General features: G+C 40.9%; 82 protein-coding genes, 2 tRNA genes and 2 pseudogenes (1 of these 86 running past the window's edge). 12 read left to right on the forward strand and 74 right to left on the reverse strand.

The annotated features are described in order from the left end of the window. Nucleotides 1-516: 516 nt before the first annotated feature. The 4 genes and pseudogenes from D0T85_RS04045 (at nt 517) to D0T85_RS04060 (ending at nt 5669) form a co-directional block, all read left to right on the forward strand. On the forward strand, nt 517-738 hold the full coding sequence (locus D0T85_RS04045) for a surface glycan-binding family protein (protein WP_163210505.1): 222 nt from the start codon (nt 517-519) through the stop codon (nt 736-738). Nucleotides 739-757: 19 nt separating this feature from the next. Next, nucleotides 758-1048 (forward strand): annotated as a pseudogene (locus tag D0T85_RS04050) (glucuronyl hydrolase); the annotation flags it as partial. 20 nt (nt 1049-1068) lie between these two features. Further along, a complete protein-coding gene (hepC, locus tag D0T85_RS04055; protein ID WP_163210506.1) occupies nt 1069-3066 on the forward strand; it encodes a heparin-sulfate lyase HepC in 1998 nt (665 codons plus the stop codon). Nucleotides 3067-3171: 105 nt separating this feature from the next. Next, nucleotides 3172-5669 (forward strand): annotated as a pseudogene (locus D0T85_RS04060) (DUF4962 domain-containing protein). 123 nt (nt 5670-5792) lie between these two features. Here the strand turns inward: D0T85_RS04060 and D0T85_RS04065 are convergent. Then, complete coding sequence (locus tag D0T85_RS04065) at nt 5793-6485, reverse strand: hypothetical protein (protein WP_163210508.1); 693 nt, start codon at nt 6483-6485, stop codon at nt 5793-5795. A gap of 41 nt (nt 6486-6526) precedes the next feature. After that, nucleotides 6527-7213: a hypothetical protein gene (locus D0T85_RS04070; RefSeq protein WP_163210510.1), complete on the reverse strand. Its 687-nt coding sequence runs from the start codon at nt 7211-7213 to the stop codon at nt 6527-6529. A gap of 82 nt (nt 7214-7295) precedes the next feature. Here D0T85_RS04070 and D0T85_RS04075 point away from each other — a divergent pair, with 82 nt between their 5' ends. After that, complete coding sequence (locus D0T85_RS04075) at nt 7296-8624, forward strand: deoxyguanosinetriphosphate triphosphohydrolase (RefSeq protein ID WP_163210512.1); 1329 nt, start codon at nt 7296-7298, stop codon at nt 8622-8624. A gap of 111 nt (nt 8625-8735) precedes the next feature. Here the strand turns inward: D0T85_RS04075 and D0T85_RS04080 are convergent, their stop codons facing one another. The 21 genes from D0T85_RS04080 to D0T85_RS04180 all read right to left on the reverse strand — a co-directional run bounded on the left by D0T85_RS04080 (nt 8736) and on the right by D0T85_RS04180 (nt 31852). Next, a complete protein-coding gene (locus tag D0T85_RS04080; protein WP_163210514.1) occupies nt 8736-9725 on the reverse strand; it encodes a GNAT family N-acetyltransferase in 990 nt (329 codons plus the stop codon). 1 nt (nt 9726) lies between these two features. Further along, entirely contained in the window at nt 9727-10578 is an 852-nt protein-coding gene (locus D0T85_RS04085) for a 1-acyl-sn-glycerol-3-phosphate acyltransferase (protein ID WP_163210516.1), read from the reverse strand. A gap of 153 nt (nt 10579-10731) precedes the next feature. Next, the gene (locus D0T85_RS04090; RefSeq protein WP_163210518.1) at nt 10732-12387 is read right to left on the reverse strand and encodes an AMP-binding protein; all 1656 of its coding nucleotides are present in this window, start codon (nt 12385-12387) and stop codon (nt 10732-10734) included. Nucleotides 12388-12552: 165 nt separating this feature from the next. Beyond that, entirely contained in the window at nt 12553-13107 is a 555-nt protein-coding gene (locus D0T85_RS04095; RefSeq protein WP_163210520.1) for a helix-turn-helix domain-containing protein, read from the reverse strand. Between the two features lie 91 nt (nt 13108-13198). Then, entirely contained in the window at nt 13199-13975 is a 777-nt protein-coding gene (gene proC / locus D0T85_RS04100; RefSeq protein WP_163210522.1) for a pyrroline-5-carboxylate reductase, read from the reverse strand. 10 nt (nt 13976-13985) lie between these two features. Beyond that, nucleotides 13986-15560 carry an ATP-binding protein gene (locus D0T85_RS04105; RefSeq protein WP_163210524.1) on the reverse strand — a complete coding sequence of 525 codons (1575 nt, stop codon included), beginning with the start codon at nt 15558-15560 and terminating at the stop codon, nt 13986-13988. 17 nt (nt 15561-15577) lie between these two features. Continuing rightward, a complete protein-coding gene (locus D0T85_RS04110; protein WP_163210526.1) occupies nt 15578-16711 on the reverse strand; it encodes an aspartate aminotransferase family protein in 1134 nt (377 codons plus the stop codon). A gap of 89 nt (nt 16712-16800) precedes the next feature. Next, nucleotides 16801-17769, reverse strand: coding sequence for an N-acetyl-gamma-glutamyl-phosphate reductase (gene argC / locus D0T85_RS04115; protein ID WP_163210528.1), 969 nt, complete (start codon nt 17767-17769; stop codon nt 16801-16803). Between the two features lie 126 nt (nt 17770-17895). Further along, nucleotides 17896-19092 carry an argininosuccinate synthase gene (locus D0T85_RS04120; protein WP_163210530.1) on the reverse strand — a complete coding sequence of 399 codons (1197 nt, stop codon included), beginning with the start codon at nt 19090-19092 and terminating at the stop codon, nt 17896-17898. Between the two features lie 139 nt (nt 19093-19231). Next, entirely contained in the window at nt 19232-19777 is a 546-nt protein-coding gene (locus D0T85_RS04125) for a GNAT family N-acetyltransferase (protein WP_163210532.1), read from the reverse strand. Between the two features lie 19 nt (nt 19778-19796). Next, nucleotides 19797-20267, reverse strand: a complete 471-nt coding sequence (gene argR, locus D0T85_RS04130) for an arginine repressor (RefSeq protein WP_163210534.1) — start codon at nt 20265-20267, stop codon at nt 19797-19799. A 150-nt stretch (nt 20268-20417) separates the two neighbouring features. After that, a complete protein-coding gene (locus tag D0T85_RS04135) occupies nt 20418-21347 on the reverse strand; it encodes a cation diffusion facilitator family transporter (protein ID WP_163210536.1) in 930 nt (309 codons plus the stop codon). Between the two features lie 54 nt (nt 21348-21401). Further along, entirely contained in the window at nt 21402-22274 is an 873-nt protein-coding gene (locus D0T85_RS04140; RefSeq protein ID WP_163210538.1) for an aryl-sulfate sulfotransferase, read from the reverse strand. A gap of 31 nt (nt 22275-22305) precedes the next feature. Beyond that, the gene (locus D0T85_RS04145; RefSeq protein ID WP_203558412.1) at nt 22306-24105 is read right to left on the reverse strand and encodes a c-type cytochrome; all 1800 of its coding nucleotides are present in this window, start codon (nt 24103-24105) and stop codon (nt 22306-22308) included. A gap of 14 nt (nt 24106-24119) precedes the next feature. After that, entirely contained in the window at nt 24120-26594 is a 2475-nt protein-coding gene (locus D0T85_RS04150) for a hypothetical protein (protein ID WP_163210540.1), read from the reverse strand. An 11-nt stretch (nt 26595-26605) separates the two neighbouring features. Further along, nucleotides 26606-27295, reverse strand: a complete 690-nt coding sequence (gene deoC / locus D0T85_RS04155) for a deoxyribose-phosphate aldolase (protein ID WP_163210542.1) — start codon at nt 27293-27295, stop codon at nt 26606-26608. An 11-nt stretch (nt 27296-27306) separates the two neighbouring features. Beyond that, nucleotides 27307-28341 (reverse strand): zinc-binding dehydrogenase, encoded by a 1035-nt coding sequence (locus D0T85_RS04160; RefSeq protein ID WP_163210544.1) that lies wholly within the window; start codon nt 28339-28341, stop codon nt 27307-27309. Nucleotides 28342-28364: 23 nt separating this feature from the next. After that, on the reverse strand, nt 28365-29888 hold the full coding sequence (gene xylB, locus D0T85_RS04165; RefSeq protein ID WP_163210546.1) for a xylulokinase: 1524 nt from the start codon (nt 29886-29888) through the stop codon (nt 28365-28367). Nucleotides 29889-29898: 10 nt separating this feature from the next. Further along, complete coding sequence (locus D0T85_RS04170) at nt 29899-30378, reverse strand: hypothetical protein (RefSeq protein ID WP_163210548.1); 480 nt, start codon at nt 30376-30378, stop codon at nt 29899-29901. Next, nucleotides 30375-30755 carry an electron transporter RnfD gene (locus D0T85_RS04175; protein WP_163210550.1) on the reverse strand — a complete coding sequence of 127 codons (381 nt, stop codon included), beginning with the start codon at nt 30753-30755 and terminating at the stop codon, nt 30375-30377. Before D0T85_RS04175 ends, D0T85_RS04170 begins: the two co-directional genes overlap by 4 nt. Before the next feature lie 14 nt (nt 30756-30769). Beyond that, nucleotides 30770-31852: an SMP-30/gluconolactonase/LRE family protein gene (locus tag D0T85_RS04180; protein ID WP_163210552.1), complete on the reverse strand. Its 1083-nt coding sequence runs from the start codon at nt 31850-31852 to the stop codon at nt 30770-30772. Between the two features lie 193 nt (nt 31853-32045). Between D0T85_RS04180 and D0T85_RS04185 the strand changes: the two genes are divergently transcribed. Beyond that, entirely contained in the window at nt 32046-33158 is a 1113-nt protein-coding gene (locus D0T85_RS04185) for a leucine-rich repeat domain-containing protein (protein ID WP_163210554.1), read from the forward strand. 49 nt (nt 33159-33207) lie between these two features. Here the strand turns inward: D0T85_RS04185 and D0T85_RS04190 are convergent, their stop codons facing one another. The 3 genes from D0T85_RS04190 to D0T85_RS04200 form a co-directional block, all read right to left on the reverse strand. Then, entirely contained in the window at nt 33208-33924 is a 717-nt protein-coding gene (locus D0T85_RS04190) for a hypothetical protein (protein ID WP_163210556.1), read from the reverse strand. Nucleotides 33925-34064: 140 nt separating this feature from the next. Then, nucleotides 34065-34667, reverse strand: coding sequence for an FKBP-type peptidyl-prolyl cis-trans isomerase (locus D0T85_RS04195; RefSeq protein ID WP_163210557.1), 603 nt, complete (start codon nt 34665-34667; stop codon nt 34065-34067). A 10-nt stretch (nt 34668-34677) separates the two neighbouring features. Further along, entirely contained in the window at nt 34678-36219 is a 1542-nt protein-coding gene (locus D0T85_RS04200) for a glycine--tRNA ligase (protein WP_163210559.1), read from the reverse strand. A gap of 322 nt (nt 36220-36541) precedes the next feature. Between D0T85_RS04200 and D0T85_RS04205 the strand changes: the two genes are divergently transcribed. Continuing rightward, nucleotides 36542-39184, forward strand: a complete 2643-nt coding sequence (locus D0T85_RS04205; protein WP_163210562.1) for a DNA gyrase/topoisomerase IV subunit A — start codon at nt 36542-36544, stop codon at nt 39182-39184. A 474-nt stretch (nt 39185-39658) separates the two neighbouring features. On the opposite strand, the gene D0T85_RS04210 is transcribed toward D0T85_RS04205, so the two are convergent. The 23 genes from D0T85_RS04210 to D0T85_RS04315 form a co-directional block, all read right to left on the reverse strand. After that, entirely contained in the window at nt 39659-40108 is a 450-nt protein-coding gene (locus D0T85_RS04210) for a GatB/YqeY domain-containing protein (protein ID WP_163210564.1), read from the reverse strand. Nucleotides 40109-40214: 106 nt separating this feature from the next. Next, a complete protein-coding gene (ftsZ, locus tag D0T85_RS04215) occupies nt 40215-41501 on the reverse strand; it encodes a cell division protein FtsZ (RefSeq protein ID WP_163210566.1) in 1287 nt (428 codons plus the stop codon). Between the two features lie 153 nt (nt 41502-41654). Further along, nucleotides 41655-43034: a cell division protein FtsA gene (ftsA, locus tag D0T85_RS04220; protein WP_163210568.1), complete on the reverse strand. Its 1380-nt coding sequence runs from the start codon at nt 43032-43034 to the stop codon at nt 41655-41657. A gap of 112 nt (nt 43035-43146) precedes the next feature. Then, nucleotides 43147-43881 carry a cell division protein FtsQ/DivIB gene (locus D0T85_RS04225; protein ID WP_163210570.1) on the reverse strand — a complete coding sequence of 245 codons (735 nt, stop codon included), beginning with the start codon at nt 43879-43881 and terminating at the stop codon, nt 43147-43149. Then, a complete protein-coding gene (gene murC, locus D0T85_RS04230) occupies nt 43878-45296 on the reverse strand; it encodes a UDP-N-acetylmuramate--L-alanine ligase (protein ID WP_163210775.1) in 1419 nt (472 codons plus the stop codon). Before murC ends, D0T85_RS04225 begins: the two co-directional genes overlap by 4 nt. A gap of 92 nt (nt 45297-45388) precedes the next feature. Continuing rightward, nucleotides 45389-46516, reverse strand: coding sequence for an undecaprenyldiphospho-muramoylpentapeptide beta-N-acetylglucosaminyltransferase (gene murG, locus D0T85_RS04235; RefSeq protein ID WP_163210572.1), 1128 nt, complete (start codon nt 46514-46516; stop codon nt 45389-45391). Beyond that, nucleotides 46513-47802 carry an FtsW/RodA/SpoVE family cell cycle protein gene (locus tag D0T85_RS04240; RefSeq protein ID WP_163210574.1) on the reverse strand — a complete coding sequence of 430 codons (1290 nt, stop codon included), beginning with the start codon at nt 47800-47802 and terminating at the stop codon, nt 46513-46515. Before D0T85_RS04240 ends, murG begins: the two co-directional genes overlap by 4 nt. Nucleotides 47803-47906: 104 nt before the next feature. Continuing rightward, nucleotides 47907-49235 carry a UDP-N-acetylmuramoyl-L-alanine--D-glutamate ligase gene (gene murD / locus D0T85_RS04245; RefSeq protein WP_163210576.1) on the reverse strand — a complete coding sequence of 443 codons (1329 nt, stop codon included), beginning with the start codon at nt 49233-49235 and terminating at the stop codon, nt 47907-47909. An 89-nt stretch (nt 49236-49324) separates the two neighbouring features. Further along, complete coding sequence (mraY, locus tag D0T85_RS04250) at nt 49325-50590, reverse strand: phospho-N-acetylmuramoyl-pentapeptide-transferase (RefSeq protein ID WP_163210578.1); 1266 nt, start codon at nt 50588-50590, stop codon at nt 49325-49327. 82 nt (nt 50591-50672) lie between these two features. After that, nucleotides 50673-52124 carry a UDP-N-acetylmuramoyl-L-alanyl-D-glutamate--2,6-diaminopimelate ligase gene (locus D0T85_RS04255; protein WP_163210580.1) on the reverse strand — a complete coding sequence of 484 codons (1452 nt, stop codon included), beginning with the start codon at nt 52122-52124 and terminating at the stop codon, nt 50673-50675. Between the two features lie 101 nt (nt 52125-52225). After that, nucleotides 52226-54346 (reverse strand): penicillin-binding protein, encoded by a 2121-nt coding sequence (locus tag D0T85_RS04260; protein WP_239060634.1) that lies wholly within the window; start codon nt 54344-54346, stop codon nt 52226-52228. 23 nt (nt 54347-54369) lie between these two features. Then, nucleotides 54370-54708, reverse strand: coding sequence for an FtsL-like putative cell division protein (locus D0T85_RS04265; RefSeq protein WP_163210582.1), 339 nt, complete (start codon nt 54706-54708; stop codon nt 54370-54372). 69 nt (nt 54709-54777) lie between these two features. After that, nucleotides 54778-55695 carry a 16S rRNA (cytosine(1402)-N(4))-methyltransferase RsmH gene (gene rsmH, locus D0T85_RS04270; protein WP_163210584.1) on the reverse strand — a complete coding sequence of 306 codons (918 nt, stop codon included), beginning with the start codon at nt 55693-55695 and terminating at the stop codon, nt 54778-54780. Between the two features lie 6 nt (nt 55696-55701). Beyond that, nucleotides 55702-56169, reverse strand: coding sequence for a division/cell wall cluster transcriptional repressor MraZ (locus D0T85_RS04275; protein WP_163210586.1), 468 nt, complete (start codon nt 56167-56169; stop codon nt 55702-55704). Nucleotides 56170-56618: 449 nt separating this feature from the next. Next, complete coding sequence (locus D0T85_RS04280; protein ID WP_163210588.1) at nt 56619-56966, reverse strand: cupin domain-containing protein; 348 nt, start codon at nt 56964-56966, stop codon at nt 56619-56621. Between the two features lie 14 nt (nt 56967-56980). Then, complete coding sequence (locus tag D0T85_RS04285) at nt 56981-59494, reverse strand: outer membrane beta-barrel family protein (protein WP_163210590.1); 2514 nt, start codon at nt 59492-59494, stop codon at nt 56981-56983. Nucleotides 59495-59715: 221 nt separating this feature from the next. After that, nucleotides 59716-61011 carry a DUF4010 domain-containing protein gene (locus D0T85_RS04290; protein ID WP_163210592.1) on the reverse strand — a complete coding sequence of 432 codons (1296 nt, stop codon included), beginning with the start codon at nt 61009-61011 and terminating at the stop codon, nt 59716-59718. 90 nt (nt 61012-61101) lie between these two features. Further along, the gene (locus D0T85_RS22480; RefSeq protein WP_203558413.1) at nt 61102-61239 is read right to left on the reverse strand and encodes a hypothetical protein; all 138 of its coding nucleotides are present in this window, start codon (nt 61237-61239) and stop codon (nt 61102-61104) included. Nucleotides 61240-61331: 92 nt separating this feature from the next. Further along, complete coding sequence (locus D0T85_RS04295) at nt 61332-61775, reverse strand: hypothetical protein (protein WP_163210594.1); 444 nt, start codon at nt 61773-61775, stop codon at nt 61332-61334. Next, nucleotides 61772-62185 (reverse strand): helix-turn-helix transcriptional regulator, encoded by a 414-nt coding sequence (locus D0T85_RS04300; protein ID WP_163210596.1) that lies wholly within the window; start codon nt 62183-62185, stop codon nt 61772-61774. Before D0T85_RS04300 ends, D0T85_RS04295 begins: the two co-directional genes overlap by 4 nt. A 2-nt stretch (nt 62186-62187) precedes the next feature. After that, nucleotides 62188-62706 (reverse strand): hypothetical protein, encoded by a 519-nt coding sequence (locus tag D0T85_RS04305; protein ID WP_163210598.1) that lies wholly within the window; start codon nt 62704-62706, stop codon nt 62188-62190. 22 nt (nt 62707-62728) lie between these two features. Then, nucleotides 62729-63845 (reverse strand): peptide chain release factor 2 gene (gene prfB / locus D0T85_RS04310; RefSeq protein ID WP_163210600.1). Its coding sequence is split into 2 segments (ribosomal slippage): nt 62729-63781 and nt 63783-63845, totalling 1116 coding nucleotides; the frame shifts between segments, so codons are not numbered across the junction. A gap of 31 nt (nt 63846-63876) precedes the next feature. Continuing rightward, nucleotides 63877-65682, reverse strand: coding sequence for a long-chain fatty acid--CoA ligase (locus D0T85_RS04315; protein ID WP_163210602.1), 1806 nt, complete (start codon nt 65680-65682; stop codon nt 63877-63879). Between the two features lie 104 nt (nt 65683-65786). On the opposite strand from D0T85_RS04315, the gene D0T85_RS04320 reads away from it, so the two are divergent. Both D0T85_RS04320 and recO read left to right on the forward strand, forming a co-directional pair. After that, a complete protein-coding gene (locus D0T85_RS04320) occupies nt 65787-66827 on the forward strand; it encodes a M20 family metallo-hydrolase (protein ID WP_163210604.1) in 1041 nt (346 codons plus the stop codon). 6 nt (nt 66828-66833) lie between these two features. Next, nucleotides 66834-67562: a DNA repair protein RecO gene (gene recO / locus D0T85_RS04325; RefSeq protein ID WP_163210606.1), complete on the forward strand. Its 729-nt coding sequence runs from the start codon at nt 66834-66836 to the stop codon at nt 67560-67562. Here recO and D0T85_RS04330 read toward each other — a convergent pair. The 13 genes from D0T85_RS04330 to D0T85_RS04390 all read right to left on the reverse strand — a co-directional run bounded on the left by D0T85_RS04330 (nt 67559) and on the right by D0T85_RS04390 (nt 86511). Then, complete coding sequence (locus D0T85_RS04330) at nt 67559-70243, reverse strand: S9 family peptidase (RefSeq protein ID WP_163210608.1); 2685 nt, start codon at nt 70241-70243, stop codon at nt 67559-67561. The genes recO and D0T85_RS04330 overlap by 4 nt on opposite strands. 656 nt (nt 70244-70899) lie before the next feature. Continuing rightward, nucleotides 70900-73893 (reverse strand): BACON domain-containing protein, encoded by a 2994-nt coding sequence (locus tag D0T85_RS04335; protein WP_163210610.1) that lies wholly within the window; start codon nt 73891-73893, stop codon nt 70900-70902. 19 nt (nt 73894-73912) lie between these two features. Continuing rightward, nucleotides 73913-74953 carry a fimbrial protein gene (locus D0T85_RS04340; protein ID WP_163210612.1) on the reverse strand — a complete coding sequence of 347 codons (1041 nt, stop codon included), beginning with the start codon at nt 74951-74953 and terminating at the stop codon, nt 73913-73915. 29 nt (nt 74954-74982) lie between these two features. Further along, a complete protein-coding gene (locus D0T85_RS04345; protein WP_163210614.1) occupies nt 74983-75933 on the reverse strand; it encodes a FimB/Mfa2 family fimbrial subunit in 951 nt (316 codons plus the stop codon). 112 nt (nt 75934-76045) lie between these two features. Next, nucleotides 76046-77449, reverse strand: a complete 1404-nt coding sequence (locus D0T85_RS04350) for an Mfa1 family fimbria major subunit (protein ID WP_163210616.1) — start codon at nt 77447-77449, stop codon at nt 76046-76048. A 72-nt stretch (nt 77450-77521) separates the two neighbouring features. Further along, a complete protein-coding gene (locus tag D0T85_RS04355; RefSeq protein WP_163210618.1) occupies nt 77522-79174 on the reverse strand; it encodes a hypothetical protein in 1653 nt (550 codons plus the stop codon). Between the two features lie 52 nt (nt 79175-79226). Next, a complete protein-coding gene (locus tag D0T85_RS04360) occupies nt 79227-80750 on the reverse strand; it encodes a DUF3868 domain-containing protein (RefSeq protein WP_163210620.1) in 1524 nt (507 codons plus the stop codon). 103 nt (nt 80751-80853) lie between these two features. Beyond that, nucleotides 80854-81459: a DUF3575 domain-containing protein gene (locus tag D0T85_RS04365; RefSeq protein WP_163210621.1), complete on the reverse strand. Its 606-nt coding sequence runs from the start codon at nt 81457-81459 to the stop codon at nt 80854-80856. Nucleotides 81460-82309: 850 nt separating this feature from the next. Next, nucleotides 82310-83173: a transposase gene (locus D0T85_RS04370; RefSeq protein ID WP_239060635.1), complete on the reverse strand. Its 864-nt coding sequence runs from the start codon at nt 83171-83173 to the stop codon at nt 82310-82312. Between the two features lie 109 nt (nt 83174-83282). Beyond that, nucleotides 83283-83633, reverse strand: a complete 351-nt coding sequence (locus D0T85_RS04375) for a transposase family protein (RefSeq protein ID WP_163210622.1) — start codon at nt 83631-83633, stop codon at nt 83283-83285. 264 nt (nt 83634-83897) lie between these two features. Then, nucleotides 83898-84152: a 30S ribosomal protein S20 gene (gene rpsT / locus D0T85_RS04380; protein WP_163210623.1), complete on the reverse strand. Its 255-nt coding sequence runs from the start codon at nt 84150-84152 to the stop codon at nt 83898-83900. Nucleotides 84153-84192: 40 nt separating this feature from the next. Beyond that, nucleotides 84193-84264: transfer RNA gene (locus D0T85_RS04385), tRNA-Glu, on the reverse strand. A 933-nt stretch (nt 84265-85197) separates the two neighbouring features. After that, nucleotides 85198-86511: an acyloxyacyl hydrolase gene (locus D0T85_RS04390; protein WP_163210624.1), complete on the reverse strand. Its 1314-nt coding sequence runs from the start codon at nt 86509-86511 to the stop codon at nt 85198-85200. A 208-nt stretch (nt 86512-86719) separates the two neighbouring features. Here D0T85_RS04390 and D0T85_RS04395 point away from each other — a divergent pair, with 208 nt between their 5' ends. Beyond that, nucleotides 86720-89641: a pitrilysin family protein gene (locus D0T85_RS04395; protein ID WP_163210625.1), complete on the forward strand. Its 2922-nt coding sequence runs from the start codon at nt 86720-86722 to the stop codon at nt 89639-89641. A 247-nt stretch (nt 89642-89888) separates the two neighbouring features. Here D0T85_RS04395 and D0T85_RS04400 read toward each other — a convergent pair whose 3' ends face one another. The 11 genes from D0T85_RS04400 to D0T85_RS04450 form a co-directional block, all read right to left on the reverse strand. Continuing rightward, a complete protein-coding gene (locus D0T85_RS04400) occupies nt 89889-91370 on the reverse strand; it encodes a family 16 glycosylhydrolase (RefSeq protein WP_163210626.1) in 1482 nt (493 codons plus the stop codon). Between the two features lie 62 nt (nt 91371-91432). After that, nucleotides 91433-92329, reverse strand: a complete 897-nt coding sequence (locus D0T85_RS04405) for a discoidin domain-containing protein (protein WP_163210627.1) — start codon at nt 92327-92329, stop codon at nt 91433-91435. Nucleotides 92330-92356: 27 nt separating this feature from the next. Beyond that, a complete protein-coding gene (locus tag D0T85_RS04410; protein WP_163210628.1) occupies nt 92357-94033 on the reverse strand; it encodes a RagB/SusD family nutrient uptake outer membrane protein in 1677 nt (558 codons plus the stop codon). 30 nt (nt 94034-94063) lie between these two features. After that, nucleotides 94064-97081: a SusC/RagA family TonB-linked outer membrane protein gene (locus D0T85_RS04415; protein WP_163210629.1), complete on the reverse strand. Its 3018-nt coding sequence runs from the start codon at nt 97079-97081 to the stop codon at nt 94064-94066. Nucleotides 97082-97119: 38 nt separating this feature from the next. Further along, nucleotides 97120-99030 carry a RagB/SusD family nutrient uptake outer membrane protein gene (locus D0T85_RS04420; protein WP_163210630.1) on the reverse strand — a complete coding sequence of 637 codons (1911 nt, stop codon included), beginning with the start codon at nt 99028-99030 and terminating at the stop codon, nt 97120-97122. 30 nt (nt 99031-99060) lie between these two features. Next, a complete protein-coding gene (locus D0T85_RS04425; RefSeq protein WP_163210631.1) occupies nt 99061-102195 on the reverse strand; it encodes a TonB-dependent receptor in 3135 nt (1044 codons plus the stop codon). Nucleotides 102196-102484: 289 nt separating this feature from the next. Next, nucleotides 102485-106645 (reverse strand): hybrid sensor histidine kinase/response regulator transcription factor, encoded by a 4161-nt coding sequence (locus tag D0T85_RS04430; RefSeq protein WP_163210632.1) that lies wholly within the window; start codon nt 106643-106645, stop codon nt 102485-102487. 69 nt (nt 106646-106714) lie between these two features. Next, nucleotides 106715-107884: a DUF418 domain-containing protein gene (locus D0T85_RS04435; RefSeq protein ID WP_163210633.1), complete on the reverse strand. Its 1170-nt coding sequence runs from the start codon at nt 107882-107884 to the stop codon at nt 106715-106717. A 235-nt stretch (nt 107885-108119) separates the two neighbouring features. Next, nucleotides 108120-108201 (reverse strand) — tRNA-Leu (locus tag D0T85_RS04440). 89 nt (nt 108202-108290) lie between these two features. Continuing rightward, nucleotides 108291-109463 carry a toxin-antitoxin system YwqK family antitoxin gene (locus D0T85_RS04445; protein ID WP_163210634.1) on the reverse strand — a complete coding sequence of 391 codons (1173 nt, stop codon included), beginning with the start codon at nt 109461-109463 and terminating at the stop codon, nt 108291-108293. Between the two features lie 2 nt (nt 109464-109465). Further along, nucleotides 109466-110659 carry a hypothetical protein gene (locus D0T85_RS04450; protein WP_163210636.1) on the reverse strand — a complete coding sequence of 398 codons (1194 nt, stop codon included), beginning with the start codon at nt 110657-110659 and terminating at the stop codon, nt 109466-109468. Nucleotides 110660-111013: 354 nt separating this feature from the next. Between D0T85_RS04450 and D0T85_RS04455 the strand changes: the two genes are divergently transcribed. Further along, complete coding sequence (locus tag D0T85_RS04455) at nt 111014-111433, forward strand: hypothetical protein (protein ID WP_163210638.1); 420 nt, start codon at nt 111014-111016, stop codon at nt 111431-111433. 108 nt (nt 111434-111541) lie between these two features. On the opposite strand, the gene D0T85_RS04460 is transcribed toward D0T85_RS04455, so the two are convergent. Then, nucleotides 111542-112072, reverse strand: coding sequence for a hypothetical protein (locus D0T85_RS04460; RefSeq protein ID WP_163210640.1), 531 nt, complete (start codon nt 112070-112072; stop codon nt 111542-111544). 265 nt (nt 112073-112337) lie between these two features. Here D0T85_RS04460 and D0T85_RS04465 point away from each other — a divergent pair, with 265 nt between their 5' ends. After that, on the forward strand, nt 112338-115343 hold the 5' portion of the coding sequence (locus D0T85_RS04465; protein ID WP_163210642.1) for a TonB-dependent receptor. Its footprint extends 204 nt past the window's final position; 3006 of the gene's 3210 nt are visible here — the first part of the coding sequence; it begins with the start codon at nt 112338-112340; its stop codon lies off the right edge, out of view.

Below are 115343 nucleotides of genomic sequence, written 5' to 3' on the forward strand. Positions count from 1 at the left end.
TTGCCCCCAGTCGGGCTTCGCCCTTCACTGGGGGTTATTCAAATTGAATCCCAAGGGATTCACCATGCGGATAGCATACAATGAATCCCTTAACTTGATTGGGCGATGCCCTACATTGTAATCGTGTTCTTTGAATTACGAATTGTCAACAGGTGACCCCGATAGGGGTGATTGCTTATAAATCGTAACTATATAGACAACGAATCCAATGCTATATAGACGATGGGGCCAGTGCTATATAGCTCAAGAGGTCGATGCTATATAGCTCAAGGGTCCAATGCTATATAGAAGAAAACAAACCGTGCAGATGAGGTTTGGAGCACCGCCACGCCCCTTTTTCAACAAAACTAATACCGATTTCAACAAAAATGATATAGAATAATCGGTTTTTAAACAAAGAATAGAGAATATGAAAACACAATAATAACACTATATCCTAAATTTGCCAATATGGAAAAATAGTCTTTTTAGAACTATTATTATAAAATAAACAATCTAAATATAAAATCTGAAACAATGAATCTAAAACACATAACCTTAAGATTCTTGACGGTAATGTTGGTAGCAGCAGCTTTGCTTACCCATATATCATGTGATGATACGGAAACAACCGACTCAACTACCTTCATTCTGTATTATCCGGACCTTACAGACATCGGTCCGTCGATGATTGGTAAAATAAACAGTCCCGATCTATACCGGATACGATATCGATTTCCTGAATGTACAGTTGGATAAAAACCTCACCATGCCCACCCGCGATGCATCGGCTGCCTGTATTACCGCTTCTGCTTTCATTGAAATGAGCACCATGCTACCCAACGGTAAGATCTATCTGGATTATGCCGAGACTATACTGAAGAACTTATCCGGTGATGATTATCTGGCCAAGATAGGCGATAATCAAGGGTTTATTCTGATGCACTCAACAGGTTCGTTGCCTCATGGTTCGGAAATTGATGCCCCGTTAAATTATGCGGACTACTACTTCCTTGAAGCGTTGAAACGCTATATGGATGTAAAGGGGATTAGCTATAAAGATTTGTAAACAATTAAACCAATAATATCATGAACAAAATATCCAAATACCTTGCTATTGCCATTGCACGTTTGGCAGGTAAAATCACAGCACAGGAACTGAAAAGCGAGGCCTTTTCGCTTCTTAACCTCGACTATCCCGGCCTCGAAAAAGTGAAAGAACTCCACCAGAACGGGAAAGACGAAGAAGCCGCCAAGGCCCTGCTCAAATATTACCGCGCACGTACCCATGTTAAAACGCCTGACGTTGATTTGAGTAAAGTTAAAATCTCCAAGCAAGAACAAGAATGGGCCGACGATGCTTTGAACCATACATTCTTTGTACACAAAGGCTATCAACCTTCCTACAATTATGGCGAAGATATCAACTGGCAATATTGGCCTGTAAAAGACAACGAGTTACGTTGGCAGCTTCACCGGCACAAATGGTTTGGCCCTATGGGTAAAGCCTACCGCATATCGGGTGATGAGAAATACGCCAAAGCATGGGCACACCAATACATGGACTGGATTAAGAAAAACCCGTTGGTAGAGATAGACAAAGAAGAGTACGAACTAACAAGCGGCAACACATTCGAAGGCGCAAAAGAAAACATGCGCTTTGCCTGGCGTCCGTTGGAAGTTAGTCACCGTTTGCAGGACCAGACTTCGCAGTTCCTGTTGTTCCTTTCTTCTCCCTCTTTTACTCCGGAGTTTCTAACTGAGTTTCTGGTTAATTACCATAAGCACGCTGTGCATATTATGGGAAATTACTCCAAGCAAGGCAATCACCTTTTGTTCGAAGCACAACGCATGATATATGCCGGAGCATTCTTTCCCGAATACAAAAATGCTGTTACCTGGCGGAAGAGCGGAATTGAAATACTGAACGATGAGATCAAAGAACAGGTGTATGATGATGGCGGACAGTATGAACTCGACCCACATTATCATCTGGCAGCCATCAATATATTCTGCAAAGCACTTTATATGGCCGATGCCAATGGATTCCGTAATGAATTTCCCCAATCTTATCTGGATACCATAGAAAGCATGATTCTATTCTATGCAAACATCTGTTTCCCGGATTACAGCAACCCTTGCTTTAGCGATGCTAAACTGGGCGACAGGGGTACCGAAGTGCGCAACTACAAAACATGGGCAAAACTGTTTCCACAAAACGAGCAAATCAAGTACTTTGCTACCGAAGGTAAAAGCGGCAAACAACCCGAAAACCTGTCTAAGGCATTCAAAGCTACAGGGTTCTACACATTCCGCAACTCATGGAAGAACGATGCTACTGTAATGGTATTGAAAGCCGGACCCAAAGGAGAATGGCACAACCAACCCGACAATGGCACATTCGAACTTTGGTTCAATGGCAAAAACCTCTTCCCCGATTCGGGAGCATACGTATATGCAGGAGACGATGAGGTAACAGCACTTCGCAACTGGTTTCGTCAAACAATGGTTCACAACACACTTACGTTGGACGATAAAACACTCAAAACAAGAGAGTCGGTATGCAAATACTGGAACGCCGAGGGCGATGTTCAAACACTGGTTACCGAAACACCCAGCTATAAAGGATTAACCCACCGCCGTACAGTGTTCTTTGTAGATAACACCTATTTCGTTTTGGTAGATGAAGCCTATGGTGATGCGGTAGGAGAAGTAAATCTGCACTATCAGTTGGCCGAAGGAAAAGTGAACCTCGACTCTAAAGCAATGACTGTTATATCCGATTATAAAGGAAACAGCAACGTAAAACTGCAATGTTTCGGAGAAACCCCTTTAAAGATGAAAGAAGAGGAAGGATGGCGCTCAACCGATTATCGCAAACGCGTAGAACGTACAGCACTTTCGTTCAACACACCGAAAGAAGCCAAAAGTACAGCCCGTTTCATTACAATTATTTATCCTTTTGCCAATCAGAAGAATGTACCGGCTTTATCAGCCAAATTCAATAACAAACAATTCTCAACGTCGAATGTAAATGTTGAGGTGAAAGTTAACAGAAAGAAGCGTACCCTGAAAACTGATTTTTAAAACCAACAAATCATGATAAATCAAACAGCAATAGGCATCGACTTGGGTGGGGGCTGTATCGTTAATAAATCTTTGATTGCATGAAAAACCCGTTATTCAAAACTTATCATACTTTTTCTTTTCCTGTTTCCTTATGTAACACAGGCAGGCCATATAATCAAAACAGATAAAGAAACACTGATGCACGAAGTACGTGTTACCCCTTCGCCTTTGGATGGACAACATATCACTGTGAATCCGCCCCGGTTTATGTGGCCGGATAAATATCCTCATCTGGGTGCTGTATTAGATGGAATTGAAGGACATGAACAAAAACCACATGTTACTTACCGTATACGTATATCAAAAGATGCATCATTTAAAAAAGATGTGATTACTGCCGAAAGAAACTGGGCGTTCTTCAATCCCTTTCAACTTTTTGAAGAGGGCAAGTGGTACTGGCAGCATGCTTTTGTTAACAACGGACAAGAAGAATGGTCGCCGGTATATCACTTTTTCATTGATAAAAACACTCGTGTTTTTAATCCGCCTTCATTTGCAGATGTAACAGATAAATTTCCAACTACACATCCCCGTGTTCTTCTCGATCGGAAAAACTGGGATACTGTTATTGCTAAAAACAAAGATAATCCTGAAGCTAAAGCCTATATCACTAAAGCCGATAAGGCTATGTTACAACCCTTGCATCATTTAAGCCGGGAAATTGATACAACATCTTTAGCTGGTTTAACAAATGAAGTGCAATGGAAATCAGCACTGATTCGTGAAAGCCGTAAGATAGTGGACAGAGAAGAACGAAACATAGAAACCATGGTGCGTATTACAAGGAAGCCATGCGCCGCCTCACCGAAATTATTTCATGGAAAGGTAACCGATACTTTGCTGGCGACTTCAACCTGAGTACCATATTATCTATGAGTACATCGGCCTACGATGCCTTTTACAACATTCTGACCCCGGCCGAAAAGGATTTACTGCTTGCTACAATCAAGGAGAACGGCAGTTTGTTTTTTGAAGAATATGTTAACCACCTTGAAAACCGTATTGCCGATAACCATGTGTGGCAAATGACTTTCCGTATCCTGAATATGGCTGCCTTCGCTACATTGAATGAACTTCCTGAAGCTACTGTCTGGGCCGATTATTGTTATAACTTCTGGGTATCTCGTTTGCCCGGACTCAATGATGATGGTTCGTGGCACAATGGCGATTCTTATTTTCAGGTGAATCTCCGTACATTGATTGAAGTTCCGGCATTTTACGGACGCATAACCGGGTTCAATTACTTTGACGATCCTTGGTATAACAACAATGCGTTATATGTTATTTATCATCAACCCCCATTCTCCAAATCGGCCGGACATGGAAATGCACACGAGCGGATGCTTACACCTGGTAGTGTACGTGTGGGTTATGCCGATGCATTGGCTCGCGAGTGCAACAATCCGTGGGCAGCAGCATACGTCAGATACATTAAAGAACGCGATCCGGATATACTAAAAGCCTCTTTGGGATCAAAACCGGCCGACTTAACATGGTATCGTTGTCTTACAGATAAGCTTTTGCCCAATCCGTCGGTCTCACTTTCTGATTTACCTTCTACTAAAGTCTTTTCCAAAAACGGAGTGGCTACCATGCACTCTTCGTTGGGCAATCCCGGGCAAAACGCCATGCTTTCTTTCCGTTCCAGCCCGTATGGAGCATCTTCGCATGCGTTGGCCAATCAAAATGCATTCAATACGTTTTATGGCGGCAAACCAATATTCTATAGCAGCGGACATCGCACAGGCTTTACCGACGATAATAGCATGTATGCCTATCGCAATACCCGGGCACATAACAGCATACTGGTAAATGGCATGGGGCAACGTATCGGCACCGAAGGTTATGGCTGGATTCCCCGGCATTATGAAGGAGAAAAGATTTCCTATGTAGTTGGCGATGCCTCGAATGCGTATGGTGAGGTTGTATCTCCGCTTTGGCTGGAACGTGGCCGCCTTTCAGGAACCAAGTTCACCCCAGAGAATGGTTGGGATGTTAATAAGACCGGATTGTTCCGCCGCCATATTATTCAATTAGGAACAAGCGGGTTGCATATTGTCTATGAAGAGTTAGAAGGCAAAGAACCTGTAACATGGAGTTATTTGCTACATACCACACAATACCCTATGGTTGTAGAAAATCAGGAGAATGGTGTAATGGTACATGGAAAGAACGATCTGGGTACATCGGTTGCACATGTGTTCTGCTCCGAACAAACAGAAAACAAAACAGTACCCCACCCCGATCATTGGCTTTTTTCGGCTACTACTCAACTTTGTGAGAAAGCTCGCTTTCTAACTGTAATTGATACACATGGAAACGATAGCCCCCATGTTGAGGTTATTCGTAAAGGAGATACCATTGAAGTAGCAGGCTGGACAATACATTGTAACCTAACACCATTGGGAGAAGCTTTTATTGAATTGCAAAACAAAGAAGAAAAAGCATCTTTGTTATATAACCGGACCAAGAATGGAGGAGCTACACTTATTACTGACCAAACGAAAGGACAAACAGTAAAACAGAAGCTTGTAGATTATTTGCCTGATTTTGAAATTTGAGAAAATGATTGAAACGTTTTCTTATATTTTCTCATCACGATGAGAATCTTTTCTCATCACGATAAGAAACATTTCTCATTAGCATGAGTATTTGTTCTCATCGTGGTGAGAAAAAGTAGCTCTTTACTTTACAATAAAAGTAGTAGCATTGGTTAAATAAGTCATCTCATCATTCATCTTCTTCAATACTTCTTTAAATTCTTTATCATCACGTCCCGGATTGAACTGAGCACTACAACCTTCGTTCATCTTAGTACGGGTTTCCGTCAATGCGTAATGTGCCAAAAGCGCAATATCCTGAAATATATTTTCTGGGTTTGCAATAATACCATCACATTTATCTGCCAATTCTTTGATTGCAGCATTAGCTACATCACAATCACTTTGCAAAGACTCCACAGGGAATTTATAAGGTGGCTGTTCGCTCAACTTTTTAGTATTAACAGCGAAAACAACACCAGCCGGAAGTTCATCTGCAAATTCTTTATAGTAATCTGCTGCTCTGTATATTTTATGATAAACAATCTTTTGACTACCAGATCTTGTGCCCACTGTTTCTTTTGCCTCTTCATCCAGCCCGAATGCCCAATGAGAATGTGTACGATCAATAAAAAGCGTATTCAATATTTTCACTGGTAGTTTTACCACTCCTTCGTCAGAGTTATATTCATAACTATTCTCTTCGTAAATATGATCTATATTATTGTTCCGGGCTTTTTCGCTGATGTAAAAATTTGCATGCAACATATAGGTAGAAAGAGTAGGATTCATGATTGTTTCCGACTTGTTGCTGTTTATTTTGGTTAGAAAATTCACAGAGCTTCCATTATAAGTCAAAGTGTGTTTGCCTTGGGTTCTTATTTTAATTCTATCTGGTCGTTGATTACCTTAAAAGTGATAGTATGCTGAATCTTTTTCTTTATCTCGGTATGATGGGTTTTCTTTGTAGCACCATACTTCTTACGCCTTCTGCGTGTGCTGTATTTCACATAAGACTTCTTTTCCTGTTTTACTTTTGGATGCGAGATATCATCCGAATCTGGTTTCAGTTCTATTTCAAACAGATATATTGGGTTGTTGTTTACAACAGAGTACTTTATAAATAACAGATTATCGAATTTATAATTATCTGGTATTTGTTGTTTCATCTCTTCCAGTTTAGATATGGCATCAGAAAAATTGGGAGAGGAGCTATATATCTTCTCCTTTCGTTTATTATCCGGACTGGTTGGATATCCATGAAAAGTCAATCGGTCAGATTCTGCCGAATAGCTGAAGTTTGCCATGTACTCTATTGCCGGGTCGGAAGGTACTGCATTTATAAACATCAATTTGAAATAGCCAACATTTCCCGGCCCTTCATCCGAAAAAGTTGTAGTATAAAGATTAATGTTATCTATTTTATATCCCAGATTGATGATACTATCTACTTGCGTTTGTAGTTTTTCTAATAGTTGAGAATTGTCAATCTTCTGTCTGTTATCTGTACAAGAAAATAATAAAACACTAAAAGTCGTTATCAGTAGGGCGCTGTTCTTTCTCATCTTAATTAGTCTGGGGCGCAAAGGTAAGAAAAGTTGTTGAAGTGAATAAATTTCTGTATATCTTTGTATTCTAAATTTCTTAATGATGGATTGGAGAACATTGATTTCGGCGAAACGTTATGGGATGGAGCAATTTCATCAGGTAAGAGAAGAAAACCGTTCCGAATTTCAGCGAGATTACGACCGGCTTATTTTCTCGGCACCTTTTCGCCGTTTACAAAATAAAACCCAAGTATTCCCTTTGCCGGGAAGTGTATTTGTTCATAACAGATTAACGCATAGCTTAGAAGTATCGTGTGTAGGCAGATCGTTGGGGAATGATTGCGCCAAAGCACTGCTAGAGAAACATCCGGATTTAAAAGATTCTTTCTTACCCGAGATTGGTTCAATCGTTTCTGCTGCTTGTTTGGCACACGATTTGGGCAATCCTCCTTTTGGTCATTCGGGCGAGAGGGCCATATCAAAGTATTTTGAAGAGGGCGAAGGCAAGAAACTTAAGAACGAACTAACCAAAAACGAATGGCAAGACTTTATTCACTTTGAAGGAAATGCAAATGCCTTCAGGCTGTTAACCCACCAATTTGAGGGAAGACGCGAAGGTGGTTTTGTGTTAACCTATTCTACATTAGCCTCTATTGTAAAATACCCATACTCTTCTAGCTTAGCCGGAGGGAAATCTAAATTTGGGTTCTTCACTACTGAGGAAGATGCTTTTCGTAAAATTGCCCTTGAATTGGGTCTCAAAAAAATACAGGATAGCCCCTTAGCGTATGTTCGACATCCGCTAGTTTACTTAGTTGAAGCTGCCGACGATATTTGTTATCAGTTAATGGATATTGAAGATGCGCACAAACTAAAAATACTTACCACTGAAGAAACCAAAGAACTGTTTCTGAATTATTTTCCGGAGGAAAGACAGGAGAAAATGAAACGTGTATTTAAGTATGTGCGCGATGTAAACGAGCAGATTGCTTACTTACGTTCGTCGGTTGTTGGCCTGCTTATTCAAGAATGCACACGGGTGTTTGTTGAGAATGAGGAGAAGATTCTGGATGGCGAGTTTAAAGGTCCACTAATAAAAAGTGTTTGCGATCAGGCCGCTGTTGCTTATAAAACCTGTTCCGATTTATCTTTTAAGAAGATATATCGCGCACGCGATGTTCTTGATATAGAGCTGGCTGGTTTCCGGGTAATCAGTACCTTACTCGATTTAATGGTAGAGGCTGTTCAATATCCCGACAAAGCTTATTCGCGCTTACTGATTGACCGGGTATCCGATCAATACAACCTGAGAGCGGAGGGTTTGTACGAACGTATTCAAGCCGTACTGGATTACATCTCAGGTATGACTGATATATTTGCTCTCGATTTATACAGGAAGATTAATGGTAATAGTTTGCCGGCAGTGTGATGAGTTATGAGTAGTGAGTAATGAGTAATGAGTTTTGAGTTAGTACCCATGCGGCATCGTAACTCAAAACTCACTACTCATAACTCATTACTCATAACTCATTACTCATAACTACTTCTCTTTATATATTACCTTGTTAGCTCCCGATGTTATTTTGCAATCTTGCGAATCGTTCTTCACAAAAGATTCGATATGGCGCATGCGTTTCTCTTCCAGGATTTCGTCTACATTAATCAGTATACCGGTTTCTTCCACATCACCAAACCCATAGTTGATGGCTGTTCCAAACATACGCATGGTAGGGCTCAGACTCATGTATGCGTTTACCAAAGGAGGGATATTATAACCCAGTTTACGTACTTCGGCATTCAGTATGCGGTAATCTTCTTTAAAGGTTTCTTTATTGAAAAGAGCAGCAAGTTCCTTTTCATCCGATTGGATTATTAATGGCCTTACAGGAGTTATTAAGCTGTCTTTATCTTCAAAATGTTTCTTCAGGAAATACAATATCATATCGCGGCCTTGCGGATGATAGCTGGGATACATTGTTACTTTTCCAAAGAAAAATTTCACCTCGGGCATTATTACTGTTAATGCACCCAAGCCATCCCAAAGATTATCCAGTGCAAATAAGCCTTTGCTGCCGGCACGCGATGATTGATACTCAAGTGTAACAAACGACCGCCCAAGTTCAATGGTTTGAGGCAAATAATTACTAATAAACTCATCGGAGAAGTTGAACATATGAGCCGTAGCAAGAACAGGGCGTCCTTTCTCGTCAAACTCAACGTCGGTTCCTAAAATATACCTGTAGCCCCCCAGTATTTCTTCGGCTTCGGGATTCCATACAATCAGTTGCTTGTAAGGATTCTCCATGGTATCGTATTCATCGATATCCAACGATTTTCCCGTTCCGCCGCCAGCTGCACGAAAAGCTATTTCACGCAAACGACCTATCTCCCTCATAATATTAGGAGAATTCTGATAAGTAACAATGTATATCTGATTGTTACTCTTATTGGTCATTCGCAGTCTTTTTTCTTCTGTGAGTTCCGCTTTTATCAGTTCTTTATTTACTGGCGGGATGATCTCTTCTTCCATGTTATTTACCTTTTTCTGGTGATTCTTGGTTCTGTCCTAATTTGTAAACTTCTTCTTTTACATACTCGGCCCACTGAGCCGGAGTTTTTGATTTGTCGAACGTTTGCCAAGGAATAGGTTTGCCGAAAGTTATAGTGAATGTTTTATGACGGTTTTTCATCATTTCATCCACCAGATATATCATTGCAATATTAAATTTGACACCGAGCTTCTTACATAAGTTTGCCAGATTATAAAAGAAGTCTGAGTTTCTGCCTTCAAAGTGTATGGGTACAACATCTCTTTGTGTTTGTACACTTTTAACTATAAATGTCTTTGACCATTGCAGATCGCGGATCACTCCATTCTGTCGTCTGGAACATAATCCGGCAGGAAACATAATCATGTGATTGTCCGACTGAAATCCGGCTTCAACCATACGGGGAAAGTCTTTTGATTGTTTTCCTGTTTTGTTTATGGGGATAAATAAGGGAGCAAGTCCACGAACAGACATTAACAGGTCGTTCACCAGGTACTTTACTCTTCCGTTGTAATGGTTACCCAATACGTAGCCCAGTGCAACACCATCTTGTCCGCCAAGCGGGTGATTAGAAACGAATGTCAGCAAGCGATCATCGGGTAAGTTCTCGATTCCTTTTACTTCGACTTTGGCATCCAGAAACTCCATGCATGCATCCAAAAACTCTACCCCTACTTTATCCTTCGACTCTTCAAGGAATACATTGAGTTCGTCCTGATGAATAATTTTCTTCAGATACGATATCAGAAACTTGGGTACATATTTATAGTGCTTCGGCGCTTTAGTGCGAAGTATCTTGTCAATGTCTATTAAATGATCTGAATCTTGCGTCATCCTGTTCTCATAAAAAAACAATTCTGCAAAATTAAACTAAGTTTTTTATTTATTGCAAAAAAAGATAATAAATTGAGTTTTGAGTAGTGAGTTTTGAGTAGTGAGTTACGATGCCGCATGGTAACTCACTACTCACTACTCATTACTCAAAACTTATTTCTCGTCATTCTGACGGATTTCTACTCTTCGTATTTTACCACTGATTGTTTTGGGTAGTTCCTCAACAAATTCAATTACACGTGGATATTTATAAGGAGCAGTTACTTTTTTAACGTGTTCCTGCAACTCCTTCACTAGTTCGTTGCCGGCACGATCCTTATATTCTTTGGCAAGAATAATTGTTGCCTTAACAACCTGTCCGCGTATTTCATCCGGAACTCCTGTAATGGCACATTCCACAACTGCGGGGTGTGTCATCAGGGCACTTTCTACTTCGAACGGCCCAATGCGGTAACCCGAGCTCTTGATAACATCGTCTGTACGACCAACAAACCAGTAATAGCCGTCTTCGTCTTTCCAGGCAACATCACCAGTGTGATAAATACCATCGTGCCATGTTTCGTTGGTACGTTCAGCATCGCGATAGTACTCTTTGAAAAGACCGATTACTTTCTTTTCGCCTGTGCGTATAACAATTTCTCCCTGTTCACCGGCTTCTACGGAACGGCCTTCATAATCAATCAGGTCTACATTGTATTGAGGGTTTGGCATACCCATACTTCCGGGTTTCGGTTCCATCCAAGGGAATGTGGCAATAGTTAGTGTGGTTTCGGTCTGCCCAAATCCTTCCATCAACTTGATTCCGGTTAATTTCAAGAAGTTCTCGTAAACGGCAGGGTTCAAGGCTTCGCCTGCAATGGTGCAGTATTCAAGCGATGAGAGGTTATAGTTAGAAAGGTCTTCGCGTATCAAAAACCTGAATATGGTGGGAGGAGCACACAACGATGTTATGCGATAATCGTTTATCTTTTTAAGAATTTCGGCAGGAACAAACTTTTCATGGTCGTACACAAATACGGTTGCTCCGGCAATCCACTGTCCATAGAGTTTTCCCCATACGGCTTTTCCCCAACCGGTATCGGCAATGGTTAGGTGTATACTGTCCTTATGCAGGTTATGCCAGTAGCTTCCGGTTGTGATATGTCCCAGCGGATAAGTAAAATCGTGGGCAACCATTTTAGGTTCGCCGGTTGTACCCGATGTAAAGTACATCAATGAGATGTCGTTGTTTGTATTTACGTTTTCCGGACGAACAAAAGGTGCTGCATTTTCAATGCCTTTATGGAAATCTTCAAATTCTTCGGGAATAACAGGTCCAACACTAACCAGCTTTTGCAGTGTAGGACAATCGGGTTTTGCTTCGAGGATATGGTTGTTTATTACTTCTTCGCCTGCTGCAACAATCATTTTAATATCGGCTGCATTGCAACGATAAACAATATCTTTTTTAGTTAACAGATGGGTAGCCGGAATAACAACTGCACCCAGTTTATGAAGTGCAATAATGCTAAACCAAAACTCATATCTGCGTTTAAGGATAAGCATCACCATATCACCACGACCTATTCCCAGGCTTTGGAAATAAGAGGCAGTCATATCTGTATATTTTTTCATTTCGGCAAAGGTGAATTCACGGCATTCATCTTTGTCGTTTGTCCACAATAAAGCACGTTTATTGGGTTCGTTTGCTGCCCATTCGTCAACTACATCGTAACCATAGTTGAAGTTCTCGGGCACTATTATATTCAGGTTCTTAGCAAAGTCTTCTGATGAAGTAAATGTTGTTTGAGATAAAAACTTTTCGACCATTATTTTAAGTATTTGAGTGAGGTAAAGGAGGTAAAGTCAGGTAAAGGTTATAAAGTAAATAAAGGCAGTAAAGTAAATAAAGGCAGTAAATAGGACTCCTTTATTCTCTATCTTCTTTATTCTCTTTACCTCCTCTACCTCACTTTACCTCCTTCTTTACTAACTTTACAATATTACCGCCAGGAATTGCACCTTTTTACCATCGAGTGCTTTCATTCCATGTGGGAGTTTTGAATTAAAATAGATACTATCTCCTTCGTTAAGAATAAGTTCTTTTCCGCCTATGCTAAGCAACATACGGCCTTCGAGTATATAGTTAAACTCTTGCCCGTTGTGACAGTTGTAATTCATAGGTGCATTTTCATCCTTCGGCTCAACGGTTACTATAAACGGATCGGCTTCACGCTTAATAAATCCCGAAGCTAACGATTGGTACTTATATGCTTTGGTGCGTTCGATAGAAACTCCTTTGCCTGCACGTGTCAGGAAGTAAGAGTTCATTTTGGGTTCTTCACCAAACATTAGTGCATCGAGGGCGATATCATAAGTTCGTGCTATTTTTTGGAGCATGCTTACAGAGATATCATATTCGCCTGTTTCTGCTTTTTGGTACTCTTCCTGAGAAATATCGGCGCCTGTGGCCAATTCTTCAACACTTAATTCCAAGACTTCGCGTAGCCCACGCAAACGTTCTGCTATTTGTTTAATCTGGTCGTCCATACTATTTGAGTTTTGAGTGAGTTTTGAGTAGTGAGTAATGAGTGATGAGTTTTGAGTTCAATTCCGCATGGATCTCAAAACTCACTACTCACTACTCATTACTCTTTTTTATTGCTTTTATAATTGCGGATGTAAATCCGGCATGATCTAATTCATTAATCCCTTTAATAGTAATGCCTCCTGGGGTAGTGACTTTATCAATTTCTACAGAGGGATGGGTTTCGTTATTCAGTATAATCTCTGCGGCTCCTTTAACAGATTGGGCTACCATTTTCATGGCATCCTTAGGATAAATACCCATTTCTATTCCTGCCTGCATAGCTGCCTGAATGTATTTGAACACATACGCAATGCCACAGGAAGTCAGAGCTGTGGTTGCAGGTATATGTTTTTCGGGAACAAGCATTGCCAATCCCAGCTCGTTGAAGATATTGAGAATGAGTTGTTGCTGTTCTTCGCCTGCATTTAAAGAGGCAATCAGTGTCATACTGGCCAATTCGGAAATAGCAGTATTGGGCACTAACCGGAATAGTACAGCAGAAAGAGAAGTCCACGCAAGATATTCTGTTAAGGGTATGCCGGCTACAATCGAAACAAGGATCTTTTTGCAGTAATCGGCTTCTATATTAACAAGAATTTCTCTTGCCAACCAAGGTTTCACTGCAAGGATAATAATATCGGCTGCATTTACAGCTTCCTGATTATCTTTTGTTATATTGATCTCCTGATTGTAAGCCTTCAACTCATTCAGGTTTGCATCCGAAATATCGGATACGAATATATCTTTTGCTTTTACGATACTTCCTTGTGTCAGTCCTTTGGCAATGGCGCCTCCCATGTTGCCTGCGCCGATAATAGCTATTTTCATTAATTTTGAGTTATGAGTTATGAGTTTCCTCGTCTATCAGGTATTTTCCTATATTCCGTTCTTCCTTATCAAACTCAACACCTACCTTTACTAATTTCCGTTTGTCAACACTGTAAGGAATCAAATAACCTTTTGCATCAATTTGTTCCAGTGCTTTTTCGGCAGTATCGTTGAGTTTGAATTCAAATAGATAAATCTGATCGCGTGTCCACACCACAGCATCGGCACGCCCGCGGGCACTTCGCACTTCGGTTTGAACAAACTCTCCCATCAGTTTGAATACGAGATAGAAAATCACCTGATAATGCCGTTCGGTTTTATCATTAAGTTCATAAGGAATATCGGCAAAGAAAGCTTTCAGCCGCTGCATAAACGAAGGAATATCGCCACTACGCAACTCGCGAACAAAATGACTGATATGGAATGACTGTTCATCGTCTGTTACAGAAGTATAGAAAGGTGCGAGAAATTGCAAGAAAGCATACTCTACCTCATCGTTTGGGAAATTCAGTTTATAAAGTCCGAACTCCTTGTCATGCCCTTTGATGGTAAGATAACCGCTTTGGTATAGCAAGGGGATAGGATTCCCGGATTCTGCACGATATTCACTAAATGCACGTGGGGCAGTTTCTACTCCATCAATAAGAGTACGTAAATCATAGTCACTCTCTTTCAGAAGATCAATCAGGAAAGTGGGAGTACCGGTTTGAAACCAGTAATTATCAAACTGAAGATATTGCAACGCGTTTAATACACTGAAAGGATTGAAAAGCCCCGGAGTGTTTTCGCGGAAGTGATATCCATCATACTTCCGGGTCATTTTATCGACAGTTTCGTCAAAGGTCAATCCATGTACCGTGGCTAAAGCTTCGAGTTCCGGTTTAAATGTCGAAACCAGTTCATCTTTTGTTATACCACACAATGTAGCATAAACAGGAGCCATACTGATATCACTTAACTGATTAAGATCGCTGAATACGCTTACATGGGCAAACTTGGTTACTCCTGTCAGGAGTACAAAACGCAGGTGTTCATCGGCACTCTTCAGTACACCATAAAAAGCTTTCAGGGTACTACGTAATTGAGCCAACAAATCTTCATTTTGAATATTTTGGAGCAAGGGTTTATCGTATTCATCTATTAATACCACCACACCCATACCGGTTTGTTCATTTGCACGGCGGATGACACCAGCAAAGCGAGTGGATAGAGTGCTTTCATTGTCACTTCCGTAAAGTTTTTCCCATTGTTGTAAATAAGAATCTATCAATGCCTCCAAGCGCTCCACACTATCAAACTTTTCGGCATTTAAATCCAGATGAAGCACTGGATACTGGTTCCATGATGTTTCCATCTGTTCAATGGCAAGCCCTTCGAACAAATCTTTGCGTCCTTGGAAATAAGACTTAAAAGTACTTATCAGCAGACTTTTACCAAAACGCCGGGGACGACTCAGGAAATAAGGTTTTCCTAAGTTAGCTATCTGCCATACAAACGCTGTTTTATCCACATAGAGATAGTTCTCTTTGCGAATCTGTTCAAAGGTTTGTATCCCTATTGGAAGTTTACGAAGTGGGGTGTTCATATTAATACGGTTTTCTACTACACGAAGGTACGTAAAATTTCTGAAAGTTTTTCCAGAAACTCTTTTGCCTCATCCATGCTTAAGCATAATGGCGGTAACAATCGGATTACATGTGTGCCGGTAACTCCTGTAAACACTTTATAATCGAATAGTAATTTACGACGTAAATCTTTTACCGGTTCTTCGAATTCCAATCCAATCATTAATCCTCTTCCTCTTACTGCTTTTATCTGAGGGAACTTTTTCAGTTCTTCCATCAGGAAGGCACCTACTTTGGCTGCGTTATCCACCAGATTTTCTTTCTCCATCACATCGATCACTGCCAAGGCAGCAGCACAAGCCAGATGATTACCTCCGAATGTTGTTCCCAACATTCCATATACAGGAGTAAATAAAGGACTGATTAGGACGCCTGCTAACGGAAATCCGTTGCCAATTCCTTTTGCCACAGTTATAATGTCTGGTTTAATGCCGGCATACTGATGCGCAAAGAACTTTCCGCTTCGGCCATAGCCACTTTGTATCTCATCAAAAACAAGGATGGTACCAGTTTTAGTACATAATTCTCTGGCTTCGCGCAGGAAATCATCGTCGGGAATAACAATGCCTCCTACCCCTTGAATACCTTCGATAATAACAGCACAAATTTCTTCGGTTTCCAGTTCTGCTTTCAATGCGGCAATATCATTGAGGGGTAAATAGGTTACATGTTTGTTGTTGTTGATCGGAGCTATAATCTTTGGATTATCGGTAGCCTCAACAGCTAAAGACGTACGTCCGTGGAAAGACTTGTTGAAAGAAATAATGCGTGTACGCCCGTTATGGAAAGAGGCTAGTTTTAAGGCATTTTCGTTAGCTTCGGCTCCGGAGTTTATCAGGAACAAAGAATAATCTTCGTACCCGCTGATTTTACCCATGCGCTCGGCAACTTCCTGCTGCAACTTGTTTATAACTGAGTTGGAATAGAATCCAAGTTTACTTACCTGATTGCTTATTCTTGCAACATATTCTGGATGTGAGTGACCAATGGAGATAACTGCATGTCCTCCATACAGGTCAAGATATTTATTGCCCTTATCGTCCCATACATGGCAGCCTTTTCCTTCTACAATGTTGATGTCAAATAGGGGGTATACGTCGAATAGATTCATAATTTAAAAGTTTTGAGTTATGAGTTTTGAGTTATGAGTTTCGATGCCGCATGGACACTCAGAACTCATTACTCAAAACTCAATACTAATTAAAAAGCCGAAGGCTTTAACTTCAACCCTACTGTTTCTTCCAGATTAAACATGAGGTTCATATTATGGACAGCTTGTCCGGATGCACCTTTCAGAAGATTATCAATGCAAGAGATTATCATCAGCTTATCTTCATGCTTTTCCAGGTGGATTAAGCATTTATTGGTATTAACAACTTGTTTCAAATCAATGTTCTTATCCACAATACAAACAAATGAGTCTTTTTCGTAATACTCACGGTATATTCTTAACAGCTCGGGTAATTCTACTTTGCATTTCACTATAAGGGTAGCAAAGATGCCTCTTGGAAAGTTACCTCTATACGGAATAAATGTTATATCCGAGTCGAAGCTGTTTTGTAATTGCTTCAAAGACTGCTTTATTTCGGGTATATGCTGATGGGTAAAGGGTTTGTAAACACTGATGTTATTATCACGCCAGCTAAAATGAGATGTTGCTCCAGGTTTAACTCCGGCTCCGGTGCTTCCGGTAATGGCATTCACAATGATATCATCGTTCAACATCAGATGTTTGGCCAATGGAAGTAACCCGAGTTCAATACAGGTGGCAAAGCATCCGGGGTTGGCTACATAGTTGGCTTTACAGATTGCACGTCTGTTCAGTTCGGGCAGTCCATAAAGGAAGTTATGGTCATCGTTTTCAATACGATAATCCATAGAGAGGTCTATTATCTTTAGATTCTCTGGAATGTTATGGCTTTCCATAAATTTACGGGTATCGCCATGGGCTGTACAGAAGAACAACAGGTCGATGTCTTCTAAGGGTAGCTGGTCGGTGAATGTTAAATCACATTCGCCATAAAGGCCTTCGTGTACATCGGTTATTTTGTTTCCGGCGTTGCTTGAGCTGTTTATAAATACAATATCGGCGTCAGGATGGTTAACGAGTAACCGGATTAACTCGCCTGCTGTGTAGCCTGCTCCACCAATAATTCCAATTTTAATCATATTCTTTAGTCATATTTTTTAGACACGGATGACGCGGATTGCACGGATTTTAAGACACGGATTTAATTTATTATATTATCCGTGAATTTTGATCCGTGCAATCCGTGTCATCCGTGTCTAAAATTATTATCCATTCTTTTTCTGATTAGCATAATACACCCTTAATGCCGTAGATGAAATCTTGGTAAACCCTTTTGCATCCTCAGCAGTCCAGCCTTTCTGAACTTCACCGTATTCGCCCAATTCATTTTTAACCAGATCATAATCCGATTCAACCCCAACAAGTGTGTAGCTGTAAGGACGAAGCTGGATAATTACCGTACCATTAACATTGCGTTGTGAACTTTGCAACATTGCCTCGATGTCGCGCATAACCGGTTCAAGATATTGAGCTTCGTGCAGAAACATACCATACCATGTGGCAACCTGTTCTTTCCAGTATTGCTGCCATTTACTTAATGTATGTTTTTCAAGAAGCTTATGTCCGTTGATAATTAATAGAGGGCCTGCTGCTTCGAATCCAACACGACCTTTCAATCCTATGATTGTATCGCCTACATGCATATCGCGACCAATGCCATATTTACTACCAATTTCCTCTACCTTGTTTATTGCTTTTACAGGATCGGTATATGTTTCACCATTGATTGCTTTCAGTTCGCCTTGTTCAAAGGTAAGTTTAAGTATTTCGGTACCTTCGGCAGTAACCTGACTAGGGTATGCTTCTTCTGGTAAAGTCTGATCGCTTTGCAATGTTTCTTTTCCTCCGATCGAAGTTCCCCACAATCCTTTGTTTATAGAATACTCCATCTTTACAAAGTCGGCTTCGTAACCATGTTCGCGCAGATAGTTTATTTCGTATTCACGGGTAAGAATCATATCGCGGGTAGGAGTGATAATTTCTATTCCCGGTGCAAGAACTTCGAAAGTCAAGTCGAAACGAACCTGATCGTTACCAGCTCCGGTACTTCCGTGTGCAATGGCATCGGCACCTATCTCGCGGGCATAATCGGCAATGGCAATGGCCTGAAATATACGTTCGGAGCTAACAGAGATTGGATATGTTCCATTACGAAGCACATTACCAAACACCATATATTTAATGCTCTTTTCATAATAATCTTGAGTAACATCCAGATTTACGTGTTTAACTGCACCCAGCTTATATGCTTTCTCTTCTATGCTTTTAAGTTCCTCTTCGGTAAATCCACCTGTATTAGCAATAGCAGTATAAACTTCGTATCCTTTGTCTTTAGACAAGTACATGGCACAGAAGGATGTATCCAAACCTCCACTGAATGCCAAAACAACTTTCTTTTTCATTGGTTCTAATATGCCAATGTGCCAATATGCCAATGTATTAATTGGCTGGCGCATGGACTTTTTTAAAAAGGTTATTATTATTTATTCATTTTATTATTCAAACATTGGCACATTGGCATATTAGCACATTGCCACATTATCATTTCTTTTCTTTCTCCGGATCATAAAGCATAGCTGTACAAATACAGTATTTACGTTCCGTGCGTACAAGAACATCGTGGTTTACACAGCCCTCGCAACCTTTCCAAAAGGCTTCATCATCGGTCAGCTCCGAGAAAGGAACAGGAACATATCCTAGTTCTGTATTGATTTTCATTACAGCTCCACCACTTGTTAGGCCAAATAGTTTGGCATTGGGCCAACGCAGGCGCGACAGTGTAAAAGCTGCTTGTTTAATTCGCTTAGCCAGTCCCTGACCACGGAATTTTTCAACAACAATAAGTCCCGAATTGGCTACATATTGTTTGTTGCCCCAGCTTTCGATATAACAAAATCCGGCGAACTCTTCACCATCTAAAGCAATGATTGCTTTTCCTTCTTTCATTTTTTGCGCCAGGTACTCATGAGTACGTTTGGCAATTCCTGTACCTCTAACCTTCGCGGCCGCAGTTATTGTATCAAGAATAGTGTCGACATATATTTCGTGAGAGGCATCTGCCACCATCACATCGATCTGCTTATCCATTTTTGCTTTCTAATACAAATTAAATATTTGGAATAATAAATGATAACATTGTACGAACTGCACTTTGTGTAACTCCCTCTCGAAGCACCATCATAATAGTATCATCACCGGCTATTGTTCCCAGTATATCGGGAAAATCACGGTCGTCGATATCGTATGCAATACTGCTGGCATATCCCGGACGTGTTTTTATCACTGCAATATTACCCGAAAACTGTAAGGAAACAAATCCGTTATGACGCATCATTTCACTTGCCGACTGGTCGGTGGTACGCTTATACATTATATTGTTTGGCAATACATATATATACTTGCCGTTCATAGTTGCTGCTTTGGCTACCTTTAATTGCTTCAAATCACGAGAGAGGGTAGCTTGTGTAAGTTGGAAACCCTCCTTATTCAACTCGTTTAAGAGGTCCTCCTGAGAACTTATTTCTTTATTGGATATGATTAGTTTTATGGTGTCTAATCGCGTAGCTTTCTTTCTCATAAATGCATAATTATTCTTTGTGGGTGCAAAATTATGCATTTATTGGGAATTTTATGCATAAATGAGGGGAAAAGTTTTGAGTGATGAGTAATGAGTTTTGAGTTACCATGCGGTATCATTACTCAAAACTCATTACTCATCACTCAAAACTCATTTCATCATTTCTTTGTTTATACCAAACTTTTCTACTTCGTGGCACACTCCGGCGGGTTCTACATGTACCATGATGTCGTATACGTTTTCAATAAGTTGTTTGATGCTCTTTTCTACATCGGTGGCAATATCGTGTGCGTGGTTTACTGTTATATCTCCGTCTACTTCAATGTCTAAAGCTATCATATACATATTACCCAACTGCCTTGAGCGTACACGATGAGGGTTCAAAGCACCTGGTACTTTTTCTACAGCTTCGAATATTTTATTGTATATTGATTCATCTTTCACACCATCCATTAACTCAACATTCGAATCCATGAAAATAGAGATGGCCGATTTTATAATAAAGATGCTGATTAGTAACCCTGTTACCGAATCGAGAATAGGAAGTTTAAAGATGAAAGTAAAAATCAATCCCACCAGCACCCCGGTAGAGATTAACACATCATTCCGCATATTTATAGCATTAGCGGTAAGCATGGAACTATTTACTTTTTTTCCCTGTTTATATTGATACCATGCCAGCAATAGTTTTCCTGCAATAGAGAATACGGTTACATATATTGCTATTGTAGCCGGCATTTCTTTGGTTTCGCCAGATAGCATGCTTTCTACTGATGATATGAACATTTGTACCCCGGCATAGAAGATTACAAGTGAGAGTATTTTGGTGGCAATACCTTCGGCCTTATCGTAGCCGTATACATATTTGCGCGAAGGCGGACGGTTAATGATACGGGCAGTAAATATCATCACAATAGATATAATAACATCTGTGGCCGAGTCGATACCATCGCCTACTACAGCCAGACTTCCGGATAGCAAACCGATTATAATTTTAGATAGGGATAAGATGGAGTTCCCTATTGTGCTTATCCATGAGGTACGGATTAAAATCCTATCCCGCAAATCAGGGTTATTCATAAGTTAATTCATTGAACCAACAAATTTACGTAAAAAGATTATATTTCATATCTTTTATTTATTTTCCTTTTCCATCAGATATACAGAAGACATTGTTTGAATCTGCGGGTGCTCTTTCAGCGTGAAAAGAACTTTTTTCTTTCTATTTATCAGAAACAAGTGAATTTTATTTTCCACATTTCCATGTCCGGTCCAATTGGTAAAGAGTATTTTTTTGTCAGGAAAGCAGTGCATACCTCCCAAGAATTTCAAAGGTGCATTGGGTATATCCTTGTTTGAGAACTCCCATACACATTTACCTTTTTTATTTAGTTCAATGATACGGGGATTCTGTGTCATATCAGCTACAGAAATCAACGTATTACCATTTGGCAAGCGGATAACCGAATGTGGCCCCCCCGGTACTTCTACTTTCCAAACTTCTTTGCCCTCGGCATTATATTCTTTTACCACCTGATTACTATAATGGGCTACCAAATAGTTTCCGTTTGGTAATTGTCGGGCATTTCTCATAAAGCCAAATCCCCCATCAGAAACGCCTTCTGGTAATATAGAAATACTTTTAACGATTTCTCCCAGTGGTGAAATTTCGAGTAAACGCCCAGCATTACATTCACCTACAAAAGTATTTCCATTTGCTAACCGTTGGCAGGCAAAAATTGCACTTTTTGATTGGTAATGAAATATTGTATCGTTTTGCCGTGTCATTTCAAGTACTCCTTTGCCAGTAGTAAACAATATGTTTCCATTGGGTAGCATCCATATATCGTTAGATTCGGGGGCTTCGTGCTGCCATACTATTTTATTATCCTGCATAATAAACACAATGCCCTGCGAATAATCGCATCCAGCAAAGGTGCCCAATTGTGCAGACAGATTTAATAAACACATCTGCAACCCGATAAAAAAAGAGATCCTTCTAAACATAGTTTATTGTTTTTAACTTGAATAATGCAGGTCAGAGTGATAATATGTATTCGGCCAATTCATCCAATTCTTCATCCGACATTGACACATTCGGACCATGTATCTCTAACATTTCGCGCATGGTATAGGCACGTCCGTCATACAGATAAGGCGCTGTTCGCCATGACTCATTTAGGGCGGGGACATCCATTTTTACGCCCTTACTAGCACCATTTGTCCAAGGTACATCATATTGTTTCAAATCGGTATAATATGCTCCTGAGTGACAGAATGCACAATGATTGTTAAACGTTATTTTTCCTTTTTGGGCTGTTTCTGTTAATTTTCCGTTTTTTAAATAAGGACTTGGCTCGGGTGATAAGGATTTCAGGTACTCATCCATGGCAGAACATACTTCCTCGTTGGGCTCGGCAAATAAGATGTGTTTAAATCCTGCCCGAACAGCAACTTCAGCATTTTTTCGTATTCCGGTTATCATACTTGGTGCGGTTTTATGAGATAAAAGTAATGTCTTGGTATTTTTAGGATTGCCCATACCATCATTCAAATTATCCCAATTAAGTCCATCAGCACGAGCATCATTCGGGTGACAAGTTGCGCAACTTTGCCAGCCTTGAAAGCCCAACGTAGCATCGTGGAAATACATGTTTCCTTTTCCCTGAGTTGTAGAAGATAACGCTACCCCATATGGTCTGTTCACTGTCTTTTCGCCCGAATTTATTTGTATTTCAACAATTTCTCCAGTAAAATAATTGGCTACATATATTTTCTTATTCATTGATACAACTGTACGTGCACCTTTTCCTTCTGTGGGTATATAGTTGGAGATGCCGTGCAAAAATCCTGCATCGTTTGGAATATCATCCCATTTTTGGGTCGAAGGTGTTTCGAACTGCCCGTTTTGAGCACTCCGTAAACGATTGTGTAGTGCTATGCGATCAATAGCTACTAGTTCATCGACTCCCGAAGCGGCTACTATTATGAATTTATTATCTATAGATACTGTTACACCCCATGGATTTGCACTCCCCTTCTGAGGGGTGTCCAATAAAACAGTAGTTATTAACTCTCTTTTTTGTAAATCAACAATGGATAAAGCATTTGTACTCATCCAGCCTCTATCCACCTGATTGGTGGGCAACTGATAGCGAGCCAACAGATGTGTTATATATGCATAGGAACCATCATGCGATGCGGCTACAGCTTTAACATCGGTTGAGCCGTTAGGCAGCATTATTCTCTTACTTACTCGCTTCGATAATATATCGACTACCGACAACTGTGCTGCCAAAGGAAAACTTAGTGATGACATTTCCGGCATATTGTTAACAACTAGTAACAAACTGTCGGAAGCAAAGGAAATCATATCTACAGGTTCGCGTCCCACCTCGAAAGTAGAAATAATTTCTTTAGTCTGAGGGTTTATTTCATTTATCCTATTCTTAAAACGTTGGGTTATCCAAAGCGAATTGGACAAAGAATTGTACACAACAGAAGATGGGGAATTTCCAATTTTTGTTTGTGAAATGATTTTCAGACCAGATGTTTCTAATTCGCACAATTCACCATTGTATCCGTCGCATACTATCCATAGATGCCCATTGGCATCTGTATCCATATCAGTTACAGGTGATTTAAATTTCACTTTACCTTCTATAGTATGCAAATCCGTTTTTAAGCGAATCAATTCGTTTTCGCTACGATTGGCAACATACAGTTTTTCATTGTTGCTATCAACAAACATTTTGTCGGGGGCGAATATGTTCTGTTTATCGCAGCTAATCAACAAACATAATATAGCAACAAATAGTATATATGTTATTTTTTTCATTTCCATCATTCTTTTTATTGAAACGTTTGAAGGTACAAGAGGATATTTTTTTCGTTTTCTTCTTGTGCTTTTTTCTGTTTCTCTTCGTAGTATTCGTAGTATTTCATTTCATCCGGTGTCCAATCATTAGCTTCTTTATAGTTGCCCACAAAAGGAACAAGCAGGTCGAGCCATGTCGAAACCGTTTCTATTTCGTTCTTAGTAAGCGTAACGCCACCATGACCATTTTCGAGTCGTTTAATGAGGTTGCTCGTTGCTGATCCGGCAAAATAAGGTTTCAGTATGGTTGGTTCGGATAAACTACTTATCCAGTTCACTTCGGGATGATGCGGATTGCCCTGCCACGAATCGTTATCATGTGTAGTTTTTCTTGCATGGGTAAGATTCAGATAAGAGTCTGAATATTTCCGTCTGGTCTGTGTATCTACTACCTTTAAATCTCCCTTGAGGCTCATAGAATGTTTTACTCCATCATGGCACGATATACATTTTGCATCCCATATAGGTTGCACCTCTTTAATATAGCTGAAATTGCGCTCGCCAATACCTTCCGGTTCAATTATCCGGATACCTTTCTCCATGGCTATAGACATCGGATGAGATGTTAAAGGAACTGTATTTTTGTGTTCATGACAACCTACACAACTTTGAGTTTCTCCCGGTTGCAGTGTAGACCAGCTCCGCATGGTTTGCACTACCTTGTTATTTTTGTCTAACGCCTGAAAATACAGAGGTGTACGTGCAGGAACGCTAAAGAAGGCCGATCCATCGGGTTCTACATCTATTGTTCCCAATATACGTTTCACATCCCAACTAGCATTACCTACCCCTACTGGCGTGAAGGCATGTCCAGCACCACCAGCACCTACCCCAAAAGCAGCACCAACACTGGCAGGACGGTAGATTATTTCTACAATACGTAGTTTCTTGACTGTACCCGGTTCTATCCCATCGAGTCCGTTTCCGGCATATATATTTTGCATATAATACACACCGTTTTTTTTGTTATAATTCACAATATTTGCACGTGTAAACGGACGCTTACGGGCCGACAACATTACGGGCTGATTACACGATATGTTCGCATCTGCCGCTAACAATTCCCTTTCTCCATCTACATTCATCCAGTAAATAGCAAAGTCAATAGGTCTGCCAACGTAGTAACCTAGTGGAGAATAAGAGATTAGAAAATCTTTTTCGCTGAGCGGATAAGGATACTGAAACTGATCGCTAAACTGACCATATTTATCAATTCTTTCGGCTTCGGGCTTCCGCTGAGGAGCTACAAAGGTTACCCCTTCATTCTCGTGGCGTCCGGCTTCGGGGTCGATAATTCCCAACTTTCCATGTTGTGGTGTATGATGCCCTATGAATGTACCCATTATTTTGCGTGTACCCGGAATCTGACGCGCATGTACTACAGTGGTAGGAAAGAAACTATTTGCCCCATAATATTCCGTTTGTCCTGTTCCATCCGGATTCATCTGAAAAAGAGGCTGTGTAAATATCTGCCCACGGTCGTTATAGTCCCAACGGGTATAAATCACGCGTCCATCATCCAATACCGATGGCTTGGTGGTATGCACTTGATCGTAGCCAACACGCCTGATATATTTACCTTCCCTATTGCACAGAAATAAATTACTCACTTCTACTTTCCAGCAATCAACAGCATTACCACCACGTGTGGAGTTGAACAAAATATTCCCATCTGGTAAATAAACAGGTTCAATATCAGCGTAGCCCAAACCCGCTGTCAGCTGTTTTACTTTCTGAGATGGGATTTCCATTTCATACAGATGGAAGTCGTCCTCCTTCTGTGATTTTTTCCATGAAAAAAGAATATGTTTTCCATCGAAATGCACATCCGGATCACGAAACACACCGACCGAATCGGATAGTAATGTCTCTTCCTGTCCCCAGATACCATTCATTTTTAATAGAGACAATTCGCTACCCGGAAAGAAATTACATTCGTCGCGGGCATCAGAAAGCCCCTCTGTATAAGCATAAAAAGATGGACGAAGTACTTCTGATTTGGTAAAAATTATTCCAGGGCTATTTTTTACAAACGAAGCCAATCGTTGTTCACGACGTTGTGTGCAGGCTTTTATATATACATCAAAAGCTTTCCGTATACTTTCGGAAGTGTTTCCTGTTGTATCGGGCAAATTATGTTTCTGCAAACGATCTGCTAGTTGTCTGGCCAAGCTACCCCTAAACCAATCGATGTTATCTCCATCCTGCAACCACCAATCATAATACACAGGATATTTTTTATATAAATCTTTATGATGAAGGCTTCGGGTTTCTCTCATTTCAGATTCCTGACACTGAGTTACTTCATCGAATGAATAATTCAGAGCAGTAATAAAAGCCTCTAATTCTCCCAATTCATGACTTTTATATTCTTTTTCTAAAGGTTGAGGCTGACATGCAGAGAAAAGGATAAGGCATAAACCAATTATTGATAGATATCGACCTGACATTTTTATAAACATTATAAATTCTTATACGATTCTACAATGGATACTCCGCTTGAAGTCCCTATACGTGTGGCTCCGGCATTAATCATAGCCAGCGCTGTATCCAAATCGCGTATTCCTCCCGATGCTTTTACACCAATGGTGGAACCAACCACACTACGCATTAATTCTACATCGTGTACTGTTGCACCTGCTGTGCCAAATCCTGTGGAAGTTTTTACAAAATCAACTCCGGCTGCTTTGGCTATGCAACATACGGTTTCTTTTTCTGCATCTGTCAGATAACAAGTTTCGAGTATAACCTTGCAAATAACTCCTTTAGGTTTACAGATGGAAACCATGTCTTCGATTTCTTTTTGCACAATATCTAACTGTCCTTTTTGCAAAGCACGTATATTGATAACCGTATCTATTTCGGTTGCACCTTTTTCAATAGCATCACGGGTTTCGAATGCTTTACATTCTACTGTTGTTTGCCCTAAAGGAAAGCCAATGGCTGCACCCACTCGTACTTTGCTATCTTTCAACAGGCGGACACATGTAGCCACTTCAGCAGGATTGATGGCAACCATCGCAAAACCATATTGGTTAGCTTCGGCACATAATTTATTGATGTCGGCAACTGTGCCAAATGGTTTCAGAAATGTATGGTCTATCATTCCGGCTAACTCTTCTACCAAGAGTTTGTTTTTTATTTGTTCCATATTATATCTTATTAAAATGTTAATATTGCTTTGATTACTTCGTTTCTTTTAATGGCTTCAAAAGCTTCATGTATTTCGTTTATTCTGAAGCGATGAGATATAAAATCTGATGCTGATAATTTACCTTCGCGTACCCACTTCGACAAGGTTGCCATAGCAGTTCTTTCTTCCGATCGGGTAGGCCACTGGTGCATGTAAAGGTTAAAGTTGTAAGGGGCTTTTGTTAAATCAAGTTGTGGGCTTTTGGTCATTACACCATACACACATATATCGCCTGCCATTTTTAGCAGAGATAATCCTGTATTTACAATAGATTCCAATCCAACTGCATCTATAACAGTATCGTACGAACGGTTGGTTTGACGAATAAATTCTTCGCATTCCACTTCCTTAGATGTATAGGTATTATCAGCACCCATTTTTTTAGCTATCACAAGCTTTTCGGGATTCTGGTCTACGATATCTATCTGCCCTAAACCAAATAGTTTTCCTAATTTAACAAAGCTAAGTCCAACCGGACCCGACCCAAATACCAAAACTTTCTTGCTGGGCATTAAATGAAAATCGTTGAATGCACCAAGAATTTCGCGCCAGGTACAAGCTATAACTGCTTCTTCGGGCTGAATATCCTGTGGTACTCGGTTCTGAATTTCGAAACTGTCCCAGCAACCTTGTTCGGGAGTTGCAAGTCCTTCTTCTTTTAGCACATCGAAGTCGTTAACTACTACATATTCGCTAAAACCACCCCATGCACTGTGCAAACCTTCTTCTTGAAACGAAGATATCAGTCCGCCGATTACACGATCGCCCACTGCAAAGTTTTTTACCTTATTTCCTATTTCTACTACAATGCCAACATTTTCGTGCCCCAAAGCTATCGGATAGTTTTCTTGTTTGGGAAAAGTGCCTGTAATCAGTTTCCTGTCTGTAGCATTGCAAAAAGCCATCATCTCGGTTTTTACTAATGCTTGATAAGGCGATAATACAGGTGTTTTCACTTCTTTAATTTCGATTGTTCCTGGTTTTGTTACAATTACACTTTTCATTTTGGGTTGTCAGATTGAATTATTCATAATTTAAGTTCTGCAATTTCTTTATATACTCCGTTTAAAGCAAAATAAGTATGGTCAAACACAGACATCAGGCTTTTGTATTTTTCCACATTTTTGGCAATAGGCGTTACTGTTTTTTCGATACGGATAAAACGGTCGATAATGCTGAAATCTTTAAATAGTCCCGACCCGATTCCAGCAAGTACAGCTGCCCCCATCGAAGTAGCTTCTTCCAAATAGTTGGGTATTTTTATTTCAGCTTCGTAAATATCAGCCATCATTTGCTGCCAAATAGGATTTTTAGCACCTCCACCAATAACGGTAATGGTGTTGATAGGTATATGATTGCGGAAAATATTTACTATATATCCTAAATTCAATGTGATTCCCTCCATTACTGCACGTAGCATATCACTATGTTTATGGTTAACAGTTAAACCAACAAATGCACCTTTTGCGTCTACATTCCAACGAGGACTACGTTCTCCCATCAGATAGGGAAGGAACAACAATTTATTTGCACCTAAAGGTGATTTTCTTATTTGCTCGTCTATCAGTTCATATACATCTTTCCCTGTTAATTTAGCTTGTTGTAATTCATCTTTGCATAGCTGGTTTACCATCCACAAATAAGATGCTCCGGCGGTTTGCATGGTTCCCGAAGGATGCAACATGCCGGGTACCACGTGTGCCCAGTTCATCGTTCTTCTTTGGTTATCTACAATAGGTTTATCTACTGTTAGTGCTACCCACGAAGATGAACCGAGATAGTTATAGGTAGACCCCGGAGAAATACAACCAACTCCCACTCCTGCACAACTGCCGTCACCACCTCCACAAATAACAGGGGTGCCTGCCCGAAGTCCTGTTTCTTTGGCTGCTTCACTTATTACTTCTCCAATAACATCGACAGAGGAACGTACTTCGGGAAAAAGAGACATGCTTAAACCGGCTTTCTCAATAATTTCTTCACTCCATTGCCATGTATTCAGGTCATAGGCATTTGTTCCCGAAGCATCAGAGGGGTCAGTTGCTATTGTACCGCAAAGACGGAAATTGATATAGTCTTTTGCGTTCAGCATTTTATCTGTTTTTGCAAATATGTCGGGTTCATTCTCTCGTATCCACATCAGTTTTTCTATCGAATAAGATGCGCTGATACGATGCCCTGTTATTCTATAAAAATGATTTACATCTATTTTTTCTGCAAGAAATTCTTCTTCCTTTATTGAGCGTTGGTCACAGTATAGCAAATGGTTACGAAGTGGGTTTCCTTTTTTATCTACACAAAGACAGCCCATCATCTGACCACTGAGGGCTATTCCGGCAATATCATTTGCCGAAACGTTTTTCAGTAGTACCTGTGTAGTTTCCACGATTGCTTTCCACCAATCGAGAGGATTCTGTTCGGCACGATTCCCCTCCATATAATAAGTAGGGTATGTTGCTACACAAGAAGAAACTAGTGTGCCATCTTCGTCGAACAGGGTTGCTTTATTGCCGCTTGTCCCTAAATCGTGCGCGATAATATATTTAGCCATCTCTATTTTATTATAAAATTGCGTTTGTATATCCGGTCAATCCAACTAAAACACCTCCGGTGATTCCTCCAAGAATGATTACCACCCATCGGGGTATCATTTCCACAATCAAGCCTTTTCGGGTTCCTTTTGGCGCGCACAATGTATCGGCAAATACAAAACCCATTGCAATGGCAAATCCCATATCTACCCATGGCGCACTACCTCTTGCTCCTTGATGAATAAGTCCGAATTGCATCGGCAGGTTTTCGATATCTGTTAATAAACTTGTCGAAAAACCGTATCCAGGTAACTTGTGGTTTACAATCCAGAATGTGCCTATTATCAGAGCCGCAGCTACAAAACCGCCTTTCGCTCCCATATCTTTTACCAGTTTGGGCCAGCACATTAATACTGCAAATGTAACGGCAAACGCACCGAAGATGCTGGTAATAATCCCAGCATGGTACATGCCCAAAAAATCATTGTATGTATTTAACCATTCGTTCATACTGCATCCTCCTTTGCTGAACGTGTTTGACATGAACGAATAACCCAGACTGCAATTCCTGCCAATGCACCACCAGTCAAGCAACAAAGCAATGTAGGTACAGCCAAAAAGAAAGCCGACAAATCGCCTTGGAAACGAACAATGCCCCATGCAATTCCGGCAGCACCAATACACCAACCCTGATCAAGCCATATCTTACCTTGAGGATTGAGAATTGCTCCATGATAATGATTCATGTACCACATAATGCCAATAATTAGTGCAGCTGCAAGCCACCCACCCATCAGCCCATAAGTTTTCCAGAGTTCGGGCCAGATGCCAAATGAGAAACCTCCGCATATTGCAGAGCCACAGAATGTTGATAAATATTTTTTCATGATATGATCGTGTTTTATTTTAAAGATAGTTTAGCAAGCGTAAAAGGTTTGTCGTGTTTTGTATTTACCTTATCGGGCCCCGTTACAATATCGAAACAAGATACAATAAGCATTCCATTCCAAACAATAGGCTCGCCCGGCTGATCTAATCCACCGTTACTACCATCGCAATCGGGGCTTTGAGCTATACGCTGTATTTTACCGTTTTTGTTGATACATGCAACTGCATTTTCCGAGAAATCGGCTACCCATATATTTCCATCGTCGTCCATGCAAATACCATCCGTTGTACGGAGTTGTGTAAGGTCTTGCGCCCATACATCATTGCTAATAACCTCTCCGTTTTTGTTCATGCTGATTTTATGAATGGCTCCGTCGCCGAAATTGCCAACATACAGATTGCCTTCTCTATCGAAAACAAGTCCATCAAGACCATATTGCACTTCTTTATTCTGAGTAACAACGGTTGTTAACAAATTCTTATCATTCTGTGTATTGGTTACCTGTATATCTTTGTCATTCATATCAAAACAATATACCCCGCTAACTAACAAACCAGAAGACACCTTGATGTTGGTAAGAGAACTTTGAGTGACATACAATTTACCATTTCGTATGCGTATTCCATTAGGATGTTCCATACCTGTAGCTACTTCAATAGTTTCTTTTACATTATTATCATGGTCGAATTTTATGCGCAATATCCGTCCTTTGTCTTTCGCTTTTTCCGCACCACTCCAAGCTTGATTGTCGCAGATAAAGAGATCTCCTTCATCATTGAAAGCAATACCCATAGGAGCCGCCCAGCCAGTTTCGAGCAAAACAGGAACATCAAACCATTTGCTCACATTTCGGTTCTTATCGATTCGGACAATGCATGCAGGTTGCAACAGGTCGGCAAAATTCGGGCAAGCCAAAATCAAATCACCGTTTGGCGCTATTGCCATCCCATCGGGGGTGGGGCAATAATGGGGTAACTCAACAAATAATTCACTTTTTTGAGGCAAAAGCTCAGTATTAGAACTCTTATTTGCTAGATTGCAGCTGTACAACCCCAATACTAAAAAGATAAATAAAGGATAAATGCTTATTTTCATAACATCAGTTTTATGTGATTGATGCCCTTCGAGGCTTTTCAACCTTAAAATTATACAGAAAAGAATGGGCGTTTGTACAGTATCCAGACAAAAGAGCACACTTGTGCTAAAAAGTACTTTCTTGGCAGGAATACATACTTTTGTATTATCTTTGCACACACGAACTGCGATTAAATATAATAAGAACATATATATGACAGCCAGAAAGAAATCTCACATTCTACTATTAATCATTGCTATTATTTGCACAACATCTTGTGGAACAAAAAGGGCAGGAAACATTAATGCGCAATCGGTTGTGGTTGAATACACCTTCTATACAGATACAATTGTTAAAGACACCATTGAAGAGGTTGAAGAGTGTATTGAACTTATAAGCATCGAACCTGTAACGTTATGCCGGGAAACAGATAGTCTTGCCTTGGTAGACATCTACATTGCTAACCCACAAAGCAGAAAACACCTGAAAAACTGGAACAGCTATATGCCTTTAGACCAATGGGAATTTGTTACCCTATCAGAGGAAACCGATGAAAACGGCGAATACCGGGTGAATGGTCTTTATATAATGGAAGCAGAGCTAAACACAATACCCTTAACCAATTTCCTATTATCGAAGTTAGAATATCTGTATCTGATAGGCAATAATATTGCGCATCTACCCAAAGAGATCTGCGACTTGAGCGAGTTAAAAGATTTAGCTGTGGGAAGCAATCAACTAAAAGCTCTCCCTCAGGATATTGGTAACCTTACAAAATTAACTGAATTAAGTTTTGGAATTAATAAGGTAAAACGATTGCCGGATAGCTTTGTTTTACTGAAAAACCTAACAAAATTGATAGCTGATAATAATCTGCTAGAAGAATTGCCAAGCGATTTTGGACTGTTAGAGAACTTGACCTTTGTAAATTTGCATCACAACAAATTAGTAACTCTACCTGATATCAGCAATCTAAAGAAACTTGAGCATCTGTATGTCGAGAATAATCTGTTAGAATCACTGCCCACAAGTATTGGAGATCTACACAACTTACAACAATTTTGTGCAGACAACAATCAATTAACAGTGATACCCGAAGGTATTGGCAATTTAAAGCAACTACAATGGTTAACTCTTAGGAAAAACAAATTAACCACCATACCTGCAAGTATTGGAAACTTAAAGAAGTTAGAATTCTTGCTTTTGGATGAGAACAGACTGAGTGGAGCTCTCCCGGAAGGAATTCTTAAGATAAACAATCTTGTTATTTACCCACAGCGCGATGAAAAAGGAAATCAAATAGAAAATCCTTTTTCGAATTTGTAATTGCGCTAAAAAGAGGTATCCCACAATGGGATAGCCTCTTTATTAAGTATCAAAATGAATTTTTTACTCCATACATTACATTCACGGATGAAATCCTATTATCCCAATTTTTTTTCTTAAGACCAAGAAAACCGGTTCTATATGTATAATTCTTAAGATTAGGAATGTTTTTTATGGGAGAACTCCCCCACTGGGTAATGACATCAAAAGATAAACTTTTCCCTTTATGGTTCTCGTTTTGATAAAAAACGACAGTTATGTTTCCGACATAACTTTCCATCTTCACTGAGCTTGCCTTGTCGTTCAAATAAGAACCTGTCAGGTTATTATATATTGTTAGTGAAGGTGCACGCCATACATTGGTGATAGAACGGGTTGCACCTGTATAATTTGCATTCTCATACAACACTATTTTACAGGCATTTGAATAACTTCTTGTACTAATATCAACAGTGCTATCAGCTTTCAACTCTTTGATGCTCCTAAAAATTTCTTGGTTGGCATAATAAGAAACACTTTCATCTGCATTTATGTGAGTAACCAACTCAGGCTCATTATCCATCTCATTAATTAATTTTTCCATTTCTACATCTTCAAACACGACTGTTGAATCAGAGTTAAAACGATATTTTACAGAGTGAGCAATTCCATTGTACTGAAAATCTAATATTTGATACTCTTCATTCACTGCAGGAATTGATTCAGTAATTTCATTAGAGCATGCTAATGAGAAAAAAGGAAATAGAATAAGAATAATTTTTTTCATCGTATCTTTTAATTTGTATTAAACATTGATGCGAAATTAAAAATTAATTTCAAATCATCAAAAAAATCATCAAAAAAAACGTCAAATATAACACAGAAACAGAATAAGTGTTGAATTTAGACAGAAAGATACAAGGTGTATCAATACTCTACACTCACCAAAGTTATATCAAATATAAGTGTTGAATAAGCAGGGATACTACCATAATCAGAAGTTCCATACCCACTTTGATAAGGTATATATACTTCCCACCGCGCACCTGGATACATCCTTTGAAGAGCTTCTCGAAATCCATTCCGCAATCCACTCTCATTAATAAAGAAATCAGTTGCAGTGTCAAAACTAGGATCTGGATCGTCTCCACTGAAATTTGAGTCAAAAGCTCCTACTTCTTTCCACAATCGGGTATAGTATTTTTCTTTTGAAAGACCAAATATAGCCTCATCAATAAGGATACCACGATAATAGGCTTTTGCAGTACTGGTCAAGAAAGGCCTTTGCTGACTTTTATCTCCTTCTTCTATCACCTTATAAAATATCTTCACCCTTTGATCTCTACTATCCGGAAAACATTGTAACTCACCCAAAGGATTTGCATCAAACACCTGCTGCAACGAATCCACAAAAGCTTCATTACGCGCCTTCCAATCGTGATATTTGTCAACCTCCTCTGTTTCGTCGCAAGCAACGAAAGCTACAACCATCAACAGTACTAAAGGTAATAAATAGATTTTTCTTTTCATAATAAGGTTTTTACATTAAAGTCTTTAATAAACTGGCAATGCTTACTCTGTCGGCTATAATACCGCTGAGGTCGGCTATTGCTACACGCTCCTGTTGCATTGTATCGCGGTTACGGAGTGTTACACTATTATCTTCCAGCGTTTGATGATCTACAGTTACACAGTAAGGAGTACCAATGGCATCCTGACGACGGTAACGTTTACCAATACTGTCCTTTTCATCGTATTGACAATGGAACTGGAACTTAAGAGAGTCGATAATTTCGCGGGCTTTCTCGGGTAATCCGTCTTTCTTCACCAAAGGCATAACTGCCAGTTTTACTGGTGCAAGCGGTGCAGGAAGTTTAAGTACAACACGCGATTCGCCGTTATCCAATGTTTCTTCGCAATACGAAGCAGCAAGTACACTTAAGAACATACGGTCTACCCCGATACTTGTTTCAACTACATACGGAACATACGATTCGTTTAGTTCGGTATCGAAGTATTTGATGTTTTTACCTGAGAATTTTTCGTGCTGACTTAAATCGAAGTCGGTACGCGAGTGAATACCTTCTACTTCTTTGAAACCAAAAGGCATCAGGAATTCAATATCGGTAGCAGCATTGGCATAATGAGCCAACTTATCATGATCGTGATAACGGTAGCTGCCATCTCCAAAGCCCAGGGCTTTATGCCATTTCAAGCGAAGTTCTTTCCATTTGGCAAACCAGTCGAGTTCTGTTCCAGGACGTACAAAGAACTGCATCTCCATCTGTTCGAACTCGCGCATGCGGAAGATAAACTGACGGGCTACTATCTCGTTACGGAATGCTTTTCCTATTTGGGCAATACCAAAAGGAATCTTCATACGACCGGTTTTCTGCACATTGAGGTAGTTAACAAATATACCTTGCGCTGTTTCCGGACGAAGATAAACCTTCATAGCACCATCGGCAGTCGATCCCATTTCGGTAGAGAACATCAGGTTGAACTGGCGTACTTCTGTCCAGTTCTTAGTGCCGGATATAGGGCAAACTATTTCTTCATCTACTATGATCTGGCGAAGTTCTTCCAAATCCGAATCGTTCAATGCTTTAGCAAAACGGGTATGCAGAGCATCTCTTTTGGCCTGAATATCGAGTACACGACCATTGGTAGAACGGAATTGAGCTTCATCAAAAGCCTCACCAAATCTTTTTGCCGCTTTGGCTACTTCTTTGTTGGCTTTATCGTCGTACTTAGCCAACTGATCTTCAATAAGAACATCGGCACGGTAGCGTTTTTTAGAATCTTTATTGTCAATCAACGGATCATTGAAAGCATCAACGTGCCCCGAAGCTTTCCAAATGGTTGGGTGCATAAATATAGCAGAGTCAATCCCTACAATATTTTCGTGCAGAAGTACCATACTGTCCCACCAATATTTCTTAATATTGTTTTTCAGTTCAACTCCCATCTGCCCATAATCGTACACAGCGCCCAAACCATCGTATATTTCGCTGGAAGGAAAAACAAAACCATACTCTTTGCTGTGTGATACCAATTTCTTGAAAACGTCTTCTTGTGCCATAAAATTAATGAGTTAATGCGGCAATATGCCAATGTGCCAATTAATTGGCTAATAATTATCTGATTAATGACTTTATTTCTTGAATTAAATATATAATGCGCAGCCATTGGCACATTGGCACATTGGCATATTACCACATTATTATCCTGCAAAGTAAATGCTTTTTTTCAATTTAATTCGTATTTTTGCCTTCACATCTTACTATATAGCTGTAAAAAACTTAATTTGTTGTTAAAAGACTAGCTAGTAGCTAGTAGTTAGTAACCAGTAGCAAGCCGCATGGATACTAGCTACTAACTACTAGCTACTAACTACTATCTTTATGAGTGACGAGATAAACGAAACAGAAGATCTACCAAATTACAAACCCTCGGGAACGCCCGAGGAAGCACCCAAACATCAACTTAGCGGAATGTACCAGAGCTGGTTTCTGGATTATGCATCGTATGTAATACTTGAACGCGCAGTGCCACATATTAACGATGGCTTTAAACCTGTGCAACGACGTATATTACACTCGATGAAACGTATGGACGATGGACGCTACAATAAAGTGGCAAATATTGTAGGGCATACCATGCAGTTTCATCCGCATGGCGACCAATCCATTGGTGATGCGCTGGTACAACTTGGACAAAAGGATATATTGGTAGACTGTCAGGGAAACTGGGGTAACATACTAACCGGCGACGGAGCGGCTGCACCCCGATACATTGAGGCACGTTTATCGAAATTTGCGCTCGAAGTTGTATTTAATCCTAAAACCACCGAATGGAAAGCATCTTACGACGGCCGTAACAAAGAGCCGGTAACGCTTCCTGTAAAGTTCCCACTTTTGTTAGCACAGGGAGTTGAAGGTATTGCGGTAGGACTTTCCTCTAAAATACTTCCGCATAACTTCAATGAGTTGTGCGATGCTGCCATCAGTTACCTCAAAGGCGAAGAGTTTACATTATACCCCGACTTCCAAACGGGCGGTTCCATCGACGTTTCTAAATACAATGATGGCGAACGTGGTGGTAGTGTAAAAGTAAGGGCAAAGATTGATAAACTGGATAATAAAACACTTATTATCCGGGAGATTCCTTACGGGAAAACAACCTCAACAGTTATTGATTCAATTCTTAAAGCTGTTGATAAAGGAAAAATCAAGGTTAAAAAGGTAGATGATAATACAGCTGCCGATGTTGAAATCCTGGTTCATCTGGCACCCGGAGTATCATCGGATAAAACAATTGATGCACTATATGCCTTTACCGATTGCGAAACCAGCATATCACCCAACTGTTGTGTTATTGATGATAACAAACCACACTTTCTCGCTGTAAGCGATGTACTTAAAAAGTCGGCAGATAATACACTGGCCTTGCTTCGGCAGGAACTGGAAATACAAAAAGCCGAACTGGAAGAAAGCCTCCACTTTGCTTCGCTCGAAAAGATCTTTATCGAAGAACGGATATACAAGGATAAAGAGTTCGAAGAAGCCAAAAACATGGATGTTGCCTGTGCCCATATCGACAGTCGGTTGGCTCCGTTTTATCCCCAATTCATCCGCGAAGTTACTAAGGACGATATCCTTAAGCTGATGGAAATTAAGATGGGACGTATTCTTAAGTTCAACTCCGAGAAATCGGATGAGGCCATTGCCAAGATGAAGAACGAAATTGCAAAGATTGAAGATCATCTGGCTAACATTGTAAGGTACACCACCGACTGGTTCCGTTCGCTGAAAAAGAAATATGGCGAAGGTTTTCCACGCCGTACCGAACTGCGCAATTTCGACACCATTGAAGCTGCCAAAGTTGTTGAAGCAAACGAGAAATTATACATCAACCGCGAAGAAGGTTTTATGGGAACTAGTCTTAAAAAGGACGAATTCATCGCAAACTGTTCCGATCTGGATGATGTTATTATCTTCTACCGCAGCGGAAAATACATTGTAACCCCGGTTGCCGAGAAGAAATTTATCGGTAAAAACATTCTCTACATCAATATATTCAAAAAGAATGATAACCGTACCATTTACAATGCTACTTATAGGGATGGAGAAACCGGAGTTCAGTATATAAAACGTTTTGCGGTTACTGCAATGACCCGCGACAGGGAGTACGACCTAACTCAGGGAACACCCAACTCTAAAGTTACTTACTTCAGTGCAAACCCCAATGGTGAGGCCGAGGTTATTAAAGTAACCTTGAAACCAAATCCACGCATCAGGAAGATTATATTTGAAAAAGATTTCGGTGAAATCGAGATAAAAGGCAGACAGGCACGTGGTAATATACTTACCAAGAACGATGTTCATAAGATTGCACTTAAACAAAAGGGCGGTTCAACGCTGGGCGGACGAAAAGTTTGGTTCGACCGTGACATCCTGCGCCTGAACTATGATGGACGGGGCGAATATCTTGGAGAATTCCAAAGCAACGACAGCATCTTGATTGTGCTTAACAATGGCGAGTTCTATACTACCAACTTCGACCTGAGCAACCATTATGATAATAATGTGAGCATTGTTGAGAAGTTCGATTCGTCTAAAACATGGACAGCTGCACTGTATGATGCCGATCAGCAGAATTACCCATACATTAAACGATTTAGTTTTGAAGCCAGCAGCAAGAAACTGAATTACATGGGCGATAATCCTAAAAACCAACTGATTCTGCTTACCGATGAGGCTTATCCGCGCTTTGAAGTGATCTTTGGTGGAAACGATAGTTTCCGCGAACCGCTGGTTATTGATGCAGAAGAGTTTATTGGTGTGAAGAGCTATAAGGCTAAAGGTAAACGTATTACCACATTTGCGGTGAGTACAATTAACGAAATTGAACCATTACGCACACCCGAGCCTAAAGAAGAAAATGAGCCAAACGAACCCGATGAGCCGGAAATACTTGATCCTGATAGCGGAAAGAGCGATGGTGATATCATTGACGAAATTACAGGGCAAATGAAATTATTCTGAAAACAGCAAAAAAGGGTGATACGCAAAAGAACACGTATCACCCTTTTTTTATTCAATTGATTGGTTTTAGGCGAAGAAAAAAATTCTTTCAAATCCTCCTGCTTTGTTTAATCATTTTACAGCTGCTTAAAGCGGCTAAAATGAAGAATTGCTTAACTCAACCCCTTCCATATACACCACAAGGCCGATTTTATAGCTCGTTTTCAAAATGCTGCATTTTGCATTGATGAAATGCTGCATTTCGTTTAATCAAAATGCTGCATTTCGAAAGAGTGAAATGCTGCATTTTGAAACAACGATTTGCTGCATAAAAAACAGTAACGATTTATGGATGGATATAATTAAACATATTGTTAAGCATACTTTTGCTATATAGCAAAGCAATCCCGGTCTATATAGCACAAGCCCCTTGGTCTATATAGCACGGACCCCTTGAGCTATATAGCACAGATCCCTTGAGCTATATAGCAAATTCTATCCCAGCAGTTCTTTTACCTTAGCCGATATAGCACGTCCTTCGGCCAATCCAGCTAGTTTTTTACTGGCTACACCCATCACCTTGCCCATGTCTTTAGCATCGGTAGCACCGGTTTCGGCAATAATTTCTTTCAGGGCAGCTTCTAGTTCTTCGGGGCTCATTTGTTGGGGCAGATAAGCTTCCATAACTTTAACCTGTGCCAATTCGGCTTCGGCCAAGTCTTGACGCCCTTGTTTCTGGTATATATCGGCAGAGTCTTTTCCCTGTTTCACCAGTTTCTGAATAATTTTCAGGGCAGCATCATCTGTTAATGTATCGTTTGCTCCCGGAGCTGTTTTTGCTTCGATAAAGAATTTCTTTACGTTTCTCAATGTTTCCAAGGCTACTTTATCTTTTGCCTTCATTGCGTTTTTAATGTCTTCGCTGACTTTATCAAATAAATCCATATTTAAGTTTTTTAGTTTTTTAGTTCTTGAGTTTTTTAGTTCTTGAGTTCTTGAGTTTGTTTATGACGCACAGTCTTAAAAACTCAGAAACTCAAAAACTTAAAAACTAAAATGTGATTACCCCACTAAAATCTCCTGAGTTATTCTCTTGTTCGGGCACTCCACCGTTTTTAGCTTTCTCTTTAATTTTGCTGAGAGTTGCTTTATCGCGCATATAGGTTGGGGTTTCTTCAACCATGGCGATTATATCATCGTTATCCAGATCGTCGGGGGTGAAAAGAAAGATATGACGTTTTCTTATTCTGATGCGTTGTGGCCCTACCAATCCTCTGTACACCTCGTCTATTCTTCGTTGGTTGAGTTCTTCACGTTCTTCCTCTTCCTGGCTTTTTGCCCGCATTGCTTCCTCGCCGGCAAAGTCTTTCACTTCGAATCCCGAAGCCAGAATGGTAATCTTCACCTGTTCTTTCAAGGTATTGTCTAAAGCATATCCCCAAATGAACTTCACATCCGAATTCAACCTACTCATGAAATCATTGATGGCTGTAACCTCTTCCATCATAAAGTTTGCCTCTTCCGAGAAAGTGAGGTTTATAAGTACCTTTTGTGCATTTACAATATCTGTATCGTTCAGCAAAGGAGAATGAAGTGCATCTTGTATGGCTTTTTCTACCCGGTTCTCGCCTTCGCCTAATCCGGTACTGATAATAGCAACACCACTTTCTTTCAGGGTTGTGCACACATCGGCAAAGTCCAGATTCATAATGCCTCGCTCGGTTATTATCTCAACAATACTTCTTGCTGCTACCGATAGTGTGCTATCGGCTTTCTTAAAAGCATTTACAAAAGTAAGGTCCGAGTAAATGGCCCGCAAGCGTTCATTATTGATAATCATCAATGCATCAACGTTTTGCCTTATCTGTTCTACACCTTCAATGGCCTGAATAATTTTTTCTCTTGCTTCAAAAAGGAAAGGAATGGTAACAATACCAACAGTGAGTAGTCCCATCTCTTTGGCAATCCGGGCAACTATAGGGGCAGCTCCTGTACCTGTTCCTCCCCCCATACCGGCTGTAATAAACACCATCTGGGTTCCATCATTCAGCAACTTTCTTATTTCATCTTCACTCTCTTCGGCAGCTTCACGGGCTTTAGGGGGATGGCTTCCAGCACCCAGCCCACGTGTGGTATTTGGCCCCAACTGTACTTTAGTTGGTACGGGCGATTCGGCCAATGCCTGATTGTCGGTATTACATAAAGCAAATGTAACACCATCTATACCCTCCCTGTACATGTGGTTGACAGCGTTGCCTCCACCTCCTCCAACACCAATAACCTTGATGATTTTGGGAGCGTTTGTGGGGAATTCAAATTCTGCTAACTTATCTGTCATATTGTATTTAGTTTTTAGTTTATTGTTTTTAGTTTATAAAGATGATAAAGATTATAAAGTGAATAAAGAAACCTTTATCAACTTATCAACTTTATCATCTTTATTCACTTTATCAACTTTATTACCTTTATATACTTTATCAACTTTATCACCCTACATCTCTTCGTCCGAGAATAAACCTTCAGATATTTTATTAACTGTTTTGGTTATCCAATTGCCTTTTGGTTTTCTTGATCTTGGCGGTTTGGGTTCATTCAGTTTCTCTTTATCAATCAGTTCTTCATCATCGAACAAGCTACTACGTGTTTGGGGTTGTTCGGGTTCGGGTTCTACATTTACTCTTTCTTCTACTTTTGGTGGAAGTTCTTTTTTCTCTTTCCGGCAGTTTTCAGTTCCCGAAACCAGCAAGCCCATAATGGTACACTCGGTACTATCTTTTTCAATCACTATAGTGCCATCGCTCTTTATATCGGAACGAACAAACTTAGCGGTTCGTACTTTATGCATTTTGGTTTTCCTACGCAGCAGTTCATCCAGGTTTCGCAGATTGGCGCCACCACCGGTAATAATAAGTCCGGATAACATTTTATCCTGATAACCGGAATACTCAATCTGGTTCCAAACGTTGGCCACAATCTCTTCTATCCGGGCCTCGATAATATCATTGAGTTTCCTGAGTTCGATGGTGCGGCTACCGTCTTCCAACTGAATAACAGTTTCTTTCCCTTCGCCGGCCTCCTCTTCGTATATGGCAGTACCATATTGCATTTTGAGCTGTTCGGCTTCTTCCTCTTCCATTTGTAGCGAAATGATATCGTGGGTAATGTTATTCCCTCCAAGTGGGATTACCGACAGGAAGCGGAGTTTGTTGTTTTTGTATATCGACACAGTGGTAGTGTCGGCACCAAAGTCAACTAACGCACACCCCGAACGCATCTCGGCTTCGGTAAGTACGGCTTTCGCTGTTCTAACCGGAGCTATCAAAACTTCGGCAATGTCTATGTTTGCTAGTTCGAAACTGTTTTCGAGTTTCTTCTTCAGTGCAGTGCGGGCAACAATATTGAGGTAATGTCCTTCAATATCTTTCCCGGCAATACCTACGGGCTCGGCCTCGTAGTTGATACCAATTTTAAACTCCTGTGGTTCTACATCCAGTATTTCAAGATCGGCAGGCATAATGGCAGCCCGGTTCTCATCGTTTATCTGGTCGACCAACTTTTGAGAGATAATAATCTCTTCGTCCAGATGACGATGAACATCATTCTTTTTAGAATGTAACGACTGACCGCTAATACCTACATATACTTTCGCTATCCCATCTCCTTCGGGTAATTGTTTCTCTAACGAAGCAACAACAGACTTAATAGCATTTGCTGTTTTATCCAGATTTAATACTACTCCTTTGCGTATAAAGCCGGATGAATCTTCAATTGCTTGTGCAAGAAGCTTGATACTGCCATCACCCTCGCGCTGACCTACTATGCCGTATATCTTCGATGAGCCTAATTCGATTGCTGCAATAAAATCCGCCATATATTTTAATTTTTGTTCATTTGTTATTGTTGTTATTGTAGAGACGCAATGCATTGCGTCTATCCATTACAGGACTACAGACGTAGAACAACAGACGCAATGCATTGCGTCTCTACTTCTTTGTGCAGATAATCTGGTTATTGAATTCCAGACTAATCCGTTTGTATTTATTCCAACCTACTTTATTGAGTCCTTTTTTATAAAACTCCTTTAAGCGTTGCAATTTGTCTTCAAAGTTATCAATTTTACCTAAAAATACAATATGGTCTCCTACTCGTGGAACCAATTCTATCTCTTTAGTAGACAAAACGTTTATTTGTTCAATTTGTGCGTTCCAGAACTTATTATCATGTAAGAAACCTGCAAATTGATATAATTCGTTTGTGGCAAAAGCTTTGTCAACATTTCCGGTGGCTACTGCCAGATGCGCAATATACCTTGCTTCGGGCGGCATAACTTTTCCTTTATTGTCGACATAATAGTTTTCTCCTTTGTTGTTCATAACACGTAGCATGGGTACCCGTTGTTTTATTTCGATGGCAACATTGCCATCAGGAGTTTTATAGCATTCTATTTCATCAATTAACGGATGCTTTTCCAAATTGTCTTCTATAGCTTTGCACACAACAATTTCCATTGATTTGCCTACAGGATATAGATTATCTTTTTGAAGAAGGGTGGTAATTTCCTTCTTGGTGATAAATCCGGATTGTATTGAATCCTTCATAATCAATTCAATATCTTTGCATACCTGATTGGCCGGCTGCACATTGAATGCAGTGATGGCTATCACCAGATAAACCATTATACACAGGATAGCAATCAGGAAAAAAATCTTTTTTGTCATCGACTTTCAAGCATTTGGGTGATGGCAGGCACATAGTCTTCAATATCGCCTGCACCAAGTGTTATCAGCACATCAAGCTGTTTCGACTGTAGCCTTTCCACAAGTTCTTGCTTTGTGCAGAGGCTTTTTTGAGTATCCGGACAAAGATTGTTGAATATCAATTCGCTGGTAACTCCCGGAATGGGTAATTCGCGTGCCGGGTATATATCCAGTAAAATCACTTCATCCGCCAACGAGAGACTATCGGCAAACTCTTTATAGAAATCGTTTGTGCGACTATACAGGTGCGGCTGAAAAACAACTGTTATCTTTCTTCCGGCATATAGTTCGCGCAATGAACAAATACTTTGTGTTATTTCCGAAGGATGATGGGCATAATCGCTTAGGAACACCAACTTATCCGACTTGATTTTGAAATCGAACCGCCGGTCTACTCCTTTAAATGTTTCCATGCCGCGTTTCACTTCCTCGGGTGTGGCTCCACTCAGTAAGGCTACTGCCATGGCTGCAACTCCATTTTCAATGTTGATGCTTACAGGAACACCCAACTTTATATCATTGATGCGGATATCCGGGGTAACGAAGTCAATAATGATTTCTCCATTGCCAATACGGATATTCTCTGCATGGAAATCTCCTTCTTCGCGAGCGTAAGAATATACTTTTACTTCTTTATTTACCTTGGGTTGCAGTGCTATTCCTTTTCTGATAAGCAAACTGCCACCCGGCTGAATAAGAGATGTGTACTTTTCAAAGCTTTCCATATAAGCCTGCTCTGTACCATAGATATCCAAATGATCGGGATCGGTCGAGGTTATAATAGAGATATAGGGCGATAACCAATGGAAAGAACGGTCGAACTCATCTGCCTCAATAACTGTATAGGGGCTATCTTTTGATAACAGCAGATTGGTTCCATAATTTTTGGAGATACCACCCAGAAAAGCAGTACAGCCAATATGAGATTGATTGAGCAAATGAGCCAGCATGGTAGAAGTTGTGGTTTTACCATGTGTACCGGCAACACACAATCCTTTGCTTGAACGGGTAATGGTACCTAACACTTGCGCCCTCTTTTGAATTTCGAATCCGTGGGTACGGAAGAATACAAGTTCCGAATGATCTTGCGGAACCGCAGGAGTGTACACAACCAATGTGGTTTCTTTGTCCAAACAGGCAGGCGGAATCAAATCTACATTGTCTTCATAATGAATAATGGCTCCTTCGGCATTGAGTTGTTCGGTTAGTTGGGTTGCAGTACGGTCGTACCCTCCTACTACTTTACCTCTCGACAGGAAGTATCGTATCAGCGCACTCATTCCTATGCCACCTGCACCTACAAAATAAACGGAGTTTATTTTGAGTTGAGAGTTGAGAGTTGAGAGTTGAGAGTTACTGTTCCCATCTTCAAACATTATTGGATTGGTATGGTTGTTTTCTGTTTTCATTTTTATTGTTTCAATATTCATTATTATAGTACCGCATGGTAACTCTCAACTCTCAACTTTCAACTCTCAACTAATTTGAGCACTTCTTTCGCTATTATGTTGGCAGAGTTGGGCAATGCCATTTTGCTTATATTTATACTTAATGATTTTAATGCTTCCTCATCAGTTATTGTTTGCAATGCTGTTGATATTAGTTTCTCGTTAGCCTCGGCATCCTTAACAAGAATGGCTGCACCTTTATTAACGAGTGCCATTGCATTTTTAGTTTGATGATCCTCGGCTACATTAGGCGAAGGAACAAGGATAACGGCTTTCTCTAATATACTGAATTCGGAAATGGAACCTGCACCTGCCCGCGATATTATAAGATCGGCAGCCTTGTAGGCGCTTGCCATATCTTTTATAAAATCGGTTACAACTAGTTGAGAGTTGAGAGCTGAGAGTTGAGAGTTACTCACATAGGTACTCACAGCTTCCATTGCCTGATCGTAATATATCTTTCCTGTTTGCCAGATAAACTGTACACCGGAGTTTCTGATATCATCCAGATGCGACATTACACATTGGTTAATAGTACGCGCACCCAAACTACCACCAAGAATAAGTATGGTTTTCTTTTCCAGTTGAAGTTTGAACTTACTCAATGCTTCTTCGCGGGTAATGTTACTGGTTACAAGGTCTTGCCGTACAGGATTTCCTGTTAGGATGATTTTCTCTTTTGCAAAGAACTTATCCATTTCCTGGTAAGCAACACATATCTTTATAGCTTTCTTTGCCAGTAACTTATTGGTAACTCCGGCATAAGAGTTCTGTTCTTGTATAAGTGTAGGTACACCTGCCATGCCAGCTGCTTTCAGTATCGGACCACTGGCATAACCGCCAACACCTACAGCTACATCGGGTTTGAATTGCTTAATAATACGGCGTGCTTTTAACTGACTCTTAATCAGTTTATAAACAACCGGAATATTCTTGAACAGGTTCTTCCGGTCGAAACCGGCTACAGGTAAACCAATAATTTCGTATCCGGCATCAGGAACACGTTGCATCTCCATTCTACCTTCGGCACCAACAAAAAGTATTTCGGCATCAGGAACCATTTCTCTGATGGCATTGGCTATGGATATGGCAGGGAATATATGTCCGCCTGTACCTCCGCCGCTTATAATTATTTTTATTCTTTTCATTTTAACTCTTCATCCTCATTCAATATAATAGCTGTTGGCTCGGCAGCTTCCATTTGTGCTGCTTCTTCGGCCAATTGTTCCAAACGTTCTTCTTGTTGTTGTTCGGTTGCTTTTTGTTCTTCTTCCAGAAGTTTGGTATAGCGGCTTACACTTAGAATCATACCAATATAGGCACAATTTACAAATGTACTTGTACCCCCTTTACTAATCAGCGGTAGGGGCTGGCCGGTAATGGGGAATAATCCCACAGCAACCATCATATTAAGTAAGGCTTGCGAAACAAGCAACAGTCCTATTCCCATCACCAGAAAAGCGGGGAATGTTCGGTTGCACTTCTTCGCTATCTTGCCAACTCGTATCAGCAACCATATATAGAGAATTACCACAAGGGCCCCTCCTACCAGCCCTAGTTCTTCAATGATAATGGCATAAATAAAATCGGAGAATGCCTGACTAAGGAAATCGCGCTGTACCGAGTTTCCTGGTCCTTTTCCCATAGGGTTACTGCTGGCAATAGCAATGCGTGCATGGGCTTTCTGCCGCTCATCCTCAATATTGAATTGAGCAGCAGGAACATCTTTTGCGTAAACAAAGTCAAGAATACGGTTCTTCCATGTAGGCATACGATGCAAGAGTGGTATATTGTTTTTGGGCATCAGAAACGTTAGCATCAGTGCAAAAGCACCAAGAATAAGTACACCTGTAAACAGTTTAAACAAAAGCCTCTTAGGTGTACGGCCAATGATTAACATCAACACAACCACACCAAAAAGCAAAAGAGCGGTCGATAAGTTTTCGGGGGCAATCAATCCGCAAACAATTATTGAGGCAATTACTATTTGAGTAAATGCTTTTGGACTAGCCCCTTCGTCGGTTTGTTTTTTAGAGAGTGCGAAGGCTGTAAATATAACAAGAGCCATTTTACCTAATTCCGAGGGCTGAAACTGAACGCCTAATAAGGAAGTCCAACGGGCAGCTCCATTGATACGGTCGCCTGTTATAAATCCCATAATCGAAGTCATTCCCAGTAGCACTATAGAAAGCGGAATAAGAACAAGTGGAAACATCTGAAACCACCTATAAGGAATACGGTGAAACAAGATCACAACAATAACCCCACCCACCAGATAGAAAACATGCTGGCGTATCGGTTCCCAGTGATCCCCGGATTTGTAGGTAAGTGTACTGGCAGCACTGAATACCTCAATGATGGAGATAACACAAAGAAGGAGGAATATAATCCATATAATTCTGTCACCTTTGAACAGACTTCTAAGAAAATCCATATATTTGAGTTTTGAGTTTTGAGTTATGAGTTTTGAGTTATGAGTCACAATGCCGCATGGTACTCATTACTCAAAACTCAAAACTCATTACTTATTACTTATTACTACAGTTTAAGGACATAGTTCTTAAACTGCTCCCCTCTGTCTTCGTAATTCTTGAAGAGGTCGAAACTGGCACAACAAGGGCTTAACAATACTGTTTCTCCCTTTTTAGCCATGCGATAGGCTGTTTCCACTGCATCTTGCATACTTTGCACATCGGCTGTAAGCAAGCCTAAGATATCAAAGAAATTGTGCAGTTTGGAATTGTCGGTTCCCAGAAACACCAGTCCGGAACACTTTTGATGTACCAGATCGGCTATTTCAGTATAATCATTTCCTTTATCCACACCACCGAGGATAAGAACTGTTTTGGTTGTCATACTTTGCAGGGCGTACCAGCAAGAGTTTACGTTGGTTGCTTTAGAGTCGTTTACAAACCCAATACCGCGCACTGTAGCAACTTTCTCCAAACGGTGTTCTACTCCTTTAAAGTCGGATAATGCTTTTCGTATATTTTCTTTATTGATACCTGCAAGGTTGGCCGAGATACCTGCTGCCAGCGAGTTATACAGGTTGTGTGTGCCTGTAAGCGCCAGCATTTCTTGTTCCATATTGAAGGCAATTGGTTCGTTTATCTTCACTTCATTGTCTTCAACATAGGCAATGGTTCCTTCTTCTTTTACTGCCGAAAAAGGATAAGAGTGCGCCTGAATGCCATGCTTATCGAGTTCCTTTTTAATAACCGGATCGTCGTTCCAGTAAATAAAGGCATCTTCTGGGGTTTGATTCTGAATGATACGGAACTTGGCTTCAACATAATTCTGAAAGTCGTGGTCGTACCTGTCCAGATGATCGGGTGTGATGTTGAGCAACACTGCGGTATGAGCACGGAAGTCGTACATATTATCTAACTGGAAGCTGCTAAGTTCAATGATATAGTAATCATGGTCTTCTTCGGCAACTTGCAGGGCAAGACTTTTTCCGATGTTACCTGCCAATCCTACATTTAATCCGGCGCTCTTAAATATATGATAAGTAAGGCTGGTAGTGGTTGTTTTGCCATTACTACCGGTAATACAAATCATTTTGGCATCGGTGTAACGTCCGGCAAATTCTATTTCGGATATAATAGGTGTTCCCTTCTCAATCAACTTCTGTACAATGGGGGCTTCGTTGGGTATACCGGGGCTTTTGATTACCTCATCGGCATTCAAAATAAGTTCTTCGGTATGTTTTCGTTCTTCCCAAGGTATATTGTATTTATCCAGAAGTTCTTTGTATTTATCTTTAATAGCAGATGTATCCGATACAAATGTATCGAACCCTTTCACTTTGGCTAGAACTGCTGCTCCTGCACCGCTTTCGCCTGCTCCTAAAACTACTATTCTCATATTATTAAGTTTTGAGTTTTGAGTTTTGAGTTTTGAGTTAAAAGTCTGCATAGAAACTTAGAACTCACTACTCATTACTCATAACTTCATTATCTGATTTTCAATGTTATTATTGTTATAGCTGCCAGCACAATGGTAACAATCCAGAAGCGTACTGTTATTTTTGCTTCATGAAACACATTGGTTGGCTTGGTGAACATATACGTACAATTAGCATCGAGCTGCGACATCGTTGTACGGAAATGGTCGTGTATGGGTGTACGCTTAAATATGCGTTGCTTTACACCTCTCTTTTTACCTTTCTTAAAGTATTGCACCTGTAGAATAACCGATAGGTTTTCAACCAGGAATACTCCGCAAAGAATAGGGATTAATAATTCTTTGTGTATAATAATGGCAAATACGGCAATGATACCACCAATGGTTAAACTTCCGGTATCGCCCATAAATACCTGTGCCGGGAAAGCATTGTACCACAAGAAACCGATTAATGCTCCAACAAAGGCACAGATAAAGATTACAAGTTCCTCGCTGCCGGGTATATACATTATATTAAGGTAGCTGGCAAAGGTAAGGTGACTGGACACATAGGCGAGTATTCCTAATGCCACCCCGATAATGGCGGAGTTTCCTGCTGCCATACCATCCATTCCGTCGTTAAGGTTTGCACCATTAGATACTGCTGTAACCACGAAGATAGTAACAAGCACAAACAGAACCCATCCTGCGGTTTGAGCATGCTTGCCCATAAAGCCTACAATGTCGGCATAGTCGAGATTGTTATTCTTAAAGAATGGTATGGTGGTTTTAGTTGATTTTATGTCATTGCTGCCATGCACTACAATTTCTTTTCCATCCTTTTTTACTTCGGCATTTTCGCGGATTACCATATCCGGGCTTAAGTAAAGGGTTAATCCTACAATAAGGCCAAGCCCTACCTGACCGATGATCTTAAACTTTCCATGTAAACCATCTTTGTCTCTTTTGAATATCTTTATGTAATCGTCGGCAAAGCCCAAAGCACCAAGCCACACAGTGGTGATGAGCATTAAAATCATATATATATTATCCAAACGGCCCAATAATAGAGATGGAACAAGTATGGCTACAATTATAATAATACCTCCCATACTTGGTACTCCCAGTTTTCCGGTATTAAAGGGGTCAATGCTTGCATCTCTCTGCACTTCGGTAATTTGTTTCCGTTTCAACAGATTGATAAACTTATCACCAAATATGCTGGAAATAAGCAATGCAAGTATAACCGCCATCAATGCACGGAACGAAACGTAGTTGAATATTCCCGCACCTGGGAAATCAAACTTTTGGAGCCATTGGAAAAAATAATATAACATGCTTTCTTTTGTAGTAAGAATTTAGGAGTAAGTAGTAAGAATCTATGCAGCATTGCTATTCTTACTACTTGCTCCTTAATTCTTAATTCTTAAACTCATTACTCAAAACTTCTCTATCATCAAAATGATGCTTCACACCTTTAATCTCTTGATAATTCTCATGACCTTTGCCCGCTACCAGAATAACATCGCCTGGTTCTGCAAGCATGCAGGCGGTGCGGATGGCTTCGCGACGGTCGGTTATGCTGATGGTTTTTCTTCTGTCCTCATCGTTGAGTCCTTCCATCATATCTTTTATAATATCCTCCGGTTCTTCGAAGCGAGGATTGTCTGATGTAATTATTAGTCGGTTGCTTAACCTGGCTGCCTCTTTTGCCATGATGGGGCGTTTGCCTTTGTCGCGGTTTCCGCCTGCACCAACTACGGTAATGATTTTGCCTTTCCCTTGTACCACCTCATGAATGGTGTTAAGTACATTAACAACAGCATCGGGGGTATGGGCATAATCAACAATAGCAGTATATCCCTTTTCCGAACGTAGTGTCTGAAATCTTCCGGCTACAGGATGCAAGGTGCTAAGGGCTACCAACACATCTTCTTCCTTTTTGCCCAACAAAACGGCAGTGCCAAATACCGCCAGTAGGTTATAAGCATTAAAGCGACCAATAAGATGAACAAACAGCTCGTGATTGTTGAACTCCAGCAGTGTACCATCGAAATGCGGTTCCAGTATACGCCCTTTAAAATCGCTTAAGCTACGAAGTGAGTAAGTGTACACCTTAGAACGCGTATTCTGTGTCATCACCAGTCCGTTTTTATCATCGAGATTGGTAAGACTAAAGGCACCTTTGGGCATATCGTCGAAGAATTTCTTTTTGGCTTTCAGGTAATTCTCCATTGTTTCATGATAATCAATATGGTCGCGGGTGAGGTTACTGAATATACCGCCTGCATAAGTAAGACCACTAATGCGTTTTTGTTCAATTGCATGCGAACTCACTTCCATAAACACATATTTACACCCTTCGTTAGCCATGCGCCCAAGTAAGTGGTTCAGGGTAACGGGGTCGGGGGTGGTGTGTTCGGTAGGTATGGCTTCGCCATCGATATAATTGCATACGGTAGATATCAATCCGGTTTTGTAGCCAAACTTCCTGAACATTTCGTACAGTAAGGTAGCAATGGTAGTTTTACCATTGGTTCCGGTTACACCTACCAAATCAATCTTCGATGTAGGATCGCCATAGAACATGGTGGCTACTTTTCCGGTTGCATCTTCGCTATCGGCTACTTGTATATATGTTACATTGGGGGTTAACTCTTCGGGCAGGGTTTCGCATAACACAGAGGTTGCCCCGGCAGCTATAGCTGTTGATATATAAGCATGGCCATCGGTTTTAGTTCCTTTCATAGCCATGAACATATTGCCTGATGCAACTTTACGCGAGTCGATGTTAACTCCGGTTACTTCGACTTCGGGATTGCCTGTAACAGACAATGTTTGTATTTTCCCTATAAGTTCTTTTAGTCTCATATTATTCAAGTAAGAAGTAAGAAGTAAGTAGTAAGAATCCATGCGGCATCGTATTCTTACTACTTACTACTTAATTCTTTATTCTTTATTTTTTATTCTTTCTAATCCAGTTGCAACATTATTGTTTGTCCTTGCCGCAGAGCCGATCCATTGGCAATAGATTGTTTTTTTACTTTTCCAACACCTGCCAATCTTACTTTCAGCCCTTTGCTTTCCAGCAGATAAACAGCATCCTTGGCACCCATGCCAACAACATTGGGAACAATATTTTTGTTGAATTCTTTATCTTCCATAACAACAGCATCGGTACCGATATGGGATTTCCCCCATATTTCCTTCTTACCCCTGAAACGGAAACCTGCTTCGGTGTTTACATTTAAATCGTCGAGCACATATTTGGTTTGTACCAGCTCTCCAACTTTAACATCGGGAATTACTACTGATGTGCTATCTATTGCCGCCCTCATATCGAGTACAAGGTTCTTGGCATATACTCTTTCGGCTATTTTCTTGAACACCCCACCTGCCATTACACCTCCTGATGCTGTTCCTGTTTTTTGAATAGAAACAATGCAACTGTACTGTGGCTGATCTGCCGGGAAGTATCCGGCAAAGCTTACCTGATAGCTCATTACACCACCGGTATACCCCAGTGCACCTTTTGCAACTTGTGCTGTTCCTGTTTTACCGGCTACTGGGAATTGTTTGGAGCCTGCGGGTTTTCCTAATCCATCGCTTACCACCTTTGCAAGCATGTCTTTTATGGTATTCAATGTTTTTTGTGAACAGATAGACGGATTGATAACTTCTGTTGGATATGTTTCAATCAGTGTACCGTTCTTTGATATGCCTTTTACAAATTTAGGTTTCACCATTACACCGTTGTTGGCAATTGCATTGTAAAAGGTTAGCATATTGATGGGTGGTATCTGCGTTTCGTAACCAATACTCATCCACGGCAGTGCCGTATTATACCATCTGCCATCTTTGGGCCGACGAATGTTGGGTACCCCCTCGCCTGGTATTTGCAGGTTAAGCGGGCGGTTGATACCTATTTTATATAAACCATCAACAAATTTATCGGGGTTGCTATGATAGTGTTTATCAATTAAGGTAGATACCCCAATGTTCGACGAAACCATCAAAATCTGTGTAACATCCAGTTTCTGATAACCACCACGACGCCAGTTATGATCGCGCATGGGCTTTTTATACATCATCTTAATACCGTTTCCGGTATCCACAATATCATCGGGGGTAATAACACCATCTTCGAGTGCCACCATGATCGATGCTGTTTTAAAAGTAGAACCCGGCTCGGTCATGTTACTGATAGCCGCATTGCGTGTTTCACGATACTGGCCTTCGCCAACTTTGGTCATGTTAACAATAGCTTTCACCTCTCCAGTGGCTACCTCCATAAGTACCGCCAAGCCTTCGTTTGCATTTATTTCGATAAGTTTATCGACCAATGCTTTTTCGCAAATATCCTGCATTCCTACATCAATAGTGGTAACTATATCGCATCCATCAATGGGGGGAACTTCGGTTATATTCAAAAATTTGTTCTTTACTTTTTGCCGGCGTATTATACCGTCTTTTCCTTTCAGAACAGTGTCGAACGCCAGCTCAATACCGCTGCGTGCGCCCTGTGCCGTATCGCCATAAACATCGCCCAGCGTACGGGTTGCCAACGAGCCGAAAGGTTTCTTTCGTTGGTTATAAACCTGCTCGTGGAATCCGCCACTGAACCGGCTCAGGTTAAAAACAGGGAGTTTCTTTGCTTGTTTATATTGTATATAAGATATTCGTCCGAGATAGATTGGATAGTTACGGCTTCCGGCTTTTCTACCTTCCAACAAACGGTCTTTAAAATACTTTGCCGTTTTATCGGGGAATATCTTATTCAACCCTTTGCATATTGTATCCAGATTATTCACCAGCATGGTGTCTTTAGTCTTACCTCCCGACTGAAAGTCCATGTAGATACGATATTCCGGTAGTGAGCTTGCCATCAACCGCCCGTCGGATGATAATATATTGCCACGATTAGGTTTTACAATAACATTATCGCGTACAAAACGGTCGGCAACTTCTTTCCAGTATTGGCGCTCGCCATACATAATTTTGCCTGCCTTTACAACAACAAGTACCCCGATTATTCCCATAAAGAGGATAACTATGAAGTAACGTGCCATTATATTTTTCTTATCTGCAGCCATAATTTAAATGGAAAATTTACAATTTACTTAAGTAGGTAAGGCGGACTGGTTGGTGTTTGCAGTTCCGTCTTTGTTTTTTGTATATACTCTTCTATTTGCGACTGACGACTTTTTTCTGTTAGTTCCGAGTTACGTGTCAGGGCATCGTATCTGATATCGGTCAGCTTTTGTTGGAGCTTGTCAATCTCAATTTGTTGTTGCTGACTTGCATAACGATTATGAATATAGAAAATTATCAAAATCATGATTAGAACCAATAGCTTGGTTTGGCGGCGAAAGAAATCATTATCCAGTATATCTCCTCCCAGAATACTTTTCAAGGAAGTTCTTTTCTTCTTTTTCGTTTCATCCTTCTCTTCCATGATGTTTTTTAATATGCCAATGTGCTAATATGCCAATGTGACAATGTTAGTTTGTGGCTGGTTATATAATTATTTCTTTTCTGCTATTCGCAACTTTGCACTTCTCGATCGCGGGTTAGTTTCCTGCTCTTCCGGCGTGGGTACAATCACTTTGTTGTTTATAAGCCGGTAGGGAGTTAAGAACTGACCATAAAAATCCTGTTCCTGTTTTCCTTCGAGATTTCCCGTTTTCATCATATTCTTCACCAATCGGTCTTCCAGAGAGTGATACGTAATCACTACCAGTCGTCCGCCCGGTTTCAATGCTTCTGTTGCCGATTGTAGCATTTCTTTCAGAGCCTCCATTTCGCGGTTTACCTCAATCCGGAGTGCCTGAAATACTTTAGCAAGTTCTTTCTTTTCGCGTTCCCTACCAAACAGGGGCTTTATTATTTCCAGAAACTCTCCAATCGTTTTTATCTTTTTTGTACTTCGTTCTTTTACAATAACCGAGGCTATTTTACGGCTGTTCTTCAACTCTCCATAAAGGTAGAAGATGTCGGCCAATTTGGTTTCTTCATACGTGTTTAGTACATCGGCGGCTGTAATACCGGCCCGCTTGTTCATGCGCATGTCTAGTGCGCCATCAAATCGGAAAGAGAATCCCCGTTCGCTATCGTCGAAGTGGTGCGATGATACGCCCAAGTCGGCCAAAATACCGTCAACCGTTTCTACATTGTGATACCGCAAAAAGTTGGTCAGGTATCTGAAATTGCTTCGCACAAAGATAAACCGGTCATCGTTCACAATGTTTCTTTCTGCATCCTGATCCTGGTCAAATCCCAGCAACCGTCCTTTAGTTCCCAGCCTCGACAATATTTCGCGCGAGTGTCCGCCACCACCAAAGGTTACATCCACGTACGTTCCGTCAGGAGTTAGGTCGATGTTCAATCCATCCACACTTTCCTCTTTCAAAACGGGTATATGATATATTTTTTCTTCTTCCATAAGTTTTTAGTTAGGAGTGAAACTAATATCACTTTTCATGATTTCTTCCAGCTCTGCTCCAAACATTTCCGGTTCAAGGAACGAATCTTTTTCTTTTCCTTTGGCCCAGATTTCTATTTTGGTTGATACACCCATAAATATCACATCGGCTTCTATTTCGGCCATTTGCAGATATCGTTTGGGTATTAGTATCCTGCCGTTGCTATCCGGAACGATAATCTCAACATCACTAACAAATTGGCGCAAAATAAGTTGATGTTTTGCGTTCCATTTGTTTAACTTTGCCTGTAATTCGTTCAAATCTTTGTTCCATTCGCTCTCAGGGTATAGAGTAAGGCATTTCTGGAATACGTCTTTTTTCATAATCAACCTTTCTTCGCCAAGCATTTGGAGTTGCTTGCGAAACTGGGCCGGAATGAAAAGTCGTCCTTTTGCATCTGCCTTTGCTTCAATACTTCCGATGAAATGGGACATTTAACACATTATTATACTATTACAATGTAAAGATACACATTCCTCCACATTTCCCCACAATATTCCACTTGTTTTTTAGGTTCGAGTTATCAACAGGCTGTTGGTAGGTTATCAACAGAGCGTTAATAAGTTAGCTACTTTAAGGGTTATTCCGGTTGAATGAATGGCTCATCCCTGTTAAGAGAAAGATTTAATCCTACTGGGAGAAAAGCAGCGTTCTACTGCAAGTAAAATATCTTTCTATATAGACCAAAGGTCCGATGCTATATAGCACAAGAAGCCGATGCTATATAGCACAGTGGTGTTCAGCTATATAGACCGAGAATACTCTGCTATATAGCTTACTTTATCTACTTTATTATCTTTATCTACTTTATTACCTTTCATCTAAAAAAAACGGCACTATTCCATAGTTGGAGCAGTGCCGTTTTATTTATTATCTGTAGTTATTATTCTATTGTTTGCAGAAAATCTTCCCGACAGGGAGCAAAAACATCTATAATGGCGCCTTCTTCAATACAAACACAACCGTGAAGCACATTGGGCTCTACAAAGAAGCCATCGCCTGCCTGTAGGGTATTTGTTTCGCCATTAATAGTTACTTCAAACTTTCCTGAGTTAATGTACGATGTTTGTGTATGAGGATGGGTGTGGGCTGTACCTACTGCATCTTTCTCGAACATTACTTTCACCATCATTATACTATTGTTGTATCCTATAAACTGGCGGGTTATACCCTTGCCGGCTGTATAAGTTTTTGCTGTTTCTTCAAAAAAGAATGAATTATTTTTGTCCATATATATCAAAGGATTTAGTTTCCGCCTTCGCCGCCGCCTTCGCCACCACCTTTAACATCGTCGTTGTTGATGGTACGGGCAGCTTTCTTTACTTGAGCTTTCAAATCACCAATGCGATAACTTACATTTATCCCAAATCTGCGTGCCGGATATTTGTAAACACTTTCGTCTTTAAAGTTTATGTTATCTGTTGTGTTTTTATAGTCTTTATACTTTTCGAATAGATTAGATGCATAAACACTAATTGTTAATCTCTTCTTCAAGAAAGAACGGTTAACACTTACACTATAATCGGTTTGCGAAGCCCCTTTTCCTTGCAAGCTTACGTATGGGGTAGATACCATACCATTTAAGCTAACTCTAAGTTCCCAAGGGAAAGTGTGCTGAACACCACCATACATAAAACAGTTCCATCCGCTATTTTCCAATCCCAGCGAAGGACTTTCGTACTTATTATAGCCACCATTCACATTCATATAAATACGAGTTTTGGGCGAAGCATTGTAGTTTACATATCCGCTTAAACCTGTGTATCTGCTTTTACCAATGTTTTTATAAGTGCTATAGCGTATGTCTGTATCCGAATCGACAGCTTCGTTTTTCCATCCGTCAATTTCCGATGGTTTTCTCAACTCGGTTACTCTTTCAATACTATTGTTGGTAAATGAGTGACGCAATGAGAAATTCAGATTAAACTTAGATGTAAAGCTGCTGTAACTTAAATTAAACGAGTGATTCTTTTCGCTTTTCAGGTTTGAGTTACCTTGCGATACGTTTGTTGGGTTGGCATCGTTCAGGTAAGGGTTTAAGTTATAAATGCTTGGACGCCATATTCGCATATTGTATCCTACACGGATGTTTTGGGTTTGCCCAATTTTAAAACCGGCAGATGCCGAAGGAACGATATCGTTGAAGTTTACATCGAAATTCTTGTCGGGTGTTTCTTTGTATTCTACATCTTGCATGGTTCTTTCGTATCGAACTCCTATGCGCGAGGAGAAAGCTTTATAGCGCAAAGCATGTCCGGCGTATGCTGCTAAAATGTTATTCAGGTGTTTATAATGGCTGCTTCCATCGTTATCGTGCTCAAACCCTCCATTAGCATTCATAGTATAGCGGTCGTTATCGCTTATATTATTACGGATAATGTATTTCAATCCGGTTTCGAGGGTATGTATTTTAGCAATAGGGGTGGTATAATCTAACTGAAATGTATGTTCGGTTGTGTTTTGGCTACCGTCCGAACGCATATTCCTTAACCTGTCAATCAACCAATCGTTAACAATATCTTCTTTTTTAAAAGTATAATCGGTATACGAGTCGGAAGATTGCGGACGTGTATTGATGTTATACGAAAAAGTCAGCAACCTTTCTTTAACACTAAATGATCGTTGATAGTCAATGTTTCCACGAATAGAATACCAAGAACTTTCGTTTTTATTCAATGTGTTGTAGTTATTATAGATGTCACCAGTAGCATTATTAGTGGTTGTAAAGAGGCTTTGGCCTTTGCTGTCGTTATCGCCACCATACATACCAAACGACATTGTAATAAGGCGCAAGGTATCTATTTCGTAACTGGCTTCTAACGAACCGTGCTGAAAAGATCCTGTTCCTTTAGACGATCCTGTGTTTCTTTCGGTTGTTTTGCTATCAAAGTATTCGGTAAATCCTTCCGAGTAGCTTCGTGGTCTGTCGTTATAATTGTAGTTATATCTTCCGGTAACAGTAAACTTTTCTTTTTTGGTTGTAACATATACTCCGCCTCCAAGGCCCATATTACTTGCGCTGGCATTGAATGTGGCTGTATATCCTTCAAATCCTCCGCCAAGGGTAACAATATTAAGAATACCCCCTACCCCTTCTGCATCGTATTTAGCACCTGGATTGGTGATTACTTCAATGTGTTTAATGGTGTGTGCGGGTATGCTTTTCAGCACTTCGGTAGGGTTATCGCTCATCATGTTGTTGGGTTTTCCGTTTACATGCACTTTAAAGCTGCTACTACCGTTTACCTGAATATTGTCTTCGCCATCTACTGTAACAAGCGGAACTTTACGAAGCATTTCCAGTACCGAGTTGGTTTTTGAGTCGGGGTCGTCTTGAATATTGTATTCAATCTTATCTATATCTACCTTTACAAGTGGCTTTTGAGCTACCACTTCGACTGCTGCCAGTTCGTTAGCATCGTCGCTGGTATAAAGGTTTCCAAGGTCCATCGTTTTATTACTTTCTTCAAGAGTAAATTCTCTTACCACTGTTGATTTCCCGATAGAAGTAATTGAGATTACGTAGTTTCCCGAACCGGTAATTTGTTCCTGGAACTTTCCGTTTGTGTCTGTCACAGCCAGTTTTACTGGTTTTGTTGGTGCTTCCTTCTTTACAATTCGAATAGTTGCATACGGTTCTCCTTCTAAAGTGAGCGAGTCTAGCAGTACCCCTTTTACTGTATAGGTTACTGGGGAATTTTGAGCAAAAGCCATGCACGATGCAGTAATCAGCATCATACACAAAATAAGTTTTTTCATTCTTAACTTTGTGGGATTTTAAAGATTCATTTAAATTATTAGACGGTTTATTATTAGTTTTGTTACAGTGCTTCACAAAATTAGACTCTTTTTGATATTACTACGAAATTTGCGTAGTTAATAAAAACAAAACTAAAGGAACAATAGTGGTTTTTTAAAGGAAAAAAACGTGTGGTTACATTTATTTAGTTTTACTTGTTGATGGATTATGTATTAAGCTTTTACATCAAAAAGTAGAATACCATTAACAGGAGGAAGTTAGCCAGCAACACGGTTCCAAATCCGCCGATGAGCCATTTGCGTAGTTCTTTGCGCCGACCAGAGAAAAACATTGCATAGAAAGAGTTTATCAGCATGCTGCTGATAATGGCTTGCAGTATACAGGCGGCTATAACTGTAACAGCCAGATTGGCACTTCCTTGCAGAAGGTTGAGTATAAAAGGGGTAATATCACTTAAACCGGAGATAAACGACAGCGCGGTTAATCCGCTGGTACCAGCATACTCAAGGGTATAGTGGGTAACTACGGTAAACACAACAAACAGTACGGCAAATATAAGTGCTACTTTAAATTCTAATGGGTTACTGCTATCGTCGTCCTCTTCTACATGCGACACATTGGTTTTTGAACGACGCGAGTGGATAAACCAGGAAACGCCTGCTGCAATGGCCGACATGGTAAGCATATATGGGTAAATAGCAATGAACACATCTTTGCTGAATATGAATATCAGGATCAGAAACCGCAGAAACATCATACTTACTGCCAGAAGCATGGCCGATGCGTACTCGGGCAACTCATCGACTAAGGCATTTTTGCTTTTCCGGGCCAGTACAGAGATAGTGGCTGTACTGCTGTATAGTCCTCCCAGAATTCCAGATACAAGTATACCCGATTCGCGAAACACATAGCGTTTCAGCAGATACGAAAGGTACGAAATGCCCGAAACCACCACCGTTGCCAGCCAAATGGAGTAAGGGGTTAGTTCTATTTCGGGAACAATATTTTCTTTGGGCAACATGGGGAGAATGATTCCACTGATGGCAAGGAACTTGGCCAGTGTAACCATTTCGTCGTTCTTCATGCGCTGGGCAATCTCGGTAAAGGTGTGTTTCAGTTCGGTAAGTAGCAGCACTACTACAATCAGCATAATAGAGAACCAAAACGGTTGGGTAATAACAATGGGAGCTATACAGTAAGTTATTAAGGCAATAACAATAGTGGTAACCCCAAACACATGAAAGGCCGACTGCTTTACATAGTAATTAATGCCTAGCAAGCCACCCAGTATCAATCCGCCTCCCATAAAGAGTTTCATGTCTACCGGATCGAGTATATATAACAAATAGCCTAATATGCCAATAAAGGTAAAGGTTCTATCGGTTCCAAACAGAGTGGTTTCGCCTTCTCGTCGCAAACTTATTTTCCGTTGAGAGAGTCCGATGAGTAAGGAAAACACAGTAACCAATATAAATGTTACCAGTTCGCGGGGCAGGTATAGGTATAAGTTGTCCATAAGTTGTTAAAACAGTAGTAAGAATTAAGTAGTAAGTAGTAAGAATATATGCGGCATCGCTTCTTACTACTTACTACTTAATTCTTACTACTAACTTAATAGTGAAAAGCCAATCAACATAAATAATCCCAGAATAACCAAAGATACAAACACAATCTTCATTACTTTTTGGGCTTGTTGCTCTTCTTTTTGTTCACGTTTACTTTTACTTTTCTTATTCTTGCTCATTGTGTTAATAGTATTATGTTAAAGATTACATGAATACTTTGATGTTACCAAAAATACAAAGAAATATTGTATGAGCAAAAAGAAAAGGAAGTTTATAATTTCATTTCAATATTTCCCTCGGATAGAGTTGTGATATTGATTGTTGGTAAAACGAATTGATTAAAAATAGTTCCTTCTGTTTTGGCATGAAGAACACCTCGCAAAGTTCCTGTTGCAATCATCAGTAAGTGGTCGGTAAAGCCTTTAGGGAAAATAATCGATTGGCTTTCCTCCTGTATATACTTTTTCCATTGTTCTGGTTTTACCGAGAAGTAACAACCCACTTTTATTTTAAGAAAAGGTTTACCATCTTGCAAGAACGACACTTCAGGTACACATACTATTTCGTGATCCTCTGCCGACTTAATACCAAATTCGGCGTTAATACCTATTTGGATGTCCGGATCGTTATCGGAATAGAGTTCTTTTATTATTGCAAACTCTAATGTTTGTATGCCAATTAAAGCAAATGGTATTTTAATGTTTTCTTTACTCATAAGCCGATTACTTTTTTCTGTAAAGAGTTGTATTCAGAGTATTCGATCCTTTGATAGGATGTGGTGCGACTGAATATCTGCACCGAATGTTGCTTTTCCTTTGCGCTATTTTCTTCATAATAGCTTGCAAGCAATGGTGTGTCTAAAATAGATTGTAGTTTTACTAGTGTTTCTAATGTGAAATTTTCTTTCCCTTTCACCAGTTTATTCACATATTGAGGAGATACTCCCATTTGTTCGGCCAAATCTTTTTGAGACAACCCTTGATGTTTCAGCGTTTTCAATACTTTGAATGCGATATTCTTAGATTCGCGTAACCATGCCTTATTTTCTTTTCGAAAACAAATGCCTTCTTGTGTTTCGTTATTAGTGGAAGAAACGAGTGATAGAAATTTTTCTTTGTTTGCCATAATTACTCTCCAATGATTTCAAAAAATGAATCCTCATCAAAAACATCTTTAGACTGCAAATAGTTTTTGCATTGCTCTAGTTTTTGAAACTCTTTGTTTGCATCGGGGTGCTCTTGCATTGTACGAGTGATTTTAATCGCACCACCTGTAATTACATAACAGTTCACATCTATACGAATAGCATAGAGGCGCAGAAATCTGCATCTTTTCTTTTGAAGAGATAATATTTTGCTTTTATACTCTTGATTGTGCAATGGTTGAAAACAAGAATCAATAAGCAATTCGTTATCTCTATATTTCAAAAGTAATTCTTCTAATATCTCTGCATCAACTAGAATACGTTCAACGAAACCATCGGTTGAGTATCCTAGTTGTGCTATGTAATCTTTGTTTTCTTCTGCAAAGTCGAATAAATATTCCGGATCATTCCAGGCATCAAGAAGACGTCCATATTCGTCTAAACACTCACCCTCGTAATGAAACGAAAATAATTTGTCTGCAAAGATAGGAACTATTTTCATCAAAATCAACTTGTGAGTTTATTTATTCCGCTTCCCCCGCAAACTCCATCAAATATGCTTTAATAAACTCATCTAGTTTTCCGTCCATGACTCCGTTTACGTCCGACGTTTGATAATTTGTGCGATGATCCTTCACCCGGCGGTCGTCGAAGACATAGCTGCGGATTTGTGATCCCCATTCTATTTTCTTCTTTCCGGCTTCTATCTTCCGTTGTTCGGCCAGGCGTTTCTGTAACTCCATGTCGTATAATTGCGAGCGGAGTAAGCGCATGGCGTTTTCGCGGTTGTCGAGCTGCGAGCGGGTTTCGGTGTTTTCAATAAGAATTTCTTTTTCTTCTCCGGTATCGGGGTCTTTGTACTTATAACGCAAACGAACTCCGGTTTCTACCTTATTTACGTTCTGACCTCCGGCACCACCCGAACGGAATAAATCCCAGGTAATTGCAGCCGGATTGATTTGTACTTCAATGCTATCGTCTACCAACGGAGAAACAAAGACAGAGGCAAATGAAGTCATTCGTTTACCCTGGGCATTGTATGGAGAAACACGAACCAAACGGTGAACACCATTCTCACCTTTCAGGTAGCCGTAAGCATAATCGCCTTCTACCTGAATGGTACAGGTTTTTATTCCGGCCTCGTCGCCATCCTGTAAGTTAGATATTGTTCCTTTGTAACCATGATCTTCGATCCAGCGTAAATACATACGCATTAACATGGATGCCCAGTCTTGACTTTCGGTACCTCCTGCACCCGAATTGATTTTCAACACACAGCCCAGCTGGTCGGCTTCTTCGCGAAGCATGTTCTTTAGCTCCAGATTTTCTACTGCTTCCAGTGCTGCGGCATAAGCATTGTCGACTTCCTGTTCGGTTACCAGTTCGTCTTTATAGAATTCAAAGGATAGTTCCAGTTCGCCGGTTAGGGTTTCTACTTCGTTGTATCCTTCTATCCATTTTTGTAATCCCCTAACCAGTTTCATTTGGGCTTCGGCCTTTTTCTGATCGTCCCAGAAACCGGGGGCTTGCGTTCTTAATTGTTCTTCTTCGACTTGAATTTTCTTCCCGTCGACGTCAAAGATACCTCCTCAGCGCATCAGTGCGCTCTTTCACGTCTTTAAGTTGTTCTAAAGTAATCATATCTTTTTATTTTAATTCGGTACAAAATTAGTTATTCTTCGTACATACTATCAATAATAGCTTTATAGTTTTGAGCAATTACACTACGTTTTATCTTCAGTGTATTTGTAAGCTCACCCCGTTCCATGCTGAAAGGCTCGGGTAATAGTGTGAAGCGCTTGATTTGTTCGTAATGTACAAATTGCTGTTGCAAGGTATCGATACGCGAGCGGAACAGTTCAATAATCGTTGGATTCTTCAACAAGTCGTCCATTGTGTTATACGCAATGTTGTTTTTCTGCGCATACTCTTCTACCAGGTTATACACCGGAATGATTAAAGCTGAAACAAATTTGCGTTGATCGGCAATGATGGTTAACTGGTCGATGTAGCGATCGGTTACCAATTTGGTTTCTAATGCTTGTGGGGCAATATACTTACCATTCGATGTTTTAAACAAGTCTTTGATACGGTCGGTAAGATAAAGTTCACCGTCTTTAAAATAGCCGGCATCACCGGTATGGAACCAACCGTCTTTGTCGATGGCTTCGGCAGTTGCCTCGGCTTTCTTGTAATAGCCCTTGGTTATGGTTTTGCCTTTTAACAGGATTTCGTTGTTCTCACCGATTTTAACCTGCACATCGGGCATTACTTTACCAACCGAGCCAATGGTATATCCGGTTAGCCATGAACACGAAACGGTAGCGGTTGATTCTGTCAAACCATATCCGGCAATCATATTGATGCCCACCGAACGTACAAACTCGTATATGCCATCGGGGATAGCGGCACCCGCTGTTGGAAAGAAGTTACCGTTTTCAATACCAACTGTTTCTTTAAGAAGCTTATAAACTGTCTTTTCGTAGAACTTATATTTCAGCCTATTTCCCAATGGGGGTGTTTTGCCTACACGCAGGTAATCAATATTGTGAATCTTACCTACTTTAATGGCATCGAGCATTAATGCTTTCTTAATTCCGGTTGCTTCGTTTATTTTTTCCTGCACACCTGCATATACTTTTTCCCAGAAACGGGGAACACTACACATTAATGTGGGACGAATTTCTTTGATAGTCATCTGTATGTCTACCGGACGCAGATTGATACACATCTCCACTCCCCTATGAATACAATAATGACACCATGCTTTTTCAAACACATGGGTCATGGGCAGGAAGTTCATCGAGATGTCTTGATCTGTCATTGTAGTTAAACGGATGTCGTGTATACGAAAGACCTCCATATAACAGCTATGGTGAATCATAACCCCTTTGGGTTCGCCTGTGGTTCCTGAGGTGTAAAGAATGTTAGCCAAATCATCCTCGGTAGCACGGCTTGAGCGTTCTTCTACAACTGCGTTGTGAGGAAGATCTTTCCCCAATGCCAGAAACTCATCGAAGTAAATTGAATTATTATCGCGTGGGTCTTTCTTTACTTTAGGATCGAATATAATCAGCTTTTCCAGTGTAGAGCAAAAGCTTAAAATGCTGAAGGCTGCATCGTATTGAAATTGTTCGCCAACAAACAGGTATCTTACCTCTGCATCATCAATAATGTATTGCGCCTGTATAGGCGAGCTTGTTGCGTATAATGGTACGGATACTGCCCGGTTGGCAAAACAAGCATATTCAACAAAAAGACATTCGGGCATGTTTTGCGAGAAGATGGCTACATTCTCTTCTTCCTTAACGCCCATAGAAACAAGTGAGTTTGCTGCTGTTCTTATTTTCTGTGAGAATTGATTCCAGCTTATCGGGAACCATTGTCCTTTTTCATAATCGCGATAACGGAGTGCTGACCTGTTACCGTATTTTTCCGCCTGGCGATGAACCAGAACGGCAGGATGATAATAATTCATATTCTATTATTTAGTGAATATTTGGCACAAAGGTAAGAATAATGTTCTATTATCATTAAATTTGCAGTACATAATAGTTGTAATTGAAACTTTTTTGCCTATCTATGGAAGCTATAAATCTATTGAAATCTTTAATTGCAATCCCCTCTATAAGTAGAGAGGAGACACAAGCGGCCGACTTTCTGCAAAACCACATCGAGGCTCTTGGTATGGAAACCGGTCGTAAGGGAAACAATGTTTGGTGCCTTAGCCCAATGTTCAGCCTTGATAAACCTACCATATTATTAAACTCGCATATTGATACGGTTAAGCCGGTTCGGGGATGGATGAAAAACCCGCATACCCCTGTCGAAGTGAATGGTAAGTTGTATGGTTTGGGTAGTAATGATGCCGGAGCAAGCGTGGTTTCACTATTGGAAACATTTACGAACTTATGCCGCACCCAACAGGCGTATAACCTGATATTCCTTGCATCGTGCGAAGAAGAGGTGTCGGGCAAGGATGGTATTGAAAGTGTGTTGCCCGAACTGCCACCTATTAGCTTTGCTATTGTAGGCGAACCTACAGAGATGCAACCCGCCATTGCCGAGAAAGGATTAATGGTGCTCGATGTTACAGCAACGGGTAAGGCAGGCCATGCCGCACGCGAAGAGGGTGAGAATGCTATTTACAAATCATTGACAGATATTGCCTGGTTCCGGGATTATAAATTCGATAAAGTTTCGCCGCTATTGGGCCCGGTAAAGATGAGCGTTACCCAGATAAACGCGGGTACACAGCATAACGTTATTCCCGATCGTTGCACTTTTGTTGTAGATATACGCAGCAATGAGCTTTACTCTAACGAAGAGCTTTTTGCTATCATTAAAGAGCATATTTCGAGCGAAGCCATTGCTCGTTCCTTCAGGCTGAGTTCTTCGCATATTTCAGAAGATCATCCGTTCGTAAAGCGTGCAGTAGAATTCGGCAGACAGCCATTTGGTTCGCCTACGCTTTCGGATCAGGCATTGATGAGATTTCCTTCGGTTAAGATGGGGCCGGGTCGTTCGTCGCGGTCGCATACTGCAGACGAATACATTATGATCAGGGAGATAGAGGAAGCCATTGAATTGTATGAGAAACTTTTGGATAAATTGAACATTTAAAGAACAATGTTACAAAAAGTCACTGGAATTGTGCTTCATGTGTTGAAGTATAACGACACCAGCAATATAGCCGATATTTATACGGAGCAGTTTGGACGTGCTTCTTTCCTTGTTTCCGCATCGCGGTCGAAGAAAGCATCGGCCAAGCCGGCACTGTTTCAGCCATTGGCATTTATTGAGTTCGAAGCAAACATACGTCCCGGTGCAAATATGTATCGTATAAAAGAGGCAAAGTCGGTTTATCCGTTCTATAACATACCTTACGATCCTTATAAATCGACAATTGCCTTGTTTCTGGCCGAATTCCTCTACAGGGCGGTGAAAGAAGAGTCGGAAAACAAACCTTTGTTTTCTTATTTGCAGCACTCCATCACTTGGTTAGATACCTGCGAAGCTGGTTTTGCCAATTTTCATCTGGTATTCCTAATGAGGCTATCCCGCTTTCTGGGATTGTATCCAAACCTGGACGATTATACCAAAGGAGATTACTTCGATTTACAGAATGCTTGCTTTACTTCGCTCAAACCGCTGATTCATTCGCATTATATTAAGGGAGAAGAGGCATACCGTTTTACCCAACTGATGCGTATGAATTACAACACCATGCATCTGTTTGCCATGACCCGAACGGATCGCGCCCGGTGCCTGGAGATAATAAACGATTATTATCAGTTACATATCCCGGGGTTTGGCGAGCTTAAATCGCTGGGGGTATTGCAGGCGTTGTTTGATTAATACCCCAACTCAAACTCCTGATCCACCGCCGGAACTCCTTCCTCCATCCATTTGGGCATTGGTTCTCCTTTCAAATAATGGTTAAAGAACTGGAACATCCGCTGCTGAAAATCAATACGGTTTGCCATCTTCATGGGCCAATGAATCTCTCCGGTATAATTCAACAGCCATGCGGGTTTACCCAAACGTTTTAAAGCATTAAAGTATTCAATTCCCTGATACCAAGGCACATGACCATCCTGATCGTTGTGCATAATCAAGATAGGAGTTTCTACCTTATCCATGGTAAACAACGGAGAGTTTTCGAAATACCGCAACGGAGCATTCCATGGGGTATCTCCTACCCTGCTTTGTCCGATCTCATACTGATACATCCTGCTCCGGCCTGTTCCCCAACGTATGCCGCCATAGGCGCTGAACATGTTTACTACCGGGGCACCCGATTCTATCGCAGCAAAAAGATTGGTTCGTGTAGCCAGGTAAGCAACCTGATAGCCTCCCCAACTATGACCCTGTGCACCTATTGCCTTTTCGTCGACATAACCTTCCGAAACAATTTTGGCTATACCGGGCATTACGCAATTGAAACAACTTTCGCCCGGATAACCCGTTTTATAGTAAACCTCCGGATTAAATACCACGTAGCCGTTGCTCAGATAAAAGTGATAATCAACAGTTGAGCGGTGAGGCTCGGGCATGCGATAACTGTATAAGTTTTCGGCGCTTCTTTCATAAAAGTTCACAATCATTGGATACTTACGGGACGGATCAAAGTTTGAAGGTTTATACAGCAAGCCTTCAACCGGAACACCATCTAAAGACAACCACGATACGAGTTCTGCTGTACCATCGAGCAATCCTTCGCTTTGCTTTGCACCATCTGTTAGCTTTACCGGTTTCTTGAAATGAATATCCGTAAAATGAATATCCGGATACTGATTAAATGTTTCGCGGGTAAAGATTAGTTTATCGGCCTGTTTGGCTTTGGCAAGTCCTTTCAGCATAAAGTTACCAGCCAATAATGCTTTGGGAGTAGTAAACTTCCAACTGTAATATCCTGTTCCTTTGGTGGTTGCATTAAAGCCTCTCAATATATACGCTTTACGGCTATCAATAAATTTTTCGTCTTTATCCAGACTCACCAGGCGATAAGCTGTTGTGGTTTGCCGCCCGTTTTTTGTGAGGTTAATACCGGGAGAGGCTCCTGTTGGGTCAATCTGCCAGATATCGTACCGATCGTATAACAATACATACTTATCATCTTCCGTCCATCCGGCAGTACCATAAGCCGAAGGGATTCCTGGTGTATCGGTTTCTTCATCCCATGCAACAAAGGTTTCGGGAGTGGTTATGCGAACTTTCTTTCCATTGTTCAGATTTATACTATACCAACTACTATCGTTCCGGGCATACCACCAAGCATATTTACCTTGTGGCGAAATACGCAAGTATTCTTGTGTTTCTTTTATCAGTGGTTTCTTTTCTCCGGTTTTAAGCGAAACAGTATAATAATCTTTTCGCTCACTACCCTCCCACATAGAAACAACGGGATAAGGCAATGAGGTCGACAGCAGTGCTATTTCATTATTGCCTTCGCTCCCAAGGGTTATATTAGGATATTCGGGCGTAGCCAATTGCAGCGTTGTTTTTTCCAACAAGTTGTACAAGGCGAGATATGTTTTTTTCAGATCTTCTTTCTTATCATGATGCTGCACTGTATATGGTGTATGCTCGTTCCAGTTCCACACTTGCACCAGTGGACGGTACTCTTCGAGCTGGGTGGTGTCTTTTTGTTTCGGCCGGGGGGCTGTACCAAACAAAAGTCTTTCTCCGTTTTCGGAAAAGGAGATCTTGCCATTCTCGCTTATCACCCAGTTTGGCAAGATGGCTTTGTTTTGCCGGGCAACAACCGGTGTGGCCGGTTTATTATCTTCGGACAGCCAAACAGCATGTGCCACATGTGTAGAGTCTTTAGACTCACAGTAAAGAAATGCAAGTTTAGTACCCTCATTATCAAAAGCAATCTGTTTAAACACACCCGAACCTTCTTTTATTAAATTTGCACTTACAGAGGTGCCGGGAGTTAATGTATACAGTCCGGCCTTTGTATGGAGCGTATCGCCGGATGTAACATAGTAAAGCACATTGTTCTTATCCGAAAACCTGTATTGTTTTACTGCCGGATATTGAATTTCTTTATCACCATTAAGTAAACGCACATACAATGTAGAGTCTTTCCGCCCTTTTTGATATGCAATCCAATCGCCCTCGGCTGCTAGTTTATAGTTCTTAAGAGAGTCGATTATTTCTTCTTTCCCCGACGAATGCCGGATGATAAGTTTATTCATTGGCATATCTTTTCCCTTTGTTTTTTTGAGCTTCAACGAATCGAGCTGTGTTTTAGGGCATGTTTGGGTTACAATAAAATAGTGTGAGGATGATGAGAATTCCATATTCAAGGCGTAGGGATATTCGCTTACCTTTCCTTGTTGATTAAAGAGTTGAACCGAGGCATCGCCCACCCATGGTTCCATTTTACATGCCACCCACTTGCCATCATCGGATATTTTCTGAGTGGTAATTCGTTTCCAGTTACTCAAATCGTCGAGGGTTATGCTGCGTTGGGCTAAAACATATCCGGAAATTGTTAATATAAACAGAACAAGGAGCAGTTTTTTCATGGTTATTTAAATTAAAAAGTAGACTTTACCCACAAAGTTAATAAAAAAGTGGAGTATAATAATTACTTTTGCTCCATGGGTTGGAGATGGGAAAGAAAATATGGTAAATACTACACCTTTTGGCAAACTGCGGGGCCAGTGATTATAATGCTGATTTTAATCTTTGTGTTTTTCTTTGTGGCGTATTATTTCTGGGGATGATCTAATAATGGCCGTTGGCCTCCACATCTAGGATCAAGTTGAAATCTTTGTTGGTGATCCCATTATAAATTGTTCTTTCGAAGAACTGGAAGAAAACGTAAGAACGTATTATGCTAATTATCAAACAAGACTAAAAGAAAAGGAAGAGCAAAAAAAGGAATGATCCGCATGGTGTAGATAATGGTTTAGATCCGAGATAGGGCAACCAAAGACCCTGCCACATCTGGCAGGGTCACTTTAATAAAAACTTTTGTTCGGCCACCAAACCATATATAACTAAATAAGCACATTTATACCGCAAATTTAGCAAATATTTGTGACCCGGTAATGATTATCTCTTAATACCTTTATTTTTCTCGCTACGCTGTCATACAAAAAAAAGCAAGAGGCAACCTTAGTATAGATGCCCCTTGCTAAATTATTTAGAGTCTTTAAAGACAGTGCAAAATCAAATATCAATCGGCTCTAACACAGAATCTGTTTCCAGCTCTAGTACCAGGATTAATAAGACTTATTTTAAATTTTTGAGAAGAATCGTCTCCGTTATTACCATTTACATATTGAACTTTACTACCTGAGTAATCACCAAGTTGGAAAGCCATATAACGATAGTTACCTTCGCCTAAAAGTGGTAGTAATTTCACGCAATCTGTTGAAGTTGCCATACGCCAATTGTATCCTCCATTTGTTGCATTATCACAATATTCTTTGCACTCATTGTATGTAGCTACTAGTGAAGTTGAGTAAAGTACTGTTAGGTCTCCTATAGCAGTAATACCTGTAGGAAAGTTAGATGTTCCATCATTTAACTGCTTTACGGAAACTTGTACACTAGATTCTACCCAGTCTGATCCGTCTAAATAGTAAATACGAAGGGCTATAGTACGAGATGTTACATTTGTGGAATAATTGTACCATAGTGGTATTTGAATATCAAGTGTAACCTCCTCAAGACCAGACACTTTTTTTTCTGTACTAGTTGCAACTGTTTTGGTACCAGAAATAGCTACGATTTTAACTGTTGCATTACTTTTTACTTTCCAGGAAAGTGCCTTGCCAAGATGATCAATGTCTGTTGTGTTAGGTGCTACTACAGAAGTTATACTCAACGGATTTGTACGCTTCAAAGTGATAGTCTTACTATCTTCATTACCACTAACATTGTTTACTGTAGCCAAAGTTAAAGTTGCAGTGGTTGTTCCGAATTTTTCGTTGGCAGATGAGGTTTGGGGCGTAAATGTTATTGATTTTGATGCCGGATTCAAAGGGGTTCCTCCTGTTTGCGCTGTGTTAACTATTGGAGAAGCTACTGATATAACGTTATCATAATTCGTGCCCTTTGTAAACTTCCACTTTCCGTTTACTTTAAACGTCAATGTTTTATTTGCATTCGAGCTTCCAAAATCAATGGTTGTTGCACTAATATTGATAAACTTAGGTTTCTCATAACCCTGATTTATCAGGATATTCTTTTTAAATGCCGGCGAGGTCGATACTGCTTCAATTGTAGCAGTTCGCAGTGCAAAAGTGTTATTAGCCGTTAAAGTGAAAGTATACTCCATCTCATCACCGGCACCTTGCACATCGGTTTCCAATTCAGAAAGTATATCATCGACATCTTCTTTAACAATCATTGCCCAGTTTTCCAATGTTGTGGTTACCTTGAATTTCAATCCCGGACCACCTGCCGCAGGATACAAGTCTTCCAGTAAAGCAATGAAGTCAATATCACTGGCCAATTGTCTGATTGACAAATTGCGACTAACCATCACTTTTCCATCCGCATCGGTAATATATACAGTAATCACTCCTGTTCGTGTAGAAGTTCCTCCTGTATATGCAGGTGGCTGTATGGTGTAGGTTTCAGCCCATGAATCCGAACTTTTGGGAATTAAAGGCCATGAAAGGTAGTTATTGGCTATCCAATCGCCTCCAATATAACTAAAATTACGGGTTGCATTTACCGGATAAGTAGTAATCTTAACCTCTTGTCCGGGTGTACCACCACCATAAAAGGTCAGCTCGTCTGGTGTTATGGTTATATCTAATGCAGTTAGGTTAGGTTGTTCTACATCAATTCTTTTTTTCAGCTTTCCGGCTTTAATGAAGAAGTACCCCACCCTGTCTTCATCGTTTGGATCTACGATTGCTGGAGCTGAAACTTCTATTACATGACTTTGTTTGGCTGTTCCTTCATTGGGAGTTACGGTTAACCAGCCTTCATATGCCTGTGGAACTTCAATAGTCCATCCGTTGGGATAATCCGTATAAAGTGTTATCTCTCGCCCGGGTGCTGAATCGTCCGACAACAATGTTACACTGCTTTTATTTACAGTTAGCTGGTATTGTCCGTCAAATTGAATATTGTTCATATCTTTGTCATTCCAGGCTTCAATATGTGTATCCATATTAACAGGAGCCGATCTGTAGGCTTGATCTATTTCTCCATAGCCGGCACCTGTAACTTTGGTTATGGTTACATTGTAACTGTGATTACGAAGCATGCTAAGCCAATCTGTTCCCGAAATAAAGTCAAGACGATAGTATGTAACATCTTCCAAGTCGTCATACTTTCCACCCACAATCAAACAAGGACTTAACTCCCAGTCGGGATTTCCATAAGATGCTACATGTTCTGTTTCGAACACATAAATAGTATTCAGACACAATTCAAAATTCGCAATATCCGTATCTGTATAATGCAGAAAACTGTTACTGTTATCTGCATCGGCAGGAATGGTTGGAAATACCAAATCGCCATTTCCATCCTTATCCGGCACAATTGTACCTTTATCATTGTGGTTGCAGAAGTAGATATCTGTCAATTCAAAATTGTCTACCGATTCCCCCAATGATACATTGATTCTTGCCAGCATACGTGTGAGCGAAAACTCTACCGGATTGTTAGATGGTGAGTAATTATCGTCCACCACTTGATCTAGTAATTCTCCCCACATCGGAATTGAATTGCTTTCGTTTGTACCATCAACTACCCATTTGTCTGCTTTCTCAACTTGAAGTGCGGCCATTATCTCTACACGGGTAGTACCCGGTGCCAAATTTACTCTGTTGGCTGCGTTGGCTACTGCTATCAGGTCGTATGTGTTTCCTTTGGTTAGCTTGGCAGTAAATGTCCAATCTTCTTTTGTTGCATCCAGATTGGTTACGTTGTTACAGATTACTACATCTACTAGTTTGCCATCCGGTTTTTCCGCTGTAATGGGTTCGCATACCAACAAACGGAGTGTTTTAATTGTATTTTCTTCCGCTGTTCCCACGGTACCTCTCGTTCGCACAATTGTTGCCGCTGGCAGTTTCAAGGTGAATGTGGTTTCTCCCCCACTCCTCTTCGGGTTATATACCTCTTCGTTCTGACACGAAACCAACATCGTCATTCCTCCCACTATAAATAGAAGTATATGCATCAGGTTAAAGGTTCTCTTTCTCATTATTGTAGTTTTTTGGTTATTACAGTTCCTGCTCTATCTCTTCATCATTCCAGGAATTCACACTAACATTGAATTCCAATTCTCTATCTGTTGAAATAAACACTTCCATATCGAGGAATGTGTTTCTTGGAAGCGTATAATTTTCTTCATTTTTGTCTATTCGCACAAACGCCTTCAGATGGGGTGCGCCACCAGCCTGTTTTATCACCAATGTAAGCGCCTTATCCGTATCATCAATAGGTGTAAATATGTTTTCGGGCAGAATAATTCGCTCCCATGTCCATGTTTCTATAGCATCATTGTTTAAGTCGGTTCCCAATTCAAATTCCAGTGCTTCATCATTATAATCCACCGGTATTTTATTATCGGCAAAGAGATATGCTTTCTCGGGCACATTATATAAATGAAGAAAATATTTCCCCCCTTCTGCCAACAAAGACGTTTGTTGTTCTTCGGTAATAGTTAGTGTAAGACTTAGTTTTATCCCAATGCGCTCCATTTGAATAGGCCATTTATTGATAGTAGTATTGCCTTCCTGAGGGTCAATCAGTTTGTTCTCTCCCTGAATAGTAATATTCTTCTTTACCGTTACCATGGGGATATCTTTATCTTTATCGAAAGCTGCGCGCGAAAAAGTGACTTGTTCTTTCAAATAATTTAGCGTATTGTTTTGACTTTCGGTTATGTCATCTAGTGTGGCGGTAAGGTCGTCGGCATGTTCATTGGCAATAAAAACAACAGTAAATTTTCCGGTTTTCACAGTAATGTTTCCTTCGTATGTTTCTGTATTTGTATCAGCATCAGGAAAACCATAAGCCTTTTCATTAAAAGCCAGTTTGCCGTCCGAAATCCGGTAACCCATCACCCGAAGCCTGTTGATGTATCTGTCTTTCGCATCTCCCAGCTTAGGATCATCACCGTCTGACCGCGACCCTGTTGCAATGGTAATAATTACATCTTGTCCATCTTCTGTAGAATGAGTTGTATTTTCTTCATTGCAAGCCATCAATAGCAATAGCGGTAACACCATTAAACTTATTAGTCTATATCGTTTCTTCATATTCTTTGTTCTGATATTGTTTTAAACCTTTAATCCAATTCTCCCGGCTGGGGTAAGTAATCCCATCCATTAACAGATACCATCACCCCCATTTCGGTGTCATAAGTAAGCACAATGTCGAACGTAAAGGTGGTGTTGAAATCCACTTCCTTTCCAGAGGCTTGATAGACATTGGTGATGGTTTGTATCAGATCCCTATCAAAAAAGGTTTCGTTTTGTGTGATGTTGTAGAAACGAAACTTCGGACTGCGGTTGTTTTGTAAACGAAGCACTTTTATAGATGTATTCAATTCGCCACTGGCCTCAGTAGCAGTGCGTATATATTGGAAATCGCTTTTCCCTGCGATTATCGAATTGTCAAAAGCATAGTGAGAGTTATTTTCGGTTATTGAAAATCCGAAAACATCTTCCGAAACAGGAAGTCCTTTCACTTTTACATTTATCTGGTAAGTATCGGGAATCATCAGCACTGTGAAGTGATGGTTTCGTCCTGATATAATGGTGGCTGCATGATAAACACCATACAAGAGGTCGGGAATCTCTTTCTCAGTTATTTTGTTTTCCGGATAAGCCAGATAGTATTCGAGGTCTTGCAGCAATGGTTTGCGCACCTCACATTCTTCTATCGAATAGTTTGTTTGGTAAATATCTCCCGGATTTGTCCATACCACAAATTGGTATTCGCCCTCGGGCAGGTTCAAATAGAACTCATAAGGTTCTCCATAAATGTAAGCACCGCCCCGGCACGAGGCAATATAGCGGTTACCGGCGTCAAACACATATACATGTATACTGTCAATGTAGTGTCGACCGTATAAATCAGATCTTGATGCCACATTGGCTTCAAGGTTAAGAGTCAATCGCACATTACCCCTTGAGTCAACGCATGCATCCCGGTCGTCATCCAAGCAAGAGCTAATGCCCAGGGCCAGACCTGTAACAACAACCAACTTCAGAATGATGGAATATATATTTTTCATTGTTTCTTTTTTCGTTATTATCATGCAGATGCAGCATCAAAGGCTGCGAATAGGAAAAGCATAGGCTGCCGCCCTAAGAGCAGGCAGCCTGTTTACGAATTTCAATCAGAAATTACTCAAGAGTTATCTCATTCTTTGCATATGCCCAAGGTTTTACTTCGATGTCAATCATCAAGAAAGTATCTTGTTCAATAACCGGGTCGGTTGGATCGGTTGGGTCAGGATTGTTAGGATCTGTTGGTTTGTTAGGATCTGTTGGTTTATTAGGATTGATTGGCTTTTCAGGCTCATCTTTGTCACCTGGGTAACCACCAAATCCATTGTCACTGCTTACTCCTTTAATCAATAATTCAATGTATTGATTACGATAAACATTCAATTCGTCGCCTACAACACCTTTGTTCAACCATACTCTAAAGTACACATATCCTTTTGCATAAGTATATACATTGAATCCTTCGCCTTTAAATGCAGCAATTGCATTTGCGTCAGCTACCTCACTACACAAATATTGCTCTGTTTTATCTGCATTTTGCACCAAATAGAATGCGTCATCGGTAGTTGTTGCACCTGCTGTCCATTCAACTGCATTGTTAGCAGCATTCATTTTAGCTGTTTTGCTTAAAGTAGCTTGGGTACGTATCATAGCATAAGTAGCTTCGCCTACAAATTTGTTGGCTGGAGCATTTTCACCGATATAGAAGAAATCAGTTGCAGAATTTGTACCTTTAAATGCATCTTTATCATCCGAGAAAGTTCTTACGGCACCCGGAGTAGAGAATACATCATCTACAATTTTTTGAGCAGTAAAGGTTTTTGTAGCATCTTGCATAATAGCAAATTTATCTACAGCCCAAGTAATGGTCACTACTTCGTCATTATCGCCCAATTCAGGAGCCGATGTTGCAATAAATCCATCCTTACTGGCCACCACTTTAGCTACCATACGTTCCAGCTTCACAGATACTTTATTGGCATCAGGAATAGCATCTTTGCTATCAGAAGCTTCTAGTGCTGGTGTGCTTACAGCCGAGAACATAGCAAAGCTATTGTCGGCAGACATATCAGCAACGATGTCTTTAGCTTCGAAAAGAGCACTTTCACTGCTGAAAGTTTTGAAACCATCGGGCAAGTTGGCACCAATATAAACTCTTTTACCACCTGATACAGTTTCAATAGCTTTTTCGTTTTTAAGGGTATATACACCCGATGCCTCTGTAAAGTCGCTTGTTGTAGGATCAGTGGTGATTGCAAACGTGCTGTTGTTTCCATCAGCAGCGCTTCCGTCGTTGTTGAAAACAAATACATATACGTTTGATATGCTGCTTTCTCCGGCAGTTCCAGCTACATCTTCACGTGTGTTGTTCTGGGGTAATTTAATGCTTAATCCCATTTGGGCTTTAGCTCCTTCAATGTTGCCATTGTTTTCAATAGCATCATCGTTGCTACAGCTTGTGAAACCTGCCATTAAAGCAGCGCAAGCCATCATACTTACATACTTAAAATTCATTTTCATTTTTCTTGTTTATTTATTAATTAATAATGGGTTTCCCCGAGTGTTTATATCTTTTTTATGATTTGTAATCTATCATAATTTGTCTAAATATTCACGTAAATTAGATTCCTGTATCATCTTACTTATCTCCGGATCCCTTTCCGCCCTATTTATCTTGCTTGGATCCAGCCTGCAAGCTTCCATTAAATGATCTACCGCAGCTTGATGTTCTTTTAACCGGCAGCACAAAATAGCAGCCAGATAGTGTGTATTCGCAGTTTGAGGCAAAGCAGCCAATGTGTTATAAGCTTTACCGTCATACCCCAGACAGGTCAATGCTACGGCCGTATTGTAATCATCGTAATCATTCAATATGTTCAGGGCACGTTGGTATTCGCGGTTCCTTAGTAATTTCAAAGCATGCATATACTCCGTGCGCTGCTCAACTGTGAACTCTGGGTTGCCAAGTAAATTGCCATCAGCCAGTTCGTCCATCGAAGAGATTACATAACTCAGTGTATCTACACGTTGAACCTTATAGTAACTGCGGTCGGTAGCGGTAATACTTCCACCCAGCGTTAAACGAAGGTTTTTAAGTCCGGCTGTTACCGGATAGCTGCGGGTATAGCGGTACATATAATCTTTATCCAGAGTAATTATTGCATTATAGTGTGCATCCATACGGTAAGGACTGGGCACCATGTAACGGAACATTTCTTCTTGGCGCGAACCTTTTACTTCGTTAGCAGCTATCTTCTGATGCAAAACAAAACCTTCGGCTATTTGCAGCGAATCACGTTCTTGTGGTAAAAGCGGTTCCAGATCTTCAGGTGTAATGCCTTTGCGATAGAACTCGCGATACTTGGCCGGAACAGCATTCAGGGTTATCTGCCTACGACCAGGGGCCGTATCAATAAGCTTCTTGCGTTCGGAACGGTACTTATGCCCCAGTCGTGAGGTATCGGCACGCATGGCCAGTTGACGCGAAAAAGCTGTTTGGTATTTCATGTCATGGCTGATTAACTTACGCCGTAATACTTCGGCTTGTTTGATGTTATAAGCATCGTATTCGGCCTGCTGCGTGTTTCGCCAGTCGCGATACTCTTGCATCAAGGCCCATTTGTTATAGTACTGGTCAAGTTCTGTTTGGCGACGCCTGCCTAGTTCACGGTTCACCCCACGGTGATCAACAAAAGCAGAATCATAAGCTGAGGGGTCAATAATACCACTCAGGTATTCTTCAAAGCGTTCGTAATCTTGTTTTTGTAGCTCAATAAAGTTTTTTCCACGCAATACTACGTCTTCCAGTTTTACCAGAGAGTCGTTGTGCAAAAGCTCCGGAGTAAGTGTAACTTGAAAGTCGTCCGATAAGTAAGCTTGGGGTACCCGAATCACAAAGTCAATGGTTACCTGCCCTTCTCTTACCGGGGCAAAGCGAGCACGCGAGGTAACTGTTACCTGCGAAAGTGTGTACACTTTGTTGGTATCTAAACGGGCTTCGTCTTCCTGAGCGGCTTCGGCATTGGTTAGTTGAGGTTCGGTTGTATAATTTACCTGCTCGGCCAGTACCATTGGTCCCTGCTGTCTATTAGCCTGCCCCGGCTGGTCACTGGGATGAGTGATGGCAATGTGGCTGCGCTCCAGAAACAATCGCTCCGTAAGGTGGCGTTTGTGGGTGCTACCAGTATTGCAAGAGGCAAGGGTTAGTAGAATGCCAAGAATGTATAGTAGTTTGTTCTCTCTCATAAATATAAAAGCAGACGGCAATTGATAATATCTTTTATTCAAAGCGAATTTTTTAACGGTTAGCCCGCTTCAATTCATCTTCTCTTTTCTTCGCCAATTCCTTCAAATTATGCTCAGCCTCGCTCACCCCACCAACTGATGCCTGATTCAACAAACCAGTTGCCTTATCCAACTCACCACGTAACATATAGATGATACCCAGGTTGTTCCAGGCGGCAGGCAGATTATTTGCTTTTTCCAACAGTCTTGCCGCTGTGGCCAGTTCGCCATTCTCAATTAGCAGGGCGGCAGCATTATTCATGGCTACAGGGTCGTTGTCGAAGTACTTCGGAATGGTTTCGATAATAATTTTACGGTATTCGGGCTGATCTTTGCCATATTCCAAAGCTACACTATAGAGTTCTAACTGAGACAGGTTTTCGGGATTGGTACCTACCAGCCGTCGGGCTTCGGTAGTGGTGTAATTACGTACAGAGTAGTCAATCTGGTATTCAACACGACGCAATTCGGGGAATATATCGCGAAGCAGAGTGTTGTAAACCGATAATTGTTTCAACTGCAATTCTTTAGTATCGTAGTCCGATTTGTTGTCAATTATGGCCAAAACACGATCTTTCTGTGCAACAGAACTTTCTTCTATTTTCGTTTTTAGTCCAATCCAGTCTTCGCCAACAGATCGAACTGTAAATATATTCTCACCAAGCATATAACGGTTTTTGATATAATCTTTCAATGCAACAGCACGTTCATGGGCCAGTTTGTCGTTGCTGTTATATTTGCCTTCGGGCGAGGCATAGCCTTCTATAAACAAAGCGGTGATTTGGGCATCCATATCGCCCATTACATCTACCAATGCATCGTTGATTTTACCTAGTTCAACAGGGTTCCGGCGGAAATCAGGAAGGATTACCGAACGTCCGGACTGGAAATCAAGGAAGGCACTTCCCTGACGGTTGCGTACTTTTGCAACATTGGCAGGCGTGGCTAAAGCCACAAGTGGCTGGACTTCATAGGGGGCACGGGGGGCGAGTGTAACCCGATCGCTAAGCTTATAGGTATAACTATTTACCGTGCTACGGCATCCTATCAACTCCTGACGAAGATACAATCCGGACTTATCCATCCAACTTTCGTAGGGCAATGAAACAGCGTAATGCATTTGCTCGTCTGTATATTTTTCGCTATTTACAATCATTTGTGGAGCATCGTAGGTAGAAAGCCAATTATCGCTGGCAATCATAAACCAACGGGCATTGAGTTTAGAACGCTTTTTACTATTCAATTGCACATAAGGAAGGTCAATGATGTGTTTACCGTTGCGAAGTTCGGGGGTAAAATACATGCTCGAACAGTTGGGAACTGCATGGGCCTCGACCTTGATGCTGAAGCAAACAATTAAACTGTCGTTACGCTCCGAAAAATCGGTAGACTCAACCATAACAGAGCCTTTGTAGTTCTGGGCAGAAAGATTGCCACAGGCTATAAAAATGATAAAGGCTATAAAGTAATGAGTTTTGAGTAATGAGTTTTGAGTTACGATGCTGTATGGGTTATTTTTATTTTTCATCTTCTTCATGTTGTTTTTTTATTTGAAACGCAGATTAGTGTGGATTAACGCAGATTATTTTAATTAGATTAACCCGCTTTAATCTGCGTTTCAAAAATCAGTAGCGTCATTTTTACTTCAAAAAATAAATTAAGTTCAACCCAATCTTTGTGGGTCCAACATAGTGAGTAGTGCCCTCGTCGAGCTTAAGGCCGCATTTAGGCGCTTCGAACTTTTCGTAATCAATATACGCATAACCAAAACCAATGGTAAACTCCATCGACCACCGGGGAGAGAGCAACCAGTGATAACCCCACGAAACCCCACCACCGGCAAGCCAGCCTTCGTAACGGTGATGCCTGGTAGCTTTCAAAGGACCAATATTACCTACATTGTACTCGCCATAATGTCCGTGAATGCCCAGAAAATGGCCCGAGAAAGATTCGCAGAGCCAGTAGCGAAGCTCGGGTTGAACAAGAAGATGTTTCCACTTCCGGTTGTTTGAAAAACTAAAAGAATTGTAACTGACTGGTATGTCGAGGGTATAACGTTTGCTGAGTTTGAACTCGACTCCCAGATTCAGACTTAGAACCGCATCATAAAGCAAATTGCTTTTTATGGAAAAATGGGGAATAGGATCGTACAAACGATGGCTATAGCCGGATAACTCTTGCGAACGGACAACCCCCGACGCCAGTGAGAAAACAAGGATGACTATAAATATGGATGAATTACGCATAATACGAAATTTACAAGTTTACGGATTACAAATTAAGAGTGACGAGAGGATTCGATTTTGTTTAACCAAAGTCTATAACTACGATTAAACTGACGAATTGTGCGAGGAAACTCGGTCCGACATTCTCTGCTTACAAGAAGACGGTCAACGACTTTACCAACTTCGCTTAAGATAGAAACCAAAGAGGGTATATCAAGACTGCGGGTTATACGTCCCGAACCGGAAAGATAACCTTGCAAACGCAACTCTTCAGGAGAAGGTGAGGAAGAAACTACATGTCGACTTTGTTTACGACGAGGTGTTTCAATACACAATTTACTTGCGCGGTGAAGCAAGTATACTACATATAAAGTCTTCTGGTCTAACATAATACTTTAGTCGTTAATCATCCGTCTTATCTAAGGAGACGGACATTTTTCTGAAATGCAATAAAACAAAGGCTAGAACAAAATAGAAATAAAACAGAAATGTAATGTGTGCTATTTTAACCGCAAAAAGGAATCAAAGAACAAAAAAACAGAAAGAAAGAAGAATACTTCAGAACAAGTGGAAAACCTATGTAAATATTTAATTAAGGTTAAATATTATAGCTACAAAATAATGAATTTGTAACATATTATATCCCAACAAACACCTTATTTATAATGAATTTGAGTGATAATATACGTTTTTGTTACTGTGTTAAAAAAGCGGCAACCCGAAAAAAACAGACTCCATATTGCATAGTTAAACCAATAGTTGTACATTTGCATCATGAACACAGTCCGTCTCCTTAGATAAGACGGACATGTAGCATAGAAAACCCACACGCATTTATTTCTGTAATTACTATAGCTTTTCGGATACCACATCAGTGTATGGAAACCAAACTACCATCGTCGTTTTGAGCATGAATGGATGCGCTATGCCAAAAGACCCGCTTTAACTTTGCATTAAATGATTCCGCTGAGGCGTTTGTTTGCCTACTCACAAAGAAGTTTAATATGGTGTCATAATGATTAGTGAAGGTGTCAATAACAGTATGGAAAGCATTCCCTGCCAACCTACTTACCTTGTCAAACCATTTAGCCAAATTCAGTCTTGCTGCATTCTTACTGCTTTTCTTATTGTAGATATTGGTCAGTTCCATGGCTACATCGTATGCCTGTTTCAATTCCGGATAAAACTCAAAGATGATATCCGCCCTCCATCTCTGTGAGGGTGTCCACTTAGTTTCATGTCTTGTTAGGATGAACCTTGCCCGTGCCAAGAGTTGTTTGCGTGTATCTCCATTAGCATACCGGAAAGGAATATATTGTTTTTTCTCTTCTCTACACTTTTTTATTTCTGCATTCTCCAAATCTCTGGCCATCCAACGGTAAGTTATGCGCAAGTCATCCAGCGCATCGTAATAAAGCTTTTGTACATGAAAACGATCGTTGGTAATGCGTGCCTTAGGGAACACCGAACGAGCTATGAGCATCATAGCAGAGGAAAGATCCAGAGTTATCTCTTCCACTAGCAGGCGTTTGTTTCGGTTAATTTTCTCAAGTACGGCGATTACCGTTTCTGCTTTTGTGCCGTGGACAGCAGCCACAAGAGTACCAGGACCGCCATGTCCGTCTTTGTTGGTCAGAAAAGTGTAGACCTCACCACTACTCAGACAGGTTTCGTCCAAACTTAAATTAGGACCGATGTTTTCAGGAAATAGCAGATATTCAGAGGCATGTGACAATTGATTCCACTGTCGATAATCACTGAAGTGTTCTTTGTATTGACTGCTGAGTAACTTACCATTGACACCATAATGTTCAGCGATACCTTTGATACTTTCGGCAGTACTCTCAATCCTCTTCTTTTAAAAAAACAACGAACTCAGGGGATAATTTAGAGCCGTCTTCAGTCAAGTCATCAAAGTTATAAGTGAATATTTCACCTGTAGAACGATCAACCCATTTACGGCGACGAACATGAAGATAGACACTGCGACCGCGAATCGGAAAGTCTTGTATCGTTTTAGCTTCGGTAAAACCATAAGGACGAACGGTTCCTTTCTTATAGTCCTCACGGGACATATACTCACGCTCATCTAACCAATACTCTAAAGTGGATTCACTCTCACGATAATCTACAAAATTAAAATTGTCGGTGATTACTTCAGGGAAAATACTTCGTAATATCTGATATTGTTTCATGCCCAAAGGTAATAATTGAGAAGCAGATTTGAATGGTTTGCAACCGGGTTTTAGGACTGACCCATTTAAAGTTGACCCCGTTGGGGTCACAATTACAATATAATTTGCCAACGTAGGGCTTTGCCCTACGCTACTGCATAGAGGCCGTTGGCCTCCATATCTAAATTTAACAGCCACTGAGTTCACAGCACCATATACACGAAAAAAGCCAGACCCTAAAGCCTGACTTTAATACTATTCTAAAATTTCAAAAAATTCCTTTTCTTAGCCTAACTTGTTAATGTAGATAGCCAATTTCGACTTCAAGTTATTCGCCTTGTTTTTGTGAATGATATTCACTTTAGCCAACTTGTCTACTTTCTTAACAACAGTTGGATACAAAGCTTCCGCTTCTTTCTTATCAGTAGTAGAACGAAGTTTTCTAACAGCATTTCTCATGGTTTTAGCATAATATCTGTTATGAAGTCTTCTCTTTTCTTCTTGTCTGATTCTTTTTAATGATGATTTATGATTTGCCATTTTCGACTAATCTTTTTTAATTTCGTTATTGTTTTATTTGTAGCCCATAGGGGAGTCGAACCCCTCTTTCAAGAATGAAAATCTTGCGTCCTAACCGATAGACGAATGGGCCAGTTGGTTAAGCATTTCTGCTTGGTTAACCGATGTTATCTCTCGATTGCGGATGCAAATGTATGGACTATTTTTGAATTGACAAAACATTCGGCAAAAATATTTCTGCTTTTTTTCATAACTAAAACTATTTATTGCTGATAATCAAGCAAATAGATAACTAAAAAAAAATATCGCAGCTTTGTGCCTTGCTTCATCAATTTGGTTGAATCAGACTGGTGTTGAATAAAAACACAGAGTCACAGAAACACTGAGCTTTTCCTTGTGCTGAACACGGAGGCTTCGCTTTTGTCGTACAATAACTCTGTGTTCAGCACAAGGAAAGGCTCCGTGTTTCTGTGACTCTGTGTTTTAATTTTAGTTCAACACAGCCTCTAACCGAACCAAAAATGCAGTTCATTTGCCCCTTAAATGCAGTTCATTTACACCTCAAATGCAGTTCATTTAGCATGCAAATGCAGTTCATTTGTAACGCTATATAGCTTCACGCCCTCGGTCTATATAGCTCTGGCCCTTTCGTCTATATAGCTTCGACCTCTCCGTCTATATAGCTTTGACCCCTCGGTCTATATAGCTTCAAATCTTCGATCTACAACTTCGTTTTTATAACTACTACAGCAACAACAGCAGTTTCTTCTTTTTATATTTTCTTCTGATGTTATGTTCTTTTCTGTTCTTTTCTTTTCTGTTGTTATAGCGATACTATATTATTTTTCGCCCGATTGTACATATTCGTCCCACAAAGCAAATACATAACAGGCTGTTTTATAACACAGTGAATGAGCCCGGATGTACAATTATTTAAATTGCCAACAGAGGTTAAAAACAAACGTTTGACTATCAAACGAGTGCAAAACGGATGCAAAAACGAGTGCAAAATGAATGTAAAACGGATGTAAAATGAACACAAAACAAACGGCATTGAACATTTTACTTATCGTCTTAATGCAGGGTATTTATTGTTAAACCGGAAACCAACTCCCAGCATTAAGAAGTTAGGCAGATGAAAATCTTTAAGACTATAACCTATATGCAGGTACGAATTGCGTGTTATTCCAACCTTAAGTGCCAGTATCTGGTACAGGCCTCTCAAGTCGCCACCGTTATGCAATACATTTGCTCCTAAACCTACATTTACGCTAAAATACGGCATAACATACTCACCACGTACCGAAAGCCCCAAAGCTGTTTGAAACCGGATGGGAGGCGTTACAAAATCGGGTTTTCCGCTGTTGGTATAATCTTGGTTATATATATTTGCGCTGCCATCGTAAAAGCCATCTAACGAAACACCGGCACGGAACCTGTATCCAAAATTATACATGGGCGCAAAACAAAATCCGGCAACCGGATAGGCATGTGGCGAAGCTACGTACTCATTATCTATAACAATACCTTTTCGGCGCCATGCACCAAACAGGGCCAAATCGTAACTGATGTGACGCATAAACTCGGGTATGGAAGCCGGATAATGGGTTTGCGCCAGTACATCTTTATGCCTGTTGAAGTTATACACAAAGCCGATTTTAGCACCCGTGGTGTTTAAACCGGCATTGGGATATTTGGTGTTACCGTTAGAGAAATGCGTAAGTGTAACACCTCCTATAAAATCGAAGTACTTGGAGAGCATCCACTTAAAATAGAAATTAACGTTCATATAGGCATTTACCTTAGAGCCGATAACCGTGTTGTAGTAATTTTCGTAATAGTCGTAAGGTTTCCATCTGAACGACAAACCAAAATTCCACTCATAGTTTAATGATACTCGCGAGCCAAGCCGGGCTATGCGTGCACCCTGAAACAAATAAACGCCAATAGGGTTTCCTATTTGCTGGCGCTCGCCAAAAGAGAAATAAGAGATGCCTATCCCCTGGTATGCGCCTTTATAAACACGGTCGCTAATGGAATTTGGTAGTGCTTTGAACGAGTATTTCAGATGTGCCGAGAAAGCATTTCGGATAGGTTTTTTGTCGTAATTATGCCCTTCAAGGAATTCTATAGTAGGGATGATATACTCGGGACGAGTTTCAAAACTCAATTGATGAAGATAGTTTGATTCAAAACGAAAATGGTCGGCAACGCAAATAGAGCTGTGTAAGAAACTTCTGGCCGAAGGAAAAGAAACAACCGAATCGGTTTCGTTTTTGGGCGAAGAATCGATTAATCCTTTCGCACAAATAACACCGGATAAGAAAAGCATTGCTACCAGCAGCGGCAAAATTTTCCACATCTTTATCGCTGATCCCATAATATAATTCAGTCTTGATTGTGAATTTTCTCGAATTAAAGCGTAAATATACAATTTATCTTTTTACGAAAATGCTCACAAAGGTATCTATGTTTAGTTTTTTAGAGCGAGCAAAGCAACAAATAATTTCGTAAATTTCGTACGTTGTTATGAAATATTAACGAAACTATTTTATATATTTGCCAAAATCACTTTAAATATTGATAATATGAAAAGATCCATTCATTTTTGTCTTCTGTTTTTGTTTGCGATAACAGCAACAGGAGTTTATGCAGTAGAAAACCAGAACTACCCGTACGAAACGGTGCCCAACGATCCGCTGAAAGCGCAAATTTACACGCTCAATAATGGACTGAAAGTATATTTAACTGTAAACAAAGAAACACCACGCATACAAACATATATTGCTGTAAGGGTAGGTGGAAAGAACGACCCTGCCCAAAACACCGGATTGGCCCACTACTTTGAACACCTGATGTTTAAAGGAAGCGAAAAGTTTGGTACACAGAGCTATGCCCTCGAAAAACCAATCCTCGACCAAATTGAGCAGATGTTTGAAGTGTACAGAAACACCGAAGACGATAATGAACGGAAAGCCATATACCAGGTAATAGACAGTTTATCTTACGAAGCTTCTAAACTGGCCATCCCCAATGAATATGATAAACTTATGTCGGCCATAGGTGCAAAAGGTACCAACGCCTACACCGGGTTCGACATGACGGTTTATACCGAGGATATTCCTTCTAATCAAATTGATAACTGGGCAAAGATACAGGCCGACAGATTTAAGAATAACGTAATTCGCGGATTCCATACAGAGCTTGAAACAGTTTACGAAGAAAAGAACATGTCGTTAACCCGCGATGCCCGCAAAGTAAACGAGGCAATGTATGCGGCACTCTTCCCACATCATCCTTATGGAACACAAACGGTATTGGGTACACAGGATCATCTGAAAAATCCATCTATCAAAACCATTAAAGAGTATTATCGTACTTGGTATGTACCCAATAACATGGCTATATGCGTGTCGGGCGATTTCGACCCAAACGAAATGATTGCAGTTATCGATAAGTATTTTGGCGATATGAAGCCTAATCTTAACCTGCCTCCGTTGCCGGTAAGAGCCGAAACCCCGCTTACTGCACCTGTTGTACGCGAAGTTCTGGGGCCTGATGCCGAAATGGTTACTATCGGTTGGAAACTACCCGAAGGAGCTGCCAGCCTGGAAACCGAAACATCGACACTGCTGGGACGAATTATGTATAATGGCAAAGCGGGTCTTTTGGATGTTGACCTTAACCAGCAACAAAAAGTATTGAACGCATACGGGTATGCTTATTCTATGGCCGACTATGGCATGTATCTGTTACAAGCCCGCCCAAAGGAAGGACAAACACTTGAGCAGGTAAGAGACTTACTGTTGGCCGAGGTTGAAAAACTGAAATCGGGTAACTTCGACGAGGATATGCTACAGGCCATCATAAACAACTTTAAACTTTATCAGCAACAACAACTAGAGTACAATTCGGTACGTGCCGATATGTTTGTAAGTGCATTTATTAATGGCCGCGACTGGAAAAACGAAGTAACTTCGCTCGATAGAATGTCGAAACTAACAAAGGCCGATATTGTTGCGTTTGCCAATAAACACTTGGGAAACAATTACGCCATTATTTATAAGAAGAAGGGACAAGATCCTAACGAAAAGAAAATAGACAAACCAACAATTACACCTATTGTAATGAATCGCGATGAGGCCAGTGCTTTCTTGAAAGAGATTCAGAACACCAAGGTTACTCCTATCGAACCGGTTTTTATTGATTACAGTAAAGACCTCTCTAAATTGCAAGCTCAATCGGGTATCGAAGTGTTGTACAAGCAAAATGTTACAAACAACGTATTCCAGTTGATGTATGTTTTTGATATGGGAAACAACCACGACAAGGCATTAGGAACCGCATTCCAGTATATGCGTTATCTGGGAACTTCGGACATGAGTCTGGAAGAAATTAACCGCGAATTTTACAAGCTGGCCTGCTCGTTTGGCGTAAGTCCGGGTAGCGAACGCACCTATGTAACACTGTCGGGGCTGAACGAGAATATGCCCAAAGCGCTCGAACTGTTCGAAAAAATAATGGCCGATGCACAAGTAAATGCCGAAGCATACAATAACCTGGTTAACGATATTGTAAAGCAACGCAATGATGCTAAATTAAATCAGTCGCAAAACTTTAGCCGCCTAACCCATTATGCAATGTATGGACCTAAGTCGCCCACTACCAATTTGCTCACTGCACAGGAGCTAAAAGACATGAATCCGCAAGAGTTGGTAAACCGCATTAAAAACCAGAACAGCTATAAACACCGTATAATTTATTACGGCCCATGTAACGAAAAAGATGTTCTTGCCTTAATTAAGAAACATCACAAGGTGCCAAAAAAACTGAAAGATATTCCTAAAGGAGAAGAATTCCCTTATCTGCTCACCAACGAAACCAAGATATATATTGCTCCTTACGAAGCTAAACAGATATATATGTCGCAAATATCGAACAGAGATGAAAAATTCAATCCGGCTATCGAACCTACAAGATATATGTATAACGATTACTTTGGTGGCGGTATGAACTCTATTGTGTTCCAGGAAATGCGCGAATCTCGCGGACTGGCTTACTCGGCATGGGCAGGATTTAGCGGACCTTCCAAGCTCGACAGACCGTATGTGTTCCGTTCGCAGATTGCCACACAAAACGATAAGATGCTTGAAGCCATTGAAACATTCAACGATATTATAAACAACATGCCGCAATCCGAAGCCGCATTTAAGTTGGCACAAGAGGGTATCATCAGCCGGATTCGTACCGAAAGGGTGATAAAGAGCAGCATATTGTGGTCGTACATCTACGATCAGGATCTTGGTCAAACCACAGATGCACGCATCAAAAGGTTTAACGATGTTCCTAATATGACACTACAGGATATTGTGAAGTTCCAGGAAGAATGGATTAAAGGCCGCACATATACATATTGCATCTTGGGAGATGAAAAAGACCTCGACCTTGAAGCATTAAAGAAATATGGTACGATTGTTAAGTTAACAACGGAAGATATTTTTGGGTATTGATACAAAGTAGATGTAGCATAATTAGTTCGTATTATTTATCAATTGCCGTCTGCTTTAGAGACTGTGTGAAAACGTCCTCCTCCGCCCTTTGGGCACCTCCTCCAAAGGAGGATAGCTGCGCTATACGTATCCGCAGGGTATCCTCCTTTGGAGGAGGTGCCCAAAGGGCGGAGGAGGACGTTTTCACACAGTCAACTGAAGCTGACGACAATTGATAAGCAATACGAGCTAACACTTAGTAATCAACCTATTGATAAACCCGTACATAATCTACATAATACTTCAACGGGAGTTCCGATAGAACAGGCTGACCGCCGTTTCCACCCATTGCCAGATTCAAGAAGATTTGCTGGCCAAAATCATCGCCACCATTACCTGCTTCTTTAAACGGATTTCTCCACGAACCGCGCCACCAGTCGCTCAGGCCTCCGGTTCCATTATTTGTTTGGCTGAGGTCTGTTTCGTTCATGAGTTCATCGTCTAAGTAGAGTCTGATAAAATCATCGTCCCAGTCCATACGCCATATATGGTACTTATTACCCCATTCTGCATCCTTGGCTGCGAAGTCGGCTATTGGACGGTTGTACGAATCCCATCGTCCACTCCATCGGGTATCGCTTGCCCAACACACATTGGCGTGGATGCTTTGTTTGCCATTTACATAATAGTACTCCATCAAATCTATTTCGCCGCCCAAAGGCCATTCCCAACACCAGCTATCGTTGCTTCCTCCGGTTGTCCATATAGCAGGCCATGCACCCGATTCGGTTGGAATTTTGGCCCTTACAATCATGGTTCCTTTGCGGAAACGGTAGTTCGAAATGATGCTGCTTGAGGTATATTCGGCATACTCGCGGTTCTTTTTCCAATCGCTGCTGCCAGCCTCATAATTGGGATTATCTACACGTTCGCGTTTCCCAGTAATTACCAATGCTCCGTTTTCGCAAACTCCGTTTTTATTGCTATACCATTGTAGTTCTTCGTTGCGTTGGAAACCTTCTTCAAATCTCCATTTATCGGAATCAGGGGTACCTGTACCGTTGAATTCATCGTGGAATTTCAACACCATACCGTTTTCCAATGTATGATCTTCGGCAATGCCTTCGGTATCAGGATTGTATTCGGGTCCTGTTTTTGATGGTACATATTTTACCTGAAAAAAGAACATCAACGTATTGGTTTTATTGTTTACTGCGTAGGCCGATGGATTGGTTATGCACAGCGGTAATACAAAGTTGGCATCGCTTTGACGTTGTTGTACCAGGTTAATCAACTCGGCAGAGTAAACTATCAGTTCTACGTTTTCCGATTGTTTATCTCCAGCCGGGAGTAGCATTTCGGTCGACGATAAAAGATAGTATTCTTCCGGAAGAAGTTCTGCTCCGGCATATTTTTCATAAACTCCTCCTTGAGGTGCCTTTGCTATTGCTTTGTGCAGTGAATCGGCATTAGCCTTTAAATCTACGGCAATATCCTTTCCTACTGTTCTGTTTTGGTAGAATACCAAATTAAGGTTGTACGAGAAGTTACTTACCTTATCGTCACTTTTTTGCAGGTTGGTAATTACATTGCATTCGGCACCATCCCATAAATTGGCAGCTTGCTTTATGCTCAACAGGTTGAGATCGAGACTACCGTTGTAGCTGAAGTCTTTATCGTCGTCGCAACCGTAAATCCCAATCGTAAAAGCAGCTATGCAGGCCGCTAACCATTTTATATTACTTTTCATTGCTTGTATTAAATTTAGTTTAAATTAAAACTCTGTGCCTCTGTGTCTCTGTGTTCTAAAAATTAATCTAAAGGCACTGTTTCAGGATCATAGATATCAATATCTACATCATAAAACATTAACTCGGAGATGCAGAAATAGCTGGCAGACCCTGACGCTGCAACCACACTGAACCGGAAATGAGTAAAACTTTCTCCCGGCATAAAGTAAGGCGAAGCATACTCGGAACCTGCTTGAGTAGGCATTCCGCTTAGCGTTCCTACAGTAGTCCAGTTATCGCCGTCGTTAGAAACCTGCAAGTCAACAACAGCCGGACGTCCTGACTCTCGCCAAGTGTCGTCTGTACGGTTGATGTATTTAACTGCAAAGTTTTCGTGCGGTTCATCGAAATCAATTTGAATGTATGTGGGGTAAGTAGTACCGCTATTGTGCCAGTTACTTGAAAAGAAACTACCCTTATCGTCATCTATCAGGTTGCTTACTTTACCTTCGCTCGAATCGGCTTGGTCGGTAGATACTTGTAAACCAGTAAGGGGTACCTTTGTTCTGTTCTTCTCGGTGTACGATGCCGGAGCAGCTCCCGATTTTGCTTTCACTTCGGTTACGGCACTGCTCTGGTTTGCAGCATTGAATGTTTGGAAGGCAAAAGAATAGTCACCAAAACGGGCACGTGTGTTTTCAACCAATAGTTGAGTAGCCCCTGTTGAGAAAATCTTGCAAATATCTTTCTTTTCCAACGGATCGTGGTATCTTACCTGCATATAGGCAAAGTCGTTGGGCTGCGCACTCCATGTTAGGTTGATGGCTCCCGGCAACGCTTCCGACTGGATAGCCGAAGCACTGATAGCAACAGGAGCACCAGTTGAACCGTTGTTTTCAAACGGTTCAAGTTTATCGTCACAACTAGTTGAGCCAATAAGTGTAAGTATAATAATAAGGTGTTTTAAGTTCACTTTCATATTCTTAGAATTTAATCATTCAACATGCTACTTAATCTCCCAACCCGGGTTTTGTACAAGGTTTGGATTCTTTCTGATTTCACTGTCGGGTATGGGGAAGAAGTACATCTTATCATTCCAAACCAGTGATTTGGTAGTCTTTTTGTACGAGAAGGTTTCGTCGCCTGTTTTTGTTATCTCCATACGCGAAACATTGGTGAATCCACCCTCTTTCCAACGACGCACATCCCAGAAACGATGTCCTTCGAAAGCCAGTTCAACCATACGTTCGCGTTTGTAACGTGTCCAGAACTCATCGCTGCTCAGCGTTTTAGGAAGACCGGGCATTTTAACATCCGAACGGTTGCGTATCACATTAACAGCGTCGATGGCTGTGAGGAAGAACTGGTCGGAAGTAGCATCGGGCGAATCCAGGTAACGGAATATAGCTTCGGCATAATTAAGGTAAAACTCTCCTAACCTGAAGGTTACCCAACTATGTCTCTTTCCACCTGTACCCTGACTGGCACTAATATCGGTTGAACCATCCAGGTACTTTTTAAGGTAATAACCTGTTGGGGTAGCATATTGAATAGGAGCCGCATTTCTTCCACCTGTATATATTTCGAGTGGAGTTGGGTTGGTGTCGGGCCATTTATCGCCATTCACAGCTATAGTCATACCCAAACGTGGATCTCTTCCGGTGTATGGATTATTCGGATCGGGTTCTCCGCCGTTCTTCATTTCGTAAGCATCTACCAATGTTTGTGTTGGGCAGTTACCCGAATTGGCGTTCTCCATTCCAATGGGGAAGTTGTACCATTCGGGGTTATTGGTATCGCCTACCCTACGGGCAAAGATAACTTCTGTTGCTTTGTAGTTGTTAACTCCCCAAAGGTCGGTGTACTTTCCAAGGCTAATACCGTTTTCGGCACAATAATCAATAACTGTTTGATTGGCTATTGCTGCTTCTTTCCAACGTATTTTGTCGTTACTTTCGTTAAATAGCTTGCTGGCACGGTAAAGGGCAGCGCGTGCTTTCAATGCCAGTGCTGTACCACGTGTAACACGTCCGGTTTCGGGGTTGGTAGTGCCTCCGGCAGCATCGTTCTCTAATCCGGAGTATGTAACGGGTAGTTCGGATGCAACCAAATCACATTCGCTCATAATAAAGTCGAATATTTCGGATGCCGGAGTACGGGTTATGGTGTTTGCCTGCTCTTCTGTCAACACATCAGTAGTGAAGGGCACATCGCCATAGGCACGAACCAACAGAAAGTAGTAATAGGCGCGCAACAACCGTACTTCATACTTGTAGCGGTTAAACCGGTTCATTTGCGATTGATAATCCTGTGCAAAACGAAGATCGTAGAAATCAAGATCTTTGGTTTCTTTCAGGAAATAATTGGCAGCACGAATGGCTGTGTAATATCCCCATTGCGATTTGGAGTTCAAAGCACTCCAGTTGCCATTGGTATAATCAAGCACCGATGAGTAAGTTAATGCCATCTCGGCCTCGTCGGTTGCCGAAGCTAAAGAGGTAAGTCCGGGTAAATCTTGATCCAGGTGTGAATAGATATTGTTCACAAATCCGGCCGTACGGCCGAAATCGGAAAATACATAATCTTTTTCATAATTGGTATATTCGTGATAGTCCATCTTGTCTGTACATGCCGACAGGAATGCTACACAAACAATACCGATATATATGTTTTTAAGTTTCATAACGTACTAAGTTTTTTGTTTCAGGATTAGTTAAAGACCTATCGTTAAACCAACATGTACAGAACGGGTAGCCGGATAAACATAACCCATTGCTTCGGGGTCGGTAAGATCTATGCTGTCAATGCTGAATAAATCAACACCTCTAACATACAGCTTTGCATTCTTCATGCGGATTTTACTTAACCAAGGTGCAGGTAGTTTATAATACACTTCGCAATTACGTAGTTTCAGGAAAGAACGATCGGCCAACCACACAGAACTTGCATACTGTGTATTATTGTCAACAACTTCTGTAGATAAGCGTGGGAAACGGGCAGATGGATTTTCTGGAGTCCACCGATTGTTATATGCATACTTCGAGATAGAAGTATTATCAATTAACGGCATGTATAAACCCGATGTTAATTGTGCTGTGTAATTAGCTACTCCCTGAAAGAAAGCGTTAAATCCAATTCCTTTCCACTCAAGTCCTACATTGAATCCATAATAAATTTCCGGACAGTTATAGCTATAGCCCATTGGAATAATGTCGTCTTCATTGATAACATTGTCACCATTGATATCTTTATATTTTATATCACCTGGTTTTACCGGTCCAAACTGTTGTGGAGTGCTGTTGGCAATATCGGCTTCATCAACAAAATAACCAATGGCTTGCAAGCCCCATACTTGTCCAACCTTTTTTCCTGTTGAACGACGATAGCTGTAAGCTTGTGGTTCTTCAAGCATCTCAATAATTTTGTTGCGATTGAAAGAGAATGTTCCTCCAAGTTTAAGCTGGAAATCATTTATTCTCTTTGTATAATCCAAACCAATTTCGGTGCCCCAGCTATCTACAATTCCTGCATTCACAAAAGGACTTTGAATACCTATTACTGATGAGTTTTGACCAGCTGCACTTACCCAGATATCCGAACGTCTTTCATAAAATCCGTCTACATTCAGTGTAAGTCCTTTCAACAAAGACACATCTAAACCTACATTGTATTTATATGCTTTTTCTGTAGTTCCATTCAGAGATGGCAAACGCCCTTCGGCCCATCCACCGTCACCATTAAAGTTATCTTGTATGGGATAACCATTGCTGCCGTTTACTGTGGTGTTCCAATAACCATTTGAAGGTATATTATCTGTATGAATAACACCGAACGATGCTCTTAATTTCATGAAATCAATGATGTTTTGGTTTTTCATAAAATCTTCGTTGGAGATAATCCATGACAACCCAATTGTAGGAGCCAACCCCCAGCGACTATCCGGATCAATTCTGTTTGAGGCAGATGTTGTTAATGTAAAATCGGCAAAATAGCGGTTGTTGTATCCATAATGGGTATACCACGAAGCACTTTGTGTGTACCAGGTGTTATTAATTCCGTTTTTATTATCGTACTTGTAAGTGTACAATAACATGGAGTAAAGGTCGTGATTGCCAAAGCGGCGTGCCCAATCAATATTTGCCTGAAAGTTAAACGAGCGGTGTTGCCAGTCTAGCTTTGCATTATCACCCGAAACAACTCCTACTGATCCGCCTTCAAAGTTATTGAACTCAACCGGTTCACCGTTTTCCCATTTACTTACCGATTGCATACCGTACTTGGCGCTTACCCTATAATCTTCCCAATACGAAGCAATGTTATCGTATCCTACACGTACATTACCACCCAAGCCTTTGGTTATAGCCGATAAATCCTGACGTAGTGCAGCGTCGAAATACAACGCACGGGTATGACCTTTGGAGTATCCACGTCCCTGAGCCAGATATACAGGGTTGTAACCACCATCCCATGTAGAATTACCTCCCCACAAACCGCTTTCGGTTTTAATAGGGAATGCGGCCGAAGGAACTGTAAATACTTTATGCATAAGGTTTTCGCCTCCCGATGCCGGACGGCTGAACTCATTAAGCACTCCCATAATATTGGCCTGCAAACGGGTTTTAGGAGTTAAATCAATATCGAGGTTGCTACGGAAGTTTGCTTTCGAGTATTTTTCTTGTGTAGAATATCCGTCGTTGGCATTGGCATTCTTTATGAATCCGCTGTTGTTTTGCAGATTCAGCAGTGTGAAATAACGCATTTTGGTAGATCCCCCGCGGAAAGTCAGCGTTACTATATCCGATGAACTGTTGTTGCGAAACACTTCATCGGCCCAATTAACATTGGGATACAAGTAAGGGTATTTACCACTTTGAAAAGCGTTCAGCTCATTCTGTGAGTAACGAGCCGCTTTGCCGTTATTGGCTAATGCTTCATTAACGGCACTAGCGTACATATACGAATCTGCCATTTCGGGAATACGTGTTTGTGTATTAAAAGCATGATCGTACGAGAAACCAATTTCTCTTGTGTTATACTTACCACGCTTGGTTACAACATTAATAACACCATTTATTCCCCTGTATCCATAAAGAGCTATAGCGGCAGCATCGCGCAATATACTTACCGATTCTACTTCTTCGGGGGTAATGTAGTTCAGTGCGTTCCAATTGTTATCGCGTTCCAAACCATCAACTACCAAAAGTACTCCATTGTTATTGTTCAATGTTTTTTGTCCGCGTATTAACATTGTTGGTATCTGTTCCCATACAGTACCTGTTTTTTGCATGGTAGCAAGACCGGCAACATTGCCATACAATGAATTGCCAACATTCATAGCCGAGCGGTTATCAATCTGATCGGCATATACTGTTGATACAGCTCCTGTTGATGCGGCATTGGTTTGGTTTAATCCAAATCCGTAATTTACCTTCTGTGCCGAGAAGTCCATTACAACGGTTATCGTTTTATCGTCGGTAACCGATACCATTTTTGTAGCCTCATCGCCGGTTTGTACTTTCAACATAACACCCCTGCCTACTGTGATTTCGAACAATCCGTTTCGGTCGGTTGTTGCCTGTACCAATGAATTGCCTTCAACTGTAACCAGTGCTCCTGCCACCGGATTACCAAGCTTGTCAACCACTTTGCCGTTTACATTACCCTCCTGTGCAAATGTATTCAGGCTAATAAAGGTTAACATTGCCAAAGCTATTATCTTATATTTTTTCATATTATTGTTTCTTAATTAACTGAATGTTTCCTCAAACATTAGTTCCAACCCGGATTTTGAGTTAAACCATATCCTTTGTTTACTTCAGAGGGTGGAAATGCCGACAGGTACCATTTGCTGCTGAAGTTGCTCCACCAAGAACGCGAGCTATTACCTAAAGTAAACACCTCGTATCTGAAGCTAGCAGGCTTGTTGGGGAATGCACTTGCGTTACCATCTGTTCCGCTCCAAGGCTTATCACCACCACCGTCGTTACGGTAAATGCGCAGTCCGTGCAAAGGTTTCTTAAACAAATCGTCTCGTTTGTAACGAATCATATCGAAGAAACGAACGTCTTCCAATCCCAACTCGCAAGCTCTTTCGCGCAGAATTTCCTCTAACAGCGCATCTTTGTTCGATGTGAGGTTTTTATCGGGGTTACATGTTTCCAGTTTACCCAAACCTACACGGCTGCGTACTATATTTACGTTTTCCAAAGCACCGGCAAAATCGTTCTTAGCCTGCAAACATGCTTCGGCATAAATTAAGTAAACCTCGGCTAAACGCAGGTAAGGCCATTCCAGGTAATTACCAGCCAAGCTTCCCTTGCCTTCTTTAAAGAACTTGTAGTTGCGGAATCCTGTTGCGGTTTGTCCTGTTTCGAGGCGGGTTTCATCAATATTCTCACGTCCGCCTATCCAAAGTTCGGCTGTATGGTCGGAGTAAGAAGCTCCATTAACCAACATGGTTTCGTACAAACGTGGGTCGCGTACCGGTTGGTTGTTATCGTTTTGATTAAAGAAAGGATGTGCACCTTCTTTCAGGTATTCATCGCTAAAAGGTTTTCCATCGCTCATTGGGAACATTTGCATATATTCCAACGTTGGGGTATATCCTCCAAAGGTTACCCACTCGCCCCAGTAATACCACCATTCCCAGTTGTATTTACCAATAATACGGGTAGATATTAGTAACTCGGTGTTGTTTGTGCGTAAGAAATAGGCATGATTAAATGCTGCACGATAATCGGAAGGCGTATCCGAGTTTGGCTGTATCAACGAATAGAAACCGTTTTTATCCAATTCTTCAAAGAAATCGGAACAAGCTTGCCAACAGCGTTCCCACCATTCGGCCTTATAGGCACCGTACCACACCTGATGATTTTCGACAGCTGTTTGTGGATTTTCCGTACTGTATGCCTGATTATCGTTAAACAACGGACTGGCAGCAAACAGCAATACTTTACATTTCAATCCCATGGCAGCGGCTTTGGTGAAACGTCCTTGCCAGTTGGCATCATCTTCGCCCAAATCCCACGGTAATACATTCGCGGCTTCGTCTAGTAAACGTACTATGTAATTGGCTGTTTCTTCGGCTGTGGCACGTGGAAGTTCATAGCTGGGTTGCACATCATAGGTTTGTTCCAACAACGGTAAACCACCAAAGTGACGGAAAAGGTCGAAATAGCGTGAAGCGATAATTGTTTTTGCTTCGGCTTTTAAACGTGTTTTTTCCGCATCGTTCATGTCGGGCACACGGTCTACATTTTCAATAAACATCCATGAGGCACGAATGGCTTCCCAGCAGTTTTCTTTTAAATAGTTAAACTTGGTGTCATCGCCTGCATCTTCATCGCTGGCTTTATAGCCTCCCGAGTAGTATTTACGGTTAATGCCATCCCATGAGTTATGGCTGTGCCAGCAATCGGACAGGGTTTCGAACATACCAGTATTCATTTTGCCGTCAACTGCATTCCAGTTGGTGGCAAGGCCGTAGTATAATTTAGAATAAGCATTCCACAGGAACGCCCGCGCATAGTCGGCTTTATTAAAGATAGTATCCTGATTCATATCACCCGTATCGGGGGCTTTCTCCAGGAAGCTGTCGCCGAACTTTATCTGATCAACACAAGAGGAGAATATGGTTGCTCCTACAAATGCTGCTACAAACCATTTTGTCAGATTTTTCATACTTCTTAATTCTATTTAAGGTGAAACGGATTAGAATCCTACTTTCAAACCAATATTAAATACACGTGTCAAAGGATAATTGGGGCGGTCGCTTTGACGTGATTCGGGATCACCCCACATAAAGTCTGTAAAGGTTAACAGGTTATAGCCATTCAGGTACAACCGACAATCGTTCAATTTCAATCTCTTCATGAAAGGGAAATCGAAATTGTAACCTACTTCTACACTCTTCAAACGCAAATAACTGGCATTTATCAGGTATAAATCGGAGCCTGCATAGTTATTGGTAGCATGAAGACTGGAGGCACGTGGAAATTTGGCAGTATAAGTATCTTCGGACGAACGCCACGTGTTTTCGTATTGATAAGCCAGTAATCCTTTATTGTTTGTATCACCCATAGGGCGGCGGAATTCGCTCAACATACGGTCTACATTCCATGCGCCTGTCCATTGCATAGAGAAGTCGAACTTGCCCCAAGTAAATCCGGCACTGAATCCGGCTGTGTATTCGGGTACATCGGTATAACCCAGATCGCGGGTAACGTCGTTTCCATCTACCTTGCCATCGGCATTCAGGTCAAGATAAACAGCATCTCCCGGCACCAATGTAATACCATGATCGGCAATGGGGCGGCCATACTGTTCGTAGTAGCGGGCATCGGCTGTTTCGTCATAAAATCCCCAGAATTTATACATGGAACGCGAACCAATGCGGCGGCCGGTTTGATACATCCAAGGTTCGTTCTGCGCTACTTCATTCATGTAGATAATCTTGTTGGTGGCGTACGACATATTTGCGCTCACCCAGTAGCGGAAGTCGGGATTTAGTTGGTCGTTCCACTTCACTTGTATTTCGTAACCTTTGTTCTCGGTTTCGCCTACATTAACCGCAGGAAGTGTCATCCCCAGTAACCCGGGCAGATAGTCGGGAGTTTTCAGGATGTCCTTACGTCTTTCGGTAAAGTAATCGGCCGAAACGCTTAACCGATCGTTCAACACATTGAAATCAATACCGTAGTTCTGTTTTACCGACGTTTCCCATTTAGCATACGGGTTCGATTGGGTTGCTTCCAAAGCTCCCGGTCTTTTATTGTTTACTTCCTGACCAAAGTAATATCCTTTATCGCCTTCGTATGTGTATTTACCAGGCAAGTATAAAAAGCGTTCGGAACCATTCTTGTCATTACCTACAAGACCTACCGAGGCACGCAGTTTTAAATACCCAACCACTTTTTTAGCTGCTGCAAAGAATGGTTCTTCACTAATAACCCAACCAATTGAACCGGCAGGGAAGATTCCATAACGGTTTCCTTTGGCAAAGTTCTCGGAACCATTGTAACCAACATTGAATTCTGCCATGTAGCGGGTTTTCCAATCGTAAGTTACACGACCAACAAGGCCTACATATCCCGATGGAATGTATGTATAGGTACCGCCCGGGTAATATTTTTTAGATTGATTGTATAAGGCAAGTGCCGATACATTATGATCGCCGAATTTACGGTTGTAATTCAAAGCCAATTCCATATACCAATCGCGTGCTTTACCAAAATCACCATCGCTATAACTCAACTGACTGTCGGAACCTGATTTGCGGAAAGAGATGGAACCATCATCGCCCACAATGGGAGTATAGTTAGCTACCGAGGCACTGGCTTTTTTTACATTAGAGTAGGTTGAATTATAAGACCCCTTCAGTTTAACCGAAAGCCCTTTGGTAATAAAATCCAGTTTCTGATCTAAAACCAAATCCACATTCAACACATTGGTTGTTTTTGTGCGGGCTCCTTTGCCATAATAAGAGGCCAATCCATCGGTACCTGTAAAAGGCAGGTAGTCGCCATTAGATTTTATGTACATACCATTAACAATACCGGGGCTTGCAAATGGAACAGCCCAGTAAAGTTTCCGGAACAATTGGTTCTGGTCTTCGTCCGACTCGGGGGTTTGTTTTGTTTCTATACGTCCACCAATATTAACCGATAAAAGCGTGGTTTTTGTGAGGTCAAAGTCGAGGTTTGCACGATAATTGTATCGTTTATAGTCGAAGTTGAAGTCGTCGGAGGCATTGAACTGTTTAAACATACCGTTCTGTGTAAAGAAACCACCCGAAACGAAATAGCGCATATTATCCGTTCCACCCGAAATGTTCACATTGTGTTGAGTTTGTATGGCTGCTTTGTTCATACAGTAATCTATCCAGTTGATATCGGGATAGAGCAACGGATTTGTATGATCGCGGAAAGTGGTTAACTGCTCTTCCGAGAAAATATCACCACCCCCATCGTTGCGCGACATCATATTATAATAGTCGGCATATTGATAAGAGTTGGCAAAATCGAGTTCCTTGGTACGTACATTTACACCAAGTGAGGTAGAAAACGAAATCTTAGCTTTACCCTGAGCACCACGTTTGGTAGTAATCAGGATTACACCGTTAGCACCACGTACCCCAAATACGGCTGTTGCCGAAGCATCTTTCAAAATGGTAATACTTTCGATTTCGTTGGGGTCGATTTGCGACATTTCGCGTTCCACACCATCCACCTGTATCAATGGTGCAGAGTTTCCCCAAGTGGCAATACCACGTACATAGATATCTGCGGCATCAGCACCAGGCTCACCCGAGTACTGTACCGAAGATATCCCAGTCATTTGTCCCGAAAGGATGTTTGAGATGGATCCGGATGGCGTTTTCAGTAGGTCATCACCTTTCATAGAGGAGATAGCACCTGTTACCGAAACCTTTTTCTGAACCCCATAAGCTACAACTTCTACCTCGCCCAACATCTGGGCATCTTCTTCTAATACTATATTTATACTAATACCTTTTTTAACTGTGACTACCTGTTCTTTGTAGCCAATAAAACTAAATTGTAACTTACTGCCGGGATCGGCTTCGAGACTAAATGTACCATTAAAATCGGTTATAACACCAACTGTACCCCCTACCACTTTTACGTTAGCACCGATAATCGGTTCTCCAGTTGCATCTTTTACTGTTCCTGTTACTTTAACAGTACTTTGCTGAACGGTTTCCGGAAAAGGATTTCCTGTACTGTATCCTTTCAATGGTACCGATAAGAACAAGAGCAATAAAACAGCAGGTAGCAACCGGCCTTTTACTTGCATTTGCTTTTTATGGAAGCTTTCTTGTTTTTCCATTAGCACAAAATTTAAGATTTAACATAATGAATAATAATCTCAACCAACAACTGTAGTTGCTTGCTTACATGTTTTTGGTTTGCGAAGTAAAGATAGAGTGCTGTTAGAAAAAGGGCATTCTACAACATCCCAAACAGACGTTAATTTGGTTCATGAAACATTTGTGTATGTAAAATGGCGGATTTGTACACCATAGTAGTTAGTAGTTAGTAGATAGTAGCTAGTAGCTAGTAGACCATGCGGCATCGCTACTAACTACTAGCTACTAACTACTAGCTACTAACTACTACTAACTAGTAAACCGTTCCATATACTCGGAAGGTTGCATGCCAAATTCTTTTTTGAAACTGCTGCTAAAATACCGGGGATCATTATATCCTACAGCGTACGCTAACTCTGATATACGGATATTCTTTTTCTCTTCCATAATCCGGCAAGCGGCCTTCATACGAATATTGCGGTTGAAAGAAACATACGAGAGGCCAGTTAAAGATTTCAGTTTCCTGAAGAAGGTTGATTTACTCATGTGCAGTTCATTCAGTAGTTGCTCCTGATCAAAATCGGGATCGTCCAGATGAAGAGTAATGCAGTCGATGGCCTGTTGCAGGAATTCTTCGTCAACACTGGTATAGTTCAACTCTTTGGCTTCAAATACCAATTGGTTTTTAAAGTCTTTCCCCATGCGTTTACGACTGCGCAAAAGGTTAGTGATACGGGCATGCAACACACTCAGGTTGAACGGTTTACTTATAAAAGCATCAGCACCCGAGTTGTAGGCTTCTACCCTATCTTCTTCTTTATTCTTGGCAGTTAATAAGATTAGAGGTATATGTGAGGTTTCGAGCTTGTTTTTGATGTATTTACAGAATTCGATACCATCCATCTGAGGCATCATAACATCCGAAACAATCAGGTCTATATCCTCACGTTCAACAACATCAATGCCTTCTATGCCATTGGTGGCAGTATGAACAATGTAGTCGGTGTTTAGCAACTTGGTCATTAACAGTAGGAGCTCTTCATTGTCTTCGACTATTAATAAAGCTGGTAAGGTATGAGTTGATTCTGTTTCTTGTTTTTCATCCATTTCATCGTCAAAATCCTCTTCGGTGAATGCTGTTTCGGACAATTCTGTTTTAACATCGTCTGTTAGCAAGTTCTCTACTTCCTCTTCCGGATAAGAACTGCGGAGGTATGGTAGATTGATTGTAAACACTGTACCTTTTCCTTCTTCACTTTCTACAGCTATTGTGCCGTGGTGCAATTTAACCAGATCACGAACCAATGAAAGCCCTATACCGGTTCCAATGGTTTTGAATTTTCTGTAATCGCCTTCGTAAAAGCGTTCAAACAGGTTCTTCTGTGCTTCTGCGGATATACCGGGACCATTGTCTTTTACTACCAACCGGGCCATTCCTGTTTCATCTTTGGTAAGTTCTACTGTTACCATACCACCCGAACGGTTGTATTTTGATGCATTAGAGAGTAGGTTGTAGAGTATCTTATCTATCTTGTCCGAATCGAAATAGGCATTAAATACCTCAGGCTGGCACGAAATACTAAATTGGATATCTTTCTTTTTCATCAACGGACGGAAACTATCCAGCCCCCGGCTTATAAATTGGGCCAGATCGCCATGCGCAACCCGTAGTTTAAGATTACCGGTTTCGGCTTTGCGGAATTCAAGTATTTGCTGCAAAAGACGTATCAACCGGTTAATATTGTTGCTCATTACCCGATACTGATCTTTGTAGGTGGGTGCAATGCGCTTTAACTCGTCTACCGAGGCCGAAATAATGGTTAACGGAGTGAGCAGTTCATGAGTAATATTGGTAAAGAATTGTAGTTTGGCATGGTTCACCTCTTCCGACTTTGCCTGTTCCATTTCGCGTAAATGCAATGCGTTGCGCAAACCAATGCGATTGCGTATTATCCGGTATATGTAATAAGCCAAAGCGCAGGTAAATAGCAGATACAAGGTATAGGCCCACCAGGTTTTCCATGGTGGCGGAAGGATGGTAACTTTCATCTGTAGTGTATCTTCGTTCCATATTCCATTGGCGTTAGAGCTTTTCAGGTTGAATGTATAAACTCCCGGTTTCAGATTGTTGTAATAAGCAAAGTGTTTAGAGCCTCCTGTATATTGCCAATCGGATTCGAATCCGGTCAATTTGTAAGCGTATTGGTTCTTATCGGGGTTTGCATACTCCAGTGCCGAAAACTCAATATTAAAATTGTTGTGCCAGTGGTCCAGACATATTTCGTTTGCAAAGCTGGGCGAGAGTGCCGAAACATCCATACGTTCTTTTAGTGGTAAATTGCTCCACGACTGGTTGAATATTTTAATATCGGTCACTGTAATAGAGGTTGACGATAATTGCTCTTGCTGTTTTTGAGGATAAAAGCTATTGTATCCTTTGTGTCCACCGAAAAACATTTCACCGTCTGTAGCTGTGGCCAAGGCGCAACGGATAAAAATATTATCCTGCAATCCGTCTACTTTGGTATAGAGGCGGAAACTTACAAGTTCGGAATCATCGCCAATGATAAGTTTTATTAATCCGGCATTGGTACCAAGCCACAGATTATTGTCTTTATCACTTTGAATGCTTACAATGGCATCGCCCGGCAGATTCCATTTTGCATGTACAGGTATGAATGAGTCGGAAGTTTCATCGTACAAACTTAAACCGCTTCCACCCGTGCCTACCCAAATACGGCCTTTATTATCTTTATAAATGCAATCGGCATAAATACTGTTTAGTTTACCATTGTTGGTTGAGTAATAAGACACTGTATAGTTATCGGCTTCATCTCGTTGTAGCCTGAGTACTCCGTGTGTGTTGGAGGCTGCCCACATATCGCCATTGATGCCTTCGGTAAGGTACATGGTATGAATGTTTTTCATTAAGTTGTTACCAACCTGCAAGTTATCGAAACGTACTGTTTCGCCATTGGCTTTGTGCATAGACATACCATTGCGTGTGGCGAACCAGAGGTTGTGCCCAGAGTCTTCGTATATATGGAAAACGCAATTACCGGGTAACCATGAAGCATTTTGTGGCAGGTGGTTCTTTACTCTCTCGGCTGTGGGGGCTTGTTTGTTTACTTCAAAAACACCGCCATCGTAAACAGCAAACCATATATGACCTGTAACAGAGTGTTGCATTATAGATGTTACAGTTGATATGCTTTTATAAGACTCAAATCCGGGCATCTGAGTGTAATATGTAAACTGACCTGTTTGCCTGTTTTTTACTCCTAATCCATAGCTTCCTATTCCCAGCCATAACAGTCCTTCATCGTCCAGCAGGATGCTGCGAACAGAAGTTGTTTTCAGCATTCTTTTTACTTCCAGCAATTCATCCCAGTAAAAGTTTGCTTTCCGGGTATTGACATTGTTAATGCCACCTCCAATCATGCCTACCCACATCAATCCCTGACGATCGCGCATAAGACTGGCCACTTCGTCACTGGCAATGGAACTATCTGATTCGGTAGGGTAAAAATTACTAAAGGTTTCGGTACCTTTATAATTATCGGCAAGTGGAAGCACACTTAATCCCTTACGAGTTCCAACCCATAGAGAATGGGTATTGATGTCTTCGGATAGGGTATAAATTATATCGTCTGAAATTCCTGTAGGATTATTTTCATTGTATCGGTAAGTAACCCAGGTAGTTTTATCGGGTTGGTAAGCATCTTGTAAAAGTACCAGTCCACCACCCCATGTACCTATCCAGATATTCTTTTGGCTATCCTGAAATATATAATGGGCAGAGTTTTGGCCGTTGGCGCTGTTTAGCCTTGGATACCGGAAGTATTTATTTGTTTTACGTTCATAACGATAGAGCCCTTCGTCCCATGTGCCAATCCAAATATCTCCCCGATCATCTTCGAGTAGCGATTTGACAGTGGTTTTAGGGAGTATGTTCCCTGTGTTGCTTTGCTCATGGCTTAAAAAATCATCTTTATCTTCGTCGTATTCATACAATCCCCAATCTGTTGCAAAAAGAATCCGTTCGTCGCTGGTAACCAGTATTTGCGGAATACTATTGCCATTCATTGCCGGATTATCAATTTTGCGTATGATACCTGTTTTCTTATCTAAAACATTGAGGCCACTGTAAGTACCAATCCAAAGGCGGTGCTTTGTGTCTTCGGCTACACAAAAAACATTGTTATTGGTTATCAGATCGGGATGGAAAAGGTTAGACTTATAGGTGGTAATTGAATAACCATCGTACTGAAATAATCCGTTGCGGCTACATATCCAAATATAGCCATCGCGATCTTGATAAACAGACTGTATGTCTTTATTGGGCAGATCACTAAGGATAGAGGAAGATTTAAATATTAAAGAGCCAGGATTAACAATTTCGTTTGCCTGGCACAGAGATACGGATAAAAGTAAAACCAAATGAATAAGACGCCTGATTCTAGTTTTCATAGCAATTGTCTATATTTATGATGCCTCGGTAAGACATCACAAATATAGATAAATACTTCCGAAAACAGGCTATCTTTCTTCATTTTTAATCCATGTAGCCTTTTTCCACAACCATTCTAACGGGCCTTGACGATGTGAACGAATCCACCAACGACAAAATAAGAATTGAAGAAAGAACACAGCAACACCCATCAGGAAGCATGCTGTAATGCCAGTGTACTGATAAAGCCCCAGCCCCCAGTTATAAAACAAGAATCCCCCGATTAAAGACTGCGACAGGTAGTTTGTTAAACTCATGCGACCATAAGGTGCCAACTGATGAAGTACACTTTTGAATCGTGTAAGGTAATAAACAAGTATTATGCCAGCAAACAGTATCCCTGTAAAGGCAATGTTCGAGAGCGACTTTAGTATAAGGGTAGAAGGTACAAGCAATGCTTCACGGTTTACAAAGTCGGGCAGTATAGCTATTAAACCATAAATGGGAAAGAAGGCTAAGGTAGATGTAATAAACACATTGACCCAGAGTTTTATATTCTTTTCCGAATAAAGGAATAAACTACTGCGACCTATTAGCATGCCTATCATAAATAATCCTGCTGTTTGGGTAACCCGTCCATGTAATATCATCCAGCCCATATTGGCAACATTGCCTGTCCATATAGCGGTTTTGCACATTTCGAGAAACGAACCTTCTTTCTGTGCTATGTTAACCAACTCCCAGTATGGCCCATCGAACTCGGCATTCATGGTGAATTGAGGGTTAATGAGTGCGTAAATTAGCTGTATCCATTCAAGCGGTTGCAGTAAAAGAACAACAGCAATCAGTGCCACTGTACGGGTAGATAGCCGGCAAACTGCAATCAGTACATAACCAATCAACGCATAGAGCACCAATATTTCGCCGGGAAATAAAGTTGAGTTTATACAGGCTATAAAGAATAGTAATACCAACCGCCAGGCAAACCGACCACGAAAATCTTTTTCTTTTTGTTTTTGTGAGTTATCCTGAATAAAAAAGCTGAACCCAAAAAGCAAAGCAAAGATACAGTAGGCTTTGCCCGAAAAAGCAAAGAACACACTGTCCCAGATTACCTTGTCGGTAAACTGTAAGAAATTGCAGGTTTCTTCGGGGAAGCTATTGAGACTAAACCGCTCAATGAAATGAATCAGGGTAATCCCCATTACGGCAAAGCCACGTAATACGTCTGCTATCTCTATACGATTAGTAGTGTGCATACTTTCTTAGATTTTAAATGTTAGCGTTTTATTTGTGCCGCAAATTTATGATAAAACAGGTGCGTAATCTAAGAAAAATGGGTCAATAAGTGGTGAAAAGAGGTATATAGTGATTTTTGCACACTTAGTTGAATAAAATAAGAATAACTGTGCAAATATTACTGAACCAAAGTATCTTTAAAACAAGAAACAAAAAAGCGACAAACCGAAGAAATCTTCAATTTGTCGCTTTAAGTGCGGCTGAAGGGACTCGAACCCCCACGTCTCACGACACTAGATCCTAAGTCTAGCGCGGCTACCAATTACGCCACAGCCGCGTCGCTTTTGGTTTTGCGATGCAAAGATATGATCTTTTTTTGGTTACACAAACTATTTTTGGCAGAAAGTTTAAATAATATAATATTCCTTAGTTAAATTCAATATCAACAATGCCCGAATCGTCCTCCTTGAGTTGTATAGAAGGGTGTTTCTTATAAGTTGTATTCTTATAAGTTTTTTCTCCGGCTTTGTTATACTGCTGAACATTTACCAGTCGACCGGTTTCGTCTAGCAGCATGAGAAGTTTAATTTTACCATCTTCGTATTGTTTTTCTTGAATGGCTTCGCCGTGGCGGTAAAGTGTTTCTTTCCACAATATGCCTTTGTGATACACTTTATGTACACCGTGAGGCTTGTCGTCCTGATAATCGCCCTCGTTTTCAATGGTGTTGGGGCTTTCGTCGTAATAGGTAGACTTGCCGTTGCGCTTACCGTTGGCATATTCTACTATCGATTTTACAATGTTTCCTTTATAGTAACTCTTTTCCTGACCATGGCGTTTGTCGTTCAGGTAAGTTATTTCTTGCTTAATGTCACCGTTTTCCTGGGCAAAGATCCATTTACCTATTTTCTCTCCGTTTTTGTTGTACGTTCCTTTTTCTCTGATGTTCCCGTTTGCATAATGTATGCTGTAGTCGCCAACCTGCTGTCCGTGTTCGTAGTGCGAGGTAGTGGTTTGTCCCTGGCTATCCATCTCGAAATGCTTTCCGTGATATTTTCCGTGGGCATACCCCTTACTTGCTATTAAAATGCCCTCATTATTATACCTCACACGGTTTCCGTGTATTTTGCCTTCGTTATCGTACGAGAATTCTTCGCTAACCTTGCCATTGGCGTGGTGCGAAATACGATGTACGGATGTTCCATTCTTATACGTATGCCGGGTTTCAACGTATCCATCGCTGTAATAACAGTAGTCGCCATCGGGTCTTCCGTTTTTATATGTTCCTTTCTCGGCCAACGAGTTGTATCGGTATTCTTCCCAATCGCCATTAACAATACCTTTGGTAAAGTTACCAATGTTGTACTTTACCCGGTTTACTACAATATGATAGGTTCCGTTTAAGGGCTTCCCGGTTTCGACTTCGGAATACTGGCTGATGTAATTACCGAGCTCCAGTACACGGATGGTTATTATATCCGGCAATTCCTGATCTTTCTTTATCAGAAAACCTTTGTAATCTCCACCTTCCATTTGTGCATAAGCAGAAAACAGATTCATGGAAATAAAGAACGCAATAAAGTATAGTTTAATTTTCATGTTTATAGCTTAATTTGTTTGTAACCGTTGTTTGTTTGAATTATAAAGCCATTATTAATGCAGATAGCATGTTTTATGGTGGTTTCGGCACCAAGTTGTTCCAAATAGATTTGCTCTCCTTTGCTGTTGAGTAGTTCTATCATCAATGGTGCATCTTGGGCTAATGTTGCTTTATAGCTGATTAGAATAAAATTTTTGTTGTTATGCAATACAGAAGGCGAGAAACAAATCCGCTCGGCCGTAATGGGTTCGAGTGAGGTTATCCGGTATTTATCCAGTTGTTTGGTGTCGCGGGCAGTAAGTTTAAGCAACTTGTTTTCGGGACCACCGTTATTAAATAAATAGGTTACCCGCATAAGCTGTGCTACATTGCTCGACTCGTTGTTTTCTGTATTCAGAAACAGGTAATAGTTTTCTTGGCGTGCATGGGGAAGAAGCGTTTTCGATTCTCCGGTGGCAACATACCTGAAGGCTTTTTCGGTATAAAGCATATCTGCTGCCGGAAAGTAAAAGAATTCTTTTCCCAGATTGGTATTCAGCCGAAAACCTTCGCCATTTTGCTCCTTAACAAAAGCTACCGACGAGAAACCGGCGTTCAGGGCTGGTTTGCCGGCTGCAATACCGGGTGTAACATCTACCAACATACAGCTATCGGTATGTATTGTGTAGATATGGTTTGAGTTTACAATAACATAATGGGTACTATCCGATCGGAACCATCTGTAATCAATGTTGGTTATCGGTGGGGTAACCTGCAACTTTGTTTCTTTCAATACTTTATCTGTATCAGCATCCCGGTAAACCGAATAAAATCCCTGACCATCTTTACCCGATAGCGCATTTTTGAGTTCAAGGCTAAGAATAAATCCTTGTCCGTTAACTGCTAAAGGAACCGAAAACAGCTCCTTGTTAACTACGGTGATTGCAGCGTTGTTTTCGACAAAAACAACCCTTATCAGCACATACAATAACGCAAACGCCACAATAGGTATCAATACCCATTTGCGTTTTACGGGATAGGGTGTGGTGGTTGTATCGGGTGTGGTTGGGCGATAGTTTACATTTACATTGATGTCGTCGTTATCAAGAAAAAACTTTGTATCACACCTGTCGCACTGGTAACGGTCTTTGTCTATCTCTTTAGGGCTTGTACTTCCGCATTGCGGACATTGTATCACCTTAATTTGTTTTGCCATAAATAAGCTTTTGAATATTTAAGCTTTATGTGTTTTAAGCTAAGGTGCGAAATTACAATTAACTTTGTATTTACCAAAAAACACAGTTGATTCTTATTGCATAAATTATACCTTTCTTTTGGAATTGAATAATTATATCATCATCTTTGCACTGGCATTTGTTTATAAACACCCGGATGTACAAGTATCGAACACCCGGGTGTTCATGGTCTGTACACCCGGATGTTCAATACTGTTACACCCGGGTGTTCACGCGTTGTACACCCGGGTGTTCCAAAACAAATGCTAGTGCATTGCAAAGCAAGATGTACTACAATACACAATAAGACGTACTATATTTGAACATACATAACAATGGAACAAACAAAAAAGAAGAACGGAATAGCTGCGGTTATCATTGGGGTTATATTATCTTATTTACTATCTACTTTCTTCTTCAAAACATCGGTAGAAGAGAAACTAGCTAAGTGGGCAACCAACATAAACAAAACGTGCCCCACGATGGTAGATGAATTTACTCAGATAGATAGTGTAGCGGTTCCCAAAGGCAGTCGCACGATTAAGTATTATTATAGCATTTCGAACATTGATGAAGAAAACCTGGACTTGGATATAGCATACACCGAAATGCGTGAAGTACTGCTAAATGGCATTAAAACTTCTTCGGAATTGAAGATATTAAAGGATAATGATGTTACTTTCGACTATCTGTATTTTAATAAAAACAGGGAGAAACTGATGGAGATAAGTATTTCTCCTGCCGAATATAAATAATGTTTTGAGTAATGAGTAATGAGTAATGAGTTTTGAGTTTTACCATGCGGCATCGTTACTCAAAACTCATTACTCAAAACTCATTACTCATTACTCAAAACTCATTACTCAAAACTCACCATACTCATCGTATTGCTTAATAAAATCGCTTTCTGCCTGAATTTCCACCTCTTTATAATCCTCATCGTGGTTAAACCAACAAAGAAAATGTCCCAGATCGGTATAATGGAAAACATCTTTGTATGCCCATGTTGAATCTTTTATTCCGGGTTTATAGAACGATGTTTTAAGTGTATATTCACCATTGTTGCTAGTCAGCACACCGCGATAGGCTTGATACAAAGCAAAACTGATATCGGCCTGTGCCACTTTGAAGATGTATTTATCGCGGAACTGTTGAACAACATTGTCCAATCCCTTGGTTACAAACAACAGGTTGTAATACCGATCGTTCATCATATTACGGGTTACTTTTCCGGTAGACGATGGGATTAAGGCTGCACTGTACAATTCAAAACTTTTTTCGTTGTAAGCTACCTGCCCAATGTAATATTCGGACGGGGTGTTACTCTTTTCTTTTTCAACTAATTCCTTCATGTAGGTAATCGCTGCATCGAAGTTATTCTCAAGGATACTCATATCGGGTTGTTTTAGGTTATTAATAGCAATACAACAATTTAATGGTTGGTTTGGTTTTGATGTATATCACAACTTAAACACAACTGTTTGATTTACAGACAAATCCGAACGAAGTGAGAAAACTTTGATGTAACCCTTTTCCGCATTTGTTGTAACATTGAAGCCCCTTTGCGCTTCGTATTCTTTTCGTCTTCTTCTACTTTCGTGCATCGGCTTTTCTTGAGCCGGCGAGAGTTATTAACAGTTAAACTTCAATTTAATGATTATGAAAAGAAGACGAATTCCGAAGCAATTGCACAAGCAATTATTCATGTTCTGTTTCCTGTCGTTGCTGGGTTTTGCATACGCCAATGCACAAAGCACGATGGATGTTAAAGGTCAGGTGGTCGATGCCTTAAACGAACCACTGCCCGGAGTAAATGTAATAGAGAAAGGAACCACCAACGGTACCATAACCGATTTAGATGGTAACTTTACGCTGAAAGTAAGCTCAAATGCCACACTAACATTTAGTTATATAGGTTATCTGCCTATAGAAGTAAAAGCAACCACCAACATGAACGTTTTACTGCGTGAAGACTCGCAAACACTCGATGAAGTAGTGGTAGTGGGTTTCGGCGTTCAAAAGAAAGTAAACCTTACCGGTTCTGTTGCTACAGCAACTGCCAAAGACCTCGAAGCACGCCCGGTAGCCAATGCGCTCCAAGCACTGCAAGGGGTTATTCCCGGATTAACCATTGCAAACTCGGGCAATGGGGGCGAGCTGAATGGTACCAAATCAGTAAGCATTCGTGGTATCGGAACAATCAGCGATACATCTAGCGGAGCTCCACTTATTCTTATTGATGGTATGGAAGGAGATATAAACACCATCAATCCGCAGGATATTGAAAATATATCTGTATTGAAAGATGCGGCTGCATCATCTATCTACGGTTCGCGTGCACCTTTTGGTGTAGTGCTTGTAACTACTAAGGCGGGTAAAGAAGGGCGTCCGGTTATTAACTACAACAACAGTTTCCGCTTCAACTCTCCTATACGTTTGCCCAAGATGATGAGCTCGTGGGAGTATGTTAACTTCTACGACGATGCTATGTTCAACAAAAACAATACGCACTATTACAGCGAAGAATATAAGCAGAAAGTAAAAGACTATTATGATGGTAAACTAGACCCCATGGATGTTGCTGCCCCTCAAGGGAATGGAAAGTGGGACTACGACTACACCTGGGGTAATGTTGATTGGATACGCGAATACTTTAAAAACTCTTCGAGTTCGCAAGAGCATAATGCCAGCATAAGCGGTGGAACCAACAAATACACCTATTACCTGTCGGCCAATTACATGACACAAAACGGATTTATCCGCTACGGAGGCGATGATTTTCAGCGTTACAACCTCACTGCAAAGATTTCGGCACAGCTTACCGATTATGTAAAGATTGACTATTCGACCCGCTATGTGCGTACCGACTACGACCGTCCGGCTATGCTTTACAGCTCGTTCTACAATAATGTATTAAGACGCTGCCGTCCGGTTCGTCCTATCTACGACCCTAACGGATATTATATGTCGGACATCAATTACATTGAAGCGCTTCAAAGTGGTGGCCGCCATAAGGAACAAAAAGACGGACTGTCGCAACAAGTACGGGTAACAATTACTCCTATAAAAGATTGGAACATTATTGGTGAATTCAACATTAAAACCGATAATAACTGGACGCATTGGGATAACAAGATTGTGTATTCGCACTACGCCAACGATCCGGAAAAGACGTATGCAGCAACCATGACGGGCCCCAGCCAGAACACCGTTTCGGAAGAAGGCTATAAAAGCACGTTCCTCAACCCCAATGTGTACACCAATTACCGTATAGACCTGGGCGATCATTCTATAGCTGCCACAGCAGGTATGCAGATAGAGCAACAGAAGTATCGCAATGTACGGGCACAACGTTCGGATATGATCTCGACCGATTTACCAGTACTCGATTTAACCACAAGCAGCTCTAACTATGGCATTTATGGTGGTATGAACGAGTGGGCCAATGTGGGTTTCTTTGGTCGTGTAAACTACGACTACAAAGGCCGTTACCTGGTTGAAGGGAATTTACGTTACGATGGTTCATCGCGTTTCCGCAAAGACGACCGCTGGATACTTACTCCTTCTTTCTCGTTGGGATGGAATGTTGCAAGAGAAAGCTTCTGGGAATCGCTTACCGATTATGTTTCTACATTTAAGATAAGAGGTTCGTACGGGGTATTGGCCAATCAAAACACATGGAATTTGTATCCTACTTACCGGGTGTTGACTGTAAAAGCTGCTAATGCAAACTGGCCGATAAATGGTTCTAAGCCTAACACTGCCGAGTTCCCTGAGCTGATTACTACCTCGTTAACCTGGGAGAAGATTAAAACCATGAATCTAGGTTTCGACTTTGCTGCCCTGAACAGCCGCCTTACCGGATCGTTCGATTACTTTACCCGTAAAACTGAGGATATGATGGGCCCCGGCTTAGATTTACCTGCTACACTAGGAACAAAAGTGCCCCGCACCAACAACACCGACCTGAAAACCTTTGGTTGGGAACTGCAAGTTGGATGGAGAGATCAGATAGGCGACTTTAAATATGGAGTTAGGTTGAGTGTTGCCGATGCACAAAGCAAGATATTGCGTTATGGTAATCCTACAAAATCATTGAGCACTTACATTGAAGGCGAAATGGTAGGAAACATATATGGTTACACCACTGTTGGCATTGCCAAAACAGACGATGAAATGAAAGAACATCTGGCTTCTTTGCCCCAAGGCGGACAAGATGCACTGGGCAATCAGTGGGCTGCCGGTGATATTATGTATGCCGACCTTAATGGTGATGGAAAGATTAACAATGGAAGTTATACCCTTACCGATATGGGCGATATGAAAAAGATTGGTAACAACACACCCCGTTACCTTACTGGTATCAACCTGGATGCATCGTGGAAAGGAATTGATGTACAAATGTTCTGGCAAGGTGTATTGAAGCGCGACTACTGGGCAGGCGATACCAACATGACTTTCTGGGGAGTAACCGATGGCGAATGGTGGTCGACTGCTTTGAAATCGCACCTGGATCACTACCGCCCCGAAGGTCATCCACTGGGAGCAAACCTGAACTCTTACTATCCACGTCCGGTATTTAATACCAAGAACAATAAAGTACAAACACGCTATTTGCAGGATGCATCGTACATGCGTCTGAAGAATCTGCAAATCGGATATACA

It is taken from the genome of Bacteroides sp. 519, assembly GCF_010500955.1.
GTDB lineage: Bacteria > Bacteroidota > Bacteroidia > Bacteroidales > Bacteroidaceae > Bacteroides.

Excerpts from the sequence above, each read along its gene's own strand:
- D0T85_RS04455 (WP_163210638.1), top strand. The coding sequence starts at position 111,014 with ATGGAACAAACAAAAAAGAAGAACGGAATAGCTGCGGTTATCATTGGG.
- D0T85_RS04045 (WP_163210505.1), top strand. The coding sequence starts at position 517 with ATGAATCTAAAACACATAACCTTAAGATTCTTGACGGTAATGTTGGTA.
- proC (WP_163210522.1), bottom strand. The coding sequence starts at position 13,975 with ATGAAAATAGCTATTATCGGCGCAGGCAACATGGGAGGCGCCATTGCC.
- D0T85_RS04300 (WP_163210596.1), bottom strand. The coding sequence starts at position 62,185 with ATGGCAAACAAAGAAAAATTTCTATCACTCGTTTCTTCCACTAATAAC.
- D0T85_RS04305 (WP_163210598.1), bottom strand. The coding sequence starts at position 62,706 with ATGAAAATAGTTCCTATCTTTGCAGACAAATTATTTTCGTTTCATTAC.
- D0T85_RS04390 (WP_163210624.1), bottom strand. The coding sequence starts at position 86,511 with ATGGGATCAGCGATAAAGATGTGGAAAATTTTGCCGCTGCTGGTAGCA.
- ftsA (WP_163210568.1), bottom strand. The coding sequence starts at position 43,034 with ATGGCGGATTTTATTGCAGCAATCGAATTAGGCTCATCGAAGATATAC.
- D0T85_RS04280 (WP_163210588.1), bottom strand. The coding sequence starts at position 56,966 with ATGGACAAAAATAATTCATTCTTTTTTGAAGAAACAGCAAAAACTTAT.
- deoC (WP_163210542.1), bottom strand. The coding sequence starts at position 27,295 with ATGGAACAAATAAAAAACAAACTCTTGGTAGAAGAGTTAGCCGGAATG.
- D0T85_RS04185 (WP_163210554.1), top strand. The coding sequence starts at position 32,046 with ATGACAGCCAGAAAGAAATCTCACATTCTACTATTAATCATTGCTATT.
- D0T85_RS04320 (WP_163210604.1), top strand. The coding sequence starts at position 65,787 with ATGGAAGCTATAAATCTATTGAAATCTTTAATTGCAATCCCCTCTATA.
- D0T85_RS04375 (WP_163210622.1), bottom strand. The coding sequence starts at position 83,633 with ATGAAACAATATCAGATATTACGAAGTATTTTCCCTGAAGTAATCACC.
- D0T85_RS04160 (WP_163210544.1), bottom strand. The coding sequence starts at position 28,341 with ATGAAAAGTGTAATTGTAACAAAACCAGGAACAATCGAAATTAAAGAA.
- D0T85_RS04080 (WP_163210514.1), bottom strand. The coding sequence starts at position 9,725 with ATGGAAGAAGAGATCATCCCGCCAGTAAATAAAGAACTGATAAAAGCG.
- D0T85_RS04295 (WP_163210594.1), bottom strand. The coding sequence starts at position 61,775 with ATGAGTAAAGAAAACATTAAAATACCATTTGCTTTAATTGGCATACAA.
- D0T85_RS04410 (WP_163210628.1), bottom strand. The coding sequence starts at position 94,033 with ATGAAACTTAAAAACATATATATCGGTATTGTTTGTGTAGCATTCCTG.
- D0T85_RS04095 (WP_163210520.1), bottom strand. The coding sequence starts at position 13,107 with ATGGACGACCAGATTAAACAAATAGCAGAACGTTTGCGTGGGCTACGC.
- D0T85_RS04415 (WP_163210629.1), bottom strand. The coding sequence starts at position 97,081 with ATGAAAAAATATAAGATAATAGCTTTGGCAATGTTAACCTTTATTAGC.
- D0T85_RS04345 (WP_163210614.1), bottom strand. The coding sequence starts at position 75,933 with ATGAAAAATATATATTCCATCATTCTGAAGTTGGTTGTTGTTACAGGT.
- D0T85_RS04225 (WP_163210570.1), bottom strand. The coding sequence starts at position 43,881 with ATGACAAAAAAGATTTTTTTCCTGATTGCTATCCTGTGTATAATGGTT.
- D0T85_RS04125 (WP_163210532.1), bottom strand. The coding sequence starts at position 19,777 with ATGGATAAGCAGATCGATGTGATGGTGGCAGATGCCTCTCACGAAATA.
- mraY (WP_163210578.1), bottom strand. The coding sequence starts at position 50,590 with ATGTTATATTATTTTTTCCAATGGCTCCAAAAGTTTGATTTCCCAGGT.
- D0T85_RS04240 (WP_163210574.1), bottom strand. The coding sequence starts at position 47,802 with ATGGATTTTCTTAGAAGTCTGTTCAAAGGTGACAGAATTATATGGATT.
- D0T85_RS04265 (WP_163210582.1), bottom strand. The coding sequence starts at position 54,708 with ATGGAAGAGAAGGATGAAACGAAAAAGAAGAAAAGAACTTCCTTGAAA.
- D0T85_RS04350 (WP_163210616.1), bottom strand. The coding sequence starts at position 77,449 with ATGAAAATGAATTTTAAGTATGTAAGTATGATGGCTTGCGCTGCTTTA.
- D0T85_RS04395 (WP_163210625.1), top strand. The coding sequence starts at position 86,720 with ATGAAAAGATCCATTCATTTTTGTCTTCTGTTTTTGTTTGCGATAACA.
- murC (WP_163210775.1), bottom strand. The coding sequence starts at position 45,296 with ATGTTTGAAGATGGGAACAGTAACTCTCAACTCTCAACTCTCAACTCT.
- D0T85_RS04105 (WP_163210524.1), bottom strand. The coding sequence starts at position 15,560 with ATGAACACCCCACTTCGTAAACTTCCAATAGGGATACAAACCTTTGAA.
- D0T85_RS04275 (WP_163210586.1), bottom strand. The coding sequence starts at position 56,169 with ATGTCCCATTTCATCGGAAGTATTGAAGCAAAGGCAGATGCAAAAGGA.
- D0T85_RS04120 (WP_163210530.1), bottom strand. The coding sequence starts at position 19,092 with ATGAAAAAGAAAGTTGTTTTGGCATTCAGTGGAGGTTTGGATACATCC.
- D0T85_RS04360 (WP_163210620.1), bottom strand. The coding sequence starts at position 80,750 with ATGAAGAAGATGAAAAATAAAAATAACCCATACAGCATCGTAACTCAA.
- D0T85_RS04330 (WP_163210608.1), bottom strand. The coding sequence starts at position 70,243 with ATGAAAAAACTGCTCCTTGTTCTGTTTATATTAACAATTTCCGGATAT.
- D0T85_RS04335 (WP_163210610.1), bottom strand. The coding sequence starts at position 73,893 with ATGAGAAAGAGAACCTTTAACCTGATGCATATACTTCTATTTATAGTG.
- D0T85_RS04145 (WP_203558412.1), bottom strand. The coding sequence starts at position 24,105 with ATGAAAAAAATAACATATATACTATTTGTTGCTATATTATGTTTGTTG.
- D0T85_RS04170 (WP_163210548.1), bottom strand. The coding sequence starts at position 30,378 with ATGAACGAATGGTTAAATACATACAATGATTTTTTGGGCATGTACCAT.
- rpsT (WP_163210623.1), bottom strand. The coding sequence starts at position 84,152 with ATGGCAAATCATAAATCATCATTAAAAAGAATCAGACAAGAAGAAAAG.
- D0T85_RS04210 (WP_163210564.1), bottom strand. The coding sequence starts at position 40,108 with ATGGATTTATTTGATAAAGTCAGCGAAGACATTAAAAACGCAATGAAG.
- D0T85_RS04190 (WP_163210556.1), bottom strand. The coding sequence starts at position 33,924 with ATGAAAAAAATTATTCTTATTCTATTTCCTTTTTTCTCATTAGCATGC.
- D0T85_RS04135 (WP_163210536.1), bottom strand. The coding sequence starts at position 21,347 with ATGAATAACCCTGATTTGCGGGATAGGATTTTAATCCGTACCTCATGG.
- D0T85_RS04460 (WP_163210640.1), bottom strand. The coding sequence starts at position 112,072 with ATGAGTATCCTTGAGAATAACTTCGATGCAGCGATTACCTACATGAAG.
- D0T85_RS22480 (WP_203558413.1), bottom strand. The coding sequence starts at position 61,239 with ATGAGCAAGAATAAGAAAAGTAAAAGTAAACGTGAACAAAAAGAAGAG.
- argR (WP_163210534.1), bottom strand. The coding sequence starts at position 20,267 with ATGAGAAAGAAAGCTACGCGATTAGACACCATAAAACTAATCATATCC.
- D0T85_RS04405 (WP_163210627.1), bottom strand. The coding sequence starts at position 92,329 with ATGAAAGTGAACTTAAAACACCTTATTATTATACTTACACTTATTGGC.
- D0T85_RS04175 (WP_163210550.1), bottom strand. The coding sequence starts at position 30,755 with ATGAAAAAATATTTATCAACATTCTGTGGCTCTGCAATATGCGGAGGT.
- D0T85_RS04285 (WP_163210590.1), bottom strand. The coding sequence starts at position 59,494 with ATGAAAAAACTTATTTTGTGTATGATGCTGATTACTGCATCGTGCATG.
- D0T85_RS04420 (WP_163210630.1), bottom strand. The coding sequence starts at position 99,030 with ATGAAAAATCTGACAAAATGGTTTGTAGCAGCATTTGTAGGAGCAACC.
- D0T85_RS04260 (WP_239060634.1), bottom strand. The coding sequence starts at position 54,346 with ATGGCTGCAGATAAGAAAAATATAATGGCACGTTACTTCATAGTTATC.
- D0T85_RS04315 (WP_163210602.1), bottom strand. The coding sequence starts at position 65,682 with ATGAATTATTATCATCCTGCCGTTCTGGTTCATCGCCAGGCGGAAAAA.
- D0T85_RS04435 (WP_163210633.1), bottom strand. The coding sequence starts at position 107,884 with ATGCACACTACTAATCGTATAGAGATAGCAGACGTATTACGTGGCTTT.
- D0T85_RS04075 (WP_163210512.1), top strand. The coding sequence starts at position 7,296 with ATGATGGATTGGAGAACATTGATTTCGGCGAAACGTTATGGGATGGAG.
- D0T85_RS04090 (WP_163210518.1), bottom strand. The coding sequence starts at position 12,387 with ATGGTCGAAAAGTTTTTATCTCAAACAACATTTACTTCATCAGAAGAC.
- D0T85_RS04425 (WP_163210631.1), bottom strand. The coding sequence starts at position 102,195 with ATGGAAAAACAAGAAAGCTTCCATAAAAAGCAAATGCAAGTAAAAGGC.
- D0T85_RS04195 (WP_163210557.1), bottom strand. The coding sequence starts at position 34,667 with ATGAAAAGAAAAATCTATTTATTACCTTTAGTACTGTTGATGGTTGTA.
- murD (WP_163210576.1), bottom strand. The coding sequence starts at position 49,235 with ATGAGAATAGTAGTTTTAGGAGCAGGCGAAAGCGGTGCAGGAGCAGCA.
- rsmH (WP_163210584.1), bottom strand. The coding sequence starts at position 55,695 with ATGGAAGAAGAAAAAATATATCATATACCCGTTTTGAAAGAGGAAAGT.
- D0T85_RS04400 (WP_163210626.1), bottom strand. The coding sequence starts at position 91,370 with ATGAAAAGTAATATAAAATGGTTAGCGGCCTGCATAGCTGCTTTTACG.
- ftsZ (WP_163210566.1), bottom strand. The coding sequence starts at position 41,501 with ATGACAGATAAGTTAGCAGAATTTGAATTCCCCACAAACGCTCCCAAA.
- D0T85_RS04110 (WP_163210526.1), bottom strand. The coding sequence starts at position 16,711 with ATGAATCTATTCGACGTATACCCCCTATTTGACATCAACATTGTAGAA.
- hepC (WP_163210506.1), top strand. The coding sequence starts at position 1,069 with ATGAACAAAATATCCAAATACCTTGCTATTGCCATTGCACGTTTGGCA.
- murG (WP_163210572.1), bottom strand. The coding sequence starts at position 46,516 with ATGAAAAGAATAAAAATAATTATAAGCGGCGGAGGTACAGGCGGACAT.
- D0T85_RS04085 (WP_163210516.1), bottom strand. The coding sequence starts at position 10,578 with ATGACGCAAGATTCAGATCATTTAATAGACATTGACAAGATACTTCGC.
- D0T85_RS04365 (WP_163210621.1), bottom strand. The coding sequence starts at position 81,459 with ATGCGTAATTCATCCATATTTATAGTCATCCTTGTTTTCTCACTGGCG.
- D0T85_RS04150 (WP_163210540.1), bottom strand. The coding sequence starts at position 26,594 with ATGTCAGGTCGATATCTATCAATAATTGGTTTATGCCTTATCCTTTTC.
- D0T85_RS04445 (WP_163210634.1), bottom strand. The coding sequence starts at position 109,463 with ATGAAAATTAAACTATACTTTATTGCGTTCTTTATTTCCATGAATCTG.
- D0T85_RS04205 (WP_163210562.1), top strand. The coding sequence starts at position 36,542 with ATGAGTGACGAGATAAACGAAACAGAAGATCTACCAAATTACAAACCC.
- D0T85_RS04255 (WP_163210580.1), bottom strand. The coding sequence starts at position 52,124 with ATGAGACTAAAAGAACTTATAGGGAAAATACAAACATTGTCTGTTACA.
- D0T85_RS04450 (WP_163210636.1), bottom strand. The coding sequence starts at position 110,659 with ATGGCAAAACAAATTAAGGTGATACAATGTCCGCAATGCGGAAGTACA.
- D0T85_RS04140 (WP_163210538.1), bottom strand. The coding sequence starts at position 22,274 with ATGTTTAGAAGGATCTCTTTTTTTATCGGGTTGCAGATGTGTTTATTA.
- xylB (WP_163210546.1), bottom strand. The coding sequence starts at position 29,888 with ATGGCTAAATATATTATCGCGCACGATTTAGGGACAAGCGGCAATAAA.
- D0T85_RS04340 (WP_163210612.1), bottom strand. The coding sequence starts at position 74,953 with ATGAAGAAACGATATAGACTAATAAGTTTAATGGTGTTACCGCTATTG.
- D0T85_RS04430 (WP_163210632.1), bottom strand. The coding sequence starts at position 106,645 with ATGAAAACTAGAATCAGGCGTCTTATTCATTTGGTTTTACTTTTATCC.
- recO (WP_163210606.1), top strand. The coding sequence starts at position 66,834 with ATGTTACAAAAAGTCACTGGAATTGTGCTTCATGTGTTGAAGTATAAC.
- argC (WP_163210528.1), bottom strand. The coding sequence starts at position 17,769 with ATGATTAAAATTGGAATTATTGGTGGAGCAGGCTACACAGCAGGCGAG.
- D0T85_RS04180 (WP_163210552.1), bottom strand. The coding sequence starts at position 31,852 with ATGAAAATAAGCATTTATCCTTTATTTATCTTTTTAGTATTGGGGTTG.
- D0T85_RS04200 (WP_163210559.1), bottom strand. The coding sequence starts at position 36,219 with ATGGCACAAGAAGACGTTTTCAAGAAATTGGTATCACACAGCAAAGAG.
- D0T85_RS04355 (WP_163210618.1), bottom strand. The coding sequence starts at position 79,174 with ATGAGAGAGAACAAACTACTATACATTCTTGGCATTCTACTAACCCTT.
- D0T85_RS04290 (WP_163210592.1), bottom strand. The coding sequence starts at position 61,011 with ATGGACAACTTATACCTATACCTGCCCCGCGAACTGGTAACATTTATA.
- D0T85_RS04070 (WP_163210510.1), bottom strand. The coding sequence starts at position 7,213 with ATGAGAAAGAACAGCGCCCTACTGATAACGACTTTTAGTGTTTTATTA.